General features: G+C 30.8%; 106 protein-coding genes and 3 pseudogenes (1 of these 109 only partly in view). 20 read left to right on the forward strand and 89 right to left on the reverse strand.

The window, feature by feature from the left end; translation table 11 throughout:
* Window positions 1-420 precede the first annotated feature (420 nt).
* The gene (locus tag ACREWB_RS19150) at window positions 421-1,776 is read right to left on the reverse strand and encodes a YjiH family protein (RefSeq protein ID WP_431549068.1); all 1,356 of its coding nucleotides are present in this window, start codon (window positions 1,774-1,776) and stop codon (window positions 421-423) included.
* A 273-nt stretch (window positions 1,777-2,049) separates the two neighbouring features.
* Between ACREWB_RS19150 and ACREWB_RS19155 the strand changes: the two genes are divergently transcribed.
* A complete protein-coding gene (locus ACREWB_RS19155; RefSeq protein WP_431549069.1) occupies window positions 2,050-2,595 on the forward strand; it encodes a hypothetical protein in 546 nt (181 codons plus the stop codon).
* Window positions 2,596-2,704: 109 nt separating this feature from the next.
* Here ACREWB_RS19155 and ACREWB_RS19160 read toward each other — a convergent pair whose 3' ends face one another.
* The 4 genes from ACREWB_RS19160 to ACREWB_RS19175 all read right to left on the reverse strand — a co-directional run bounded on the left by ACREWB_RS19160 (window position 2,705) and on the right by ACREWB_RS19175 (window position 5,521).
* Complete coding sequence (locus ACREWB_RS19160) at window positions 2,705-3,145, reverse strand: helix-turn-helix domain-containing protein (RefSeq protein ID WP_431549070.1); 441 nt, start codon at window positions 3,143-3,145, stop codon at window positions 2,705-2,707.
* A gap of 223 nt (window positions 3,146-3,368) precedes the next feature.
* Window positions 3,369-4,010 carry a hypothetical protein gene (locus tag ACREWB_RS19165; protein WP_431549071.1) on the reverse strand — a complete coding sequence of 214 codons (642 nt, stop codon included), beginning with the start codon at window positions 4,008-4,010 and terminating at the stop codon, window positions 3,369-3,371.
* A 381-nt stretch (window positions 4,011-4,391) separates the two neighbouring features.
* A complete protein-coding gene (locus ACREWB_RS19170) occupies window positions 4,392-4,922 on the reverse strand; it encodes a DICT sensory domain-containing protein (RefSeq protein WP_431549072.1) in 531 nt (176 codons plus the stop codon).
* On the reverse strand, window positions 4,919-5,521 hold the full coding sequence (locus ACREWB_RS19175) for an ECF transporter S component (protein WP_431549358.1): 603 nt from the start codon (window positions 5,519-5,521) through the stop codon (window positions 4,919-4,921). The genes ACREWB_RS19170 and ACREWB_RS19175 overlap by 4 nt, the downstream gene beginning before the upstream one ends.
* Window positions 5,522-5,656: 135 nt before the next feature.
* Here ACREWB_RS19175 and ACREWB_RS19180 point away from each other — a divergent pair, with 135 nt between their 5' ends.
* Complete coding sequence (locus ACREWB_RS19180; RefSeq protein WP_431549073.1) at window positions 5,657-6,529, forward strand: helix-turn-helix domain-containing protein; 873 nt, start codon at window positions 5,657-5,659, stop codon at window positions 6,527-6,529.
* A gap of 18 nt (window positions 6,530-6,547) precedes the next feature.
* Here the strand turns inward: ACREWB_RS19180 and ACREWB_RS19185 are convergent, their stop codons facing one another.
* Window positions 6,548-7,378: a prolipoprotein diacylglyceryl transferase gene (locus ACREWB_RS19185; protein WP_431549074.1), complete on the reverse strand. Its 831-nt coding sequence runs from the start codon at window positions 7,376-7,378 to the stop codon at window positions 6,548-6,550.
* 15 nt (window positions 7,379-7,393) lie between these two features.
* Window positions 7,394-9,622: a hypothetical protein gene (locus ACREWB_RS19190; RefSeq protein WP_431549075.1), complete on the reverse strand. Its 2,229-nt coding sequence runs from the start codon at window positions 9,620-9,622 to the stop codon at window positions 7,394-7,396.
* Window positions 9,623-9,639: 17 nt separating this feature from the next.
* Between ACREWB_RS19190 and ACREWB_RS19195 the strand changes: the two genes are divergently transcribed.
* The 5 genes from ACREWB_RS19195 (at window position 9,640) to ACREWB_RS19215 (ending at window position 17,492) form a co-directional block, all read left to right on the forward strand.
* The gene (locus ACREWB_RS19195; protein WP_431549076.1) at window positions 9,640-10,110 is read left to right on the forward strand and encodes an Hsp70 family protein; all 471 of its coding nucleotides are present in this window, start codon (window positions 9,640-9,642) and stop codon (window positions 10,108-10,110) included.
* Window positions 10,111-10,129: 19 nt separating this feature from the next.
* On the forward strand, window positions 10,130-11,293 hold the full coding sequence (locus ACREWB_RS19200) for a tetratricopeptide repeat protein (protein ID WP_431549077.1): 1,164 nt from the start codon (window positions 10,130-10,132) through the stop codon (window positions 11,291-11,293).
* Window positions 11,294-11,358: 65 nt separating this feature from the next.
* Window positions 11,359-13,764: an AAA family ATPase gene (locus ACREWB_RS19205; protein ID WP_431549078.1), complete on the forward strand. Its 2,406-nt coding sequence runs from the start codon at window positions 11,359-11,361 to the stop codon at window positions 13,762-13,764.
* A gap of 629 nt (window positions 13,765-14,393) precedes the next feature.
* Window positions 14,394-16,703, forward strand: coding sequence for an ABC transporter permease (locus ACREWB_RS19210; RefSeq protein ID WP_431549079.1), 2,310 nt, complete (start codon window positions 14,394-14,396; stop codon window positions 16,701-16,703).
* Window positions 16,704-16,718: 15 nt separating this feature from the next.
* Complete coding sequence (locus tag ACREWB_RS19215; protein WP_431549080.1) at window positions 16,719-17,492, forward strand: ABC transporter ATP-binding protein; 774 nt, start codon at window positions 16,719-16,721, stop codon at window positions 17,490-17,492.
* Window positions 17,493-17,495: 3 nt separating this feature from the next.
* Here ACREWB_RS19215 and ACREWB_RS19220 read toward each other — a convergent pair whose 3' ends face one another.
* Together ACREWB_RS19220 and ACREWB_RS19225 are read right to left on the reverse strand one after the other, a co-directional pair.
* Entirely contained in the window at window positions 17,496-18,833 is a 1,338-nt protein-coding gene (locus tag ACREWB_RS19220) for a HAMP domain-containing sensor histidine kinase (RefSeq protein ID WP_431549081.1), read from the reverse strand.
* Window positions 18,821-19,507: a response regulator transcription factor gene (locus tag ACREWB_RS19225; RefSeq protein ID WP_431549082.1), complete on the reverse strand. Its 687-nt coding sequence runs from the start codon at window positions 19,505-19,507 to the stop codon at window positions 18,821-18,823. Before ACREWB_RS19225 ends, ACREWB_RS19220 begins: the two co-directional genes overlap by 13 nt.
* Before the next feature lie 539 nt (window positions 19,508-20,046).
* On the opposite strand from ACREWB_RS19225, the gene ACREWB_RS19230 reads away from it, so the two are divergent.
* The gene (locus ACREWB_RS19230) at window positions 20,047-20,397 is read left to right on the forward strand and encodes a RidA family protein (RefSeq protein WP_431549083.1); all 351 of its coding nucleotides are present in this window, start codon (window positions 20,047-20,049) and stop codon (window positions 20,395-20,397) included.
* 335 nt (window positions 20,398-20,732) lie between these two features.
* On the opposite strand, the gene ACREWB_RS19235 is transcribed toward ACREWB_RS19230, so the two are convergent.
* On the reverse strand, window positions 20,733-20,900 hold the full coding sequence (locus ACREWB_RS19235; protein WP_431549084.1) for a hypothetical protein: 168 nt from the start codon (window positions 20,898-20,900) through the stop codon (window positions 20,733-20,735).
* Between the two features lie 352 nt (window positions 20,901-21,252).
* Here ACREWB_RS19235 and mntA point away from each other — a divergent pair, with 352 nt between their 5' ends.
* The 3 genes from mntA (at window position 21,253) to ACREWB_RS19250 (ending at window position 23,086) form a co-directional block, all read left to right on the forward strand.
* Window positions 21,253-21,690 carry a type VII toxin-antitoxin system MntA family adenylyltransferase antitoxin gene (gene mntA / locus ACREWB_RS19240; protein ID WP_431549085.1) on the forward strand — a complete coding sequence of 146 codons (438 nt, stop codon included), beginning with the start codon at window positions 21,253-21,255 and terminating at the stop codon, window positions 21,688-21,690.
* Window positions 21,644-22,054 carry a type VII toxin-antitoxin system HepT family RNase toxin gene (gene hepT / locus ACREWB_RS19245; protein ID WP_431549086.1) on the forward strand — a complete coding sequence of 137 codons (411 nt, stop codon included), beginning with the start codon at window positions 21,644-21,646 and terminating at the stop codon, window positions 22,052-22,054. The genes mntA and hepT overlap by 47 nt, the downstream gene beginning before the upstream one ends.
* Window positions 22,055-22,504: 450 nt before the next feature.
* Window positions 22,505-23,086: a hypothetical protein gene (locus ACREWB_RS19250; RefSeq protein WP_431549087.1), complete on the forward strand. Its 582-nt coding sequence runs from the start codon at window positions 22,505-22,507 to the stop codon at window positions 23,084-23,086.
* 334 nt (window positions 23,087-23,420) lie between these two features.
* On the opposite strand, the gene ACREWB_RS19255 is transcribed toward ACREWB_RS19250, so the two are convergent.
* Both ACREWB_RS19255 and ACREWB_RS19260 read right to left on the reverse strand, forming a co-directional pair.
* Window positions 23,421-23,711 (reverse strand): nucleotidyltransferase family protein, encoded by a 291-nt coding sequence (locus tag ACREWB_RS19255; RefSeq protein WP_431549088.1) that lies wholly within the window; start codon window positions 23,709-23,711, stop codon window positions 23,421-23,423.
* A 1-nt stretch (window position 23,712) separates the two neighbouring features.
* Window positions 23,713-24,150, reverse strand: a complete 438-nt coding sequence (locus ACREWB_RS19260; protein ID WP_431549359.1) for an HI0074 family nucleotidyltransferase substrate-binding subunit — start codon at window positions 24,148-24,150, stop codon at window positions 23,713-23,715.
* 865 nt (window positions 24,151-25,015) lie between these two features.
* On the opposite strand from ACREWB_RS19260, the gene ACREWB_RS19265 reads away from it, so the two are divergent.
* On the forward strand, window positions 25,016-26,110 hold the full coding sequence (locus ACREWB_RS19265) for a DUF3810 domain-containing protein (protein WP_431549089.1): 1,095 nt from the start codon (window positions 25,016-25,018) through the stop codon (window positions 26,108-26,110).
* 160 nt (window positions 26,111-26,270) lie between these two features.
* On the opposite strand, the gene ACREWB_RS19270 is transcribed toward ACREWB_RS19265, so the two are convergent.
* Together ACREWB_RS19270 and ACREWB_RS19275 are read right to left on the reverse strand one after the other, a co-directional pair.
* Window positions 26,271-26,579 carry a DUF8743 domain-containing protein gene (locus ACREWB_RS19270; RefSeq protein WP_431549090.1) on the reverse strand — a complete coding sequence of 103 codons (309 nt, stop codon included), beginning with the start codon at window positions 26,577-26,579 and terminating at the stop codon, window positions 26,271-26,273.
* 91 nt (window positions 26,580-26,670) lie between these two features.
* Window positions 26,671-27,465 carry a dynamin family protein gene (locus ACREWB_RS19275; protein WP_431549091.1) on the reverse strand — a complete coding sequence of 265 codons (795 nt, stop codon included), beginning with the start codon at window positions 27,463-27,465 and terminating at the stop codon, window positions 26,671-26,673.
* Between the two features lie 195 nt (window positions 27,466-27,660).
* Here ACREWB_RS19275 and ACREWB_RS19280 point away from each other — a divergent pair, with 195 nt between their 5' ends.
* Entirely contained in the window at window positions 27,661-27,915 is a 255-nt protein-coding gene (locus ACREWB_RS19280) for a hypothetical protein (protein WP_431549092.1), read from the forward strand.
* A 251-nt stretch (window positions 27,916-28,166) separates the two neighbouring features.
* On the opposite strand, the pseudogene ACREWB_RS19285 reads toward ACREWB_RS19280, so the two are convergent.
* The 15 genes and pseudogenes from ACREWB_RS19285 to ACREWB_RS19355 all read right to left on the reverse strand — a co-directional run bounded on the left by ACREWB_RS19285 (window position 28,167) and on the right by ACREWB_RS19355 (window position 40,270).
* Window positions 28,167-28,537: pseudogene (locus ACREWB_RS19285) on the reverse strand (hypothetical protein).
* Window positions 28,530-28,984, reverse strand: a pseudogene (locus tag ACREWB_RS19290) (DUF3990 domain-containing protein). Before ACREWB_RS19290 ends, ACREWB_RS19285 begins: the two co-directional pseudogenes overlap by 8 nt.
* 324 nt (window positions 28,985-29,308) lie before the next feature.
* Window positions 29,309-29,860: a BRO family protein gene (locus tag ACREWB_RS19295; RefSeq protein ID WP_431549093.1), complete on the reverse strand. Its 552-nt coding sequence runs from the start codon at window positions 29,858-29,860 to the stop codon at window positions 29,309-29,311.
* Between the two features lie 687 nt (window positions 29,861-30,547).
* Window positions 30,548-30,892 (reverse strand): TIGR04540 family protein, encoded by a 345-nt coding sequence (locus ACREWB_RS19300; protein ID WP_431549094.1) that lies wholly within the window; start codon window positions 30,890-30,892, stop codon window positions 30,548-30,550.
* Window positions 30,893-30,895: 3 nt separating this feature from the next.
* On the reverse strand, window positions 30,896-31,696 hold the full coding sequence (locus ACREWB_RS19305) for an ExeA family protein (protein WP_431549095.1): 801 nt from the start codon (window positions 31,694-31,696) through the stop codon (window positions 30,896-30,898).
* Entirely contained in the window at window positions 31,689-33,050 is a 1,362-nt protein-coding gene (locus tag ACREWB_RS19310) for a DDE-type integrase/transposase/recombinase (protein WP_431549096.1), read from the reverse strand. The genes ACREWB_RS19305 and ACREWB_RS19310 overlap by 8 nt, the downstream gene beginning before the upstream one ends.
* Window positions 33,051-33,208: 158 nt before the next feature.
* Window positions 33,209-33,814, reverse strand: coding sequence for a hypothetical protein (locus ACREWB_RS19315; protein ID WP_431549097.1), 606 nt, complete (start codon window positions 33,812-33,814; stop codon window positions 33,209-33,211).
* A 266-nt stretch (window positions 33,815-34,080) separates the two neighbouring features.
* Window positions 34,081-34,692, reverse strand: a complete 612-nt coding sequence (locus tag ACREWB_RS19320; RefSeq protein ID WP_431549098.1) for a transposase — start codon at window positions 34,690-34,692, stop codon at window positions 34,081-34,083.
* An 800-nt stretch (window positions 34,693-35,492) separates the two neighbouring features.
* Complete coding sequence (locus ACREWB_RS19325) at window positions 35,493-35,816, reverse strand: virulence RhuM family protein (RefSeq protein ID WP_431549099.1); 324 nt, start codon at window positions 35,814-35,816, stop codon at window positions 35,493-35,495.
* Between the two features lie 99 nt (window positions 35,817-35,915).
* A complete protein-coding gene (locus ACREWB_RS19330) occupies window positions 35,916-36,557 on the reverse strand; it encodes a hypothetical protein (RefSeq protein WP_431549100.1) in 642 nt (213 codons plus the stop codon).
* Between the two features lie 778 nt (window positions 36,558-37,335).
* Entirely contained in the window at window positions 37,336-37,920 is a 585-nt protein-coding gene (locus tag ACREWB_RS19335; RefSeq protein WP_431549101.1) for an N-acetylmuramoyl-L-alanine amidase family protein, read from the reverse strand.
* 115 nt (window positions 37,921-38,035) lie between these two features.
* Complete coding sequence (locus ACREWB_RS19340; protein WP_431549102.1) at window positions 38,036-38,272, reverse strand: DUF2922 domain-containing protein; 237 nt, start codon at window positions 38,270-38,272, stop codon at window positions 38,036-38,038.
* Between the two features lie 55 nt (window positions 38,273-38,327).
* Window positions 38,328-38,552: a DUF1659 domain-containing protein gene (locus ACREWB_RS19345; RefSeq protein WP_431549103.1), complete on the reverse strand. Its 225-nt coding sequence runs from the start codon at window positions 38,550-38,552 to the stop codon at window positions 38,328-38,330.
* An 84-nt stretch (window positions 38,553-38,636) separates the two neighbouring features.
* Entirely contained in the window at window positions 38,637-39,170 is a 534-nt protein-coding gene (locus ACREWB_RS19350) for a sigma-70 family RNA polymerase sigma factor (RefSeq protein ID WP_431549104.1), read from the reverse strand.
* A gap of 65 nt (window positions 39,171-39,235) precedes the next feature.
* Window positions 39,236-40,270 (reverse strand): DnaD domain-containing protein, encoded by a 1,035-nt coding sequence (locus tag ACREWB_RS19355; protein WP_431549105.1) that lies wholly within the window; start codon window positions 40,268-40,270, stop codon window positions 39,236-39,238.
* A gap of 618 nt (window positions 40,271-40,888) precedes the next feature.
* Between ACREWB_RS19355 and ACREWB_RS19360 the strand changes: the two genes are divergently transcribed.
* Entirely contained in the window at window positions 40,889-41,071 is a 183-nt protein-coding gene (locus tag ACREWB_RS19360; protein WP_431549106.1) for a hypothetical protein, read from the forward strand.
* Window positions 41,072-41,212: 141 nt separating this feature from the next.
* Here ACREWB_RS19360 and ACREWB_RS19365 read toward each other — a convergent pair whose 3' ends face one another.
* From ACREWB_RS19365 to ACREWB_RS19395, 8 genes and pseudogenes are all read right to left on the reverse strand, one after another.
* Window positions 41,213-41,404, reverse strand: a complete 192-nt coding sequence (locus ACREWB_RS19365) for a hypothetical protein (RefSeq protein WP_431549107.1) — start codon at window positions 41,402-41,404, stop codon at window positions 41,213-41,215.
* Window positions 41,405-41,940: 536 nt separating this feature from the next.
* On the reverse strand, window positions 41,941-44,568 hold the full coding sequence (locus ACREWB_RS19370; RefSeq protein ID WP_431549108.1) for a pPIWI_RE module domain-containing protein: 2,628 nt from the start codon (window positions 44,566-44,568) through the stop codon (window positions 41,941-41,943).
* A complete protein-coding gene (locus ACREWB_RS19375) occupies window positions 44,555-47,581 on the reverse strand; it encodes a pPIWI_RE_Z domain-containing protein (RefSeq protein WP_431549109.1) in 3,027 nt (1,008 codons plus the stop codon). Before ACREWB_RS19375 ends, ACREWB_RS19370 begins: the two co-directional genes overlap by 14 nt.
* Before the next feature lie 2 nt (window positions 47,582-47,583).
* Window positions 47,584-48,723, reverse strand: coding sequence for a restriction endonuclease-related protein (locus ACREWB_RS19380; protein ID WP_431549110.1), 1,140 nt, complete (start codon window positions 48,721-48,723; stop codon window positions 47,584-47,586).
* Between the two features lie 160 nt (window positions 48,724-48,883).
* Complete coding sequence (locus tag ACREWB_RS19385) at window positions 48,884-49,909, reverse strand: helix-turn-helix transcriptional regulator (RefSeq protein WP_431549111.1); 1,026 nt, start codon at window positions 49,907-49,909, stop codon at window positions 48,884-48,886.
* 61 nt (window positions 49,910-49,970) lie between these two features.
* Window positions 49,971-50,198, reverse strand: a complete 228-nt coding sequence (locus ACREWB_RS19390; protein ID WP_431549112.1) for a hypothetical protein — start codon at window positions 50,196-50,198, stop codon at window positions 49,971-49,973.
* A gap of 51 nt (window positions 50,199-50,249) precedes the next feature.
* Window positions 50,250-50,348: pseudogene (locus ACREWB_RS21810) on the reverse strand (hypothetical protein); the annotation flags it as partial.
* A gap of 43 nt (window positions 50,349-50,391) precedes the next feature.
* Window positions 50,392-50,568, reverse strand: coding sequence for a DUF2357 domain-containing protein (locus ACREWB_RS19395; protein ID WP_431549113.1), 177 nt, complete (start codon window positions 50,566-50,568; stop codon window positions 50,392-50,394).
* 139 nt (window positions 50,569-50,707) lie between these two features.
* Here ACREWB_RS19395 and ACREWB_RS19400 point away from each other — a divergent pair, with 139 nt between their 5' ends.
* Both ACREWB_RS19400 and ACREWB_RS19405 read left to right on the forward strand, forming a co-directional pair.
* The gene (locus ACREWB_RS19400; RefSeq protein WP_431549114.1) at window positions 50,708-50,872 is read left to right on the forward strand and encodes a hypothetical protein; all 165 of its coding nucleotides are present in this window, start codon (window positions 50,708-50,710) and stop codon (window positions 50,870-50,872) included.
* A gap of 2 nt (window positions 50,873-50,874) precedes the next feature.
* Window positions 50,875-51,441, forward strand: a complete 567-nt coding sequence (locus tag ACREWB_RS19405; RefSeq protein ID WP_431549115.1) for an ATPase — start codon at window positions 50,875-50,877, stop codon at window positions 51,439-51,441.
* 495 nt (window positions 51,442-51,936) lie between these two features.
* Here the strand turns inward: ACREWB_RS19405 and ACREWB_RS19410 are convergent, their stop codons facing one another.
* The 10 genes from ACREWB_RS19410 to ACREWB_RS19455 all read right to left on the reverse strand — a co-directional run bounded on the left by ACREWB_RS19410 (window position 51,937) and on the right by ACREWB_RS19455 (window position 61,631).
* Window positions 51,937-52,092: a hypothetical protein gene (locus ACREWB_RS19410; RefSeq protein WP_431549116.1), complete on the reverse strand. Its 156-nt coding sequence runs from the start codon at window positions 52,090-52,092 to the stop codon at window positions 51,937-51,939.
* Entirely contained in the window at window positions 52,059-52,307 is a 249-nt protein-coding gene (locus ACREWB_RS19415; RefSeq protein WP_431549117.1) for a hypothetical protein, read from the reverse strand. Before ACREWB_RS19415 ends, ACREWB_RS19410 begins: the two co-directional genes overlap by 34 nt.
* The gene (locus ACREWB_RS19420) at window positions 52,304-52,783 is read right to left on the reverse strand and encodes a DUF1016 N-terminal domain-containing protein (protein WP_431549118.1); all 480 of its coding nucleotides are present in this window, start codon (window positions 52,781-52,783) and stop codon (window positions 52,304-52,306) included. The genes ACREWB_RS19415 and ACREWB_RS19420 overlap by 4 nt, the downstream gene beginning before the upstream one ends.
* 566 nt (window positions 52,784-53,349) lie before the next feature.
* The gene (locus ACREWB_RS19425) at window positions 53,350-54,039 is read right to left on the reverse strand and encodes a hypothetical protein (RefSeq protein WP_431549119.1); all 690 of its coding nucleotides are present in this window, start codon (window positions 54,037-54,039) and stop codon (window positions 53,350-53,352) included.
* Window positions 54,040-54,239: 200 nt separating this feature from the next.
* Window positions 54,240-55,031: an acyl-CoA dehydratase activase gene (locus tag ACREWB_RS19430; protein ID WP_431549120.1), complete on the reverse strand. Its 792-nt coding sequence runs from the start codon at window positions 55,029-55,031 to the stop codon at window positions 54,240-54,242.
* A 15-nt stretch (window positions 55,032-55,046) separates the two neighbouring features.
* Complete coding sequence (locus tag ACREWB_RS19435; RefSeq protein ID WP_431549121.1) at window positions 55,047-56,585, reverse strand: 2-hydroxyacyl-CoA dehydratase family protein; 1,539 nt, start codon at window positions 56,583-56,585, stop codon at window positions 55,047-55,049.
* Complete coding sequence (locus ACREWB_RS19440) at window positions 56,585-57,775, reverse strand: 2-hydroxyacyl-CoA dehydratase family protein (protein WP_431549122.1); 1,191 nt, start codon at window positions 57,773-57,775, stop codon at window positions 56,585-56,587. The genes ACREWB_RS19435 and ACREWB_RS19440 overlap by 1 nt, the downstream gene beginning before the upstream one ends.
* A gap of 10 nt (window positions 57,776-57,785) precedes the next feature.
* A complete protein-coding gene (locus ACREWB_RS19445; RefSeq protein WP_431549123.1) occupies window positions 57,786-58,556 on the reverse strand; it encodes an ATP-binding protein in 771 nt (256 codons plus the stop codon).
* A gap of 35 nt (window positions 58,557-58,591) precedes the next feature.
* Window positions 58,592-58,933: a hydrogenase maturation nickel metallochaperone HypA gene (locus tag ACREWB_RS19450; protein ID WP_431549124.1), complete on the reverse strand. Its 342-nt coding sequence runs from the start codon at window positions 58,931-58,933 to the stop codon at window positions 58,592-58,594.
* 10 nt (window positions 58,934-58,943) lie between these two features.
* On the reverse strand, window positions 58,944-61,631 hold the full coding sequence (locus ACREWB_RS19455) for an FAD-dependent oxidoreductase (protein WP_431549125.1): 2,688 nt from the start codon (window positions 61,629-61,631) through the stop codon (window positions 58,944-58,946).
* Window positions 61,632-61,979: 348 nt separating this feature from the next.
* On the opposite strand from ACREWB_RS19455, the gene ACREWB_RS19460 reads away from it, so the two are divergent.
* Entirely contained in the window at window positions 61,980-62,687 is a 708-nt protein-coding gene (locus ACREWB_RS19460) for a FadR/GntR family transcriptional regulator (RefSeq protein ID WP_431549126.1), read from the forward strand.
* Window positions 62,688-62,781: 94 nt separating this feature from the next.
* Here ACREWB_RS19460 and ACREWB_RS19465 read toward each other — a convergent pair whose 3' ends face one another.
* The 15 genes from ACREWB_RS19465 to ACREWB_RS19535 all read right to left on the reverse strand — a co-directional run bounded on the left by ACREWB_RS19465 (window position 62,782) and on the right by ACREWB_RS19535 (window position 74,871).
* Complete coding sequence (locus tag ACREWB_RS19465; RefSeq protein WP_431549127.1) at window positions 62,782-62,931, reverse strand: hypothetical protein; 150 nt, start codon at window positions 62,929-62,931, stop codon at window positions 62,782-62,784.
* 129 nt (window positions 62,932-63,060) lie between these two features.
* Window positions 63,061-63,894: a DNA damage-inducible protein D gene (gene dinD, locus ACREWB_RS19470; RefSeq protein ID WP_431549128.1), complete on the reverse strand. Its 834-nt coding sequence runs from the start codon at window positions 63,892-63,894 to the stop codon at window positions 63,061-63,063.
* 249 nt (window positions 63,895-64,143) lie between these two features.
* Entirely contained in the window at window positions 64,144-64,281 is a 138-nt protein-coding gene (locus ACREWB_RS19475) for a hypothetical protein (protein WP_431549129.1), read from the reverse strand.
* Window positions 64,282-64,447: 166 nt separating this feature from the next.
* Window positions 64,448-64,843, reverse strand: coding sequence for a DUF2357 domain-containing protein (locus tag ACREWB_RS19480; protein ID WP_431549130.1), 396 nt, complete (start codon window positions 64,841-64,843; stop codon window positions 64,448-64,450).
* Between the two features lie 65 nt (window positions 64,844-64,908).
* A complete protein-coding gene (locus ACREWB_RS19485; protein WP_431549131.1) occupies window positions 64,909-65,409 on the reverse strand; it encodes a DUF2357 domain-containing protein in 501 nt (166 codons plus the stop codon).
* A 162-nt stretch (window positions 65,410-65,571) separates the two neighbouring features.
* The gene (locus ACREWB_RS19490) at window positions 65,572-66,456 is read right to left on the reverse strand and encodes an McrB family protein (protein ID WP_431549360.1); all 885 of its coding nucleotides are present in this window, start codon (window positions 66,454-66,456) and stop codon (window positions 65,572-65,574) included.
* A gap of 415 nt (window positions 66,457-66,871) precedes the next feature.
* Complete coding sequence (locus ACREWB_RS19495; RefSeq protein ID WP_431549132.1) at window positions 66,872-67,441, reverse strand: hypothetical protein; 570 nt, start codon at window positions 67,439-67,441, stop codon at window positions 66,872-66,874.
* 2 nt (window positions 67,442-67,443) lie between these two features.
* Window positions 67,444-68,292, reverse strand: coding sequence for an ImmA/IrrE family metallo-endopeptidase (locus ACREWB_RS19500; protein ID WP_431549133.1), 849 nt, complete (start codon window positions 68,290-68,292; stop codon window positions 67,444-67,446).
* Window positions 68,285-68,620 carry a helix-turn-helix domain-containing protein gene (locus ACREWB_RS19505; RefSeq protein ID WP_431549134.1) on the reverse strand — a complete coding sequence of 112 codons (336 nt, stop codon included), beginning with the start codon at window positions 68,618-68,620 and terminating at the stop codon, window positions 68,285-68,287. The genes ACREWB_RS19500 and ACREWB_RS19505 overlap by 8 nt, the downstream gene beginning before the upstream one ends.
* Before the next feature lie 359 nt (window positions 68,621-68,979).
* Window positions 68,980-69,411 (reverse strand): DUF2357 domain-containing protein, encoded by a 432-nt coding sequence (locus ACREWB_RS19510; protein ID WP_431549361.1) that lies wholly within the window; start codon window positions 69,409-69,411, stop codon window positions 68,980-68,982.
* A gap of 819 nt (window positions 69,412-70,230) precedes the next feature.
* Entirely contained in the window at window positions 70,231-70,467 is a 237-nt protein-coding gene (locus tag ACREWB_RS19515; RefSeq protein WP_431549135.1) for an HNH endonuclease family protein, read from the reverse strand.
* A gap of 6 nt (window positions 70,468-70,473) precedes the next feature.
* The gene (locus tag ACREWB_RS19520; RefSeq protein WP_431549136.1) at window positions 70,474-71,616 is read right to left on the reverse strand and encodes an AAA family ATPase; all 1,143 of its coding nucleotides are present in this window, start codon (window positions 71,614-71,616) and stop codon (window positions 70,474-70,476) included.
* Between the two features lie 330 nt (window positions 71,617-71,946).
* Window positions 71,947-73,800 carry a DUF2357 domain-containing protein gene (locus tag ACREWB_RS19525; RefSeq protein WP_431549137.1) on the reverse strand — a complete coding sequence of 618 codons (1,854 nt, stop codon included), beginning with the start codon at window positions 73,798-73,800 and terminating at the stop codon, window positions 71,947-71,949.
* Between the two features lie 20 nt (window positions 73,801-73,820).
* The gene (locus ACREWB_RS19530) at window positions 73,821-74,165 is read right to left on the reverse strand and encodes a hypothetical protein (protein ID WP_431549138.1); all 345 of its coding nucleotides are present in this window, start codon (window positions 74,163-74,165) and stop codon (window positions 73,821-73,823) included.
* A gap of 154 nt (window positions 74,166-74,319) precedes the next feature.
* A complete protein-coding gene (locus ACREWB_RS19535; protein ID WP_431549139.1) occupies window positions 74,320-74,871 on the reverse strand; it encodes a DUF8727 domain-containing protein in 552 nt (183 codons plus the stop codon).
* Window positions 74,872-75,347: 476 nt separating this feature from the next.
* On the opposite strand from ACREWB_RS19535, the gene ACREWB_RS19540 reads away from it, so the two are divergent.
* On the forward strand, window positions 75,348-75,533 hold the full coding sequence (locus tag ACREWB_RS19540; RefSeq protein WP_431549140.1) for a hypothetical protein: 186 nt from the start codon (window positions 75,348-75,350) through the stop codon (window positions 75,531-75,533).
* Window positions 75,534-75,726: 193 nt separating this feature from the next.
* Here ACREWB_RS19540 and ACREWB_RS19545 read toward each other — a convergent pair whose 3' ends face one another.
* The 15 genes from ACREWB_RS19545 to ACREWB_RS19615 form a co-directional block, all read right to left on the reverse strand.
* Window positions 75,727-76,119 carry a hypothetical protein gene (locus ACREWB_RS19545; RefSeq protein WP_431549141.1) on the reverse strand — a complete coding sequence of 131 codons (393 nt, stop codon included), beginning with the start codon at window positions 76,117-76,119 and terminating at the stop codon, window positions 75,727-75,729.
* Window positions 76,119-77,021: a HipA domain-containing protein gene (locus ACREWB_RS19550; protein ID WP_431549142.1), complete on the reverse strand. Its 903-nt coding sequence runs from the start codon at window positions 77,019-77,021 to the stop codon at window positions 76,119-76,121. Before ACREWB_RS19550 ends, ACREWB_RS19545 begins: the two co-directional genes overlap by 1 nt.
* A 77-nt stretch (window positions 77,022-77,098) precedes the next feature.
* Window positions 77,099-77,785 (reverse strand): hypothetical protein, encoded by a 687-nt coding sequence (locus ACREWB_RS19555; RefSeq protein ID WP_431549143.1) that lies wholly within the window; start codon window positions 77,783-77,785, stop codon window positions 77,099-77,101.
* Window positions 77,786-77,924: 139 nt separating this feature from the next.
* The gene (locus tag ACREWB_RS19560) at window positions 77,925-80,351 is read right to left on the reverse strand and encodes a DUF2357 domain-containing protein (RefSeq protein ID WP_431549144.1); all 2,427 of its coding nucleotides are present in this window, start codon (window positions 80,349-80,351) and stop codon (window positions 77,925-77,927) included.
* Window positions 80,326-81,996, reverse strand: a complete 1,671-nt coding sequence (locus ACREWB_RS19565; RefSeq protein WP_431549145.1) for an McrB family protein — start codon at window positions 81,994-81,996, stop codon at window positions 80,326-80,328. The genes ACREWB_RS19560 and ACREWB_RS19565 overlap by 26 nt, the downstream gene beginning before the upstream one ends.
* A gap of 314 nt (window positions 81,997-82,310) precedes the next feature.
* Window positions 82,311-82,712: an ASCH domain-containing protein gene (locus ACREWB_RS19570; RefSeq protein ID WP_431549146.1), complete on the reverse strand. Its 402-nt coding sequence runs from the start codon at window positions 82,710-82,712 to the stop codon at window positions 82,311-82,313.
* Complete coding sequence (locus ACREWB_RS19575) at window positions 82,690-83,736, reverse strand: GNAT family N-acetyltransferase (protein ID WP_431549147.1); 1,047 nt, start codon at window positions 83,734-83,736, stop codon at window positions 82,690-82,692. Before ACREWB_RS19575 ends, ACREWB_RS19570 begins: the two co-directional genes overlap by 23 nt.
* Window positions 83,737-83,750: 14 nt before the next feature.
* Entirely contained in the window at window positions 83,751-84,689 is a 939-nt protein-coding gene (locus ACREWB_RS19580) for a hypothetical protein (protein ID WP_431549148.1), read from the reverse strand.
* Between the two features lie 287 nt (window positions 84,690-84,976).
* Window positions 84,977-85,549, reverse strand: coding sequence for a Wadjet anti-phage system protein JetD domain-containing protein (locus ACREWB_RS19585; protein WP_431549149.1), 573 nt, complete (start codon window positions 85,547-85,549; stop codon window positions 84,977-84,979).
* Window positions 85,550-85,642: 93 nt separating this feature from the next.
* Window positions 85,643-86,098: an EVE domain-containing protein gene (locus ACREWB_RS19590; RefSeq protein ID WP_431549150.1), complete on the reverse strand. Its 456-nt coding sequence runs from the start codon at window positions 86,096-86,098 to the stop codon at window positions 85,643-85,645.
* Between the two features lie 166 nt (window positions 86,099-86,264).
* The gene (locus ACREWB_RS19595) at window positions 86,265-86,423 is read right to left on the reverse strand and encodes a hypothetical protein (protein WP_431549151.1); all 159 of its coding nucleotides are present in this window, start codon (window positions 86,421-86,423) and stop codon (window positions 86,265-86,267) included.
* 51 nt (window positions 86,424-86,474) lie between these two features.
* Window positions 86,475-88,325 carry a DUF262 domain-containing protein gene (locus tag ACREWB_RS19600; RefSeq protein ID WP_431549152.1) on the reverse strand — a complete coding sequence of 617 codons (1,851 nt, stop codon included), beginning with the start codon at window positions 88,323-88,325 and terminating at the stop codon, window positions 86,475-86,477.
* Between the two features lie 26 nt (window positions 88,326-88,351).
* Window positions 88,352-90,490, reverse strand: coding sequence for a 3'-5' exonuclease (locus tag ACREWB_RS19605; protein WP_431549153.1), 2,139 nt, complete (start codon window positions 90,488-90,490; stop codon window positions 88,352-88,354).
* A gap of 23 nt (window positions 90,491-90,513) precedes the next feature.
* Window positions 90,514-95,598, reverse strand: a complete 5,085-nt coding sequence (locus tag ACREWB_RS19610; protein ID WP_431549362.1) for a DEAD/DEAH box helicase — start codon at window positions 95,596-95,598, stop codon at window positions 90,514-90,516.
* A gap of 11 nt (window positions 95,599-95,609) precedes the next feature.
* On the reverse strand, window positions 95,610-99,320 hold the full coding sequence (locus ACREWB_RS19615; RefSeq protein ID WP_431549154.1) for a hypothetical protein: 3,711 nt from the start codon (window positions 99,318-99,320) through the stop codon (window positions 95,610-95,612).
* Between the two features lie 349 nt (window positions 99,321-99,669).
* On the opposite strand from ACREWB_RS19615, the gene ACREWB_RS19620 reads away from it, so the two are divergent.
* Entirely contained in the window at window positions 99,670-99,981 is a 312-nt protein-coding gene (locus ACREWB_RS19620; protein WP_431549155.1) for a phosphoribosyl-ATP pyrophosphohydrolase, read from the forward strand.
* Between the two features lie 47 nt (window positions 99,982-100,028).
* Here the strand turns inward: ACREWB_RS19620 and ACREWB_RS19625 are convergent, their stop codons facing one another.
* From ACREWB_RS19625 to ACREWB_RS19680, 12 genes are all read right to left on the reverse strand, one after another.
* Window positions 100,029-102,527, reverse strand: coding sequence for a DEAD/DEAH box helicase family protein (locus ACREWB_RS19625; protein WP_431549156.1), 2,499 nt, complete (start codon window positions 102,525-102,527; stop codon window positions 100,029-100,031).
* A gap of 116 nt (window positions 102,528-102,643) precedes the next feature.
* On the reverse strand, window positions 102,644-103,510 hold the full coding sequence (locus tag ACREWB_RS19630; protein ID WP_431549157.1) for an Nmad3 family putative nucleotide modification protein: 867 nt from the start codon (window positions 103,508-103,510) through the stop codon (window positions 102,644-102,646).
* Between the two features lie 36 nt (window positions 103,511-103,546).
* Window positions 103,547-103,765 carry a hypothetical protein gene (locus ACREWB_RS19635; protein WP_431549158.1) on the reverse strand — a complete coding sequence of 73 codons (219 nt, stop codon included), beginning with the start codon at window positions 103,763-103,765 and terminating at the stop codon, window positions 103,547-103,549.
* On the reverse strand, window positions 103,755-106,220 hold the full coding sequence (locus tag ACREWB_RS19640; protein ID WP_431549159.1) for a 3'-5' exonuclease: 2,466 nt from the start codon (window positions 106,218-106,220) through the stop codon (window positions 103,755-103,757). The genes ACREWB_RS19635 and ACREWB_RS19640 overlap by 11 nt, the downstream gene beginning before the upstream one ends.
* 168 nt (window positions 106,221-106,388) lie before the next feature.
* Window positions 106,389-106,919 (reverse strand): hypothetical protein, encoded by a 531-nt coding sequence (locus ACREWB_RS19645; protein WP_431549160.1) that lies wholly within the window; start codon window positions 106,917-106,919, stop codon window positions 106,389-106,391.
* A gap of 189 nt (window positions 106,920-107,108) precedes the next feature.
* A complete protein-coding gene (locus ACREWB_RS19650; protein WP_431549161.1) occupies window positions 107,109-107,270 on the reverse strand; it encodes a hypothetical protein in 162 nt (53 codons plus the stop codon).
* A gap of 244 nt (window positions 107,271-107,514) precedes the next feature.
* On the reverse strand, window positions 107,515-107,976 hold the full coding sequence (locus ACREWB_RS19655; protein ID WP_431549162.1) for a hypothetical protein: 462 nt from the start codon (window positions 107,974-107,976) through the stop codon (window positions 107,515-107,517).
* Between the two features lie 9 nt (window positions 107,977-107,985).
* Entirely contained in the window at window positions 107,986-108,603 is a 618-nt protein-coding gene (locus ACREWB_RS19660; protein ID WP_431549163.1) for a hypothetical protein, read from the reverse strand.
* 21 nt (window positions 108,604-108,624) lie between these two features.
* On the reverse strand, window positions 108,625-111,441 hold the full coding sequence (locus tag ACREWB_RS19665) for a helicase-related protein (protein WP_431549164.1): 2,817 nt from the start codon (window positions 111,439-111,441) through the stop codon (window positions 108,625-108,627).
* 3 nt (window positions 111,442-111,444) lie between these two features.
* Window positions 111,445-112,659, reverse strand: coding sequence for a phospholipase D-like domain-containing protein (locus ACREWB_RS19670; RefSeq protein ID WP_431549165.1), 1,215 nt, complete (start codon window positions 112,657-112,659; stop codon window positions 111,445-111,447).
* Window positions 112,660-112,673: 14 nt separating this feature from the next.
* The gene (locus ACREWB_RS19675) at window positions 112,674-113,351 is read right to left on the reverse strand and encodes a phospholipase D-like domain-containing protein (protein WP_431549166.1); all 678 of its coding nucleotides are present in this window, start codon (window positions 113,349-113,351) and stop codon (window positions 112,674-112,676) included.
* Window positions 113,335-114,660, reverse strand: a complete 1,326-nt coding sequence (locus ACREWB_RS19680; RefSeq protein WP_431549167.1) for a hypothetical protein — start codon at window positions 114,658-114,660, stop codon at window positions 113,335-113,337. The genes ACREWB_RS19675 and ACREWB_RS19680 overlap by 17 nt, the downstream gene beginning before the upstream one ends.
* A gap of 185 nt (window positions 114,661-114,845) precedes the next feature.
* Between ACREWB_RS19680 and ACREWB_RS19685 the strand changes: the two genes are divergently transcribed.
* A protein-coding gene (locus tag ACREWB_RS19685; protein ID WP_431549168.1) for an IS4 family transposase crosses the window boundary here: on the forward strand, window positions 114,846-115,343 show its 5' portion. The gene runs 780 nt beyond the window's last position; 498 of the gene's 1,278 nt are visible here — the first part of the coding sequence; its start codon is at window positions 114,846-114,848; its stop codon lies off the right edge, out of view.

A 115,343-nucleotide genomic window follows, 5' to 3' on the forward strand; every position in this document is an offset into this window, starting at 1 on the left:
TCTTGAATGTTTTTTGATTATATACTGTAGATAACTGTTGATAATAGGGATTACATAAATAAAGGCATATCTAAGAATTTCTTCTGCTAAGGTTGATGTATAATAAATTTTTACCTGTTAAATCTATTGTTTTAAACTTAATGTGATTTACGGCTTAAATATTAAGTTTTTTGAATAAATACAAACTGTTATTACAATTGTTATTTTAGCTTTTGCACCTCAAAACGGAACCCGTTAATAATTATCTGCATTCTTTTATTTTGAAAGTAGATTTCTATCTTCCATTTGTGGAGGTCGTTCCAACCATTTATATTTAATCATTAGCTTCGCACCTTTTCTTTCATAAACAAAAATAAGCTCCTTTCAGTGCAACGCACTAAAAAGAGCTTATCCAAAATAAAATATAAAGAACGTTATTCATTAAAACGATATTACACCTAAAGCAGCTAAAATATTTGTTATAACTATTAATAATGGGAAAGACATTACAGTTCTAAAAAGAAATACTTTAATTACATCCCAAAAGCTTAAACCAATTTTACTTTTAACTAAAATCATTCCAGTTTCAGACATAAATACTAACTGAGTAAATGCTAATACACCAATAAAAAATCTTGAGGCTTCAGAAACCGATCTACCGATAAATAAAGCTGGTAAATACATATCTGCAAATCCAGCAACCGATGCTGGTGCCATGATCGTTGCTACTTCATTACTGTACCCTATCCAAGTATAGAAATATACCAGTGGTGCACTAATGATATTGAAAAACTGGGTATATTCTGCCACTACCAAAGATAATGTTCCAACCGCCATAATAATAGGTAAAAATCCAACGTATATGTTAACAATATTTTTTAACGCCTGAATCATTACATCGTAAATTTTGGCATCTCCTGCCTGCACTATTGCAGATTTATATGCATATTCAAAAACAGTTTTACCTTTTGGAGTCTCAATTATACTCGGAGTTACCCCTTTATAATAAGTTGGTGGAAATTTCTTAAGTGGCATTCTAGCTGTAATAAAAGCCACTATAACAGTTACTAATGCAATAGATCCATAAAATATCGGAAAAATATCCGCAAACCCTAGCTCTTCAGCTACTGCAGAAGCAAATGCTATACCTACAATAGAAAAACTGGTTGCAATTATATAAGCTTCTCTTCTATTATAGTATCCTCTTTGATATTGGTTATCCGTTACCACAATACCAATTGTACCATCACCAACAAAGGATGCAATGGCATCGATAGTTGAATAGCCTGGTACTTTAAACAACTTTTTAACTATAGGCCCTAATAAAATACCTATAAATTCAACCATACCAAAATGTGTTAATAAAGGAAGGGCAATAATAGCTACAAAGAACGTTATATAAAGTGTGGTTAAAAGACCACCATCTCCTGCCATCAGCCCGCCAGTACCGCCATCTAAAATCATACCTGCAAACTCATAGTTTTGAAACCAATTATTAATCACCATAAGATATAAAAATGAACCAACTATCCTTAATACAACATTTAAAGGTGATGCTTTGAATACAGAATTAACATATTCATTTTTTGAAGAATAAAAAATAAAAAGAATAGTTGCAATTAGCACAACCCATGCACAAATAATAGTGAAACCAATAAATGAATCAAACATATTTCCTGTAACAAAATTTACTATGTGGGATATAGCAATTTTACTTTCTCCTTTAATATTAAAAGGTATTAGAAAAAAAATAAATCCAAAAATTGATAAAAATACAAACTTTAACTTATTTATCATACTTACAAACCTCCATTTTGTCTTAACTACGATGCACAATTTCTAGAATAACATACACACAAAAGTCTTGCAATAGGTTTTTGCATATTTAATCAGTATTTTGTATATATATTCAATCTAATATATATTAGCATAAATTAAATGAAAATAAATATATATTGCCTTTCACTTCATAATTCAATACTTTTTTATTCATAAGATTCTTACAATTTTAACACCTTTTATATTTTAACAGCATATAGTATAGGAAATTAATTTCTTTGAGAGGAATCTATGAAAAAAGTAATAATATCCTCAATGCTTTGCATAGCTCTATTAATTAGCGGCTGTAGTTCAAATGTGAATAAGAGTATGTCAGACACTAAAGACGGCACTAATGTAATTGTAAAAACCGACTCCTTAGAAGCTTCTGTGGAAGCTGATATTAAAACTTTACCTGAAGAATATCCCAAAAATTTTCTGCCTATTTCTGATAAAGATAATGTTGTCTTTGTAAGCAAAATGACTGTAAATAATAACTCTTCTATTATCGTAGAAGTTGAATCAAAAAAAAACATTGATGAGTTACACAGCTATTATCTAACATACATTGGTGGAAACAATCTATATTCTTCAAAATCACAAAATTCCATATCTATAGCCGGTACACTTAAAGAAAATTCTAAATACACCGCATCAATAATTGGAGAATATGATGATATGGCTAAGGTTTTCAAATATAGTATGACATTTAATAAGGAGATGACTGGAAGTCATCTCCTTCTATGTATTCTGTATAACTGGGATCTATACCGGCATCCAAAACCTTCTTTATCATAATATTATTAATAGGCAAATTATCATAGCCCACTGTTCCCACTTTTATATTACCTTGAAAATCCCCATAGCTGCTAGTGGACCCTATTTACTGGTTGCTAATGACCTGAATTTAATCTCTGATGTTGGGATTGATAGTCAAATTCTGTTTACCTTTAAAATAGATTAACGCATTGTCTGTATACATTTTAGAAACCCCCTCAGGAATCACATCGTCATTAATCCATTCTCTACGTTCTTCATTAAACTGTTTAACTGTTTCTGGTGAAAACTCTATATCAAGTATCTCTCTTATATCTGTAATTCTTAGTGCTATCATAATTGCCGCGATATGTGATTTAGTGAGTGCTGACCTAGTTCCCTTAGTTACTTCCGATATTGTAGTTGGTCTCAATCCACTGATTGTAGCCAATTTGTTTTGAGTTAAACCACGTTTCTGAATAGCTTCATCAACTCTTGAAATAAATCTAATCTCTGGAATACTGTTCAATGTATTAGTAAGCATATCACCAGTATGTTCGTGTAGCATTTTTGACATATCAACTCTATTCATTTTAACGAATCCTCCATTCAATTGAATCTAAATTTATGATAGCCGAATTACGTTACAATTTCAAGACTTTTACTAAATGAGGCTTATTTTTAATCATTTTATCATTTACTATTTTTCCCAAGTAACAGTTACCCTAGTGGGGTGTGACGCACCCCACTAGGGTAACTGTTACATAATTTCCAGTTGTATCAAGATATACTTGATTTGTGTACAATAATAATTATCAGTTTACTAATCCAGCGATATAGGGTGATAAGAGTAAGCTTACATCCTTTGTATTTATTGACATACCAACTTTTAATATTGGGAGTTTTAGCTCTCTAAAATTAATGGCGAAGGCATCTACTATTTTCTCTGTTCCTGTACTTCGGCCACCTAAAGTTGATCCTTTAACTTGGTTATATGCAGCAAGATAATAAACTTGATTATTAGAAAGTGTAACAGGTACTAGTAGCGGTAAGATTAACAACCCTCCTGTTAAAGAGTTTACTACAGAAGTCACAGCAATAACATTGGCTGCTGTCTGAGTTACTGGTTGTAGGATTGCCAACTGAAAGTTCCCTGTACTACCTGTTTGAGTAACATAAGTTGCAAGGCTACTAATAGTTGTTTGTTGTCCATTAAAAGCAAGGGCTCCAATTGCCTGGTTGTCTCCTTCCCCCTGATTAAAAGCAATTACTGCATTTATATCTCCTATCTTCAAAGTTTCAATAAATCCCGAATTATCTCCCCCTGTAGCACCAGTAGATCCTGTTGTGCCAGTTGCACCGTTTAATCCCGTAGTTCCAGTGGCTCCGGTAGCTGAATCAGTATATCCACCTATTTGAAAATAGGGAATACCATAATCACAATAAATTTCACTCATTCTATTGCACCTCGCTTAAATTGTATTATTGCAAATATCTAAGAAATAACTAGAGGTGTCGCCAACATTGTCGTTGGATCTACCCCATAAAGTAGACTTTCTTTAGCTGTCTACTTTATAGCGAATTTTTAGACACTTACATAAGATTGTATCCATTTCAATATATTTATAATAACTCTCAATTGTGACAAATATATTCAGCTTTTAACAGTTTATTTTTACATGAATGTAAAAATAAACACCCAAGGGGTGCTTTTGAAGGAGGAACAACTGAGCTTATATAAGCATAGAAAAATATCCCATATTATATAATTATATGGGATATTTTCTATTAGATTATTTAGTTAGTTTATCTTAAAAAAAGTTTAAATATGACATGTATTATATTATAGTTTTTAATAGTTTTACTGTATTATCAATGTGAGTAATGTTAACAGTTTTTGCTCCTTTGAAGTGTCTATCTCTATCAATGGGCAAAGTTCCAAAACCATCTAAATCATATGCTACCATCATATTTTTACTTAATTTTATATCCATTACCAAAAACCATTCCCTCATTAGTTTGTGATTAGGAGGTAAATAAACGAACTCAATATTTGGGTGGGACTCTAGTGTAGTATCTTTTTCTCCAAATAAGTATATTTTATCTACATTATCAGCCATTTTTAAATATCTATCCCAGATTTTTTTAGCTCTAGATATTTTTTGAAATCCTGCATATATGGTACCCTCTCTTTTCTTATTTAGTGCCACACTTTCCATTATAAAACACATTCTTTCTAAATTTGAAATTTGAGTTTCATATTTAATATTTGCTATAGAAAAGGTTTTGTCTGATTCGTTACTAGACATTTTTATAACATCACCCTCAACCTTTTCAAAAATTTCATCATAAATTGAAAAATTTTTCATTTATAAAATCCTCCTTTAATTTTGTTGAACAAATTATAAGATAATATTGATACAATGGTAAATTTAATTAAATTAAACGGAATAATAATTAATACGAAATATAGGCTTAAATTAACTACAATGGGGTTAAAAGAAGCAGCTAAATTAAGAATCATTTGTTTGTTAACACCTAACAAAATATTGTATAATGGAAACATAATAAAATAATTTACAAGTGCAGATAGAATACTTATAATAATTGTAGATAATAATAAACTTATTTTAATTTTTTTTGTTTTGTTATATAAGAAATGAATAAGTATAATAAAGGATGCTGATATTATAAAATTAATTAATTCTCCAATTCCAGCTGATTGTGATACGGTAAAATGTAAAATGTTCTTTATTAAACTAACAAATATCGCCTCATAAACGCCTCCTGTAAGCAACATAATAACAGCAGGTATTTCACTTAAGTCCACTTTTAAAAAAGGTGGAAATAGAGGTAAGCTAGTATTCAAGAACATTAGTATAAAGGATAAAGTGCTAAATATAGCTATCCTAACTATTTGTTTAGCAGAGTATTTAATGATATGTTCACCCCCTTTTGAAACTTCAATTTGAGTATACTACACATAACGAATTATATAAAGGTTTATTTGTATAATTTTGTTTAAATTTATTTCGTTTCGAATTATAACATAACTATATTTTGTAAAATTATAAATCAACTTTATTTTATAGGAGGATGCATAATGCATTATTTAGGAGAACATTTGAAATCTCTAAGAATTGAAAAAAATTTAAAACAAAAGGATTTGGCCTACATTTTGGGTTTAGCCCAAACAACTGTGGCAAATTATGAAAGTGGAATTAGATTTCCAAGTGAAAAAACACTTAAAAATATAGCCGATTATTTTCATGTTTCCTTAGATGAGCTCTTAGGGAGAGAACTTTTGAATTATACCTTAAATGATACAGAATATCTACTGAAATTAGAGGAAGCTCAAGAAAGTTTTTTAAAGGATTTAATGGAAAATAATACTCATGCAGCCACAGAACTCATAATAGAACTAGCTAAGGGTGGCATCCAAGTAAAAGATATATATCGAGTAATTTTTGAAAAAAGCCTTCTGATGGTTGGATCACTATGGGAAAATGGACAGATGTCCATTGCTAAAGAACATTTTTTTTCACATACAATAGAAACTATTATGAATCAATTAAATGCTTTTATTCAAAAAAAATCTAGTAATAAAAATAATGTATTAATGGCTTTACCCGCTAGTGAGCTACATGAAATACCTTTAAAGATGGCAAAAGATTTATTGGATATGGAGGGATGGCAAACCTATTACTTAGGTAATAATACTCCGATATATAGTATAGTAGAAACTTTAGAGAGTTGCTCGTGCCAATTGCTAGTAATGTCTGCCACCATGCAATATAACGTAGCCACTATTGAAAATGTTATTAAATTGATAAAGAGTAAACCAAAACTTAAGAATGTAAAAGTTATCGTAGGAGGAAATGCATTTGATAAGAGCCCTAACCTATGGCATGAAATTGGTTCGGATGGTTTTGCGAGAAATCTTCAAGAGTTAGTTTTATTAGCGGAACAATTATAGTGCCATCCACGTTGCAAGTTACGGCGTCCTAGTTAAAAATTTATTTATTGTTTTAAGTATATACAGGCTACAAAAAATTACTATTCCACCGTAAACCACAGGGCCTCTGATTATATTTGAAGCAGTGGAAGCCCCCGTAAAATCTCTAAATAAAAATGATATAAACCTTCCGATACTAAATATTATAAGAAATACAGCTGATGTTATACCTCTTTTTACTTTTTTCCTTAACAATAATGCTGCTATTATAGTTGAGATAATGGCAAAAAAAACTTCATATAGTTGGGTTGGATGTCTTAAAATCGGTGAACTATTAAACAAAAGGTTTGTGAACGAATTATTGCCGAATACGCTTTTGAACGGACTCTTGTCAGCATTTTCAAATGCAACTCCCCAAGGCATTGTAGTAGCTACGCCGTAACAACAACCATTAAAGAAACATCCAAGTTTTGCTATTGCAGCTGATATTCCCAAATGAGGTACTAAACCATCTGTAATAACCAAGAAATCTAATTTATATCTTATGCAAATGTAATACCAAGTTAAAAATGCGCCACCCAGTCCACCGTAAAGTGCAAAACCCACTAGCTTTATTTGATATAATTTAATTGGCGTTTCTATAATTTTCCTTATATATAATATTCCATAAAGTAGCCGTGCTCCTACAAAGAAAGAAATGATAAGCCAAAAGCTTATCATTAAGATTTTCCGTGTGCTAACATCCTCTCTTTTCAATTGTCTATAAGCAAAAATAAACAAGTAGAAGGCTGCTGTGCATCCAAAAAAAACATAAGCACTAATAGCAAATTTATGATTAAACAAATATACGTAGTTCAATATAGGTTTCATAGCAACCTCCCATAATTATTTTGTTTTGTTAACTTTCCATATGCCAGATACCATTACATCCGTAGAGGCAAGCTCAGCATATTGAATGTTACTAGAGCTTATCTTAAAGCTCCCTGTTATATCTAATAGCGAAACATTACCTTCAAAGGTTTGTACGGTTTGATTTTCCGCATCTGTATTAGTAAGTGTTACTTTTCCTTCGTTATATTTTATCTTGTATATCTGATTTTCGCTTTCCTCACATTCATACTTAGGGAACGCACTTTTATAATCCGCTTTAAGTGTTGCTTTAAATTCACTCTTAGATGCTCCTTGCGTAATAACTATTGTCAGCGGTACATCTTTGCCAATAACGTTCTTTGACTTATCGATTCCTTCTCTGATTTGTTTTTGAACATCAATAGAGCTAAAGTCTAGTTCTTCGCAGTTTTTTCCATCAGGACCCTTAATTTCAGGAACAGATTCTGGATTTTCAAGTGCCTTTTGTGCATATTCTATAATTGGCGCCTCGGTTATTATTATAATTCCTTCGTAAGTACCCACTTCTAATTTAACCTTTGGTGCATAACCCATCTCTTTAAGTAGCTTCTGATATCCTTCTTCTCCATATACATATCTAGTATTAATCAGCTTTGCAATATCTGAAACTAGCATCTCTCCCTCCTTAAGTTTACCGATATTGTCTAATCCTCTGGCTTGGTCCTGCAAATCTCCATTTTTATACACCAAATCGAATCGTCCCGTTTCCTTCTGGATTCTTTTTATCTGATTGTACATTCTTTCAAGGATTTGCTCTATGCTGCTATCTTCTGGATACCAAGAGCTTCCTTTTTTCAGAAGGTTCCACTGTTCAAACTGTTTAATAATTTCCTTTTGATTTTCTTCTGCCTGTGCTATTTCCTTTTCTTGTTTGCTCCTATTTGTAAACTGCTCCTTCAGTGTTAGCTTTGCCTTTTGCACAATCATAGAGATTTTTTCTGTTGAAAGACTTTCCTTATCTACCCCTATGGAATTGGCATATTTCTTTATTGCATCCATCTCTATCTGCCTTGCCACACCTCTCATCTGGTTCCAAACATCCTCAAAATCTTCAGGGTCAACATCATAACCAAAAAGAATATAGTCATTTGAACCTTCTTTAAAGGCTTTATAGGCCTCTTCAATACCATTGTTTTTCCAGTTTCCTATTTTCATTTCAACGACATCTACCGCTACCTTGGCTACTTTGTAAACCGGAGAGGTTTCTGAGATAGCTTCTGCAATTTTCATACCTGCTCCGCTATAGTCCCCTTCCCATAAATAACCCGCTGCAGCTGCAACCGTACCCGTTTGACCAAATACGGTTGACATAGTACCTGCTTCCATACTATCTGCAAAGGTTTTACCAATCATTGTAGCTACATTTGCAGTATAAGATTTGAAATCTTTATTTACCAGGTCATTAGACAATTTACCATATTCTAAATTTCCGTATTTTAGCTCCTTCATTACTTCTTCTGCAATCTTATTTATTTCCGGTTTATTTTTAGCATTAAATTGACTCACTAAAATACTTTCAATCATATCACGAGTATTAGCTCTAACTTCTCCTTCAAGCTGCGACTCACTCCAACTCTTCAAAGCCTTAGCTTTTATAAACTCTCCTTTTCGTTCTCCCTCTGTAAGCTCCGCAGTACCCCATAATAGATTGTTGGGAATGTTAAAAGCAACATATCCTGCATCAACATTAATCTCTATTGGGTCAGTATAGGTCCACCCAGTTTCTTTAGTATAATGAACCCCTTTAAATCCTTCGTATTCTTTCAAATTTTTCAAAGCCTCTTTATCAATTGCAATCTTAACAAGTAGCGGCATATTACTTCTATGGTCTTCGCCTTCAATTTTAAATTCAAAAGGGGATCCATAGGGTACCATACCATTTTTACTATATTGAACCTCCTCTCTAGGCTTTGAAATACTGAGTTTCGTTCCTTTAGAAAAAGCTCCCTTTGGAACATTAACCTGAATACCATACATATCTAAATCCCCAAGTATATTATCTTTATCATAATTTTCCAAAATGATATTCTCTTTAAGTTTAGACTCCGATTTCCATTTCTGATCACCTACCCCGGCATTGTTGTTGCTTTTATTATTGCATGCTGAAAATAAAAATATAAAAACAAGCAATAAAGTTATGATATTAAAAAGGCTCTTGCGTCCTTTTGCACCAAAAAACATATGACTGAGTGCTTTATTTTTCATATTTATCATCGGCAAATATGATAATTAATTATGATTCATGTTCTGATAAATCAATAGTGAAAATGAAAGTAACAGATGTAAATTCACATAGCTTAGGAGTTCTGGCTAATGATAGTGAGTCAAATAAAAACTATAACAATATAATTTTGCCAAGAAATACCCCATTACCAGCAGAAAATTATAGTGATTTCTATAGTATGTATGATAATCAGGAATTTGTAGATTTAGAAGTAACTGAAGGTGAAGATGAAGATCCAGAATATATTAAAATAATTGGAACCACTAGATTGTATTTAAAAAAGAGAGTTGCTGGGTCACCTATAAGAGTTGTAATGTCATATGATGAAAATTCAGTAATTCATGTACATGTTATTGACTTAATTGATAATGATGATCTAGGTGAAATGAGAATTGAAAGGATTGCAAACCTATCCGAAGATGATGTAAATAAAAAAGCTAACAAAATATCAAAATTAAAAATAGAATAAAGTACAAGGAGAGATATAAATGGTGAATTATTACAAAGAACTTAATCTTGATCCTTCCTTTAATGCAGAACAACTAATTGAGGAACTAAAAAACACTCAAAGGAAATGGATTGGCCGTACTAATGCTCCCGATTTAAACCATAGGCAAGAGGCAGAAAGAAAAGTATCTATTATAGCTGAAGCCCAAAAGACATTACTTGATGAAAAAAAGAGAATAGAATATGATCAACAGCTTAAAAATATAATTCCAGAACAAAACAATGGTCCAAGTGTTAATTTAGATCAAAATAATAACAATGTAGATGACTTAATTAAACAATCATGGAAATTCATTAACTTAGGACAATATGCTGATGGAATTATGGTAGCAAGAAGAGCAACCGAAATTGAAGGTTCTAACGCAGATGCGTGGGCAACTCTTGCACATGCTGATTATCGTTGGAATAATGTTGAAGAAGCTATTTACGAATATAAAAAAGCAATCAATTTAAGACCTAACGGTGATTCGTTTTACTGTGATTTAGGTAATATTTATCTTGACAAGAATATGTTAAATGAGGCTGAAGAATATGCTAATAAGGCTATACATTTAAATCCTAAAAATAATTATAATAAGATTTTATTAGGCAATGTGGCTTCAAATAAGAATGAATATGACAAAGCGATATCAATTTTTACTGAATTAATAAAATCTGAACCAGATAATAAAAGCTACAAAGATGTAATAGCTAATTCATATTATTCCAAGGGCATAAGTTATTGCTATCGTGCAAATGATGGATACATTTATAATGTAGATGAAAATGCGACGGAGAGTATGATAGGATATATGAAAAAAGCAAAAGAATATGGAAATGATCCAGAATTCGATGAAAAAATAGCTTGGGGTGAGAAAGCTTTAAAGAATACCTTTGATAAGAGTAAATGGACGTTATTTATAATCCCAATTCTAATGGTTTTAGCTGGTGATACATTAATTAAAATTGCAGGAATTGCAGTCATAGGTGGACTAGGATATTTAAGTATGAGACCTGGTTGGAGGTTGACCCGAAACTCCATGTTTAATGAAAAAACCTTGTTTGATAAATCAGCTTGGTTGATAACAGCTACAGTTGGTTTATTCTTTACAATAATTTGGGGATTTACTAAAGGAATATTAGACTTTAATAATAAAAATAATTAGAGTAAATTTAACTTATGCCTCAACATACAATGTTGGGGCATAACATTTAAGTGGGGTGCGAAAATATGAATTTTAAAAATCTATACAATAAACAAGATTTTGAGGGATTTAGGCTTAAAATTGAGAATGATATTAATAATGGTTTAATAAATAAATCTATTAATATACTATTAGATTGTGTTAAAAATTGTCCTGATCATTCTGGAATATATTTTTTAACTGGCAAGGCATTTTATTCAAACAAAGAATACAACAAAGCAATTCAGTATTTTAAACAGGCAATATACTATGATGAATTAAACGATGAATATCAGGCTATAGCAGGAATTACTTGTTATTATAATGATAGCTGTGAAGAGGCTTATAAATATTCAAAAAGTTCTAATGAAATAAATCCTAAGAACATTCAATCTTTAATAACATTAGGATTAATTCAATTAGATAAGATGAAGTTTGATGATGCAATTAATTATGCTAAATTAGTTATAGCTTTGGACGAAAATAATTATGATGGAATTAGGTTACTTACTAAGTGTTACATGAAAAGTGGGACTGACTCAAAAATTTTATTGGAATACCTTAAAAAAGCAAAAAAATTAAAGATTGATGAAGAGGTTGATATTGATATAATAAAAACTTTATATATTGAAGAATTATATGAAGAATGCCAAAAAGAATGTAAAAAGATACTATTAAAAAATCCCAACTCAATATCTGCACAGAAAGCAAGAGAACTAGTGTCAAAAATGAAAACTAAAGAAGCTAAGATAGCTATTAAATCAAATATACCTAACAGTCCTAATAACAAAAATGATAAAGTGCAGAGACAATCAGATTCATTAGAAGAAGCTTTAGATAAATTAAACTCTATGATTGGATTAAGTAATGTTAAAACTGAAGTAAGCAGAATTGTTAAGTTAATTGAATTCGAGAAAAATAGAGCTAGAATACTAGGGTTAGGAGATAACAGCAATCAAAGTTATCACTTTATGTTTTTAGGAAATCCCGGCACTGGAAAAACAACAGTGGCGAGACTAATTGGAGATATATTCTACTATTTAGGTTTACTAGAAAATGGACAGATGACTGAATGTGATAGATCAACTATTGTTGGTCAGTATATTGGACAAACCGCCGTATTAACCAAAGAAGCAATAGATAATGCAATGGGTGGAGTACTATTTATAGATGAAGCATACTCATTAGCTAGAGGTGGTGCAAATTCTAATGATTTTGGTCCTGAAGCTATAGATACTTTAGTTAAGGCAATGGAGGATCATAGAGGGAAATTCATAGTTATACTTGCTGGATATACCAAGGAAATGAGGGGACTGATAAAACTTAATCCTGGCTTAAAAAGTCGTGTAAATTTAAATATTGAGTTTTTAGATTATTCTGAAGGCGAGTTACTAGACATAGGTACTAAAATTGCTTCAACTAACCATTATAATTTAGATAGCGATGCGCAAAAAGCATTTATAGAAAAAATAAATAAATTAAGAGTTGATGATAGTTTTGCTAATGGTAGGACTGCAAGAAATATAATAGAAGCAGCCATACGAGAAAAAGCTTTTAGAATAGGTAATAAAAATGTATCTAGAGAAGAGTTAAGTCTTTTAAGGCCATTAGATTTTGGTATTAAATTAGAAGAAAATCCTATTGATAAAGTTGAAAATCTATTAAAAGATTTAAATGACATGATAGGGCTTAAAGAAGTAAAAGCAATGATCTCAAAAATAGTTAATTTTGTTCAGTTCCAACATAGAAAAAAAGAAATGGGTTTAGAAGTAGAAGAAATGTCATTGAACATGGTATTTATAGGTAACCCTGGTACAGGAAAAACAACAATAGCAAGAATCATAAGTAATATATTTAATGCTATGGGAATATTAAAGAAAGGTCATTTAGTTGAAGTCACAAGAGATGACTTGGTTGGACAATATATTGGACAAACGGGTTCCAAAACATTAGATAAAATTAAAGAGGCTTATGGCGGAGTTCTATTTATTGATGAAGCGTATTCGTTAAATTCAAAATCAGAAAATGATTTTGGAAAAGAGGCGGTTGCAACACTGATAAAAGAGATGGAAGATAGTAGAGATAAATTAGTGGTGATAATGGCAGGCTATACTGATGAAATGAAAGATTTATTAAATATGAATCCAGGAGTTACAAGTAGGATAGGGTTTACAATAGAATTTCCAGATTATAAACCAGGTGAAATGATGGAGATATTTAAGGGCCTCTGTGCTAAAAGTAAGTATACGCTAGATTTACTAGCGGAAGAAAAGCTCAATGATATTTTTAAGCATTTATATGATAATAGGAATATAAATTTCGGAAATGCAAGATTAGTACGGCAATACTTCCAGCAAATCAAAATGAAGCAGGCAGAACGAGTTATTTCACATAAATTATCAGTGGAGTTTATGTTTATAATAACTGAAGAAGATTTAAAAGATCTAAATTAATTGAAGTTTCAAGACAAGATAATAAAGGTAACTTAGGCAGACTTGTTTACAAAAATCTGCCTACATTACTTAATAATCATTTCACTTTTTTAATCTCTTCAGACAACCCTCACTCAGCTACCATTTCAGGCTAGATATAATTCCATGGTAATATCACATCATCAATAGCATTTGCAGCTACGTCTGATACTGTGCCACCAAATGTAAATATTGCGCTATTAGCAGTTATATTAGTTTTTACAACAGTCTCTTGGTGCTACTCCAAATGCTTCTTGTGCTAAAGGTGCTGCCAATGGTGTAAATGTAGTAGCCGAAGCTACACTTGGCATTGTTATCATTGTGGAGATCATTACCACTTATAAAAATATTGCTAATGAATTCTTTAATTTCTTGAACATATTTTTTTGACCCTTCTTCCATTTATTGTTTTTTTTATACAAATATGTTAATTATACCATATTAATTGAACCACAGCTAAGTTCAATTTCAGTTCAATCTTTAGTGAAGTACCAAATGACTATTTTATGGTATTATTTATGTAGTAAGAATTTGTTTATAATTTAGTCATAACTATGTAAGATTGATTTAGTACACTGTTAATATAAACCAAACAGAAAGGACGTAGAATTATGTGGATTAAAAAATTAAAAAATAAAAAACTACAATTTATATTACTAGGTTTGATACTAGCCTTTGCAGCTATGATTCTATCTACTTGTATAAGTTTTAGTGAAGAGGTGAACCGTTATACAGACAGTCAATATGACAATCCTAGTAACGCCAACTTGTTACTCTATGCAACAAAAGGAACTAGCAATCTGATTAAAGCTAAAGCAAAAGAAAGGGATGATATTTCTTCAATAAAAACCTATGATTGCTATGAGGTAACCTCCCTTGGTATTTATCACAAAAATAACCTAGTACAGGACTATATTAACCCATTGTATGCCATTATTTTATCAGATTATAAAAATATGCCCTTTAAACTTACCCCTGTTGATGGAGATTTAAATAGTGTCTGCCCCGCACCAGGCGAAGTATGGATGCAAAATATAGTTGCGGATAATCATAATATATCTGTCAATGACAACTTTGATATAAAAGGCAAAGGCACAAAAACACTCAGGGTTTCCACTCTGGTAAATGACACAAGAAAGCCTGTATCCATGACATTTGGCGCCTCAATATTTATAAATAAAGAAGATGCCCCTTTGTTTGACAGTCAGCAATCTCTTGAAATGATTTGTATTAAAACAAATACTGACACTAAGGATGTACTTGATTTTCTTGAGGGTATCTATACAGATAATTATCATGCGGATAGCTGCGACACCTTACCAGTAATGAAATTAAGTGCCACCCTAATGACTTCGCTAATATCTAAACTTGGTACTTTGTCCTCTGTATTTATGTTGTTAATTACTATTGTAATCATCTTGTTTTTCATAAAAAATACTATTCTAAATGAATACAGTGCCATAGGAACTTATAAATCCGTAGGTTTTACCACCTTAGAAATCATGGGTTTCTATCAAAAATGTTATTCTTTAGTAGGAATCCTTTCTATTATAGTGGGATCACTTTTAGGCCTTCCCATGTCAATCTTTATAGGCCGAATAGTTATGGAGTACATAGGTGATTACAGCCTAAGTAAAGCCTCAATCTACTCAACATTATTTGTAATTATCATTACTAGTTTACTTCTAGTATTTAGCATATGGCTTGCACTCATAAGAATACGAAAAATTAGCCCTGTTGATGCCTTTAGAGTAGGTACATCCTCTTCTAAGGCAAAGTTTAAAAAGTCACTGATAAAAAATGCGCATTCTGCTCTTAGCATGGCTGTCAATGATATATTTAAGCACAAGAGCCGCTCAGCAATTATCGTACTCATTGTAAGCGTATCCTTTTATATCGCTATTATGCTAGTAAATATGTGTATTTCCTTTGGCAATATGGAAAGCAATGCACCTGCTTGGGTTTGCCTACCTGATAGTGATTGTTTTATAACTAAGAGAGACGATGCCTTGCCCAAAGAGTTGATAGATTATGTGGGAAATAGTCCTTATGTAGACAGCTATATAACTGGAGAACTATTTTCTAACATAAGTGTGCTTTGCAAAGATAAGAACATCAACCTGAAATATGCTCAAGTGATGAATTTAAATACATTTGATTATAAACTTACTGGCATAAAGTATAACCAGGGACGACCACCTAAAAATAGAGATGAAGTAGCCATAGATTCCATCACTTTAAAAAACAGCAGTTACCATATTGGTAATTATATTACTCTATTAATAGAAGGCAAAGAAACCAAACTTATGATATCCGGCATATATGATACTATGATGCCCCCATCTGTATCCTTTGTATCCGCTACACTTTCAGATTTACCTAATAAGTTATATTACACTAAAGTTGGAATCAATCTAAAAGATCCAAAAAAATTTAATGCATTTAAAGCAGATGTTAAAGAACATTTCCCTAATTATACCCTCGAAACTATGCTTGATTTTGTAGATGATGTAAAAATATCAATCATGTCAATTATGATACCTGTAACAATAATTATTATAGTAATATTCCTTGCATTTACACTGCTAAACATTGTTAATATGATAATTATGAGCAACAATGAACAAAAACGCAATTTTGGAATTATGAAGGCCTACGGTTTTACCAATGGATATATTATAAGACGAAATGTGTATAGAATATCAATATTAAGTGCCCTAGGCTTAGTGTGCGCTGCTTCCTTAAATCAGCTATTTAGCTCCAATATTTATTATGCCGCTCTAGGCGTAGCTGCGTACAGAACAATGCCCTTAGAAACTACAATATTACTCGCAAGCGGATTAGTGATTATTATAGTAATAACCTTGCTGCTTAGCTTACCAATAAAGAAGATTTCACCTAAAAGTTTGATGGAAGAATAGTCTTATTTATCATAAATGAAAGAAGGAATAATAATGAAAAATGCAATTATAAAAACTGAGCAATTATGTAAGACTTTTGTTCTTGGAAAGACCGGAATAAATGTATTGAAAAATATTGATTTAGAAATATATGAAGGCGATTTTACTGTAATTATGGGTAGTAGTGGTGGTGGAAAGTCCACACTTTTATACTCTATTAGCTCCATGGATAAGCCTACAAGCGGCTCTGCCTATATACTAGGACATGACATCTCTTCCATGACCGAAAAACAATTAAGCAAATTTAGAAAAACTGAGGTCTCCTTTATATTTCAGAGTATGAATCTTCTTCATGATTTGACTGCCTTTGAAAATATCGCCTACATAGGCTATGGAACTGACACAAAAGAAAATATAAACAAAAAAGCCCTTGACCTTCTAGATAAATTCGGCTTAGCCAGTGAAAAAGACAAATATCCAAGTGAAATGTCTGGTGGCCAAAAACAGCGAGTTGCTATATGCAGAGCGTTAATTGGTAACCCAAAGGTGATCTTTGGTGACGAGCCTACTGGCTCCCTTAACTCTTCTAGTGGAAAACAAGTTCTTGATAGTTTAACTAATCTAAACATTGGCGGCCAGTCAATCGTTATAGTAACCCATGATTTAAAAGCTGCTATTCGTGCAACTAGGTTACTGTACATGGCCGATGGACGAATACATGCACAGCTTAATCTAGGAGCCTATACCTATGAAAAAGAAAGTGAACGAAAAGCTATCGTAATAGACTTTTTAGAAAAACATGGCTGGTAAAATCTAGATTGGGATAGAAAATTCTATTCCAGTCCACTGATCAAGTATGCTATCACATTCTATTCTGCCACCATGTTGCTCTACTATATATTTGGATATACTAAGTCCCAAGCCAGAGCCGACTGCATTAAGGGTTCTGGCTTTTTCTCCTCGGTAAAAATCATCAAATACCATAGGGAGATCCGTAGCTGCAATGCCTATTCCTGTATCTCTTACTATAATCATTAAATTGCTTTCTTTAACCTTAAAATCAACACTTATCTCGCCTTTCAGAGTGAATTTCATAGCATTGCCCAGAAGATTTTGCATAACTTGTTTGATACGCTTTTCGTCTATATTGATTATCACATCAGGTATTAGACTGCAAGAAAACACAAGTCCCTTTTTTTCAATATCTTGCTTAGCTTCAATCATAATTTTCTCAAAATATTCTTTTGAATAGCATTCATATTTTTTAATCTCAAACTCATGGAGTTGAGCCTTAGAATGTTCTAAAATATCATCAATGAGAGAATTTAACATGCTGATCTTATTAAGAATAATAGATGTGTACTCGTGCACTCTGTTCCCTGTAACTATATCATTATGAATTCCTTCTACATATCCTGATATAGTAGCAATTGGCGTTCTAAGATCATGTGAAATGTAGGCAAGCAAAAGCTTCTCTTTTTCTTTTAATTTTTTTTCATTGAGAGTAGCAAATTCCAAGTCGGACCGAAGTGCTTCAAAATCATGGCAAAGTGTTCCTATCTCGCCATCATAGTCATAATAAAGACAATCTTCTAAATGGCCTTCCTGTATACTGTTGGTTACTTTATGTAACTCTCTAATGGGCTCAAGTATATCCTTGAAAATAAGCTTCGTCAAAGCATACATACATCCAAAAATATAAACTGCAACAATTGCCACAAGCACATATATGTATACCTGCCTCTCCCTTATTAGGCTATAGGGTACTGATACATATATGGTTCCAGTCTGGATATTTTCTCTAATAAAGGCCGCTGAATATATCATGTACTCAGTTGTGATATCACCCTTAGACATCCCTGAAAGCATTTTTAGCTCTACCATATCACCTACTGGCAATTTTACATCATTGGAATATATAATCTTGCCAGATAAATCAAGAATAGAGTAGGTATACTTTCCCACTCCTGAAAAGTCCATATTGTTAGCCTTGAAAATATCATCATTTAATAAGACCTTTGTTCTATTGTACATATCCTTATCAGCATTGTGCTGACCTACCATAAGGATACTAACACCAAAGATAGCAATTCCTATAAAAATAGCAGCTATCAATATACATATTTTCTGCTTAATTGTTAGCTTTCCCATCTATATCCTACTCCCCAAACTGTCTTTATGTATTCTACATGTTCTCTAGCTAATTTTTCTCTAATACGACCTACATAAACTGCTATAGTATTATCATCAATAAACTCTGTATATCCCCACACCTCATTAATCAATTGATCCTTTGTAAACACTTGACTTGGGTGGTCTGATAAAAAATCAAGTAATTGAAATTCCTTTGGCGAAAAATCTATAACTTTACCATCAACAGCTACCACATAGGAAGAGTTATCTATGCTTAATTTACCAAATATTTTTGTCCTGCTCTTGGCATTACTAGCTTGTACAAAATTAGTCGCACGACGAATATGTGATTTTACTCTGGCCACCAGTTCTATCTGTGAAAATGGTTTAGTTAGATAATCATCTGCGCCAACACCTAAGGCCAAAACCTTATCATAATCTGAATTTTTAGCGGAAATAATAATTATTGGGATATATCTTTCCTCTCTGATTTTCTTGCATACTCCTATGCCATCTAGCCCTGGTAGCATAATATCCAATATAACTAAATCAGGTTCAATCTCCTGAAGCATATCTAGCCCTTTATCACCAGCAAATGCCTGTGTTATCTGATATCCATCGTTAGACAAAAAATCTCTCATAACGTTAGATAAATCTATATCATCTTCAATTATTAATAGCTTTTTTAGCATGATAAACCTCCTATTAATATGTTTTCCTAATAATAATTATGCGAATGACACATTATATCAGTCTTGTTTAATTAAAATGAAATAATCCTTGTAACTAGCCATTTATAATCCTCAATATCTCTTCCCCATATTTTTTATATAATATATTCAAACCAAAATTTTTATAGACTTATACTATTTATTATCGAAGCCTTTTTCTATTAAATTAATGTAAAATAAGACTTCATTAAACAAATTTTACATACTTATCAACATTATAACATAGTTTTCACCCCATATATATCTTATTTTTACAGCATAAAAACTAGTTAAATATCTATACTATGTACTATTTTCGCCAAGCTTCTGCTCCTCCTGCTAACACTTTGTTTACACGTCTCGGGTGGCTTTGAGGAGCCTTGAATGCGCTTACTCCTAAAAAAAATCATACTTAAGCTCTGATAACCCATTGTCCTTATATTGAATTTATGATATTTTCCTGTATAATATAAAGAGTATGTAAAAATTGAAATATATATAATAGAAGGAGTATGATAAATATGGAGATTAAACGATATGAAGGAACCGGACGTATGAGCCGTGCTGTTGTACATAATAATACAATTTATTTATGTGGACAAACTTGTGGAGATGCTAATTCTGATATTAAGGAACAAACAAAAATTGTATTAGCTAAAGTTGAAGAATTATTAGCTAAATATGATTCAGACAAAAGACATATTTTATCTATAACAATTTACATTAAAGACATATCTCTTTTCAAAGATATGAATGAAATTTGGGATGATTGGGTTGAAAAAGGATTTGAACCAGCTAGAGCTTGTATTGAGGCAAATATGGCTAGAGAAGATTTGTTAGTTGAAATGTCTGTAATTGCAGCTGTTAAATAACTTTTTTTCAGGCACTGAAAAAAGTATATATGATATTTAATAAGGAGATGACTGGAAGTCATCTCCTGTTATATATGTTATAGTAGGATTAGTAGTGTTTTCTGAATAAATTTAGTTCTTAAGTTGACGGGTAAAATAATAAAGAATGTAAAGTTGAGATTGTATTTTTATAAGCATTCTTCAAAGAAAATGCCTGTAATTTTTCCATTTACATCTTCTTTTGTCATATTATTAGAATCACTTATTTCTTCTTTATTATTGCCCACTTTTATATTACCTTGAAAAGCCCCAGAGATGCTAGTGGACCCTATTTACTGGTTGCTAATGACCTGAATTTAATCTCTGATGTTGGGATTGATAGTCAAATTCTGTTTACCTTTAAAATAGATTAACGCATTGTCTGTATACATTTTAGAAACTCCCTCAGGAATACTGTTCAATGTATTAGTAAGCATATCCCCAGTATGTTCGTGTAGCATTTTTGACATATCAACTCTGTTCATTTTAACGAATCCTCCATTCAATTGAATCTAAATTTATGATAGCCGAATTAAGTTACAATTTCAAGACTTTTATTAAATAAGGCTTATTTTTTATTAAGCTACTTTAGAATAAAATTCAACAAAACTATCCTATAGAATAGACTTTACAATTGTCTATATTCTATAGTATATTTTTAATCATTTTATCATTCACTATTTTCCCAGGTCACAGTTACCCAAGCGGGGTGCGATGCACCCCACTTGCTCATAAATCTTTGACAAAAACATGTAAAAAACTTATAATGAATATATAATGAATGGTAAATGATAAGTTGAAATGTTTTATATTAATTGAAGGAAATAGGTGTTATATATGAATTATAATGTGGAAGAATTAAAAACCACATGCGCAAAGCATGGAATTAATATGGTTCTATTGTATGGCTCTGAGGCTTCTGGGAATAGTAATGCTCAAAGTGATTTAGACTTAGGTTTACTCTTAAAAGATGATGCTTATAATTTTGAAGAAATAATAAAAGATTTTATGCAGGTTTTTAAAGATAACACTATAGATGTTGCAATTTTAAATCATGGTGATCCTGTTTTTAAATTTGAAATAATATCCAACTACAAAATATTATTTTGTAGGGAGGATGAGATTTTTCTTGATTTTTATATGAATACTGTAAAACAATACAATGACACTAAGAAATTTAGAATATTAGAAAAAACATATTTAGAAAATTTTATAAGAGGTGAAAGAAATGGTATATACAAATGTACTCCGCCGAAAGTTAATAAATCTTTCTGAATATATTGAAGAATTAGAGCCATTTCTGGAGTATAGTTATGAGCAATATATTTCAAATTATTTTATAAAAAGAACCGGTGAAAGATTAATACAACTCATTGTTGAAAATATGGTGGATATAAATTCTATTATAATTAGTGAAATGAATCATGCTCCATCAAAAGACTATTATTCTTCATTTGAAATTATTGGTGAATTAGATGTTATTCCAATAAACTTTGCAAAAGAATTAGCACCATGTACTGGTATGCGAAATAGATTGGTTCACGAATATGATAAAATACAAGACAAAATTGTTTTTGATAATATAAAGAAAGTGATAGAAATGGTTAATAAATATATCGAGTATATAAATAAACATTAGTAAATGACGACTGTTGAATATATTTCAGCAGTTTTTTGTTGTTAAAAAATAAAATGGCCTTTTCCTGACTATTTTCAAATTCTAAGGATATAGAATTATTTCTATAATAACTATCTACTTCAGTCCATTCACCTTCACATAAAGGTCTGAATAACCTATATTCTCTCTGAAATGATAACATGATTAGTCATCAAAGTATATGCTATAACTTCATAACTATTTTTATAATATTCTAATGCTTCTTATACAGCATCTAAATAAATTAAATTATTTTTCCCAAGTCACAGTTACCCTAGTGGGGCGCTTCACACCCCACTTACTAATCCATAACATATTATGTGTTGTTTTATGGTATTAAATGGTACAATATATCTATGGGTTATTTCACAGTTGTAATATATTATGGCGCAAGAAAAGTAATTGAAAATAAATTAGTAAAGGGGACTAATAATGTCAGATTATAATGATTCAGGTATGACACGAACTGATAACAAGACCGCATCAGGAGAACGCATATATCATCATCAAACCACTAATAGGAGCTATTCCAAAGATTCTTATGGAAACTTTCATGCTATGGGTGGAGATTCGGGAGAAGGTTCTTATGCAGATGAACATCCAAATACTAGACAGTATACTGAAGCAGATGGTAAAGCAGCGTTGGCTCTTGTAGGATTAACTATAAGTGGATTTATAGTAAACGTTGCACAAAACTTTATAAATTTTTATGCTTATCGCAGAATTTTTGGTATCTTACCTATTGTATTTCTAGTATTGCCTTTTCTGCATGAAAAGTTCAGAAAAAAGTATAAGTTTATAAATATATTATTTATGGGTTCACTTTTGTTTTATTTATTTCCAAAAGTAGATGCTTATTTAGGCTCATCTACAAGATCTAATTTTATGCCTGAATATCTTATGTTATGTGGACTTAATGCCGGTGCAACCGCATTGATTATATATTTTATTTATAAGATTGTTAGACATATACAAAAATCATTTAAGATAGGATTACAGAATGAAAAGTTATAATAAAAGGAAGTAGATTATCAAATTTAAATTTGGGATCTTTATTTAAAGAAACTAAAATTAAGTCTTTAATTATATCACTCTTATTCTCTTATACAAGTCACAGTTACCCAAGTGGGGTGCTGAAATCCCTGTATTCTTTGATAACCTCACTATAATCTTTCTGAATTTTACTAGCAACTTCAAGTTTACAATCATTCCCAAGGGTCAGGTACCTTACAGAGTTGGGAAGCAAATCGGGCAAACACTGTTGCTCAAAAAGCTAATAAAACCAATTACATTAATTGGTTTTATTAGCTTTTGGGCTATTGATGGCTAACAGTATCTTTTCATTTTTTTATTTTTTACAATAAATTTCAATTCCATCTCTAGCTATCTGTTTTTCTATATTCTCATTTAATGAGCCTAGAAAAACAATATCACAAGAGTATACTCCTATAACATCATTAATTTCTTCTACAATAGTTCCTTTACTTTTACCTATAAAGCTAATACATAAATCTATATCTGAATTTATATTTTCTGTTCTTTTTGCTCTTGACCCAAATATTATAACTTTTTTAATTGTAGTGTTATTTTGGAAATAATAAATTAAGTTTTTATATACGTGTTTATCTATTCCATACATATCAAATTACCACTTTTGATAGCTTACTTAATAAATCTTCTATGGCATCCGTATAATAATTTATTATCTTATTTTTAATTTCTTCATAGTCTTTCTCATCATAGATATGTGCTGTAGAGTTTCTTGATAGTAAAATATCATTCCAAATTTCTATATTATTGATTAACCCTTCTTTGAATGCTTGCTTATAACACTCTCTTGGATTATTTATTTCCAAACCTGAAGCTTTAAATATCTTTGATAGTAACTTCCAAGTTAAATCTTCTAATGTTTCGTATTTTTTAATAATAGAATCTCTATAAACTTCTATTGTTATATCATCTGGATCTTTTATACTATTAAAATTATATGTAATATTCTTTAGATGAACTAACATTCTATATGCATAATTATATGTTAATTTTATTGACTCATCGTATTTATCTAATATTCCCATAATATTCAATCACCCTTTCTAAATTATCAAACAATGACTCACATTCTTTACTATATACATAATTAAATTACAAAATTTTTTTTTGTGATGCTTCATATGTAATAAAAGCATTTTTTAATAATCGTATATTTTGTTACTCTCATTTTACCCTACAAATCTTTTTTAATCAACCAATTTATAGGTTAACTATCTATCGTCAAGCCTTTTTAATTATAATTATAGAGCTAGTTCAGCTCAAAATATTGTTACTTCCATTCTAACTAGATTTCTAAAAATAAGCACCCCAGGGGTATTTACGAAGTAGGAACGGCTGAGAATATAGTGAGTTATTAACCTCTTAAGCAATTGACTACAAATTATGGATAATATATACTTAAGAGGAAAAACGTAACGACTAACATAAATCACTTTTGCACTCATATGGACAAACCATTATTATATAAGAAAAATAAACGTATTAATAAGAGAGGGCAACACAATGGAGCACACTTATTTACACCTAGCAAAACGATTGCATGTTACATAGCAGGACTATTTCTAGCTTTATTCACATACATACCAATTGGAGCCTTTGTACAGCTTATATACCTCTCAATGCAAACTAAGCAGCACCGTATTGATAGAGAAAAAGAAAAATTAATCAGAATAGCGACAAGAGAGATTCATTTGGTAACATTCGGTGATCGATTAAAGACTGAAAGAAAGAGAATACATATTACATTGGACATATGTTAGTATATAAAATTTATTGTCTTTTACACCTTTATATAATATAATAGAATATAGGTGATTTTATTCATTTTTATATTTATATAAATTTAAATGTCAGTTGAAAATAAAAAAATAAAACAGAAAGGTGGTATTATTTTTGAATAAATTTTCATCTAATAAACAATTGTTTTTTATATTACTTCTTCCCTTCGCATATCTCCTTACTAAAATATCTAGAACATTCCCAAATTTTATAGAAACATACTATTCCTCGTCTTTTTATAAAATTATTGCCACTTCTTTGAGTGTGATCACTGGAATTTTACCCTTTTCTCTTTCAGAAATTATAGTTGTATGTTTTTCTACTTTTGTGTTATTCAATTTATTAAAAATATCTTTTCAACTAATTAAATATAAAAATAAACGATTAGATACCTTAAGAAACTTCGTCCTAAATATACTTGCAATATCAGGGGTGATATATTTTTCATTTCAGCTTTTATGGGGATTTAATTACCAACGACTTTCAGTAGAGAAAATATTTGAATTAAATATACAAGACTCATCCACAACTGAAGTTGTCGATCTTTGTAAATATCTTATAAAAAATTCTAATTATTTAAGAGAAAATTTAAATGAAAGTAAGAATGGATTAATGGAACTTCCCTATGATAAAAGTTATATGCTAAAAACTGCTTATCTAGGATATGATGAAGCTTCACTAAAATATCCTAAATTAAGAGGTAACTATGGAACACCTAAGAGTATATTACTCTCAATTCCAATGTGTTACACAGGAATTACAGGTTTTTATTTTCCTTTCACCAACGAAGCTAATGTTAACACTGCACTCCCTGATTCCATATCTCCGTTTACAACTGCACATGAAATGGCTCATCAAAGGGGTTTTGCCAAAGAAGATGAAACAAATTATATTGCATATATAGCTTGTATAAATCATCCTGATAAAAACTTTAAATATTCCGGAACGCTTTCAGCATTATCCTATTCATTTAATGCATTAAAAAAAATCGATATAAAAAAATTCGATGAATTAATTTTAAGTTGTAGTCGCGGTGTACTTAATGACTTAAATTACAATAAACGTTTTTGGAAGGGCTACTCTGGTACTGTAGAAGCAATTGGTGATACAATGAATGACACTTATCTTAAGGCTCAAAATCAAGAATCCGGAACAAAAAGTTATGGTGCAATGGTGGATTTGCTTCTTGCTGAGCGTAGAAAAAAATAATTCTTTCAATTATGATATTTTAAGCACATATCTCATCACTTTGGCAATACCATCTTCATCTTTTGAAGCAACAGATATTGTCCGCTTCACTACCAATTTTTGAAAGGCGACAGGCACCTTTTAAAAAATGGAAATGAATTTTCAATTTTTGTTGCTTTCATTACTTTAAATGACGGTTATCTTGTTTTGCAACAAATATAGAAAGTAAGTACTCCGTAGTGTACATCACCCTTACCACCTGATAGCCTTTAACTTCTATCTTTCTATCTAGCCTCTTCCATTTTTCAATTTTAAAAACATAATAATCCTCTTCAGAGTCACTTGGAATTTCCACTATCTTATTTCTTTTAACAACTACCTCTATAATTATTTTCATATGAGGCTTGCCATTTACCTTTATAAAAATATCTGAATAACCTATATCCCCTCTGAAATTTATTATTCCACTTTGCAAAGTTAAAACTCGCATAAAATCAGCATCGATAGCTACTACTCCAGCCAATGATGCTCATTCAAGATTCTGACTAATAACTTACTATTTTATACAAGTCACAGTTACCCTAGTGGGGTGTGACGCACCCCACTTGCACTTTTTCTAAATGTTCTCTTGCATAATTAATTACCCTTAATTGTTCTTCTTCATCTCTTAGCCTATCCTTAAAGTTAATCACAAAATAGATTTTCTGAATATCTGCTTTTATTATTCTATCCTTAAGAAACTTCATTTCAGATTCAGCTAATATTTGATTTGCTGAAAGAAGCATAATTGCCACATCTGACTCAGGTATAAACTTATATGTAATCTCTTCTCTTGCTGGATCCAAATCATTTGTTCCAGGAGTGTCAACTATTTCAACACCACCCTTACATAATTCAGTTGGATATCCTATGTCTGCAAATGAAATGTTACTTATTTCTTTTAAAGCGTTTTCATATTCATATTCTGATGATTCATCACCCATAATAGGCTCTTTAGGTGCAACTACATTCTTAAATTGTTCCTTTGTGATAATTTTACAGGTGCTGTTCTTATCTCTTAGGAATATCCTGTATATAGGAGTTTCACTATAGGAAACCTTATTCAAAATCGTTGTTGTTGGTCTCACAAAAGAGGGGAATATACTATTACCTAATAATGCATTTATAAAAGTAGATTTCCCTCTAGAAAATTCACCTACTACTACAATTCTAAATTTCTCATCCATAAGTTCGGAAATAGACTTATGAAGATGGTTTGCAGTTTTTTCGATTCCTAAACTTAAAGCCACTTCAGATACCTCATTTAATTTACTTACTAAAAATTCTCTTTTACTATCATATAATGATAAATCAAACCCAGTTGTAATTACATTCACATCCTCTATATATGTTTAGTTTTTCTCTTTTAATAACTTATCGTCTATTTTCTTTTCAACTTAAATTTTTCTTTTATTTTAATATACTATTGCTATATAACTTATCTCTAGCTATAGTTTTCGCTATTATCTACGATAATAAATATAGCATAGTTTTTAAAGATAAAAAATATAGATATAAAGGATGTTATACATATGAAAGATATTATATTATGGTTTGGTTTAAGTTTTTTTTGTTTATGGTTTTTATTTGGGGTTATATTAAATTTAAAGGGTGTATTTCTTATAGTGGTTATTATAGTGGCTTTTATTATTGTAATGGCAATTACACTTTTGACTGATAGTAATAACTCAACTACTAAAATTAACCATTCAGATAGGAACATTGTTATTAAAAATATTCCAAAAATAGTAAATACAATTAAGAATTTATTAAGTTTACTAAGATAGCATTAATTTGCTATTTTTTATTGATAAATAGCTGTATCTTTATACTTTTCCCAATAGTAGATATATAGTAATTAACTATTTTTATCTAGATATGTTTTAAGAGATCCCTTATTTAGAAATCTCTTTTACTATTTTCTATGTTTCTTTTCTTTTTCCACTACTCCAGCCACTGATACTCACTCTAAATCCACTTAATTAGTTTACTGTTTTTCCCAAGTCACAGTTACCCTAGTAATTGTTAACTTTTAAATTTATGCTAATAATTTCCCTTCTAAATAAGAATACTTTAGATATTCTGAAGTGCTATAGTATACTGATGAATTAAAATCTGAAATCTCATCACTAATAAATGATTGAAATACTTTGTATACCACATCTACTATATTATCTCGTTCCGAACATACATCTATTATTAATCTTGGATATTAAAATACATTATTATCTCATCTGATACTTGATCAAATGATAAACAATGATTAACATCAGCAAGTTCTAGCTGCCTATCTAACTCCTTCTTTCCAAGTATTTTCACAATAGTTGCTCTTCTATTTTTCGTCTTTCTTCCTATAAATTCTATGAGTGAACAAACATAAAATAAATTATTTTTCAGAATATCATTCATTTATAATTTCACTCCTCTCAAATATGAGACAATCTAATGCTTTTAATGTATGAAAACTTATTTGATGAGTAGGATATTTAAACTTTGCTAACTCCCAAAATATATTTCTAGTAATATCACCAGCTAAAAAATCATTTACATAATTCCAAACAGTATCATCTGCCATTGGTCCTTCTACTATGTCATATTCATGTACTAGCCCATTTCTACAAGCCGCAATAAAATCTAACCATTCATCAGTCATATTTTGAAATTCTAATATTTTTAACTCTTTATTCTCTGTGTAAGTATAATAATTAACTGTAGCATACTCTCTATTTCTTTTAGTCCACTTCTTAGCTTGTTCAAAATTATCAGTACAATAAAATCCCCACGAAAAATCTTTTGTATATTTACTTTTTCTTATCTCTGGAATTCAACAACTTCTCCTGATGGATGATATAACATAAAATACCCACCTCACTTACCATATTAACTTTTTTATATTAACTCTAATTGCATAATACATATGATTATTTCCTAGCTTCTTTTTTATTATATCATTTTTATAATTCCTATTCTATGATTATAACTATTTAAATAAACACTAACCTTAAAACTAATCTATTTTTCTTGGCTCTAAGCTCCCTTCTCTTATTTTTTTTAATCACTATTAGTTGAATAACGCCGATATTCTGGGTTTGTGCTATATATGTTTGTTGTAGATTTAACCTTTGATATAAAGTAAGCTTGTTTTTGCACAGGTTACTTATAAATTCAGAAAAGCTTCTGTTAAAAGCTCATATTCCAAATGTATTTTTGCAGCTGATATCCTCTATTTTGAAAAACCGCATAATCCCTTGGGTCTTCTATACCTGCCATTTGTGCTACTTCTGCTAAAGACTTATTATGATTTGCTAATTCATTTCTAATAGCTAATATCTTTTTATCTTCTGAATCTTTCTGAAAATTATCTACTAATTCTTGTCTTATTGTTTGCGCTGCAAAATATGTTTGTCCTAAAGCAACAACATCTTTTCTTGAATCTACATTTTGAACTATAAGATAACAAGCATATCTTGAGAGCATTATGTCTTCTATTTCTCTTTGAGCACCTTTGGCAAGATCTATCATTTTACCGACGTCGGCAAAATGATCTAAAATATTGATATCACTATTATTACAAGCTTCTTTTGCTTTATCTATAACCTTTTTAAAATTTCCCCATTTTGTGCATTCTAGTATTTCTGCTAACTCTCTTGCGTACCAAAATTCCTGATCATAATCATTTATATTTTTAATTTTTTCAAATATCTTTTCGTTATATTTTTGTATATCTGCCATAAGTACCCCCTTGTATAATAAGAGCTCTCATAGAAACTCTTCAGAACCCGTAAGAGCTCATTTTAGTATTATTATTTTTTGTTGATTCCCCCATTTTTCTGTATACAACTCTTTGCAAATGTGTAAAATTTTAAAAATTACTCCTAAATAGATGTTTTAAAATGAAGATTATTTTATGCTTAAAAATTGGAGCATTCATGCTGATTAACCAAAGGGCTGCTTCATATTAAATGCTAAGGATATATAATTATTTTCATATGAGGCTTGCTATTTACCTTTATAAAAATATTTGAATAACCTATATCCCCTCTGAAATTTATTATTCCACTTAAGATATTGCCACTTCCGTACTAACTAGATTTTTAAAAATAAATAAAAAAGCTAATAGATTATCTAATTCTGGTGAACCCCTATGACAACTCTCTCCTTACAAAATAAAACATTGATTATGAAATGAATGTTTTATTTGTAATTTATTTTATTATAATCTTCCATTGCATTAATAAATTTTTCTGCGTTTTATATTTGAATTTCTGCATCTTCTTTACTTGCTATGTAGAAATTGTCAATTTTCTTTTTAAATTAGAGTTAATCTTCAAATTATTTAGGGCTATTTTTATAAAAAACAAGCTGATTTTATCAAATTAATCTAGTATTAAGCCTTAGATTCGTCAGTTTAAATTAGGTTTAATAGATGCTTATTATTTCAGCAAATTCTAAGAGAATTTTAAATTGGAAACCACTAAGCATTTCTTCTACTAAATATGCTCTTTTCTTTCCAATTCTATTTGAAATTGTAGGGTTCAATTTATTTCCATTAAATATTTTGTTCCCATGAGCTTGTCCATAATGCCAAATCAAACCTCTTAACGTATTTTCGGAGAGTCTTAGTGCAAGATAGCTATCACAAGCTTTGATTATTTCAGTAGCCAATGCTTTTATAGTTGTTGGATTTCTAAGAATATTCATGTTAATCAATTCTTGTATTGAACTCGTACATTTCGTATCATTTTCTTTCTGTTTTCGTACCAAAACTTATAGCTCACACTCCTTGTATCCCTGATAAACACAATCTTCATCAATAACTTCCATTTTCATAGAATATGCATACATCAAAGCGGCAGTTGTAACTTTATTTATCATTCTTGGAAAACCCTTTGATACTGAGGCTATCGCCTCCGCTGATTCTTTTGAAAATATTGTTGTTGCTACTCCTGATAATTTCATTCTACTATTCAAGTATTCGTAAACTTCATCCTTTTTTAATCCAACCATGGTATGTTTTACTGTTATCCGTTGTTTAAGAGGAACATTAATGGATAAATTAAGCTTACTCTTTAATTGAGTTTGTCCTGATAAAATTAAAATATAGGGGCTTTCTGAATCCATATTAAAACTAAACAAAAGTCTTAATTCCTCTAAAATACTATTTGATAGCATATGTACTTCATCAAGTATTATTACAGGAGTTATTTTTTGATTATAGTATAGAGAATTTATTGTATTTTGAATTTGTTTAAACATAGTTACTTTTTTACTAGAAGGTATCTCGCCCAGTTCAGTCAATAGTCCTCTATAAAAATCGAATACCGAAACAGTAGCTAATGTGAAATAGCAGCTTTTATATAAACCAGGGTTCAATCCTTTCACAAAATTTCTTAAAGCCGTTGATTTACCAGTACCTGGTTCTCCAATCAGCACAAATATACCTCGAGTACTTTTAATATATTTAAATCTAGAATTTACTTCCAGTAAATCCAGACTTTCAAAAGAGTTTTCAATATCTAACTCCTTTGAAAAAGGATTGAATTTCATCCCATAAAATTGCTTAAACATTATGCAGACCTCCCATAATACTATTGAATGAAATTGGTTGTTCACTTATTGTTTCTGTCTCTGTAATTTCTATCTCACTGTTGTCACCCTGTATATCAACTTTTTTTAATGGCTTATATGTTGATTTTCTTTTCATATGAGCATTTTCATGAAAATTCACTTGACGAGCTTCCCCCATTAGTTTATCATCTTTATATAGTAGTACTGGAATACTAATAGACCTTAGCCATTCTGGCTCGTAGCGAACTTGTATTTCAGTGTTAGCGAAGCTCACGGGGGCTTCGTATAGTATCTTATTTATAGAGAAAGTAGCATCGTGCTTAATCTTTCTTCTTTCTCTTAGTAAGAACTTTTCCTTTAATAGACTTGGATCTTTAAATAGTTTAATCTTATCATTTTGAGACATAAACACGTCTAATGGGGATAGATTTTTATGTGCTGAGTGTTGTTTTCTCTGATAATCAGATTCTAACCATATTTTAAATCTTTCATTTAATTCTTCTATAGATTGCAGCTTTAATGGATCTACTGTTGACAGGAATCTTTTTCTTACAGTTAAGAAAAAGCGTTCAATTTTGCCTTTTTCGTTTGGAGAAAATGGCTTAGCATGAATTAATACTGTTCCTATGCTGGCGCATATAAATTCGAACTGCTGAGAACGGTATATTTTCCCATTATCTGTATAAATCAATTTTGGAATTCCTCTTTTTAACACTGCTTCTTTAAATGAATATCTTAACGATTCATAATTCTGTAAATAGAAGAATTCAGCATGTGTTATTAGTCTAGATGCATCATCAATATATGCGAAAAGATAAGTTTGTTTCTTTTTAGTTCCCACTTTAATATATGGCCCATACATAACGTCTGTTTGCCACAATTCGTTGATATTTTGATGTGCAAATCTTTTTAAATCTTTTAATTCTTCCTCTGGCAATTGCGACTTTGGAACCACTTTAAGAAATCTATAAAATGTAGAAAGAGATACAGTATTTGATTTTATAATCTCTTCTTTTAACAACATATCATAAATAACTGTTTTAGGTGCTCTAGGATACTTATTTACATACTCTAATATTTTTTCCTTTATATCGAAAGGAATCTTTCTTATATTACCCTTATCGCCTCTAATACTTGGTTTTAATGCATCTAATCCCTCGCGGATATATTTACAGTACCAATTTTCGATTGTTTTGGGCGAATAGCTACTAAAACCATAATGTGGCATTTCAATTTGTTGTGCTGCTACCTCTGAGAAATAAGCTTTTTTGTTGGATACTTGTCCATTTATTACTGGACCGAGAAGTGAGAATCTTTTTAGAGCTATCGCTGTTCGAGTATTTTCATCAAGCATAATTATTAAACCTCCATTAAATTATTTTTATATCATCATGTCTGATTCTTTTAATATAATATAAAAATATCACAGAGGCATCTATAAATATAGGAAAATACAGTGTTGCTGAATTTTTTATGCAAAGGTATTTATATTTCATTAAATTAATGCTACAATTAAAGTGGTTTTTGTTTGCAAAGCAAAGTTATTAACGTTTCCTCATGGAATCTCTGTGAAAGCATATTGATCGGGCATGACCAATTATTCACGAGAGTTAATACTTTCTTTGCTTTTTCTTTTTTATCCCCCAAATCCTCTGGCAACTTTATCTTAGAATCTAAGACTCTTAATGTAGATTTTATATAGCGTAAATTATCAATAAGCCTTTTAAAATAGTAATATAATAGCTGTCTTGATAAATTCACACCTGTTGATTTCTTTACAATCTCCAAAACTTCTTTAACAGTGCCCTTTCTCTCAAAGTATTCCGTCAAACATATGAATATTTCTTTTATCCCATTGATAAATCTAGGATGACAAAAGTTAGGCAGCATAGAAATAGTATGATTACAGCCTTTACTTGGACAAATATATCTTCGTATTTCAATTTTATCCGAGAATTCTTTGCAATTATAGTATCTTTTATAATAGCCATGTTTTTTAAACCGGCCTATCTTGCCACAGCATGGACATCTTTGAATTGGACCATATTGTGAAAAGCCTTTCCTCATATTTAGCCAATAATCATATGCTATTAATTTAGATAAAAATAGTTTTTGCATAAAAACACCTCTCTTATTATCTATCTTACTACAAAAAAGCCTATAATATAATGAAAAACTTTCTTCACTATACAATAGGTTTGCTATTTACATCTAATTTATTTAATTTGACTTTTAATGTGTAAATTACCTCTGTTAAATTAACGATTCACACATTGCTTCTCCTCCTCTGTGTGAGGTTAATGTTTCCCTCTTCAAGGTCTATAATATGTTACACCCTTCCCATCCACAGACATTGCTCTACTATTTCCCAAGTCACAGTTACCCTAATGGTAAGTTTCACCTTCAACATAGTTTCTATATGATTTTTCTCTGTCTCCGCTGAAATAGGATAATAATATTTCACTTTGGATAAAACTTTCTTTTTTCTTTCCTATATACACCGAATAGCTACTCCATGGGTAATTTCCCGCTGCTTCTACCATATTTGCTCTAACCGGATTTAAATGAATATATCTACTTGCTTCTAATACGTATTCATCACTTTCAATAATTTCTCCATTATATCTAGACTGGAATACATGACCAACAAAATTATATTTATTATTAAAATTTCTAGCATAATTTTTATTTATCCTACTCATTAAGTGCCATATATGATTATCTTTAGTTTTTATTTGTAAATGAACATGATTTGTCATCAAAGTATATGCTATAACTTCATAACTATTTTTATAATATTCTAATGCTTCTTTTACAACATCTAAATAAATTAAATAATCCTCTTTCTCCTTAAAAATATCACTTCTTCTATTTCCTCTGCTAGTCACATGATACATTGCTCCTGGATACCATACTAATTTCTTCTTAGCCATAGTTCTTTCTCCATTCATTTTACTATAGTTATAATTATTTACACTTTTTTTATTTTTAATCATTTTATCATTCACTATTTTTCCCAAGTCACAGTTACCCTAGTGAGGTGTTTGCAGCCCACTTGCTAAAAATCTGCCTTGTTTATTTTCAATACACGCAATTCATTTATTGATTTATATTGTCCAAGGGCATAGGCTGAAGTCTGGTTCTGTGGTGATGCTTTGACACGTATGTTTACTGCATTTTCTTTATATTTATAGGCATAAAAGCATAAAATCACACTTTTTACATATTTCCCACATTTTATCCATTATATTATCTCCTTCACATCTAAATTTAACGTTTTTCTATGTTATTATAATCATAGGCAATTACACATTTTTTATTAGTTTTTATTAGTTTTTATTTATTTATTATTCAAGCCTTATAGTATTTTGAAATATAATTACTATATTCCACAAAATACTATATTTTCCTCTTAATTTGCAAAATAAAACACCAGATACAAATGTACCTGGTGTTAATAATGTATTATTAATTTCTTCATACTTATATAGCTTAATATCGTAATCATATTTTATACTAAATTCTAAATAAGATTCCTTATAATTATTCGATAGCTTATAAAAAAAACCTTATCAAAAGATGTTTCCATCAAATTCTCGCTCTGACTCATTAAGTTATAAAAAATCTCTTTTGGGTTTTCTCCTTTTTAAATTACTATAACCTGTAAGTTTTCTATATCTAGTATATTTATTTTGGATTTAGAATAAATGTGTATCCTTCGTCGGTTAGGAATATATAATTGCTTATAGTTAAGAATCTATTCCCAAGCTAGCTATTCACCCACTCGCAATTATCCTTAGTCCACATTTAACTGTTTATCTTTACATACATGTAAAAATAAATACCCCAAGGGTACTTTTGAAGGAGACACGACTGAGATCGCTAACCGTCGGGCATCTCTCGAAACGTCTCTACTTCCTTCTGTTTGAACTACTCGAAATTTTCGAGTAGTTGCTATTTCCTCTAATTCGCTGCTTTTAAAAATCTCTTTTATATGGTAATTGATGGTATTCGACTCAACTTGAAATAGCTCTCCAATCAGTTTCTGTGAAAGCCAAAGTGTCTCTTCTTCAAGAAACATCTTTAATTTCACATCTCCATCTACTCCTGTGTAGAGCACAGATTGGTTTATACCTTCCATTAAAACACCTTCTTTATTTCATAAGATTAATAAATATTGTTAGCTCTAAACTTCACTACAAAAAAACCACTGGAACATTTACTTATAAATTTCAATGATGACATCCTCATCTAAACATATAGCAAATCCGTTTTCAATAAACCAGCCTTCCTTCTTAAACCTTTGCATTAATTCACTCTCATTATGTTCTTTTAATATAAATTTATCTAAGCTTTCACAATAAGCTTTATTATCCCACAACCCTTCATCAGCACAAAGACAGCAAGAAAGTTTATAGTAGTTATTAACATCAAAATAATAATTACAGTGGCGCTCATTCATAATAATATCGTAAGCTATGGAAAATTTATTATTCACCATATTGAAAATAGCATTTAAAACCATATGGCTTTCATTTATATCTAAATCCATATCATCTTTTATTTTACTTATTAACCTATTAGTTTCTTTATGCTTATATAGCTTAATATCATAATCATCTTTTATACTAAATTCTAAATAGGACTCCTTATAATTATTCGACAGCTCATAACAAAAGACTTCATCAAAAGATGTTTCCATCAAATTCTCGCTCTGACTCATTAAGTTATAAAAAGCCTCTCTTGGGTTTTCTCCATTAGAAATTCCTATGACCTGTAAATTTTCTATATCTGGCATATTTGCTTCTGAATTTGGCAGAAATGTGTATCCTTCGTTGGTTAGAAATATATAATTATCCATACTATTCTCCTTGCCTTTAAATAATTGATCCGATCTTATCATAAAAATATATATGGATCAACTACTTATTCTAAAAACTAGTATATGTTCTTATATATCTATGTAGATATTGATAAATGATTTCAGAAGAATATACAAATTAATTGGGTACATCTCTCCCAATATCAAATATCCTCTCCATTACAATTTATGTTGCTACATTGGGTGTGATAAAACTTTCCTTTTAGATTTATATCAAGTTGTTCTTTATTTCGTAAAGATCCTACAAGAACTGTTCTATCCTTAAAGTATTCATTTTTTATATAATTCTCTCGTCCTAAAGAACAAGTGATCTTTCAAATATAGAGTAAAAAGATTCATTTATTAACTTATCTAAAAACTCTTAATTTACACACCCTACTATCCACTATTAGCTCATGCTGAGGCTTCCATAATACTAAATTAATGACCTTCATTAATTTATCATAAACAAAGCTACGTATGCTGTAAAACTCAGTTAACTATAGGTATCAGGATTTCCAGCTAATTAATTAAGTTTAACTATGTTCTTCATGGCATCATAGGCAGCATCAATAATAATAATAATAATAATAATAATAACTGGAACAAGCTTATTTTCAATATTTCTGTAGCCTAATAGCTCTGTTGCATCTTACCAATCTGGTTTAACAGGTCTCAACTTAAATCTTTGATTATCCCTATTAGCACCAACAGCTTCAGCCACTGATGCTCACTCTAAATCCCGCTTAATCAGTTTACTGTTTTTCCCAAGTCACAGTTACCCTAGTGGGGGTTCTTTACTTGCTGGTTTTGTTACTACTGAATTTTCAATATAGCTTACACTTATTTCTGTAAGAATAGCTTTCGTTAATGCTTTAATAATCTCACTTCTTTTACTATCAAAAACATTATTGTCATTAGTGTTATCAATGAACCCAATCTCAATTAGTATTGCTGGGGCCTTAGTCTCTCTAAGCACATGAAAGTTAGCAGACTTTACTCCTCTGTCTACAAAACCTAAACATACAAGTGCTGCCTGTACCCTTTTAGCTAATGCTTTAGACTTTGCACCTGTATTTATGTAGGTATAAGTCTCAGCTCCTTTAGCTTTCTCAGGTACATACGCATTTCTATGAAAGGATATAAAATAATCGTATGTATTTCTATTTTCAAAATCACTTCTACCTTCAAGGCTTACTGTGGCATCACTATTTCTTGTCTCATCTACTATAACTCCATATCTTCTAATTTCTGTAGCTATCGCTCTACCTAAACTTAAAACATCATTAGATTCTTTCCGTTCTCTATATATGGCCCCACTATCTTTTCCACCGTGACCATAATCAAAACATAATCTAGCCATTATTTTCACCCTCCCTCTTAATCTATTTTTTAAATTTCCATGATATCATCGAAAAAAAGTGCCCTTTCTATAATGGAACCTATTGGTACCATTATAGTCACAGGGCACTATTTTACTAAGCTACAGCAACAACACTAGTATCAGTGCTAACTATTTTAGCATCTTTCTTGCCAATTGAGTTACCATTAGCTGATTCAAAGATGTTCTTTGCAATGACTAAATTCATAAGAGTATTTACCTCAGCTTCTGTAATGGATGGAACTCCATCTCCATCAGCTTTGATGTCATCTACAGTTAACGTGAAATACTTACCTTCTGTTTGTGTCAAAAATCTCATAACTAATTTATGCATATCATTTTCCCTCCTTCTAAATTATTTGATTGAAGTTTATTTTGACTTGGAACGACTATTCACTAACTAAGTTAAACTGATCTTCTCTGTCTAATCTGAATAATGGATAAGTTTTGAGGTTTGAGATAGCTTCTCCTACAGCAAAAATGTCCGCGTCTACTGCAGCAACTTTTAGATTACTTAATCTTTTTGTTGCATACTTGTCTTTACCCTTGATGTCAACTCCTACCTTCATAGTAAGTTTTAGTGCGCTGGCTACCTTTGTTGATACAACTGCCATTTGAATCACTCCTTTCATTTTGTTTTCACTGAGTATATATGCGCCGTAAAAGTTTTGTGCGGAAATTTATTGACGTATATAAATTTATATAAGGGCCTTTAGTTTTTTTAGGGCTTTTTTCTTAAGTCTTGCAAATTGATGGTAGCTTTTATCACTATCACAGGCTATTTCTCCTAGTGACTTCTCTAAAATATAATATTTTTCTATTATTTCTCTCTCTAATGGCTCAAGTGTATCAATGGCGGCATATAGTTTTTTCACTTCGTCAAAGGCTATAACCTCATCCTCTAGAGTGAATTCATAATTACCCGAAAGATCAAAATCCAGCATGTCACTATTTGGAACTTCCCTATAATGCTTTATCTGCCCTTTTAAAAGAGCTTTATAGTTCATTTTTATAGAATTAATACAGTACCCGTTAAAACTGTTGCTTCCTAGCTTGTACATAGCTATAGCTTTTAACACTGATAAATATCCGTGTTGGACAAGATCCGATAAATCATAACCTGGAATGTGATACCTAGTCGCCTCCTTGAATATTAGATATTTGAATCTTCCTGTTAGTTCTTCTGTTGCCCCACCCTCATTAATTTTAGCTTTTCTAACTAGATTTTCCATAATACACACCATCCTTTCTAATATGTTAAAATAATCAACATCTTGTCCACTTTTTAATTAACTTCCTACTCAGGCTCACTCCACCCCAATAGCTTTTTCTCAAGCTCATCAAAGTCATATTGCCTTTGGTCATAATCACAGAAAGTACCCTTTTTTCTATTTTCATTAGCAGATGAATTCTTTTTATTATCCCATTCCCTTTGGTAAACACGTACACCGTCCGCAGTCTTAATTCCTCTGCCTATCCAGGAGTTTATTATTTTAGTTATATACTTAATATTTTTAGCGTTATAATTTACCGCTTCCTCAATTGCCATAATAACCACTTCGCAACTTACATCACCTGTAAAGTCCATTAGCTTTTCATGTTCTAATGGTGACAATGGATGAATATTATTTTCGAAAATTTTAATTACACTTAAATTGTCAGCAGCAGAATTATTTTTAGTGCTTCTTACTTCTTCTTCTTTATTTATTGATTTTTGCTTATTACTTTTTATTTCTTCTTTATTACTTCTTATTCTATTACTTGGTAGCCCCTTATAAGCCCCTTCATAGCCCCTTCCCTCAGTATTGTATAAAGGTGCAAAGCATTGATTTTCCTCAGTCTTCTGATTATCACAAGATTTTTCATCACTTACTGATTTAATATTCGGAGTATCCTTAGTAGCCCCTTGTAAGCCCCTATGAAGCCCCTCAAATATTTTCTCTACCTCTAACTCCTCCACCTCACACCTCTGGTAAAATATCTCTATAAACTTAAAGTTTTTCACTTTACACAATTCTTTATTTACACATTTTATTGAATTTGTGTTGTTTGGCGGATTATATTTTATCCAGTTTAAAATCATGATTTCCTTTGTTTCATCACAATAAATTATCTTATTGTACTCACAGAACCTATTAAGAAGCTTGTCTATAGTTTCTCTATTATATCCAGTCTCAGTAACTATGATTTGTTTTGGAAGTTCATAAATACCACACTGACTAGTTTTCGAATTAGTCATTAAATAAAGATAGAAAAACTTTTCTTCAGGTGTCAAATCCATTACAAAACCATCACTCCAGAACTCAGTATACAGCTGTCTATATTTAGCCATTGTTAACCCTCCCTCTTATCGAAGCAGCTTGCTTCTCTGTGTTTTCTTGAACTTTAATAATCATTAAGTCTTATTCCATGTTTATTATTTCGGTAACTTAAAGCTTTTAATTTTAATTAACTACCATTAACTTACCACCTTAAAAGTAATTTTGTTCATATGGTAACTTAATTATATTATCTTAACGGTAATAAGTCAATTAATTTTTATATGTTCGGTAACATTTATTTTAATATCATATATTTATTGTATAATATTTACTATTGAAATGATTATTTACAATGCTCTGCAGATTACCTCCTGGGAAGAACAGATAATAGATTAGGAATAATAGTACAGGATAAATAGCCCTTTCATACTTAGCATCACAAACCTTTATTTAATTTTCAGCAAAAAATAACTTTAATAAATTTAGCGCCATATGTTAAAAAAACATATGGCACTATTTAGCTTCCTATATAAGATTTTTACATAATTAACTGATTTGTATAAAATAGCATACTAATTTTGTTATTTTTTTCAATTTTAATTTAAATGTTGAAAATTTTCCTATATCCGTATATAATAAGTTAGAACATATGTTCGTTTTGTTATATTTGTTATGTGGGGGAGATAAAAATGTATAAACTAGAAGGAATAATAAAGATAGAGATTAACAATAAGGTTATATACTGCAATAATGTGAATTACAATCATATCGATATACTAAGCAAAAATGAAATTCCTAGCCCAAAGTCTAGTGGTAATGATATAACCCATACTTATATAGAAATGCAGGAGGACGATGTTCATGGCAAGTAGTTATATTTTAACACTTTTGTAAATAAGCCGCCTGAATCTCTAAAATCAAATGTTTATGTCTAGCTTATTGATTTAGATGATGGAAGAATAATAAAAGAAGACAAGCTATGCCATTATTAAATGATCTTAGCTTGTCTTCTTCTATTTTAAATAAGCGTCTTCGACTTTTACACCTTCTTTAGTTACCAAATCATAAGCATCCCATTCAATACGAATTTCATTTTTCGCCTCAATAGCAGTGGCAACAATATATTCAGCTAATACACCTCTTAATGCATTATTTAAAATATCAGATTGATTCCAGCTCCAAAAGTCTTTAAGCTGAAACTTCAACCTTTCATCTTTTAATTAATAGATTCTATATAAATAACAGTTTCTTCACTTAATTCAGTTTGAAAAGCAAATCCTTTAACGCCATTTTCTTTAAGTTTTGTACTGTTAACTAAATTAATTCTACTTAAATAATTTTTTCAGGAACTAATCTTACATGTTTAGACTTTATTTTTATGCTTTTTTCTTCGCATCCTGAGCTCTCGTTAGATCTTGGCCATAAAACTATTGCAGGAAACTCTTTGTTACTTATGAATAACTGTACCTTTATACTTTTCCCCAAAGTAAATATATGATAACTAACTATTTTTATCTATATATGTTTTAAGAGAGCCCTTATTCAGAAATCTCTTTTACTATTTTCTATGTTTCTTTTCTTTTTCCACTACTCCAGCCACTGATACTCACTCTAAATCCCACTTGATTAGTTTACTGTTTTTCCCAAGTCACAGTTACCCTAGTGGGGTGCTTGGGGTGCTTCACACCCCACTAGCTACCAATTTTACAAGTAAGAGTAAAATCTACAAATAATCAATTATTTATATAATATACTCTTCTATTTTTTGGGCAAGATGCAGTGGCAACGGCAACACTGTCTTCTGGGAAGTATACTGTAATGAAGCACTCCTTAAATCATGTACTGCTTTTAAATTTTCTACCACTCTTTCTTCACTTCTTTGAGATATAAATAAAGGATACAATTCTATAATGTTTCTATGAGAATATCTCTGGTCTTTTTCTGTTTTACTATGATCACCATTAAATGTATCTTTTTCACCTGACGTTTTATCATCTAGTGAATAAAAAACCTTATCATATTTAAATACTCCAGATATGCTCTTAAAATTATTACTATTTTTTTCTGAAATGGTAGGATAATAATCTGGCACCTCATCATTTACTCTTAAACGGATAATAGCTAATTTATCTATAGACTTTAAATCAATTTTTCCATTTATTTCATCATTAATATATAATTCATTAACTTGATTTTGTTCACTATCAAAAGCTTTTGATATCTCTGTATTAGCTAGCCCTTTTATTAATTTACGACTTGTTCCATCTGCTACAAACATAATTATATTATTGCCCTCATCACGAGCTATCCCATCTATACGTCTGGTTAATGCACTTAAAGATGGTTTGATACTTTTAGTGTTTCTTAGAGGTGCTTTTGAAAGTTCTTTTGATAACCCTAGTATTAACTTCCAATAAGGTATATCTATATTACCTACAAAATCGCAGTATGCTGACACGCAATTGTTCTCAAAATCACAAGTAATAATTATAGGAAATGGCTGTATATATGTTCCATAAATCGTATTCTTAAAATTACAAATATGGACACCTGTAACTTTTTTATTACTTAAAGTTTTATTTTTCGAAATATCGGAAAGCAAGCCAAGTTGTCTATAACCATCTAAAATAGCATGTTGTATATTAGTATTAACATAATAATTCTTACTCAATTTTCTTGGTTCTCTATCCGTTAGTCCTTCTTCATAAGCTTGAACTTTTTTATTATAAAAATCAATTTTCTTATTCCTTTCGTTTTCCGTATTACGATAGCCTTTAGGAGTTATAAATTGTGTTAATCTACCCATTCTAGCAAATCCAACCCTTAAAGCCTTTTTAGGATCCAATTTAGCATCTGCCTTATTGTTATTATCTACAAATTCTTCCTTATTCCCTAAGACTACAAAACTAATAGTAGGCCCTTTAGCACAATTAAGTTTTTCTTCTATTTCTTCTATTCTTCTTTCAAATCCCTTTAAATTGATTTTTATTTTCTCATTTTCTAAAATTAATTTATCACTTAGATGTTCTAATTCACAACAAGAAATACTACTATTAGAACCCTCTAAGTGATTCTCTAATTTCCCTAAAAGTGCATTTTTTAAATCTTCTTGTCCATCGTTATACCATATTTCTATACTTAATTTTTCTTTACCTAATGCTCCATCTAAAATCTTCAGAAAATTATTTTTATCTTTTAATAAGAAATATTCATTAAAAAAAGGTGTAGGCTTATTGGAACCACTTACTCTTGTTGCTAACACTGTATTTTTTTCAGATAAAAAAGTTAACTGTTCTATTAAAATTTCAAATAAAGTCTTATAATCTTTAAAAGGCATGCCTGAGTCAGAATTGTGTTCAATATCGTTAATGCCATATTCAAACGGCATATAAACATCTTTTCTATTACCTGTAATATATTTTTCTGGATATGTTATTACATCTTTAAACTCAGGTAATTTTTCTCCTAAATAGCATGCATTATAACATTTATAATCTGCATTTTGCCAAGTAAGTTTTTTCAATGTGTTTGAATATTTTACATTTATTCTTTGAAGTTTATGATCGTCCACTTTTATGTATGTAGCCTTTGTATCTGCTAAAAAAGGTGTTTTATGTGATTTATTTCTTGAAATCCACCGTCTAATTGAAAAGTCAATATTAAGATAGACCTCATTATATGGTGGTAATGTCTGAACCGAAAAAGTCATAACATAAGAACGATAATCTACGCGTTTTTCATCTGTAAACCTAATAGGGTTTGTAACTACCTCCTTATTGCTTGAATATAAGAAATCAACTCGTTGCCCCAAAAACTCTATTTCTTTTCCAACCAATATATTAACTACTTTGAGTGGTAAAATAGCATACCCTCTAGAATCTAAGACTTTTCCATTTTCAAACAACACTACATCATCACAGCTACTAACTGATTGAAAATCCAGTATACTTATTTCATCACTTATTTGTCGTGCTAATGCTTTTACATTCTCACTATTTATTCTTGCCCTCTCCAATTCAGTTTCATCAATATAAAATGCCTCAATCCATACCTTAAGGATATTTAAAACTCTCTGAACATCAATTTCTTCAAATGCTATTAGCCATTGTTTATCATCAGTATTGTTAGAAAGGCTTTTCATTTCTGTTACTCCCTTTAGGTGTGTAACAAACATTCTCTTAAGTGAATTCACTGGTAAATAATGAAACTGTTTATTAAACTTTATATTTGAATTTTCTTCAAGTTTTAATAGTTTCTCTTTTATAGTTTTAGGAAAAGCCAAAGAATAAATTTTTTCACTTACTTTTTCTTCAATTTTAATGTGCATAGGAAAAATCGTATTATAATCAGCATCTTTATGATTTATCATTTGAAATATTTCCTCCCTTTTTTAATGCTATATAGAATGGCTCATATAAAGTTCTAGCAATATTACCATAATCTTTATTTGACATTAATTCGTCTAAATATAAAATTAACTCATTCAGAAAATCATAGCTATTTTTATGCTTTGCTTTAAAAGCACCATCCAAGAAATATACTTTAAGCGGTTTACTTCTCATATGTACTTCATCACCCATTCTGTTCATTCTTCCAAAAATTTGTTGGATAATAACAAATAAAGTAGCTGTAACATCCTTTTGTAACTCTTTATCCAATTGACTTACTCCATATTTATTACTAGTTAACTTATTATATAGTGAGAATGCATCTTGTCTCATCTTTAGATAGGTTTCTAATCTATCTAAAGGTACCTCTTTGCTATATTTTGTCATGATATAACCATTTACTTTTTTTACATGTTGTTCATAATCTGTGGGGTCGCTCATTGGCCTTACTAAAAACATTAAAGTATCAAATTTTGAGTTGCCAAATTCATCAACAATATTATGTCCTCTTTCAACAGATACAGCCGGTGCAACTAGTATTTTATTATTAAATAATTTAACTTTGCTACGTTTAAGTCTATTTTCTCCAAGGCTTAAATCAGAATCAGACTTTAATGCTGTAACAATATCTTCATATCCACGAGTACTTAATAGTGTATTTAAATAAGTTGCTACTAAGTCAGCTTGCGTATACTTATTAACAATCATAAGTATAGTATCTTCATTTTTCAAACAGTCTATAATCTCTTCTAAACTCTCCACCAATAGTTTTTTAATATTATTAACTTTATACTCTTCATCTACCCCTGATACACATATAGAACTTTGGGTATATTGGAATACAGATCTAGAAATATATTCTCTCTTATGTTTTTCAGACTCAATAATATAGTTAACTGGTGAGTTTATATGATACATAAGTGACTTTGGTGCGAAACTTGTTCCTGACATTAATAGAACATTTGGCCCTAATGCATTACCATCTTTGTCTAGTTTAAGCCACGGAAATTTAAGTGCAAGTGCTCTACCTGTGGCAAATTGTTTGGTAATAAATAAATCTTCATCTTTAGTTTCAAATCCTAGTATATTACCAACTGGTGCAACTGGTAGCCATTTTTGATGTTCTTTAAAACTTTGATTCAATATATATTTTGATGATAATGGTAAGTTATTATTAGTTCTAACTAAATTTGAAAGTTTTCTATAAATTTGATCAAAGCTAATAAGCCTAATTATAAATTCAACTTTTCTTTCCGTAATTGTATCAAACCTATTGGTATTGCATTTTATTAATCGTAATTTGTACTCAAATGAGATTTCATTATTAAATGCTGAGGATAAAAGCATATTTTCTTCATCTGATAGTTGATTACCCATTAAATTATACAGGCTTTTCCATATATCCTTTGGTAGTTTAGCTTCTGTAACAAGTTCTGAATGCTTTTCGATATCAGGATTAAGAAGATTAAGTAACTGTAACGCTGTAAATTTTTTCAATCTTGTCTTCGAAAAACCCGTCTTAACTTCTTTAATTCTATTCCAAATTTCAGCTAGAGCTTTTGCCAAATCATTCATAGTCTCCACAAATTCTCTTTCTTCGGCTTCAAACTTTTGATTAATATCCCTATTAGTGTAATCTAATTGAATGCCAGTATTTAAACTAATGTATTCATTAACACCTATTCCTGGTGCAAATATTCCATCAAGCCTACAGAGTACATTGTCAGCCTCATCTATAATAACTAAGTCAACATTGTTAAGCACATGAGAAAATAATAACTCTCTTTCAGCTGTCATAGAGGTACTACATAATCCATCTATAGTTGTAACAATCACTTGAGATGAAAGTAAATTTTTATCTACTTTACTTTTAGGACATTTATAAAAAAATGGGCACAGAAAATTTTTATTGCTCGATAGTTTCCCACCTACAAATTTCTGTATTTTATAACAAGGTTCATTCCCATATTTAATAGCTTCATCATTTTCATCAATTAATGCACCCACAAAACAACCTGGTGTTAGTACCTCGGAATAATATTCACTTAAGAAATCTTGGTCTTCACTTGCAGCATTAATATGTCTCATTCTGCCTGAGCTTCCAATAACATTTACTACTTTAATACCTAGATTATTTAACAATTTGGCCTTATTTATACTTTCTATAACTGTGGGTTCAATTAAAACTATACGGTAATTTTTTTCAGCTAATAACACTGTAATAGCTTCAGCAAATGTTGATTTTCCAGATCCCACTTGGCCTATCATATGTGTTATTTTTGATAAAGCAATACAATTAGTACTATTTATTTTATTCTGTTGAACTCCTAAAATAGGGTTTTTAGTCAAGATTTTCTCTCTATACACATCTGAAGTTTTCTTTAATGTTTTATCTATTTTATTCGCAGTAGCAATGAGATCTTTACGCGTTACTAAGATGTCTCCCCCTATCTTATTTGTTCTATTAATTTTTTTTAATGGCTGTATATCTTTTGGGAAATTGATTTTTTTACTTTCATTTATACAATTAACATATCCATATTCGTCACCGTTAGAAATATCAATATAATTAATTGTTTTTTTTGTTCCAGCTATAGGTGTAGTTAAAAGAAGTTCATAATCCTTTTCTCTTTCAGTATATTGGTTAGGTAAACTATTCTTTTTTATTAACCTCCCGTTATTCATTTCATAAAGTCTAACTTCTGCATAACGATCACTCATATATTTTTTTAATGTATCCCTATAAACCTTAGATTGGTTCATGGTTTTCAGAATATTTTTTGCATTACTAATTAAAAAATCATTGTGATTAAATTCACTATTTTTAACTATTATATTTCTACTTCCTAATAACATATATAAATCATTTATAGAAAATGTCTCATTTATTTTTTGAGATAAATAAAATAAAATCTCTATTTGTGCAAAATTTGCAGCCCAATCTTCAATAATCTGTATGTTTTGTTTAAACGTCTTAACAATTTTATTCATCATTTCTATTTTTGTTCTCCCATCTTACTTTTTAATGCAACTTCTAATTCATTTAATTTCATGCAGTATATCATATTTTTACTACCAATACTTTTTCTAACACATTGCAAATATTTTTGACTACGTCTATTAGGTACAACATATATAATCTTTTCGGCACTACAATTTTCAGTTATCTTCTCCTCAATATCTGCTTGTATCCAATATGGATTCTCTACAACCTTAGCATCTATGAGCCATTCTGAACCATCCTTAAACATTATATTAAAATCCCATTCATCCATATTGGGCCATAAAATATATTCCAGCTTTTTTTTATTTAAAATAGTTTTAATTTGCATTTCAAGTTGTCCTGGATAATAAATATTGTGTGCTACTACCTCATTTAAAATCATTACTGAACTATCTATTTTAACACTTTTTACATTTATAAACCCTTTGCTGTGTTGGCTACAGTATTGAGAAACGCACCGTAAATCTTTCCCATCATTTTCTCTAATCACTAATCCACAACAAGGACATACTTTTATTTCTTTCGTACTTTCTGGCAATTTATTATAAGCCATATAACAAATATCGGGGAACCCTTTAATAAACCTTTGTTGTTCTTCTGTTTGTGAAAAGCGATCCACTACTATATAAGCATTCTCTTGTTGTGTTAAAAAAGACCTTATTTCCTCATACTCTAGTTGACCTTTATTAATCATTTCTAAATATAATTTTTGACCTTTATATTCCAATTCAGCATTATATTTATCTTTAGACTTAAAAAACTCCCTACGTTCTAATATTTCAAACGCTTCTGGTAATAAATGGTATGTATGATTGTTTCCTGTAGTAAGCAGTGCATCTAAATGATATAACCTTGAACTTTGTATATCTTGGCGAAATTTTTGGGGAAGCTTATCAAGCATATAAGATAGAGGTTTTTCAAATGTTGTAATCAACATGTTCTCATGGAAAGGGAATACATATTCATCGTTTGCTCCTAGAAGCCTATATTTCTCATTTAAATATGAAAATTTATCTAATGCTTTTTTTAATAGCGCACAATACACTCCTTCTTCATCACTATTTTTTTTTTTATATAAACCTAAGAGCGTCAAATCAAAAGCTAATGAAAAATCTTCAATAAAATTATTCAATGTTATCTACCTCCATATAATTGTAACTTCTCCGTCTTAACTTGCTATTTAAGAATTCTTATTATAGTAATCATAAATTTATATGATTTGTACTCTTAATACAGTGTACCTAAAATAGCATCAATAAAGCAAGAGTAGCCTGTACATAAACTTGTACAGGCTACTCATATAATGATTTTATCTTATTCACTTCTTCTTTAATTTCATTAATTAATTCTAATGGTTCTATAACCATAGCTCCACTTCCCAATTGTAATAGCCATCTACTTAGTCCTGTAGATGACTTTGCTATAAAACTAGCTATAAAATAACCATCTTTGTCATTAATTAATTCCACATCTTCACCAAGTTGATCTATAACTAAATCTAAGAGCTTCTTTTTAAATCTTACTGCAATTTTAATATCTTTACCCGAATACATATTAATGCATTTCTTAGCATATGCGGCAACATCAAATCCCTCTTTTAGTTCATCTATCTCTTTTAGGTTCCTTCTTGCTTCATCAAGCACTTCCACCATTTGCATTCTATCTATTCTATAATGAGTCATAGTGTCGTATTTATCTGAAGTGCAAATTAAATAATAACAATCATCTTTCAATATCATTGATATAGGGCTTACATTATATATCTTTAAACTACCATCCTGTGCCTTCATGGCTATATATTCTTTTCCAATATTATAGTGGTAGTAATTAAAACTTATTTTTTTATTTTCTATAACAGCTTCATTAATATTATTTATATTATAATATATTTGCTCATTTTTAGATTTTGACCTATTATCAACATATAATTGATCCTTTAGCCTGTTTGTCACATAATCGCTATTCAACTTCTTTAATTTACCAAATAGTTGATTTGTCTTTTTAAGTGTTATAAACTGGCAGGCTGTTATACAATCCATTAAGATTCTTATTTCGTGCTCCTCAAAGTCTCTTGACTGCAGAAAATACCCTTTTTTATTCTCACTATAATTACTTATGTCAAAACCCAATTCTAACAAAGTTTTTATGTACTCATACACAGTTCTTCTGTCTATTTCGTAACCTGTTACCTCCAAAATCCTCTTCTGAATATTCTGCATGCTTAATATATGTTCTTCATCTGTTTCTTGTTGAAGTATTTCTATTAATTTATAAAATTTATAAAACTTATTTACCACTTCATCACCTATTTCCAACATTTTAATTTTATTATATATTAACAGGATATATATATCAATTGATTATTTAATAACTACAGGGTTAAATCTCTCCTTTATTATAGATGCTATCAACAGCAATAATCCTCCCCATTACCTCCATAGAAAAACCCTCAATACTACTATCCTTATTAATACTTTTCCCAATCTCCGTCTCAGTTAAAGAACCTACTCTCTTAAGCTCCCGCCATAACCTATATTCTTCTTTAGACCTAATGCAAAGCTCCGTAACTATTTCAGCATTATTAAGTAAATATTCCGTAGTGTACATAACCATTACCACCTGATAGCCTTTAACTTCAATTCTCCTGTGAAGCTTCTTTCATTCTTCTATTTTAAAAACATAATAATCCTCTTCAGAATCACTAGGAATTTCTCTTATCTTATTTCTTTTCACAACCTTTATATCTACTATCTTTCCATAATAAAAAGTGCCAGCCTCCTATAATCACTATCTACCTCTTTTAAAAATGAGGTCTTTTCTCTAGCCATTTTATAGTATCCATACTAGTGTTCTTTAGGCTTTGATATTTACATACCCTACTATCCACTATTAGCTCATGATGAGGCTTTAATAGTACTATATTAATAGCCTTCATTAATTTATCATAAACATAGTTTAGTATGCAAACCACCTTCACAGTTTGTCATTTACTCTTTTTTCCAAGCCACTGTTACCCTACCCAATGAAGCAAAATTGCTATTTACCGTAATATAGTTTGTTTTTTTAGCATATTGTTATATAATATTATATAATAGTTTGAATTGGAGGTATTAGGTATGGAAAATGAAAGTAATAGAATGTATGATATTTTTTTGAATTGCTCTTATAGCCAATTAAAGAATTTATTTAAGACGGCAAAAAGCAAAGAAGAGCAGGATTTTTATATTGTTTTATCTAATATGGTTCTGCAAAGAGAACAAAAAAAGGTTATAGGTAACTAATTATGCCAACTTACACAATATTTGCAGGCGCTAACGGTGTTGGGAAAACATCAATTTATAAATCGATTTATTACAATGAAAATAAAGATGAAAAAAGAATAAATACTGATGAAATGGTAGCTCGTATAGGCTCATGGAAAGATAATAATCTTCAAATGGAATCTGCTAGAGAGGCCGTGAAACTAATAAAGATTTATATGTCAGAAAAAATATCTTTTAACCAAGAGACTACGTTATCTGGCAAAAGCATAATCAAAAACATAAAGATGGCAAAAGAAAATGGTTTCTATATAGTTATGAATTATATAGGAGTTGAAAATCCTCAAATTGCAAAGGATAGAGTTAAAATAAGAGTGAGTAAAGGCGGACATGGAATATCTGATGATACAATTGAAAGAAGGTATTATTCCTCACTAAAGAATTTAAAAGCAGTCATTGAAGTATGTGATGAAATCACCATATATGATAATACAGAAATATTTAAAGAGATAATTGATTTCAAGGATGGTAATCTAATTTGGAAAGATAAAAATATGCCAAACTGGACAAATAATCTGTTAGATAAATAGCTATTAAAACTTATAGTTTTAATAGCTATTTTTGCGTTCACTAATGCAATAATATAAACTATCATGGCAAACAAGACTTTATTACTCCCCCTCGACATAAACGCCACACTTAATACTAAAGCAATATTAAATCCCATAATCAGGCAATCACAATGAAAATTTCAGATTTAGTGGAGCACTATATTTTCTTATATTATGGCTATATTCTTCCTTCATATTCGTTTTTCAAAGCTATGAAGGTTGTTTTAAACTGGTACCTATAGACTAGACACTTAGAAAAAAAGTGTTTGAGCTGTAGGTACTTTTTTTGTATAATTAAATAAGTTTTACAACGAAAAAACCACTGAAAAATCTCAGGAGTATCCTTAATGGTTGTCCCCAAGTTTTTTTGTTTCCATTCTTTTAATAATCATAACTTTTTAGCACTACTTTGCATTCCTTAGCTCCACATCAGTTGTCCTTCATTTCCATAGCTACACATTCCCTTTCACCATACTAAATTTCAATGATGACATCACCATCTAAACATATAGCAAATCCATTTTCAATAAACAATCCTTCCTTCTTAAACCTTTCCATTAATTCAATCTCATTATGTTCTGTTAATAAAAATTTATCTAAGCTTTCACAATAAGCTTTATTTCCACGCAACCCTTCATCATCACAAAGACAACAAGATGGTTCATAGTTTTATAAAATGCCTCTTTTTCATTATTTCCATTAGAAATTCCTATAACCTGTAAGTTTTCTATATCTGGCACATCTGATTCTGAATTTGTCATAAATGTGTATCCTTCATCGGTTAGAAATATATAGTTATCCATACTATTCTCCTTGTCTTCAAATAATTGATCCGATCTTATCATAAAAGCATATATGGATCTTTTAAAGCATCTACTGCCAGCTTATTATTAGGTGTCGTTGTCTTTATCTCATTATTTTGCCTTTCAAATAAATTGCTTTCAATTTGATGCACTAAAGTATTTCTACTCCAACCATTCTCCATTATCTTATTAACATACCAAATTCTTTTATCTTTATCCTTAACTTTTTCTATTAATGTAATGTTATGATACCATATAATTTGTGCAAGTGCCTCTTGCACAAATTCACTCTTCTTATATTCTTCTGCAAATTTTCTCATATATTTTAAGTTTCTTGGTGAAAATCCCTTCAAATCTGGGAACTCATCTTTTACTTCTTTTGAAATATTGTCAATTATTTTAGCTCCCCAACCTTCTTTATCTTGATAAATTAAAATTGTGTTACCTATGTTCCAATATAATAGTAACAACTCTTTATTTAAAACCACCTTTTGCATAGACTTTTTAAATTTAGACAATTATAACATAAGCCAAGGACATTTTTAATATCCCTGGCTTATGTTAACGTTAATAAATTTTTGCTCAACTAATATATCTAAAACTTCTCCACCGCTACCACCCATTTTAGGTAATATCTTTTGAACAATGGAATAATCCATCAAAATTGTATTTTAAATCTACCTTGTTGAATTCAATGGTATTAGCTCTATCTAATACTTTTTTACTAAAAGGAAAGGTGGTCTCGTCCATATTTACAGCTACAAATTCATTGTCTAATTAATGTTCTAAAATAACTTCATCCTCTAATTGCTCATCTTCTGGTTTATCCTTTGATTTAGGAATAAGTTCAAGTATAAAAGCATCTATTTTATCACCTTTATAGAATTTCCCCAAAGTAGATATATGGTAATTAACTATTTTTATCTAGATATGTTTTAAGAGATCCCTTATTCAGAAATCTCTTCTACTATTTTCTATGTTTCTTTTCTTTTTCAACTACTCAAGCCACTGATACTCACTCTAAATCCCACTTAATCAGTTTACTGTTTTTCCCAAGTCACAGTTACCTTCCAATCAGTAACAGTTACACCAGGGATGCGACTTCGTTGCATATTGATTGTAGCTTGCAGCTTGCACAATCCATTTTTACATCACGCAAAATGTGGTCAAGCGCAGTTGTGATTTGATCATTTTTTTGTGCCAGCTTCACCAATTCACCGTAATTAAAATTTGGTAGCGTTACAAAAATGATCTGTACAGCAATTACCTCTCTATGAGCTTTATAGGCGTCTAAAAACAACCTAGCCACCTTAGAAAAGCTCAATCCCTCTTCCAAAGCGATCTTACTTACCCTAACAGGTTCATGATTGTTACTTGTAGAAATACGACTCATAAAACCTTTTGGGTTTACTTTATAGCGTGTATTTGCAAGGTGACGCATTGCATCATATATTGCATCACCTTTACCTAAAAGCTCATCATTAATTCGTAATAAGGTTATTCTGGCATAGGGTGTATCTGTGCTGATTTGGGACAAATCTTTCCCACAAAGTAGCGCGCTATCAGTTGGCACAAGCTCCTTAGATGAGGTTACTCCTAAAAAACTAACAGCTGGAAGTGTACCTGCACCAAGCTCATAAGACATCTCGGCGCGTAGCACAAGATTTTGTTTGCCTACATCTTGCCAAAGGTTGCCCTTTGTTTCAAGCCTTTGCCCTATTTCTTCATGCAATAGTTTTACAACATTTGATATCTGTTCATTATATATATTCATTATATTATTTTTGTGTTATGGCAATGGTCTACGCTTGTGTCCATCGTACCATTTGTTAATAAACGGTTGAATTTTTGATGATGCCTTCATATCTAAATTTAAAAAATAAACAATCAGACTCAGAAAAAACAGCACCAAAAATACGATTGACATAATGCTTATAGTCTTTAAAAAAATAGCCATAAAACAACCTCCTCATATTATTTAGATAAGCCTTTTTGACGTGCATATTCTGCTGCGCCAAGTGCACCCATAAGCTGTGGGTCTGTAGTAAGTTCTATTACTTTTAAGTGAAGTACTTGCTCAATGGCTTTTTTCAAACCACCATTTTTTGCACATCCTCCCGTTAGTGTAATACTACCTATAGCACCTGCTTTTTTTGCCATTACAAAGCAGCGTTTTGCCACAGCCATCTGAATACCAGCAGCGATTTCGTTCATCGGTTTATTTTCTCCAACAAGTGTAATAACTTCAGACTCTGCAAACACTGTGCACTGTGCCGTAATTGGAATTACATTTTTTGCTGTAAGTGATAGTTTTGAAAACTCAGGCAAAGTCATTTCAAAACTACGTGCCATAGCCTCATAAAAGCGGCCCGTACCAGCAGCGCATTTGTCATTCATTGCAAAGTTTATAACAGTGCCATCATTATCAATAGAAATGCCCTTTACATCCTGTCCACCTATATCAATGATAGCTTTTACATTAGGATCTGTAATATGGACTCCCATTGCATGACATGAAATTTCCGAGATATTTTCATCTGCAAACTGAACCTTATTTCTACCATATCCTGTGCCTATTAAATAACAAAGCTCCTTAGAAGTCTTAAGTCCAATATCCGTCAAAACTTCATCCATAGCAACCCTTGCAGACTGTTCAGCATTAATTTTACTGCGGATTGTAGTATCTGCTACAATCTTCCCATTTTCATCTAAAATCACTGCTTTTGTGTAGGTAGAACCTACATCGCAGCCACCAAAATACTTCATTTTACCGTCTCCTTTTTACCACGCATTACCGTCATCAAATTCTTCAAGAGATGCATCCAGAGGCTCTTCTTTTAGAATTATACGCATATAGCGATTTACTTCTGTACGCAAATTTTGCCTTGAAGCCTTGCGAGGATCCATCAAACCATGTGTAACCCAAATCAAATGCAGATTTCGTTTTTGTGCTTCTTGCTCAAATAACCCATGATAGCCTGCCATGGATTTACAACCAATATGTTCATACATAATAACAACATTGGCATCAAACTCACTGCAAAAATGCCACAAATCTTCAACACCTACCTTATAACCTCCCTCTGAACGGTTACGCATATTTTCTTTTGCATAAAGATCTGCCAAGTCATAATATGCCTGCTCTTTATCTGTGGTGCTGTATTGCTCAGTAGATGTAAGACTTAGCATATCTATTAGTGGTACAATACCCCAGCAGTTTTGCAGCCAAAGTGGGAATGCTGAATAATACTGTGCCTGAACACCCCAAAGAATTGCTCTATGGCGAACCTCTGAAACAACAGGCGTTTTTTCATGGTATGCTTGCATCATAATATCACAGATTGCTTTTTCGTTATGCATAAATGCATCGTCACGACCGCCTGCAACCTGATAATAGGCATCTCGATAAAGTGCAACGTTGTTGCCGACAACCTGCGGATATTTTGTACGGCTAATCTCCAACCAATCGCAAAAATATTCCGTTTCTTTATTGAAAATTTGCATTACTTTAAAATAATGATCCCAGTCAAACTTTTCACCTGTCTGCTTCTCTATAAACTTTATAGCATTTTTAATCTCATTTGCCGCATAATCTTTTGTTGTAGGGTCAGTATATCTTATTGGGACAGCAATTTGGAATGTAGGTAAATTATATCTTCGTTCCTCTATTCCATTACCCATAAGCGAACCATCGCAAGTAGTATTACACTGCAATGCGCAAATACCACAAATTGGATAGTCGTCCTCAAGAGCAACACCAAGTTCAGCTGCCGGCATTGGGCAAACATCTCCGGGAATTCCAAATTCTTGAGCTTTATCAATATAGTGTAGAACACCATTTTGCTGCATTGTAGAAGCTGTGTAAATTGGTGGAACCTGCATACAAACAGCATGAAGATTGGGAAATCCGTTCATAACTTGACTCATCATATTTTCATCAATAATGACAATCTTTTTACTTTTTTTTGGATCACCACCAATACGCAGGTCAGCTTCAAAAATAAGTTTCATTGTCTGACACATATGCGCCACTATAAAGTCAAATTCTTTATGTGCAACTCTTAGCTGTGGCCCACGTAAACCCTCTGTATGCCTATCCAAGAAATCAGGTACTGAAAGATAGTTCTGCATATAGCGGTAACGGAAAAAAGCTTTAAAACACTGTGGATTTAACAAAAGTTTTATCATTTGCCTCCAGTTCGAAAGCCAACATGTATAATCATACCAAGTATCGTTAAGTCCACGCCACTCACGGCGGGTACGGGTTTTTCCACCTTTATAGAATTTTCCTAAGGGCTCGCTGTTAATTTGCTTTCCCATCAATCATTACCTCCCTGCAGCTTTTTTAATTCTATACGCTCAACAAAAGCCTGTATACGGGTACGAAGCTGTCCTGAATTACCAACCACATAAGGGCGGTCAACACTAAGCACTGGCCATTGATATTCCTGGGATATAATATGGCTTGCACCTGCACGCTCGTAGCCCCAGAAATTGCAAAAGTTCATCTGCTGGAAAATGATACCGTCTGCCTTATATTCACGGGCTAATTTATCCAGATATTCTTTTCTGCCATTAATTTTCGATGTATTCATATAACGGGGACACTGACATCCTGTCACATTTTCACGGCAAATTTGTGTCAAAACATCTTCTTCATCATTTAAAATAATTTGCTGACGACCAGGGAATGAGCCAAAACAAAAACGGTCTGCTGCTACATATGCTCCTGAATCCTCAATGAGCTTGATAAAGGTTGGATCGTCAATTTCAGAACCTGCAAGCACAACACGAACACGATAGAATTTTTTTTCATCACAAGCACGTGTTTTAAGCTCTTCTACGGTTTCTCTAAGGTAAGGCAATATAAGATCCTTTGGGCAACAGTAGCTGGCAAGTGTAAACACTGCGAATTCATAACCTGTGATAATTGGTTTTTCAAGTTTTCTGTACTGGCCCATTTCTGTAATAAGACCACAAACCTTATTGTGTAATTCAACGGATTTCCGCAAAGCTGCATCAGAAGTATCTATACCAAAAACTTCTAGCAACTTATCTAGCACACGAACACGACTCATATGTGTCATATGAGAAATACCGTTTTCATCGTCTTTCATAGGGGTATCTACATGTTGAACAAAGAATTTTTCCCCATTACCAAGACCTAATTCTTCTATATTTTCCATACAATCAGCAAGCTGTGAGCAAGAAGCAGGGTCAAATATACAGTCAAGAAACTGATAACTACCTTCTAATGCACGTTCTAACAACGCCCTACAATATTCACAAGTCAAACTTGTCATATAATATGTGCCCATTTCCATGGAAGTTGTGTTTGGTGCACGCATTCTAACACTAAAGGAGCCGGGTAGATTTAAAAGAACCTCCGGAATTTGGTAGCACACATTGCCGATTGCAATTTCACCCTTTTCTTTTGCCATGCGCACCAAGTCATTGTTAGAGTCTTGTAGTAGGTTTTCAAGATATAGCAGATGCTTTAAATCTTTCATATTGCAATACCTATCCTTTCAATATATTAATCTTTACAAGTGCCTCACGTGCACCTTGTACAATTAGGGCATTATCAGGTAACAGCATAATATTTTCACCTTTAATGTCACAGGTAGCCAGTACTTCATCTGAGGGTATATAGGCAAGCACAGGGATGTCCCCTGTATCTATGTGCTGTGTTATGTCCCAGCCAGGTATACGATTTATAATAGCGCCCACAGCATCATACATCATTAGCTCTTTTGCAACACTGTTTATGGTTTCTATTACTTGGATACCTTTTTTACTTGCATCTGACACAAGCAATAAATGAGTAACTTTTTCCATTACACGACGGTTTACCTGTTCTATACCAGCCTCTCCGTCAATTACGATATAGTCGTAATTTTCTGCAAGTATTTTGATAACTTCTTTTAAATAGCTGTTTACCTTACAATAACAGCCTGCGGACTCTGGTCTGCCTATTGCTAAAAATGAAAAACCAGGCTGCTCTATTAATGTATCAAAAATCTTATAACGTGCATTACCCAGCATTTCTACTGCTTCATTTGTATTACCCGTTTCAACATTATTAATAAATTCTTTTCGTATATCATCAACGGTTGACTTAACTTCAATGCCTAGTGCAGTTGCAAGGCCCACTGCAGGGTCTGCGTCAATGGCCAAAATACGTTTATCTGGGAAAACCTCTGTCAGCAGTTTTACAATAACTGCTGACAATGATGTTTTACCAACCCCTCCTTTACCTGTAACTGCAATAATTTTTACATTTTGTTCCATAATATTTCACCTTCCTCTCTATGTCGTTAAATATTTTAATAGGCTTCAATTTCTTTTATTGTTAAATCCTTCCCCTCTACGGGCGTAAGATTTTTTCCATGGCATATCACGCAGCACAGGTCTTTCATATCAATTCTAAATTCTATATGGCAATGGTTGCAGCGGGCAATGCCCGGCACAATTTCAATCACAAGTTCTGTATGCTGATACTGCGTATCTGCAACCACTGCTTCATAGCAATCCGTAATAAAATGGGGTACTACACCAGATAGCTCGCCTATTTCCAGTACGATTTTTCTCACATTTGTTAAATTCTCCTCTTTAATAATTCGCCCCACTGTTTTCATAAGTGCATCCATAAGTCCAAGTTCATGCATATCTCCACCTTTAACTTTTCATAAAGGGTTTTGCCATTATTTTTCCAACTTTTTTTACAACGTGGGCAGCTACTTTTATTGGCATTGTTTCAAAGGTACCTGCATGCAAATCCCGTATTTTTTCTAGGTGTATAGCATCAAACTCACATTTAGTTGTACATAATCCACAACCAACACACATATACTCATCAACTTTTGTTGCACCGCAAGAAAGACAACGTGCAGTTTCTTTCTTAACCTGATCTTCAGTAAAGGTTACACCTGTGTCACCAAAAGTTTTTTCTTTAGCTAGGTTGTAACCAGGCTGTTGACGTTTTGAATTATCATAATCTTTGTCAATAGAAACATTTGATTTATCAAGTGAAATATAATTTCTACGGTTACGACCAAGTGTCAATGTCTGTCCAGGCTGTACCCAGCGGTGAAGAGATATAGCTGCTTCTTTACCTGCTGCTATTGCATCTATAGCAAATTTCGGTCCAGTGTAAACATCACCACCAACGAAAACATCCGGTTCAGCTGTTTGGTAGGTAAGGGCATCTGCCACTACAGTGCCATTGCGATTAAACTCAACCTTTGTTCCTGTAAGTAAATCACCCCAAATGATGCTCTGACCAACAGACAATAATAAGTGGTCACATTCAACAGTCATTAAACAAGTTTCATCATATTTTGGCGCAAAAACATGCTCATCATTAAAAACAGAAATGCATTTTTTAAAAACTATCCCCTTTATTTCACCATTTTCTACAAGTATTTCTTTTGGACCCCAGGAGTTATTTACTTTTATACCCTCACGCTCAGCCTGGGCTACTTCCTCTGCATCACCGGGCATATTCTCACGATCTTCAAGGCAGAACATTAATGTTTCTACTCCTCCAACACGACTAGCGGTACGTGCAACGTCAACTGCTACGTTGCCACCACCTATAACAACGATGCGACCGTTAAGTTTCTTTTCCATGCCAAGGGTTACATCACAAATAAATGAAATTCCAGACTCTACACCCTTTGCATCTTCACCAGCAATACCAATACTACGTCCACCTTGTGCTCCTATGGCAACATAAAATCCTTTATAGCCTTGCTCTCTTAGCTGTGCAATAGTAACATCTCGTCCAACTTCAACGCCACATTTAAACTCTACACCCATTTCCTTCAAGATATCAATTTCAGCCTGTACAACATCTTTTTCAAGTCGGAATGATGGAATACCATTCATAAGCATACCGCCTGGACGATGCTCTTTTTCAAATATAGTAGGCTTGTAACCCTTTTCTGCAAGGTAGAATGCACATGACATACCTGCAGGACCTGCACCTATAATAGCAATTTTTTGCTGGTATGGCCTTCCAATTTGGTTTATCATAGGGGGAATATATCTTGTTTCTTTATTCAAATCATGGTCTGCAATAAAGCGTTTTACTTCATCAATAGCAACAGCCTCATCAATTAATCCACGGGTACATTCCGTTTCACAGCGATGATTGCAGATACGTCCGCAAACAGCTGGAAAAGGATTTTCTTTTTTTATTAAAGCTAAAGCTCCCTGATAGTCACCTTGTGATGCTAAACGAAGATAACCCTGAACTGCTATATGTGCAGGACATGCTGTTTTGCATGGTGCAGTACCTGTTGCTATAACGTCCTGATGGTTTTCACGGTAGTCCACATTCCAATCGGATTTGTGCCACAGAGAGTTGCTCAATTTACGATATTTTTCCGGCAAAGGTATTGGCACCTTAGTAGAAATTTTTTGACCCAATTTCAGTGCATTGCCAGGGCAAGTTTCAACACATTGACCACAAGCAACACATTTTGTTTCATCAATTTTAGCGACAAAGTTGGAACGAATAACATCTCTGGCACCATAAAGTAAACCAACGCGCAGTCCAAAGCAAGAACAAGAACAACAATTGCATATAGCAGCACTTTCACCGGCTTCTTCAACATTTGGCATATTATGCATTAATCCATTTTCTTCAGCTCGTTTTATAATTATTAGTGCTTCTTCACGAGTGATTTTTCTAGCACGTCCAGTTCGTATATAGTATTCAGCACCTTTACCCATCTGCACGCACATATCCTCTTCCAAATGGCCACACCCCTCTCCAATTATGCGACGTGAAGAACGACATGAACAAGGTGATACAGAAAATAAATCATACTTATCTAAGTAGTAGCTAAGTTTTTCGTAATCGTTTACATTGGGAATATCTTTAATTGAACTTTCAACTGGAACAACACGCATTAACCCATAACCATCTGGCATTAATGGTGACATTGTTGCCATACGTATACGCGTATATTCTTCAAACGCCTTTCCAATTTCTGGATGCTCATTGAGAATTTGTTTGTTGTTAACCATCATCTCCATAATGCCCGGTGCGAAAATTTGCATATAGTAACGGTCTTTACCGTCAACCTGGCTTGTGGTTACTCTAAAGATACCTTTGAAGCCAAGTGTTTCAGCAATTTCCTTCACTTCTTCCAGCGGTTTGCCTACCTTTTGTGCAAGAAATTCTGCTGTACGCTCTTTTCGTAAACCTGCGGCGATTGCTACATCTGCCTCTTCATCGGTTAATACGGCTGCTAAGCTGTAATACTCCGGTGCATTTTCATCAATTTTATTTACAATACCAGAAATGCCACCAACTACTTTTGCAAGTTTTACGATTTTTTGCCTTAACTGTGCCATTTAATACACTCCTTTACTTGTACTATTTTTTATTAACCTAATAAAATCTATTAGTTTTGCCTTGGTTGCTTTCAACGTGGTTGTTTTTCCTGAACCAGATGATGACATCAAATTCAAAAGAAATGTTCCTTGCTTTTTAATTATATGCGTAGAATAACTATATATTCTTCCATTCACTTCCTCAAAATATTGACATACATTTAACAGTATTATATAATTATAGTAACATTTTACAATGAATTATACAATGCTAATTTTTACAATTATTGGAATTTTTATATTGTAAAAAAATATTTGAACTGATAATAGTTTTTATGTGGTTAACCAACGACCAAAGGAGTGTAATATATGGAATACAAAAAATTACAAGCACCTACTCTAAAAGATCTTTTCATTCAAGAAATAGAATCTAAAATATTATCAGGTGAGCTTGAAATAGGAGAACAGCTTTTAACTGAACGTGAGCTTGCTGATGTTATGGGTATCAGCCGCAACATTGTTCATAGTGGAATTGCAACAATGGTAGCCAAGGGTTTTTTAGAAATTCGACCAAGAATAGGTACATTTGTTGCAGACTATAACCAGAAGGGCTCGGTTGGAATTCTAGTCTCCATGATGAATTACAACAAAGGTATGCTTCGTAGACCCGAAGTACGTTCTTCTATTGAGCTTAAAATTTTATTTGACAGCTTTGCAATCAGGCAAATGTCACCACATTTAACTCAGGAAAATTCAGATAAATTACAGGGATATATATTTGCAATTAAAAAAACAACTAAAGTTACAGAAGCCGCTGAAATATCTTACGAGTTTTTTAGATACATGAGCATATTAAGTGGAAATACAATTTTACCTCTGATATATAATTCTTTTCGCACATCTAACCAAAACTTATTTGAACGTCACATAAGACTATATGGGGTAAAACTAACAATTGACTTTATGACTCAGCTATTTAATCTGATTGCAAACGGGGAAATGCAAGAGGCAGTTAGCTACTTAACTAATTATTATGAGCGTTCTATAAAAGGGGACCTAGAAATATACAGCGAGTAATCCGCTAGTTATTTCCTCTACACTTAATTTACCATCTAATAGCATTTCTGTTGCTACCCCTATTTCAATTTATCCCATATCCTATATAAGTAAACTATGCAGAATGACTTAAAAATACTAAAAGGGGATGGTGATGACCCTCTTGAGGTAATGGTTCAAAAATAAATAACATCTCCGAATTATTAAATGAGAATAAGTCGTGAACTTCAGCAAAATAAGCACCAATAGCTACTATTCTAGCCACTGCTGCTCACTTAAAATTTCAACAAATCAATTTACTGTAATTCCCAAGTCACAGTTACCCTAGTGGGATGCATGCAGCCCACTTGAAAAATTTATAAAACTCAAAAAAATTATTTACCAATTCATTACCTTAGTTACCCTTCAACTTCTTTTCCTGCTCTTTTTCAATTTTCTTTACACTCTTTTTAGGTGTTGGTAAATCTTCAGGCATAGTTCCACCCAACTCTTCAATAGTTTGTCTAACCTTTTTCCCTACCTGAAAATGAATTTTATTAGCATTTTGTTTTCCTCTAATATTTTCGCGCCTTAATTTTTCATCAGTTTGAGTTGCTCTAAAGAGATTAGCCGCAAGTTCTGTACTACCCATATGATCTAGAATTTTATGTGACTTTTTCAAACCTTTTTTTTCATGAATTTCCTTTACTCCAAGTCCACCATAAAGTCCTTGATACCCTCTATTTTGAAAAATTGCATAGTCTTTTGCATCATCTATTCCTGACATTTGTGCTGCTTCCGCTAAAGATTTATTGTGATTTGCCATTTCATTTCTAATAGAAAGTCGATTTTGATCTTCAGTTAATTGTTCATAGTTTTCTTCAATCTCTCGCTCTCTTGTTTTAACTGCAAAATATGTCTGACCAAGTGCAACTACTTCTTTTCTCGGATCACTATTTTGAACAATTAGATAACATGCATATCTTGAGAGCATAATATCTTCAACTTTTCTTTTGGCTCCCGATCCTAATTCAACCATATTGCTGACGTCAGCAAAATGGTCTAACACATTATTATTACTAATATCACAAGCAACTTTTGCTTTCTCTATAACTTGGTTAAAATTTCTCCATTGTATGTATTCAAGAACCTTTTGCAATTCTCTTCCATACCAAAATTCTATATCTTCTTCTGTAAAGTGTTTAATATTTTCAAACGTTCTTTCAGAATATTTCTTTAGCTCATCCATTTAAATTCCTCCCAAACTATTTCTCTCAGTTTTGCTACTATTTTTCGCATTGCCGCCCTTCAAACATATGTTCTTATACGTTCTATTATACAGCATTATACAAATTTTTAAAGGAGTAAAGTTTTCCTTTGAACTGAAAAATTGCCATTATCAGCAATTGCTATATCGAAATAATTAATATTTTTTTAAATTTTACCTTCTAACACTCTAAGTCGGATCGATTTCTAGATTCTACTATATAGTGCATTTTCAATTAGCACACCTCCCAATATCAAATATCCTCTCCATTACCCCTCTAGGCCTTCTTCTAAACTCCTCCACACTAAATTCATACGAATTTCCATTGCACTCTACATGAATTTCCCCATCACTTATTAATATCTTCATTCCCTCTATAGAAAACCCCTTAATACCGCTATCCTTTGAAGTTTCTATTCCACTTTGCAGGTCTATAACTCAAATTAAATAAGCATCGATAGCTACTACTCCAGCCAATGATGCTCATTCTAGATTCTGACTAATAACTTACTATTTTATACAAGTCACAGTTACCCTAGTGGGTGCATGCAGCCCACTTGCTATTAAATACTAAGGATATTGAATTATTTCTATAATCACTATCTACCTCATCTAAAAATGAAGTTTTCAGTTTACTATTTACTGCTTTCTTCATGATGTTCAATTTATTTATAATGTCCTCATTCTTTTTCCAAGGTGTAGATGAATAAGTTCTTACGAAACTATCTATCTTTTCAGTTATCTTTATTAGCTCATGATGGGGCTTCCATAATACTATATTTATAGCCTTCATTAATTTATCATAAACATAGTTTAATATGCTGTAGAACTCAGTATAGCTATTAGATTTTTTATTATTTATCTCAGCCCCTAGATAGGTTCTACTTAGAAACCCATAAGCTAAATTATATATTTCCTCGTTAATCATCATCTGCGGTGCTGAAACATTAACGACTTCAGAAGGAGATTTATACTCCTTCTGAAGTTTTCTCTTTGTTATAGTATATTAGTCCCACTTATAGAAATTGGCGAGCTTCCTTCTGAAATGTCGTTAACATCCCTTAGTATTGCTTCATAATCTTCTTTATAATCAATTTTACTAGGTAGCACCTCTATAATTATTTTCATATGAGACTTGCCATTTACATTTATAAAAATATCTGAATAACCTATATCCCCTCTAAAATTTATTACTCCACTTAAGATATTGCCATCTCTACCTGTGGGTGTTACTTTATTTCTTATATTAGGATTTTCATGATAAAACTCTATTTCAGTTTTATTTTTTCTTTGGATTACTATTTCATAATTAGTGTATTCCTTAAAATAAAGGCAATTATAAATGTCATCTATTAATTCTATGCCTTCTACAATAATAGTAAGTGATTTTGACTCACTATATTCAGCAGCGCCCTCATTTCCCTTAATTGAAAAATAAACCTCATCTGTTTCTATAAATAATAGCTCAGAATCATTGCCAGAAGGTTGTGAATCCATCTCTCAAAAACCTCCTGATCATATACATGATTTTTTCACTACTTAATTTATATTCACCAGTTAAGCATTGATTTTCCATGATCTTTAATTGATCATCTTCTATATATCCACTATTTTTGTGTTTAGTGTTATTTAAATAATTAAATAACTCTACCAATATATCTAGTACTTCGGAGCCGCTACCACATATTTTGGTAATATTTTTTGTACAATAGAATAATCCATAGCTTTATTAAAGGACAATAAATCGCTCGATGTAGCATATATAACATAAAATACTATCTCATCCCGTACCCTATAAGCAAAATGTTGCTGGTACTTCTGAGGTATATTATTTATTCCAATTAATTTGTCTATAACCAAAGTTGCTATTTCTTTTTCATCGCTGCAGTCAGATATTTTTAAGTAATGGGATTTTAAAAAGTCGTTATTATAGTTTTTAGGTGAAAACTCCTCCAGCTTTACTTCATCAAAATTGTAGTTTAAATCTACCTTATTGAATTCTATAGTGTTAGCTCTATCTAATACTTTTTTACTAAATGGGAAGGTAGTCTCGTCCATATTTACAGTACCAACTATATATAGGTTATGTGGAATATAAACATCACCATATTTATCATAAGCTCTTTCATCTTTCCCAAATTGCGCTTTGCTTAATAACTTTTGAGTGATAATTTCATCCTCCACTATGCTTCTTGTTTCCATAGAAGATAAAATATCACTGAAATAATACTCCACTCTTGCTAAATTCATTTCATCAAGACATAGAAAATAAGGCTTTTCTACATTCTTCATAGCTTCATAGGCAGCTTCAATAACAATACCTGGTATAAACTTACTTTCGATATTTCTATAGCCTAATAGATCTGTAGCATCTGACCAATCTGGTCTAACAGGTACAAGTTTAAATCTTTCATTATCTTTATTTGCAGAAGCCGCCTGTGCAAATAGCTCTACTATTTTACTCTTTCCAGTTCCTAAAATCTCTGAAAGAATAACAAAGAGTTTAGTTAGATATATGTTACTTAGCTGCTTTAATCTAGATATGTTTTAAGAGATCCCTTATTCAGAAATCTCTTTTACTATTTTCTATGTTTCTTTTCTTTTTCCACTACTCCAGCCACTGATGCTCCCTCTAAATCCTACTTAATTAGTTTACTGTTTTTCCCAAGTCACAGTTACCCTAGTGGGATGCACTTCATATGAGACCAAAAAACCACTGAAATATCTCAGCAGTTTCCCTCATGGCTATCTTCAAGTTTTTTTACTTCCATTTTTTAATAATCCTCAATTTTTAGCACTACTTTAAATCTAGTGAGGTATTGATCGCCAAACTTTCTAATTAAATCCAATGTTTACCCCAAAACCCACCTATGTGATAACAAGTTGCTAGGTATGTCAGTATTTAGATGCATAAAAATGTGAAAATCCCCTATACAAAAATATACTGACCACCGACAAATTATACCTTCCAAACGTATTTATCAAAAACTTCATTTTCCTTACCACTACTTCTCCATAAAGCTTTTGCTGTTTTTCTACCAATGTCACAATCTCTATTTTCCTTAATCCACTTCACTATATGTTCAACTCTAACTACTTCTATGTCATATTTAGTCCCCGCATTTAAATACTTATCAAGTATAGGTTGAATCTTTCCTTCGTCAGATGCAAAATAAGATATATTTAATGTTTTAGCCATAGATAACGAAACAACCTCACCCCAATTTTTTCCTCTTTCTTCTGTTCCTATCATATACTTCTTTAATATATTCTTAGTATCTTCATATATCTTTTTATTTAAAATGTCTAACATATCTTCATCTAAAATTTCTATAATATTATCCTTAATTAAATTATCTATTTGAACCTTTGCATTCTTTGGGGTAAGTAATTCATCCTCATAAACATATCTATGCATAAATGCCTTTTCTGCTATTTTAGGAATTATCATTTCTATAAACTTCACTTTATCGTAATTTCCAATCTTTATGCATATGTCGGTGTCTAAAATTATCTTTTGATATTTCATACTTATTCCTCCATAATCCTTAGGATTTCATCTTCTTGAGGAAACTCATATTTTTGTTCAAATATATTAAATTCACTAGGATTTAAATTAGATAATCCTAGCAAATAATTTAATTTCTCATAGGTTATTTGACCCTTATCATATAATTCTAAAGACATATCTACTAATTTATCTAACTTAATCTCCTTAGTTCTTTCATTATTCCTCTTACATAGACCAAGTCTCTTTTGCCAAAGCATAACCCCTTTATCTTCTTTTCTATCTTCTTCATTTAAGAACTCATTACATTTGAATAAAGATATATAATCTATTTCATATAATCTTCTAACTAGCGTTTTATATGGTACTAAAAACACATCCATAAGTTCTACAATTTTTTTTAGCTCTATGAAATCTTTTTTAATATTCCTTATACTTAACTCATTTCTAAATACTTCTTCAGGAACTAAAAATTCTGCTGCAAATTTATTGGCTTTAAAATCTTCTTTACTCATTTCATTAGCGGGTATTTTTTCATCCAGTACTTCACTGTTTACAATCTCACCATTCTCTATATCCGAATATAATATATGATATAACTCATGTGCTGCAGCAAACACTTGCTTTTCCATTGGAATGGATGAATTTATACATGCTATTTTATGATCCTTAAGCTTATAGACAAATCCACAAATATCATCATCTTTTATTGGATAATACAGTGTTTTACAATTCATCTCTAAAATCTTAAACACATCCTCTTTAATTATCCTATTACTTTTCTTATATTCCCCTAAACACCTATTAACTTTATCTAGAATTTCTTTTATCTCTTCGTCTGTTAATGAACTAAAAAACTTATTTTTAATCATTAAGGGCTTCCTCCATTGCTATTATTTCACCTATTACTAAACTTAAAAACTCTATATCTTTTTTAGTTTCTTGTTTGACTTTACCCATAAACATTAAAACTGGCTCTTCTTTTAACTCTTCCTTCTCTTCAAGAAGCCTGTCAATCGTAATATATAAAGCTTCTGATATTTTTTTTATTTCCAGTGCATTAATGGATTTTTGACCTTTAACGATTTTACCCATAACCTGCTTAGACACTCCAATTTTTTCAGCTAACTGAGTCTGACTTATATTTTGCTCTAATAACACCTCTAAAATATTATTTCCAACACATTCAAAAAAATTCATGTTTTCCCCTCCTAGTAAATAAATCATTTACTCCATTAACTATATTATACTATACGCGACGTTTATAGTAAATGTTATATTAATAGTATTATCATATTTCTTTTTATTAATCAAAATTAATTCTATATGAAAAATGCAACCATTTTTAAACTTTGGAGGTTTACTTTTACATACATGTAAAAATAAGCACCCCAGGGGTGCTTTTGAAAGAGGAACAAGTGAGATTGCTAATGGTAAGTTTCACCTTCAACTTAGTTTCTATATAATTCTTCTCTGTCTCCGCTGAAATAGTTGTTTTTCAAAATTTTCATTATTGATATTTCAAAGGTAATTGTTTAACTACCCTAGTATCAGCCCCTTCATTTACAAATAACATGATGGGGCTTCCATAATACTATATTAATGGCCTTCATTAATTTATCATAAACATATTTTAGTATGCTGTAGAACTCAGTATAGCTATTAGATTTTTTATTATTTATCTCAGCCCCTAGATAGGTTCTACTTAGAAACCCATAAGCTAAATTATATATTTCCTCGTTAACATCCCTTAGTATTGCTTCATAATCTTCTTTATAATCAATTTTACTAGGTAGCACCTCTATAATTATTTTCATATGAGACTTGCCATTTACATTTATAAAAATATCTGAATAACCTATATCCCCTCTGAAATTTATTATCCCACTTAAGATATTGCCACCTCTACCAGTAGGCGTTACTTTATTTCTTATGTTAGGATTTTCATGATAAAACTCTATTTCAGTTTTATTTTTTCTTTGGATTACTATTTCATTAGAAAGTAAAACTTGTCCACATACATTCCCAAATTTTACTACGGGGTCGTACCAGCCAACTACTTAATCCCTTTTGTATTATTAAATGGAATTTCTAAATTTCTCTTTACTCGCTTGCAATATCTTTCTTTTAATTAATATTTCTTAATTAGTGAATTCCTTAAGTAAATACATCGATTAATTTCATCTACACACTCTTTACCTTCTATAATAGTAGTAAGTGATTTTGACTCACCTTATCCAGTAGCGGCATTATTCCCTTTTATTGAAAAATAAACTTCTTCCATAAAATAAAGCCCTAAGCTCAATCAAGAGTTTAGGGCCATAATTTGTATATAACAACCTCCGAGATCGTAGTAAAAACTGGAAGTTTTTACTTTCCAATTCTTTATTTTCCATCCTAATCCTTTTTCTATTCATCCTTGTAGATTAATATCATATACCTTATCCTTCCATATAGAATCTTATTAGACTTGGAAAGTTATGACCATCATCTAAAAAGTATTGTAGATAATCTGAAATTTCATCATAATTTTCTCTATATACTTCTAGAATTTGTATCAGATTCTTCCTTGCATCTTTTAAAACGTAATTATTAAGATTTAAAAGTTTAATTGTATATGACGCTCTTTTGTTTCTTATATCCTCTACATCTTTATATATTGGAATTATTTCTCCACTTGCTAGGTTATAGGTAAGAAAGTCTTTCGGGTTTTCAATTACTGGATTAATAAATTTCTCTGAATGTTTATTTCTTTTTACACTTCCACAACTATTTTTTTCATTACAAGAAACTATTAAATTATTATATTGTTAAAATAACTGTGGAAATAGATCCCTAGGCCTAATATGTTCTATATGTCCTTCATTAATGTTATAAATTGATTTTTCACAATAAGGACAGTATTTACTTTGCTCATTTTCTAAAATAAAATTCTTAATCTCACTCTTTATAGTTCCATTATTATAGTCATACCAATCCTTTGGAATATTTATTCTCTTAAATTTGAGAAGGAAATCCGGTTCTTTATTTTTATTTATTCTTAACATTAATTTCTACCTTCTTTTCCTTCTTGATTTTTCTAAGTTAATAAGCATTATATCCTTATCAAAATCCCCTAAATACTTTCTTAGATAATCAAAACTTTCATTGAATTCGGGTGTTTCAAATAGATCATTTTGTAATAAATCTAATACCTTTTTAAGCCTCGCTGAAATATCATCATTCCTCACATTTTCTAATTTCATTGTAGTTTTTAAGATATTTTCAATGGTATGCCCATAAGTCTCATCTATTTTATCATTATCAAATAATGATACTCCATTTTTATCCTTAATCAATATTCTTAGCTGCTCTGCTTTAATATCTCCTATAATATGTGGAGAATGAGTCGCAACTATCAACTGATTGTTAGTTCCTATATTTTCATAAACCTTTATTATCTTTTGCTGCCACTCTGGATGAAGAGATATTTCAGGTTCATCAATTAATATAATTGAATTATTAACCTCTAAAAATTTCAAAGATAATCCTCTTAAAAATAGTTGTTTTTCACCTGAAGACAACCCATTAATATCAAATTCTTTTCCTAAGCTATTTCTGAAAATTGGCTTTGTGTCTTCGTCTTCTGATAAACCTATAAGTTTAACATCTATTTCCATAATAGAAAAAACACTGTTTATTTCATCACATACTTTATCTATTACTTCACCTATAATTTTATTTCTATTCTTAAATATTTCTTTATTTATCTTCGTAGCTATAAATGAAGGAATATTTCCCGTTATGCTTTGATCTACTATATTTAAAAACTCAGGGTAAAACTTAAATGTATTATCTACTTTTTTAAGTTTATCGAAATTAATTTCTGCTGGCATATAAACCACTTTAGGAGTGTCTTTATCAATATTGAGATCCATATTATCAGGATCTAACATTCCTACTTCGGCCTCATCAAGTTGAACATGTGTATAAAAACAATCAGGGTGTAACTCAACATCCAGTAAGTTTTTTGCATTATATCCCTTACCATCAACTTCAAAAGAATCGAATAAACTCTTTAGAAGGGTAGTCTTACCTGTTCCGTTATTACCGATTATAACTACAGTATTTAAAGGAATCCCGTTACTACCACAAAAATTCACTTCTAAATTATTTAGTATTTTATGATTAACGAATTTAATTTTTTTCAATTTCATTTTTATTCACCTCCATATCAAATTATTAATTACACCATTTTTAATAAAATATATTTCTCATTTAATGCACCTATATCTATAATGATATCACTAACTATTTTGCTATTATATATTTTTTTCAAAGATATATAAATTGTTATTTATATATCCTATATACATTAATCATGTGCTTAATAGTATTATACCTTAATTACTTGAACCCATCAAAGGAATCCATAAAAATAATTCACAATAGGTTAATGTTGTTGAAATAAAAGATGGAAGTGTTATTATTTCTACTACTTTGAAAATAATCATTTGAGTCTAAATGATTATTTTCAAAAAATTCCCTTAAGTAGAAACACCCCTCCCAATATCAATTATCCTCTCCATTACCCCTCTAGGCCTTTTACTAAACTCCTCCACACTAAATTCATACGAATTCCCATTGCACTCTACATGAATTTCCCCATCACTTATACCTATCCTCATTCCCTCTATAGAAAACCCCTTAATACCGCTATCCTTATTTATATCCCTCGAAGTTTCTGTTTCAGTCAAAGAACTTACCCTCTTAAGCTCCTGCCATAATCTATACTCTTCTTTAGATTTAATGCAAAGCTCCGTAACTATTTCAGCATTATTAAGTAAGTATTCCGTAGTGTACATGACCCTTACCACCTGATAGCCTTTTACTTCTATTTTTCTATCTAGCCTCTTCCATTCTTCTATTTTAAAAACATAATAATCCTCCTGCGAATCACTTGGGATTTCCACTATCTTATTTCTTTTCACAACTTTTATATCTACTACCTTGCCATAATAAGTTATGCCAGCTTCAGCTGCAAAACTTCTCTTTGACTGAGCTAAAGCTACAAACTTAATATTATGTTCTACTAAATTAATGTTGCTGCATTTGGTGTGATAAAACTTTCCTTTTAGATTTATATCAAGTTGCTCTTTATTTCTTAAAGATCCTACAAGAACTGTTCTGTCCTTAAAGTACTCAGCTTTTATATAATTCTCTCGTCCCAAGGAATCAAGTGACCTTTCAAATATAGAGTAAGAGGATTCATTTATCAGCTTATCTAAAAACTCCTCCATGAGCCCCGTAGTCGAAGGTAGAAATGGAATACCACCTATGTTTACTTCCTCTATGCTCTTGTAGAAGTCATGACTTTTGTATTCCTCTTCATCTTTATATGGAAATAATACAAAAGCTCCAAATACAGAATTGTCATAAGCACCTGTTTTCTGATTTTTATGTACTATGGCATCTCTGCACAAGTGCATAGTATTTATATCCTCCTCCTTAGGACCAATACCACCATAACTATTCTGATATTCTATTGATGTTTCTATCTTATACTTTGCATCAAATACAAATTCGTAGGACTTATCGCTACCTAATTTATTTATAGCTAATAGGTTATCAGGCTTTTGCGTTATTGTTTTACTTCCCTCATTTTTAGAATTTGAGTTGTTGGATTTAAAGGAATTATAACAGACCTTGAAGGTTTCTCTTGTTTTTGGGTTTTCAAATTCTAATGTTGAGGTTACACCTTTTTTAAGCGATACAAATATCCCATCCCTATTAACAGTTATAAAATCTGAACTTATTAGCTTATACCTCTTCTTAAGTAGAGAACTTATCTTTATAAAACACCAATACTCATACAGTAAACTAAGCTCCTTCATTGATAAGGAGAATATATTACTATTAATACTTAGTCCCTTTTGTAGCATCAAATAGTATTTATAAATTTCTCTATATCCACTAGCCATATTAAAGACTAAGGATATAGAATTATTTCTATAATCACTATCTACTTCATCTAAAAATGAAGTTTTCAGTTTACTATTTATCGCTTTCTTCATGATGTTCAATTTATTTATAATGTCCTCATTCTTTTTCCAAGGTGTTGCTGAATAAGTTCTTACGAAACTATCTATCTTTTCAGTTATCTTTATTAGCATAAACTTTAGAAACCTATTTTCTTTTGTATCTAGGGTAACCTTCTTTGTTACCTGCAGCGCCTGCATAGGAATATACCTACCATCTATAGTCTTTAATAAATGTGGTCTTTTCTCTAGCCATTTTATAGCATCCATACTTATATTCTTTAGGCTTTCATATTTACATACCCTACTATGCTTTATTAGCTCATGATGGAGCTTCCATAATACTATATTAATGGTCTTCATTAATTCATCATAAACATAATTTAGTATGCTGTAAAACTCAGTATAGCTATTAGATTTATTATTCCACTTAAAATATTGCCACCTCTACCTGTTGGTGTTACTTCATTTCTTATGTTAGGATTTTCATGATAAAACTTTATTTCAGTTTTATTCTTTCTTTGGATCACTATTTCATAATTAGTGTATTCCTTAAAATAAAGACACTTATAACTATCACCTATTAGTTCTATGCCTTCTACAATAATAGTAAGTGATTTTGTCTCACCATATTCAGCAGCGTCCCTATTTCCCTTTATTGAAAAATAAACCTCATCTGTTTCTATAAATAATAGCTCAGAATCATTGCCAGAAGGTTGTGAATCCATCTCTCAAAAACCTCCTGATCATATACATGATTTTTTCACTACTTAATTTATATTCACCAGCAATGCATTGATTTTCCATAATCTTTAATTGCTCATCTTCTATATATCTATTATTTTTGTGTTTAGTGTTATTTAAATAATTAAATAAATCTACCTATATATCTAGTACTTCGGAGCCGCTGCCACATATTTTAGGTAATATCTTTTGTACAATAGAATAATCCATAGCTTTATTAAAGGACAATAATTCGCTGGATGTAGCGTAGATAACATAAAATACTATCTCATCCCGTACCCTATAAGCAAAATGTTGCTGGTACTTCTGAGATATATTGTTTATTCCAATTAACTTATCTATAACCAAAGTTGCTATTTCTTTTTCATTCCTGCAGTCAGATATTTTTAAGTAATGGGATTTTAAAAAGTCATTATGATAGTTTTTAGGTAAAACCTCTTCTAACTTTACTTCATCAAAATTGTAGATTAAATCTACCTTATTGAATTCTATAGTGTTAGCTCTATCTAATACTTTTTTACTAAAAGGGAAGGTAGTCTCGTCCATATTTACAGTGCTAATTATATATAGATTCTGTGGAATATAAACATCACCATATTTATCGTAGGCTCTTTCATCTTTTCCAAATTGAGCTTTGCTTAATAACTTTTGAGTGATAATTTCATCCTCCACTATGCTTCTTGTTTCCATAGATGAGACCAAAATCATATATTGCTAGAAATGCTAATTCACTTCACTAATCAACTCTAAACTTATTTTCTTAAAATATCCTAAAAATCACAAACTCGCTATCGCTCAAACATGTGATTTTCTTAACGGATATTCCAATAAAATAAATTAATATTTGCTAAGTTCGTTCAAATAGCATTATTCGCAACATATGACTTTTCAGCGTGCTAAAGGATGGAAATTATAAAATTCTAAAATAGCTTAAGGAACATTTTTATTTTCAGCTATTTAAATTTTGAAAAGTTATTGATAAATTAAAAATTTTATAATTTCCTATAAAATAAAATATCACTGAAATAATACTCCACTCTTGCTAAATTCATTTCATCAAGACATAGAAAATAAGGCTTTTCTACATTCTTCATAGCTTCATAGACATCTTCAATAACAATACCTGGGTAAACTTACTTTCGATATTTCTGTAGCCTAATAGATCTGTGGCATCTAACCAATCTGGTCTAACAGGTACAAGTTTAAATCTTTCATTATCTTTATTTGCAGAAGCCGCCTGTGCAAATAGCTCTACTATTTTACTTTTCCCAGTGCCTGAAATTCCCGAGAGAATAACAAAGAGTTTAGTTAGATATATGTTACTTAACTGCTTTAATCTAGATATGTTTTAAGAGATCCCTTATTCAGAAATCTCTTTTACTATTTTCTATGTTCTTTTCTTTTTCCACTACTCCAGCCACTGATACTCACTCTAAATCCCACTTAATCAGTTTACTGTTTTTCCCAAGTCACAGTTACCCTAGTGGGATGCATGCAGCCCACTTGCTTTGTCACTTACCCGAGGAGTTAGGAGGTGACTGCAAGTTAACTCCTTGCTATTTTTTCATCTAAATATATGGACTCTATAAATTCCAAACTGTCTATAGGTAGTTTCCCCCCGCTTTTCTTTAAAAGTTCAAATGCATCATATTTTTCTAACTCATATTTAGCTAGTATTTCTTTTACATCTTTTCTTCTCTTATCCGGTAATCTACTTGAAAAGGCTGGAAACATATCATAACTTTCATAAACTTCATTTATATTTGAAAATGCTATTAATGGTTCAAAGCCATTTTTAATTGCATTATCTACATCGTTAATCCTATACTTAAACATATATTTACCATTTTTGGATAACTCTCCAATAATATATTTTTGTCTAGTTTTGTAATCTTTCCAAATTAAATAAAGATAATCTCTAGTATTAATACTACTCATTATTCACCCTCCTCTTCTCCATAATAAATATCTATAATTTTTTTTCTTCTCCGTATTAAAAAAACATAAAGTAATTCTTTAATCCTGGGGTTAATTATTATATCATCATACCCACCTATAATATCTTTTATTTTAGTATTACTTAAATCATCTCTTATCTTATCCACTATGGAAATCGTTCCATCATAATAATTGTCTTTAATATGCTGAGCTAACTCAAAATGCCCTATTCTATTAGGCTTTGACCATCTTATCATAGATTTTGACTTACTGAAAATTAATGATTCAAGCCTAGTCTTATCCCTTAAAAAATTTTGAACATCTTTGGGATTAATAAGGCAACATAATGATGACCCATTATCATATAATGGTGATATTCTTATTTCTCCATTTATTTTATTCCTTACTATACCCCAATTGCTGTGATGTCTATCACTATTACCTATTAGTGCATCAAATATAGGAATATTTAAAAAATCATTTCCTAAGCCTGTTTTCTTAATTGATTGGAGTATCATGTTTATGGAATAGGGTTCTTCTGTTACATAATCAATAAATTTATCTTGATTATACTCTTTGTATATATTGGTAATATATTGAATTCCTTCTATTAGTTCTTCTTCTTCTTTTAATATCATATAACTCATAGACCCTACTCTGCCTCTAAATATTCCTATATCTACTTTAGCACATTCTATACCCAGAACTTCAGCTATTTGACTCGCAATTTTTTCGGCCCAATATTCACCTGTAGGCTTTCCTATATCTACACCCTTCGGAAACTTAAATATACCCTTTTGCTTTGTTTCAGAATTAATAAGCCATTTTTTCTCACTGGCTCCACTTCCAAAAGGAGAATCTTCATCTACATCCCAATGATCAAAATCAATAAGCATACACATATTATTTCACCTCATAATTCTTATATATCTATTCTATATTGTACCTTAAATCACGACTTAATCCCATGTTAATTATATTAATAATATAAATTTTGCCTTTCACCTCTATTTTGCTTTTTAAACGCATCATAAATTTCAATGATGACGTCTTCATCCAAACATATAGCAAATCCATTTTCAATAAACCAGCCTTCCTTCTTAAACCTTTGCATTAATTCACTCTCATTATGTTCTTTTAATAAAAATTCATCTAAGCTTTCACAATAATCTTTATTCTCCCACAACCCTTCATCATCGCAGAGACAGCAAGAAAGTTCATAGTAGTTATTAACATCTAAATAATAATTACAATGGCGCTCATTCATAATAATATCGTAAGCTATGGAAAATTTATTATTCACCATATTAAAAATAGCATTTAACACCATATGACTTTCAGTTATATCTAAATTCATATCTTCTTTTATTTTATCTATTAACCTATTAGTTTCTTTATGCTTATATAGCTTAATATCATAATCATCTTTTATACTAAATTCTAAATAGGACTCCTTATAATTATTAGATAGCTTATAACAAAAAATCTCATCAAAAGATGTTTCCATCAAATTCTCGCTCTGGCTCATTAAGTTATAAAAAGCCTCTTTTGGGTTTTCTCCTTTAGAAATTCCTATGACCTGTAAATTTTCTATATCTGGTACATCTGATTCTGAATTTGGCATAAATGTATATCCTTCGTGGGTTAGAAATATATAATTATCCATACTATTCTCCTTGTCTTTAAATAATTGATCCGATCTTATCATAAAAACATGTATGGATCAACTACTTATTCTAAAAACTAGTATATGTTCTTATATATCTATGTAGATATTGATAAACAATTTCAAAAAAATATACTGATTAATTAGGCACACCCCTACCAATATCAATTATCCTCTCCATTACCCCTCTAGGCCTTTTACTAAACTCCTCCACACTAAATTCATACGAATTCCCATTGCACTCCACATGAATTTCCCCATCACTTATACCTATCCTCATTCCCTCTATAGAAAACCCCTTAATACCGCTATCCTTATTTATATCCCTCGAAGTTTCTGTTTCAGTCAAAGAACTTACCCTCTTAAGCTCTTGCCATAACCTATATTCTTCTTTAGATTTAATGCAAAGCTCCGTAACTATTTCAGCATTATTAAGTAAGTATTCCGTAGTGTACATCACCCTTACCACCTGATAGCCTTTTACTTCTATTTTTCTATCTAGCCTCTTCCATTCTTCTATTTTAAAAACATAATAATCCTCTTCAGAGTCACTTGGGATTTCCACTATCTTATTTCTTTTAACTACTTTTATATCTACTACCTTACCATAATAAGTTATTCCCGCCTCAGTTGCAAAACTTCTCTTTGACTGAGCTAAAGCTACAAACTTAATATTATGCTCTACTAGATTTATGTTGCTGCATTTGGTATGATAAAACTTACCTTTTAGATTTATGTTAAGTTGCTCTTTATTTCGTAGTGATCCTACAAGCACGGTTCTATCCTTAAAATATTCATCTTTTATATAATTCTCTCGTCCTAAAGAATCAAGTGATCTTTCAAATATAGAGTAAGAAGATTCATTTATTAATTTATCTAGAAACTCTTCCATGAGGCCCGTAGTCGAAGGCAAAAATGGAATACCTCCTATATTTACTTCCTCTATGCTCTTGTAAAAGTCATGACCTTTGTATTTCTCTTCATCTTTATATGGAAATAATACAAAAGCTCCAAATACAGAATTGTCATAAGCACCTGTTTTCTGATTTTTATGTACTATGGCATCTCTATACCTGTGCATAGTATTTATATCCTCTTCCTTAGGTCCAATACCACCATAACTATTCTGATATTCTATAGATGTTTCTATCTTATACTTAGCATCAAATACAAATTCGTAGGACTTATCGCTACCTAACTTATTTATAGCTAATAGGTTATCCGGCTTTTGCGTTATTGTTTTACTTCCCTCATTTTTAGAATTTGAGTTGTTGGATTTAAAGGAATTATAGCAGACCTTGAAGGTTTCTCTTGTTTTTAGGTTTTCAAATTCTAATGTGGATGTTACACCTTTTTTAAGTGATACAAATATCCCATCTCTGTTAACAGTTATAAAATCTGAACTTATTAGCTTATATCTCTTCTTAAGTAATGAGCTTATCTTTATAAAACACCAATACTCATATAGCAAACTAAGCTCCTTCATTGATAAGGAAAATATATTACTATTAATACTTAGTCCCTTTTGTAGCATTAAATAGTATTTGTAGATTTCTCTATATCCACTAGCCATATTAAAGACTAAGGATATAGAATTATTTCTATAATCACTACCTACCTCATCTAAAAATGAGGTTTTCAGTTTACTATTTATTGCTTTCTTCATGATGTTTAATTTGTTAATAATTTCCTCATTTTTATTCCAAGGAGTGGCTGAATAAGTTCTTACGAAACTATCTATCTTTTCAGTTATCTTTATAAGCATAAACTTTAGAAATCTATTTTCCTTTGTGTCTAAGGTAACCACCTTTGTTACCTGCAGCGCCTGCATTGGAATGTACCTGCCGTCTACATTTTTTAATAAATGAGGTCTTTTCTCTAGCCATTTAATAGTATCCATACTTATATTCTTTAGGCTTTCATATTTACACACCTTACTATGCTTTATTAGCTCATGATGGGGCTTCCATAATACTATATTAATAGCCTTCATTAATTTATCATAAACATAGTTTAGTATGCTGTAAAACTCAGTATAGCTATTAGATTTTTTATTATTTAACTCTGCACCTAGATAGGTTCTACTTAGAAAACCATAAGCTAAATTATATATTTCCTCATTAACATCCTTAAGTATTGCTTCATAATCTTCTTTATAATCAATTTTACTAGGTAGTACCTCTATAATTATTTTCATATGAGGCTTGCCATTTACCCTTATAAAAATATCTGAATAACCTATATCCCCTCTGAAATTTATTATTCCACTTAAGATATTTCCACCTCTCCCTGTAGGTGTTACTTTATTTCTTATGTTAGGATTTTCATGATAAAACTCTATTTCAGTTTTATTCTTTCTTTGAATTACTATTTCATAATTAGTATATTCCTTAAAATAAAGACACTTATAAATGTCATCTATTAGTTCTATGCCTTCTACAATAATAGTAAGTGATTTTGACTCACCATATTCAGCAGCACCCTCATTTCCCTTTATTGAAAAATAAACCTCATCTGTTTCTATAAACAATAGCTCAGAATCATTGCCAGAAGGTTGTGAATCCATCTCTCAAAAACCTCCTGATCATATACATAATTTTTTCACTACTTAATTCATATTCACCAGTTACGCATTGATTTTCCATGATCTTTATTTGCTCATCTTCTATATATCCATTATTTTTGTGTTTAGTGTTATTTAAATAATTAAATAATTCTACCAATATATCTAGTACTTCCGAGCCACTACCACATATTTTCGGTAATATTTTTTGAACAATAGAATAGTCCATAGCTTTATTAAAGGACAATAATTCGCTGGATGTAGCATAGATAACATAAAATACTATTTCATCCCGTACCCTATAAGCAAAATGCTCTTGATACATCTCAAGTATATTGTTTATTCCAATTAATTTATTTATAACCAAAGTTGCTATTTCTTTTTCATCCCTGCAGTCAGATATTTTTAAGTAATGCGACTTTAAAAAATCATTATGATAGTTTTTAGGTGAAAACTCCTCCAGCTTTACTTCATCAAAATTGTAGATTAAATCTACCTTGTTGAATTCTATAGTGTTAGCTCTATCTAATACTTTTTTACTAAAAGGAAAAGTGGTCTCATCCATATTTACAGTGCCAATTATATATAGGTTCTGTGGAATATAAACATCACCATATTTATCATAGGCTCTTTCATCTTTTCCAAATTGCGCTTTGCTTAATAATTTCTGAGTGATAATTTCATCATCCGCAATACTTCTTGTTTCCATAGATGATAAAATATCACTAAAATAATACTCCACTCTTGCTAAATTCATTTCATCTAGACATAGAAAATAAGGCTTTTCTACATTCTTCATAGCTTCATAGGCAGCTTCAATAACAATACCTGGTATAAACTTACTTTCAATATTTCTGTAGCCTAATAGATCTGTAGCATCTGACCAATCTGGTCTAACAGGTACTAGTTTAAATCTTTCATTATCTTTATTTGCTCCAACTGCCTGCGCAAATAGCTCTACTATTTTACTTTTCCCAGTGCCTGAAATTCCTGAGAGAATAACAAAAGGTTTTGTTTTTAAACTAAGATAAAAATTAGTAATCATTTCTTTAGTATAATAAAAACCTTTACTTGTTATGTAGTTATGAATATATGTAACTTCTTCATTGATGCTATTTACAGCTACAAATTCATTGTCTAATTCATCTTCTAAAATCACTTCATCCTCTAATTCCTCATCTTCTGGTTTACCCTTTGATTTAGGAATAAGCTCAAGTATAAAAGTATCTATTTTATCACCTTTATAGAAATCTATGTATTCTTGATATTCTTCTGGAATAGTTGTAGGCTTCTTATCATTTTCTTTTTCATATTGAACAATATAATCATAACTTACTTCCAGTTTTTCTTTTAAGACCTCTAACAGTAATTTATTGGTATATCTAATCTGCACTGTAATTCCGGATCTTCCTTTAGAACTTGGCCAGTAAACTATAGCAGGAAACTCTTTGTTACTTATAAATAGCTTTATCTTTATACTTTTTCCAAAAGTTAGTTTATCTGATAAGTTATCTAGAAAGACCTTATGATATCTCAGTGGTATTGTTGTCCCATATTTAAAAGTACTCTTATCTGCAGTTTTTCTTGCTAAAAAATTCTTATTCTCTTTAGTCGTATCGATCCATGAATCATGTTTGATTTTCTCCATTTATTACACCTACTTTACTTTATCATATGGTAATTATACCATAATTGAGGATAATATCCGTCTAGGTTTTTGATTCATTCTGGTTATTCGTATAATCTAGGCATGTTTTAAGGGATTTCTCTGCTGAGAAATCCCTTTTACTATTTTTTGTGTTTCCATTCTTTTCAGACCTTGTCAATTTTTCTATTCAACTTCGTATAAAAACTCCCATCAAAAATTATCTCACTTCTAATAATTATCTTTCGACATGAACACACCGCTATCCATTAGCATTGTGAAGGAAGAATAACTGAATTTGCTACCTCTATATTACTTTATAAAAGTGTACAAATGAACTCACTATCCTCATAAATATAACAAAATGATTGAGGAGCTTTCAACCCCATTTTAATTTCACTTAGCATTTTCGGAGTTTTATAAATGTAAACGGATTTAATTTGAATAGCACAAGCTTCCTTACAACCTTTAAAATAATTTTGATAATGCTTGTAACCAATGCCAGAAAATTCTTTGCTTTCCCTCCATAGTTCTTTTTTATCTTTACATATAAGTTTTTCTATTGTAAATTCTCCAACTACAACCCCTTCTGGTTTTGTAGAATATATTAACACTGACTCAACTTCCTTCTTAAATAATCTTCTTCTATATTCATATTTTTTGCTTCCACTTAATATTTTTTCAACAAATTCTGGTTTAATTGATAATAAAACTTTCATATACCTCACCTTTTTCTAATATTTTAGCAAATTCTTTATCTGTTAAAGTAAAAAAACCCCAATAATTAGGTACAACATCCATAATCTCTTTAAGGTCATTATTTATTACTTTTTTATTCAATATAGCATTATAAGTCATTTTTATCACATAACAACTATCCTTATTATAACACCTTTCCAAATCATTTCTATCAAAAATGCTATATTTATTGCTATAATCATAAAATTCTTCAAAATCATTAAATTCATTCTTTGACATCAATTCCTCCACCACACATACGCTTGTAATTACGGATCTAAATTTGGCCGGACCACTTCCATCATTTGTCCTGTATACCAAAATAATATCTCCTTTTTGCAGTTGCCCCACTGACATATTACAAGCATAAATTTTATGTATACTATTTGTATAAGCAACATCTTTTATTAAATCATACTCCTCACCTTTTAATATTGAATCTGGAAATAATTTAGTATGATATTTAGGATATATGCTTAATACATACTTCTTTACCCCTGATATTCTGAATTTAGGGTATATTTTCAGAATATCTTCAACGATATTATTTAAATTTTTTAATAAAACTATTTCTGTGCCACTCGACGTTTCCTTTTGTCCATATTCATTAAATCCATATTTTTTGTATAAATCAATTAAGCTATCGTGCTTATCAAAAACAGTTACATAAATTTTAGAAATATTTTTTTCAATTGCATTATCTAATACCTTTTTTATAAATTTTTCTCCTAATTTAGTTCCATGAGCATCAATTTTCATTGTTCCTATTTTTAAAATCTTATCACCTTCAATGATAGGATTAACATCTTTTATGGGTCCTACTTCTTCTTTTAAATATAAGAAACCTATTATATCGTCATTATCCTCAAAAATATATGCAGATGCATTAGTTAAGATTTTCTTATTAAACCAAGTTACAAACTCTTTATAATCCTCTTTCAGACTATCAAAAAACCTGCTATTTAAGTTTACATCACTCAATAATCGGTACTTTAAATTCCCCATTTACCATCCACCCTCTACAAATTTAATATATTTTTTAGCCCTTGAAATAAAAAATTAGATGTTATGTTCAATATAAAAACTACCATTACATAACAAAAAATTGTAACCCAATTACATTTATCTATCTTTATTCTTATAAGTGAATTAAAAGATTCAATTTTTTTATTTACCTCAGCTTTCTCCTTCCAATGATATGCTATTAAATTTTCAGATTTATACTTTTCAGTTATATAATTATTCCAGATATCATCTTCTAATTTTCTACTCGAGTATTTCAACCCTGTACATTCTAATTTATTATCTATATCTATTAACAATAAAAAGTGCACTTTTTTTATTGTGAATTCATTAGCTTTGTTTATCTTTTCTAAAATATCATCACTAATAGACCTTTTTTCATTCAGTCTAAAATCAATACATTCAGTAATTTTAAAAGCACTTTGAAACGATGTAAACTTTAATTTATGCTCTTCAACCATACTGTTTACACCTTCTCCCTGTACTCTAAATCTTATATAACAGCTGTTTATTTCGTCTTGAATATCCATATTAATTGCCAATAACGAAACACTTTTATTTTCTGTTATTACTATTCTTTCATTGAATTCGTCTTCTAAAGAGTATATATGAAATTTTTCTGCACCATTTTGAACTAGAACTTTTTTAGGCTCACTTAAATCAATTTTATTACATTCATTATTGAATATTGCATTTACTATCTTCCTATCAGATATTAATACTTTTCCTAAATCACAAAAGTCATCTCTTTTAAACTTAAAAGGAAATACTATATTTATCGTTTTTAAGTCTGATACTTGTTCTATCATCAGTCCTAAATCTAAAAAATATTCACTTTTCCCATTACTTTTTATTTCAGCTCTCCATAAATTTATATGAATATCTAAGCTAATGTTGTCTTTTTTTCCTTCATACCATATTACAAAAGATTTCAACTAAATTCCCCCAAACTTACCTTATCATACTATAATTATATCATATTTATCAATTATCTACATACAATGTATAATTTTATGTTACATTCAAATTAATTACAATATACGCAACTTTATTCCTACTCAGTGCATTTTTTTTCATTATTGGCATCGACTGAACCTACTTTTGTATTGATAGCTTCTTGTTCTAGCTTGCAGTTGTTTTCAAGCATATAGCTAATCACTTCATTATATTGACTGTCATTTAATTTTAAATGTCTACAACGATCATTATCTGTAAGTTTTTTCTAATAAGTATAATATTCTTTTAAAGTTTCTACATCCATTTTAAATGGTTTAAAGTCTACTCCTGTTTGATTTTTTAGATGTTCCAATATATAAAATCCTCCAGCATCAATATAACCAAAATGGTGAAAAAGCACCTTTGGATTTTGTTGATGTATTTTCTTAATAAATTCACGTCTGACACTGTTATGGTATCCTCCAAGATAAATAACAAATATTTCCTCATCATGGAACGATTGAAAACTTGTTAAGTTTTCAATCGTTATAACAGCCTTACCAGTTACATCAATTCTATTGATATCTGATAGCATAGAAGATGAGATGGCAATATCACTACTAAAGTTTGCTAGATTGATTCTTTGCCCCTTAATAAGGATACTGCCTGCCCCTTTGAAATTTACATAGGTAGGATTTTTTATAATATTTAAATTACCTAATACCTGTTCCTTTTCAGGGAAATTACCATATTCATAAATAAGATTTACCGCCTTAGAACTTAACCCCTCAAATACTTTAGAGTCTTTAAAAATCCTAACTGAAAAATCCCTAACAAAAGTTTCAGTATCAACCTTCACTCTCGTTTAAACTTTCATATTTTGTCGTATCAGCGCCACAAGTGCTACAACTGCCTAATATAATTTGGATTCAAATCATTTAATTCTATTAATTTACTCCTCCTTATCCATCATATCGACTAACATTTTATACTGAGTTGCGTGTATTTCTTTAATTGTTCCAAGTAAAGCTCTAGATTTAGTGAATTGACAAAGTTGAGGAATATTTTTCAAATCTTGTAAACTTACAGGGTGTTTTGCATCTTCAGTTTTAATGATATCAATTACCCTTCTACCATCTCCACCCAAAGGACGGTGAACATGATTTACAATTCTTCCTTTAGCTACAATCTTTTTCTCTTTATTAGTATTGTATCCAAGAACTAAATCCCCTATTTTTACATTGTTAAAATTAGGTCTTAATCCTTCTCTTCCTTTTACATCATCTTCATCATATTTTTCAGCATTCCATTGTTCTACGCCATCTTTAGCTATACTAGTAATCCAGCTCCAAGGTCCACCATCTTTATCTTCCCTATCAGGGTTCGCATTAATCCACCAATACCTCACTTATACCACTCCTTATATTTTGTTACTTACTACTTTTGTTTCATTCTTTACAAAATTACTTAACACCATTAAAATCTACCTCTTTTAATAACCATAAACAGAAATTTATCTATTCTTTCAACCATTACAATATATTTTTTGCATCTTTAATTCACTTAGCTAGCCTCTAATATGCAGGTTGAATTCCAATTGCTACTGCTGTATCATATATCGAAAGCTCTCCAAATTTATCATTATTTGAACTATCTATATAAATTATAAGCTCATCAAAATATTTTACATTAATGATTTTACATTGATTAGACTTTAAAAATTCATAAGCCAATTGAAATGCTTTTATATTTCTAATATAAAACCTGTCCAAAATATCCTTTTCTTATTTTTTGAAATAATCAACGGACCATAGATTTTCACAAATACGCTGAACCAATTTCTGCCTACTTATAATATCATCTTTTTTAAATTGAGTATGCGCTTTAAAATCTAAAATCTTGATGACTTCCGATTTTAAAAAGTTGGGGTTCTTTGTATAGTAATTTGAATGTAATGTTTGGGCATAAGTATTTTCTTTTAAATAATGTTCAATCTTATCTTCATATTTATCACTACTGAACGATTGATTTGTTCCCTGCGGTAATAGAATTAAAGCACCTAATGAATTCCTCCATTTCTGAAATTCGTTTTCCTGATCAAATTCATCTTTATGTTCTTTAAATTTATTAGCCCAAATATGTTCAATTTCAAATTGTTTTCCACTTGGATTATGATAATTAACATAAGTATTATCTTTTCCAATAAGACTATCAATATAGCTCGATATGCGAGAAAGAAGATGCTTTACAAACTTCCGATTTTGTCCGTGCAAGCCAAATTCTGGTACTGCATCCCAGTTTTCAGGAATATTTTCTATCTCGTTAGAAAGATTAATACCTAGTGTAACAATGTCATTGTTTCTGATGAGCTTAACTACATTAAACATAGTATACTTGATAGATGTTTGTCCAAATTTGCGATAGTTAATAGCTCTTCTTACAGTAAAGGTCTCAATATAGCGTGACACAAAGTCAATTTTATTTTTAATAGTCTCAGAATCATCTTCATAATTGATAGCTGTCAACAGCAATGGTTCCTGCAATGATTCAGCAATACCCCATGAATTTATGTAGTTAGTATGAGGCATACTTTTATCGAATTCAGCCTGAGCATTCCAAGCTACCAAATACCACTTAACAAAGAAAGGAAACTGATATTTGAAAAAAGTATAAAATTCATTCGGCTCTGTGAGATTGAATAATTCTTTGTGATTATCCTTAAACCAATTTTGAAAACGTGAACCTATTATTTCAAAATCTTGATTTTCTGATCCTACTTTACCGGGTCTGATAGATTTGGCATATTTGCCCCTAAACCAAGCCTGAAAAAAACTCTGATCAGTATTTTCACCGTATTCATGCAGTTTTTGCATTTCATTTTTCCATAGTTCATTTATTTCATTACGTTGATTTTTGCTGGTGATTTTAGATAATACATATCCCTTAAGCATTTCTGTTGGTGTAAGATTAAGCCCTCTGTCATTCATTGTTTCAAAAATAGTATATGCATTTTCATCCGAATAAGCGGTTATCTCAACTATAACAACATTTTCTATAAACCAGTCAATAAAAAATGGTAAAGCAGTTTGAGTTAGTTCTTCTGGAAAATATTGTTGAATATCTTCATAACGTTCAACCATATTTTGAACGGTTTCATCATCACCCTCCTTTACAATATATTCACCACATTCAAATAATGCTTTCAAACACGGTTCTCTCATTTCATCGTTCATATTGAAAGACTTTTCTCCGAACTGTTCTGAAAAAATAAGTTCGCCTATGGATACCTTTTGCTCACTCTCCTTTTGCTGGTGGTTGAGATAAATAAGTAATAATGTAATTGATGTAATTCTTTGTTGTCCGTCGATAATTGATTTTTGGCCATTTTCTGAGTTTACACTAAAAACCACCGGTCCCAAATAGTAGCTTTGATAATTCAGTACTTCCGCCCTTTTGTCACCAAGACTGTATGATTTTAAAAATGTAGTTGTTAAATCTTCTACCAAAAGTTTAATGTGTTTTGCCTGCCAACGATATTCACGCTGAAAATAATCAATGGTGAACTTCTGACCTTTCAATAAGTCTTTAATACTTGTATTCTTCGCTTCAATCTTATTTTTTAGTTTCTGGTTCATTATACTTCCCCTTTCAATTTTGATTCCTATTCTGAAATAAACATAGACGGCTTACCACAGCTAGTCACTAATAATTCTTTTTTTGCACGTGTAGCTGCAACATACATAAGTGCACGTTCTGCGTCATACATATCTTTTTCCATTACAGTATCATTAGCTGCTTTTATTACTGCTTCTAAGGGGATTATCTCATCATTAACATCAGCAATTACAACATATTCGAACTCCAAGCCCTTAACCCTATGCATTGTTGAAATCCTTACCCCCTCTATAAAGCGATCATCATTCTTACTTTGTTTAATTTCATATAATTTGCAGTTTTGTGTAGCAAAATATTTTCGTATACTATCTAATTGTTTATTTGTACGTCCTACTATACAAATTACACTTGGATTAATTCCAGCTTTAACAAGTTCATTAATATACAAATATATGTGATTATATTCTTTATCTGCAGTTTTAAAATTTATCACTTCTGGTTCTTTTCCATGTGTTAAGGATAAATAACCCTTATCTTCATCGATTCCGTCATCTAAATCATCTACATTCATATTTTTAATAATCAATTTAGCCCAACTATCAATTTCTTCTGTTGTTCTGTAATTAATTTTTAATAAACCACTTCTTCCAGTGATGTTAATACCACATCGTTTTAATATTACTTTTTTACCATATATGCGTTGGTGTGCATCCCCAACAATGAAAATATCGTTATTTCGTTCTTTCCCTGCTATAGCACGTAACAATTTGAAAGCACAATCACTAAAGTCTTGAGCCTCATCAACAATTATTGATTTGTATAAAAATTCTTTTTCTGATTCTTCAATTATCTTTCTTATTTTTATTGCAGCTAACCCTGAATCAATAATTTTAAAATTGGATAATAATATTTTGTATGCCATTATAACATCCCATACTTGAATTTTTTCCTCACGATTTAGGGATGTACCTCTTCCAATTCGATTTGTTTTTTTATAATCCTCAAAAGTTTCCAATTCATTGACCAAGATAACCTTTTCATATTCTTCCATATAAAATCCTATTGAAAAATCCAACTCTACTCTACTATTTAAAATAGCTTTTCCCCAAATTCTTTCTAACTCTTTACCAAATATCAGTTTTGATTTATTTCCAGTCTTTTGTAATAATTTAGCAATCCATTTATCCAAATTAATTACTTCGATTTTATTAAAAACTGATGAAGAGCATAATATTTTTAAATTCTCTCTAATATCATTAGCTAAATTAGTACTAAATGTGGTGAAAAGTATTTTATCTTCATTCATATTAAATACATGTTCCATTAACCATTTAGCACGATGCATTGCTACAACTGTCTTTCCAGTGCCCGCACCACCAAGTATTCTTGCGGGCCCATTAAATGATTGTTCTACTATTTTTTTTTGACTTGGATGCAGGAATATACGCCATTCTTCGATAGGTGCATCCAATATTCTCTCTAACTCACCAGTACTTTCATCACCATCTAGCAAATAAAACTTGTTACTATTACCAGATTTCACTATAGCCTCATCAACACTAAGTTTTTGAGTTCCACAATTTATAGCATTTTCAGCAGCTTCTTCTAGCACCTCATTAAGTGATAATCCAGAATTTAAAAATGAAAGGTACTCATAAACATCATCAGGTAAAAATCTTTTTTTAGTTTGAAAATCTTTCTCATTAATAATAGCTCGTACAACAAACATTACATCTTCGGGAACATTAAGTTTTAACAAGTCATCATTACTAATATAATCAAATAACTTAGTATCATAGTTATTATAAATTGAGGCATGTTGATTTTCTTCACTTGTTACAACATCATAAATTTGAACAATATTGCTTACTGGATTAACGGATATTCGTTTTTTACTAGCCCAATTGTATGCTGCATCATGAGCATCAATCCAAAGTAAGGTATACGTATCTTTTTCTTCTGGTATTCTTATAATTGCACGATATGAACCATTTACTCTAGCTGAACGCAAAGTAGAATCAACTACCTTTATCGTTTCATAATTCAAACCTGGAGATGTAGGATCATCTATAAATTTCTTAAAAAATACGTTAGCTTCAGCTTGAATATTTGCTGGAAGCTTTTTCAACGATTTAAAATAGCTTTCAGCACATACCACGGAAACTTTATTCTTAAATTTAGCCATTTAAAATCCTCCATTTTATTGTTTTATAATGCTTCAACTACCATTTGTACATCATCAGATCCCATAACAAAAACTTTCCAATCATTTTTCTTGAACTGATCAACATTATCTTTATTTTCAGACGATAAGACAGCAATTTTCTGTTTTAACCATACCATTTCAGCCTCTCCTAAAACTCCTATATCCTTTGAAAATAATTCATACCCAATTTGATCAGGGACTGGCATTTTGTTTTTAATTAAATCCAAAGCAAACTCATAGCTCTCATCATCCTGCAATACTTGTTCTAGCTTTTTCTTCCATTCATCACTTATTAGAATACCCTCATTGTTAGCATTTTTTGAATTTTCAACATCGTTTATAACATTTTCTACTGTAGCAGCAACTTGCTCTTTTGAAAGCTCATTGCTAAACAATAACCATGATAAATACTCTTTAACCATACCACGTGAAAGTTCTTCATGATCAAGTTGATTCGAGTAACTGCGTAAACAACCATAACAAGTTGTTTCTTCACCACATCCACAATGACCATCGACTCTACGATATGCAGCCCGAAGTACTTTTTCAAGTTGGTTCATTATTCGTTTTACATGCCCAGCTCCACCAACAGCTTCATCAAAAAGTATAATAGCTGGTCCACTTCCCTCATTATCAATACACCCATTAATATCCCGTCTTGAAATTCCTAATGCATCAGCAGCACCTTCAAGAATAGCATAAAGTAGCGAAATCCATTTATCAGACTTACCCTCAATCCACTTCTCTGGAAATTCCAAACGTAAAATATCACTGGAAAAAATATGTCCTAATGATACATTTTTCAAATGAGTATTAGGACAATTATGACCAAGCTTATTCTTATGCTTAGGCTCATTTGGTGTTGTTTGAGCATATCCACAATAACCGCATACCCACATACCCGAACCATTATTCCCACGGTTCATCAAAACAAGTTTGCCTTGTGGAGAATAAAGTCCATAAATTCTCTTTCCAGATATTATAATATCTTTTTCTTTACGTTCTTCTAGTTGATAAGAGTCTAATTTATCAATTTCCCAAAATTGTACACGCGTTGCATATGAACGTGGTGGCCTATTTTCACCTACTCGTTTAGGCTTGTCCAATATAGAAGTTGAAAAACCAAAAATAGGTATTATAAATTTGCGCACTTTCATCTGACCACCACAATTGCAAATATGTGGCTCAGATGTATCTTCTTCATCAATTGTTGTTATCCCATCAGGCAAGGATATTCGCTTACACTCTGGACATTCAAAATATTTATATGTTGGCCATCCTTTATCTCTTGTTTTATTTATAGCATAACTCTTCCAAACCTTACCAGCAGCAATTACGCTACTTCCTGGTGCAAATTCAGCTATTGCCATACGTAAATCCCGTGATAAATCAATATTTTTAGCTTCAAACGAATTATTTAAAATATCTAAATTTACTACATCAACAGGAAATCCATATTTAGGTAGAACACCGCTTGAAGCTAGAAAATTAATTGACTGTTGATCTCTAAATGTCTTTTTTAGCTGAATAACATCACCATTATATTGTTCATTATCATTACGTTTTTTTAAAATCTCATCTAATGTTTCAAGCTCGCTTTTTTTTGCATCAATTGCTTTAGTTAGACATCCTTCTTCACCTATAAGTTTTTCCACAAAACTCCATGTTCGGATACCCAACCGTTCCATTAGTTGTGGTGTAAGTACTTTTTCTATCGATTCAATTAGCTTTTTCGGTCTGTTATTCAATTCACTTTTCAACGCAACAACAACATCATCACTACCATCATAACCAATAAGGGTATTGACTTTGCCTTTAAAATACATTTCCTGTTTTCTAAAGAACCACGAAAATACAATTGAATTAACATGCCTAAGTGCAATCTTTTCGTTGCTCATTTCTATATATGGTGGTTTTATCTTACCATTTATTATCTCAGGTGGATTATCGAAATAATTCAAATCATGACTATTACGACGGGCAAAGGTTACCGAAAATGCAGTTGCAGATGTACGTCTTCCTGCTCGTCCTGCTCGTTGAATATAATTAGACGTTTCAGGTGGTACATTTCGTAACATAATTGCCTCAAGTTGTCCTACATCAACCCCCATTTCAAATGTTGTTGAACAACTGAGCACATTAATTTCACCTTTCTCAAATTTTTCCTGAATATTCCCAGCAGCTTCTCTTTTTAATTGTGCAGTATGTTCTTTAGCCACCATGGGAATAATTTTTTCTTCAGTATAAATTCTTGAATAGTATGGATCATCTCTAAAGTCTTTTATAGATACTTTTTCTAAAATACCCCCACATCTAAATTCACAGCATACGTCATGTATATTGTGTGAAGTTATTTTTCCGCAACGCTTACACCTATTAATTTTTTCATCTTGTTTATACAAACCTATAAACCATTTTTTGTAATTTAGTCTAATAACAGCCCCTTCTTTACCTAAGGATTCTTGACTGAAATAGCCCATTCTAATAAGCGATGGTATGAATTTTTCATACAATTCATTCAATATTTCATTTCCCTTTAATTTTGCATCATCTTTTGCAATACCCATACTTTGAAGTATTTTACGAACATAATCAACCCTTTTGTTATTTGCCTTATCTGCAGGTAAAAAACTTAATATTTGCTTAGACCCTTGGTTTCCACCTTCTTGTTTTCTAAAATAAACATAGCGATTTCGAGGTGCAAAATCATCGTCTTCTGCATTAATATGCTCAGGATAAGTGGTTGCACCAGAATATCTAAAGGAATCCATTATTACACAGCACAATTCCCAGACCTCGTCAGGTTTCAGTCCCCACATATCTTTGCCAACAGGTAATTTTTCCGGATAAAATTTTACATACCCACGTCCTTCTAATCCTTGTTGCCTTTGATGTCCCATATATTCCTTAATCACATACACTCCAGCAATCATTTCCTTTTGAGGCTTTGATAGTGATTCATTATTTTCTTCAGGATATAATGCAGCCGCATCGGCTTTTATCACTATCATTCTTATTAAGTCGTCAAGACGTATATCATCTGAATTTCTTTTTAATTCTCTTAAGATTAGCCTACGCCACATAAGTTGATTATACTTATTATCCATATAAGCAGCAAAGAAAGCAGCTTCTTGACGATTATCCGAAAAAACCAATAGTTTCCGTCCTCGTTCTTCTTCGTACTCTTTACTTCTTAGTGCCACCGTAGTACCAAATATATCATCAACCTCATTAGATAATTCATTCACTATTTCGATTTTTTCAGCTGGAATCATTGAATACAAACTGTTTGCAACAACATAAGTTGCAGGCTGATTTGCTGTCATAAATCTTTTGATTATCCCTTTAGATACACCACCACATGATGCACATGTGTTAACTACTCTACTTTTTGATTTCATCTTATAAACCTTTATTAGTTTTCTTGAGTCAACTTCTTCACAGCATTTGTTTCGTTTTCTTACCCCTGCCAAACTTAAACAACCACAAGCTGTGCAAAAAATATATTCTTCTACTTTCTTTACATCTGGCTTTTCAAAAGCCTCATCATCACTATCTATATCCACATCTTCTGAGTCCATAGTTAAATTTGTCAACATATAATATTCAGGCTTCTCACCTAATCCAGCAGGTAAAAGTATCCCTTCCTTTTCCTTACCAATTATATATTCTTGTCCACAATGTTGACAATTACCTAATTCAAAAACTGGCACTTTAATATTTCCTATACTATACTGCTCTTTTCTATCTAAAAACACTTTTTTATTAGGATATAGTGCTACGTACATACCTTCTAATGCTCTAACAAACAGATGATATCTCGCTGGTAGTAAAGCTGCAGAATTTTCATCAGGTTTAGCCATAACACCTAGTTCTATAAGTGAAATTAATGAGCTAATTCTTGTTTGCTTATCACTAAGATCAAAAAATACACGTTCTGCCACATCATTTAAAGTTCTAGAATTTAATTCCAGAGTCTTTGTTATATAAATTATACGTTCATCATTTATAAGTTGTTTGTATAAATATCTGCCTGCTTCAATTGCTTTTAAGCCTTGCATTTCATCCTTCAATTTCTGATAATCAGTAGGCTTAAATTTTCTCATTCCATTAGACAAATCCCTTTGTACTCGCGATGATGTAACGATGTCTTCTATCTCAAAAGGTTCATTAAATATGCTAGTTGCAAATTGAGCCAGTTCACCAAATGCTTCTTTATTTCCTAAGGTAGCACTTGTAGCAATACATTGCATTTTATTTTTCTTACACACTCTTTCTTTTAGCCTTCTTAGAAGTAGTGCAATTTCTGTACCATTTGCACCTTTATATGTATGTGCCTCATCTAGTACTATAAATCTCCAATTTTCAGCCATATCGCCATCAAATAATTCAGTATCAACTGGGCGGAGCAATAGATATTCAAGCATAGCGTAATTAGTTAGTAAAATATGAGGTGGATTGTTACGCATAGCCTCACGAGAAATAAGTTCATTTGAACTGGGTTCCTTCCGATATTTATCCCTATATTCATTTAATGCTCTATCTTGTTTTTCTGTTGTTTCACCTGTGTATCTACCGAAAGTTATGTCAGGGTACTCTAAGAGTATTTGTCTTAGTCGTTTAACTTGATCATTTGCAAGTGCATTCATCGGATAAAGTAATAATGCATGCACTCCTGAACAAAGTAATCCTGCTTCCTTTTGTTTCATCAGTTCATTAATAATAGGGTAAAGATAACATTCCGTTTTACCACTTCCAGTACCTGTAGCTACAATAACATTTCGTTTTCTTAATACAATTTTTCGAAATGCTTGTTCTTGGTGAACGTAGAGTGGTCGCTCTAATTGCACTGCACTTTCTATAGCTTTAAACTCAGTACTTAGTAATCCTTCATGAATTAGACTAGCAAGACTATTTCCTGTAACAAATGGAGGGGTAGATTCCAAATAAGGACCTTTTATAAACTCACTTTCCTCTAATGCCTCATAGGCTTTTTTTGTTAGTATATTGTCTTTAACAGTTAAAATTGATTTCAGATAACCTAAGTAATCATCTTTTATTGCATTGGTTGTTTCAATAGGATTCATTGGCAAAATAATTAACCCCTCTCATTTTGAAAAATTACGAATAATTCAGATAATATTATATCTCTATAAGCAAGTTCTGGAAATGCATACATAATACTTTTCCAGAAAGGTAACAGTTGATGCAGATCTTCTGAATTAATATTACCATGTAATGCTAAGGCTTCTAAATAACTTGCACATCCTATATTGAAAAATAATTTATGATTATCATTAGCACCACCATTGAGACGATATTTCAACACTTTATTTATTTTATAAAACTCAGTCAAATATTTATCAACTAAGATTTCAAGTTTTGGTCGCTCTTTTTTCACTGCTTCTATATGAACTTTTCTATCATTGCTAGGAACAGACATTAACTCATAAATTATTGAAAGGTAACTTCTTCCCATAAATTCATATCCATCAGATTTCGACGTTTCTAATTCTTGCAACCTCCAGTTTCCTCTGCCTTTATCAGGTATAAATAGTTTCAAAAAATCCTCTACATCGCCCCATACATTTTTAGAATACTCAAGAGTACTATATTTACATATACATTTTCCACGTATAATTCGTTCCGCACAATCGTTCCATTCACTTGATGGGCATTCATTACTAGGTTTAATTAAAATTATCTTTTCTAATACCTTTCTATCAAGATAATACTCTATTCTTTCTAAATCAATTTCTCTGTCGGAAACTTTACTTCTAAGGTTAATAAGTATAGCTAAAGGCCTATTAATATCCCACATTTTTTGTTTGCATTGCCTAGAGAATTCTAACGTTTCATTATACTTAAAGTGATATAATTGCAATTCATTAACAATATACATAAATTCTTGTTCGGATAAATCACTTTCTAAAATAGTTTTCAATATCTTACCTCTATCAATATCAGAAATAATGTTATAGTTTATTATAGTGCAAATTCCCTTTATTTTTTTCTTGTTTTCATCTAATAAATTGGATTTCTCGCTAGCATTTATTAATAACATAATTAATAATTTTTCACATTTGTCGTCTTCAAATATCAATTTTTCTAGTTCTATTTTTTTAGTTAACTTTTGATAAATTATATCTAACCATTGAATTTTATCCATAGATACAGCCAATACAGATAACCAATCCACTAATAAATTCGATTTATTATTTATAAGACTTTCAACCATCTCTTTTCTTTTAACGTGTACTATATGCTCAGAATTATAAACTGGAGGTTTATATGCATCATCATCAAAAATAAAAAAATCTATGTTTTCTTCTGCATCTACATAATATGTCCCCGGTTCTAAAGGATTATTTAGAATTATTCCTTCTATAGTCTCACCCATTTTTCTAGCACAATCTAAATCTTGCTCCACTGATGACAACATTGGATCATTAAACGACACGAGCTTTAATTTTTTATTTACAATCGTTTTATTTTTTTGCCAGTAAATTATACATTTTTCATTTTTAATAGTGTATTTAGGATTTTTCAACAGTACTCTTTCTCTAACTATAGCCAAACAAATCCTATGTTCATTGTAACCTCTAACTTCATGTAACATTATACTAATCGGAAGTTGTAAAGAATACGCGTGTGCTTCAATAGTAGTTTGTAATTTATTTATTGAAATTGCCCAATCCCCAATATCATTTAGTCTTACTTCTTCTATTTGAAGTACTTCCTTTTTAGGAGTTTCTAACAATATTTCTACTAAATCATCACTATTTATAGAATCATCAAAATGCAATGATAACCACCAGTTACTAGTTTTAAGATCATCATCATAGAACAATCTTGTTTTGATACATTCTTCAACACTATCTTTATTTTCACTCCAAAAGCTCCATTGTAATTTTCTTACATTCTTTTTAAATGGAATAAAAATCTCACTATCATTACTAATCACTTTTATTGTTCCATTAATATAAGCACCTGCTTCAGTTGTAGATATCTCCTCCCAGACACAATTTCTTTTATGAACACTTTTTCTAGACACAACAGAACTAAAATCAATACTAATATCATCATATTTTTTTATTGAAAATCCTGTTTTCCCGACATTGGAATATTCTGAAGGCCACTCACATCCTGAATTTTCAATATACTCAATATAAGGCGACATTCTAAATGAAAAGTATTTCTTAAGTGATTTCCCCTCATATAGCCTTAAATCATATGTTCCATATATACTCAAAAAATTTTTCTCTGCAAACTTCGCTAAACTAATAAACCCATTAGGATTATTGGTATCTTCTATCAAAGACTTAACATTTATTACAAATTTCTTTTGTGTTTTTTGATGTCTCAATACAAGCTGCCAATTGCAAAACAATATATCTGATTGACGTTCCGAATATAGCCCAACTTGAAGCGAAGGCCACTTAGTAAAAACAGGTATTTCTTTATAATTATACTTTTCTCCAAATAAATTACCGTTACTTAAAAGCTCCACATCAAAATACTGTTTGCATGTTAGTTCAACAGTACTTAATCCTGTTTCAATTGTCATGTAAGCATCTAATGTTTCAGGTGCTAAATTATATGCATCAAGTACTGACCAACTCTTAGGCAAACATGCCAGTGACTTATTTATTCCATCTGCTACAGAAATTTTAGCGTTTCTATCTAGAACTAATAAAGATTTTTTATGAGGAATTTGTTTGTTTGAAACTAACAATCCTCGATAGTCAAAAATTAAATATGGATTTTCACTCCCAAGTCCTATTGTATTCCAAATTTGCAATGGTAAAGAATTTCCCAAATCATCCCACAGTTCTATTCTATAGCTTTCAGCACATTCAACGGGAACAGTTATATCAAGGGTATAAAATTTCCCACTTGAATCATAAACTTGAGAAATTATAGTTTTTTCTGTTCCTTCTTTATTTTCACAAATTATTTTCCATTCAAGTTTATAAATAGACTCATTTCTTAATATTTGTCCCGGAAGTAATAAACAAATTCCTTTACAAATTTCATCATAAGTTAGCTTTGGTGATATATAATATTGAGTTTTCTTTCGCAAATTGGAATTTGAGCCTTTCACCTCGGAATTCCATTCCAAATATTTTTTAACTAAACGCTCTGCGACACCTTCAATTTCTGGAGTTATATCCATCTCTGAATTTTGCATTCCTGATATTTCTTGCATCATTTCTCTAATTTGAATAATTAAGTCTACTGCTTTATCACGATGAAGTCTAAAATACCTTTCTACTGGGGAACCCACCAAATAGCTCCTATATCCTACTAATTCATCTATTAAATCATTAGGCATAAAGTTAGGTATTTCTAGCGTACTTTCAATTATATCAAACAATACATCAAAGTTAGCTGAAGGTATTCCAGCTTGACACAATATTGGCGTGACATATGTATGACCACCATCATCTATAATTTCATACTTATAAGTCTCAAATATTTTCAATACAATTTTGCCTATGTCAGTTTGGTTATTAGGTGGCAATGAGATGTCAAATCTACTAGCCCAACCACTCCAAAAATCCCTATTATAATCATAGAGTACATAATTAACTATATCTGTTACAAACAATACTGGATACTTTTGCATAATTAGTTTTAACCTAGATGTCGTAGGAAAATCCCCTAACTCACTTTTAAGTTTAGTATTCAGCTTATTATATTCAACTTCACTTATATCTAAATCTCCCCAAATTTCACACTCAGTTAATTCATTTCTAACTCTTGATTCAAGAACATCAAGAGACATATTTGAAAATATCAAAGCCACAAAGCTCACCCCCATTAATTGAATAATAAATATAGCCTTTGTTACTGTATTTCATCTATTATATTTCGCACTCTTTGCTATGAAAAAACATCTATAATGATAGCTATCATCAATCATCATTTATATTTATATTTATATTTATATAATTACAATATTCTTTATATATGTAAAGAATCCTTTAAAATTCCAGTAATTATTTTAAATTAATTCTTTAAATGTTTATTGTGACACTTTACTTCATGTTTAGCTAATTAGCTGTAATATAATTTAGTAAATATAATCTCTCCTTTAATCTCATATCCTACTCTATGCTATAATAAACCCATACTATCACCCAAGGAGGCCTTCCATGAAAATTTACAACAAACTAGTACGTGACAAAATCCCCGAAATCATAAAATCAACTGGTAAAAGCTTTGATATCCACTCTGCTAAAAAAGAAGAACTTCAACCCTTACTTGAAACCAAATTAAATGAGGAAGTATCAGAATACCTAGAAGATAAAAACTTAGAAGAACTTGCCGACGTTATGGAAGTTTTATTTGGTCTTGCTGGTGCTCTTGGATATTCAGAGCAAGATTTAATTAACAAAAGAAATGAAAAAAAAGAAGCACGAGGCGGCTTTGAAAAGTGCATAGTACTTGAAAAAGTTTATGAATAGACAAAACCTCCATAGATTCTTTTCTATGGAGGTTTTTATCCTTATATTTATTTCTCTAACTTCTCAAGTCTTTCTTTATAGAATCTTCTAGTCCTATAATCGATAATATCCTTAATGTTATCTATAAATACAGGATTTTTACTCACTTCACCTAAGTCATCATTTAAATAAAAATATGACTTATCTCTATAAAAGTAATCTTTTGCAGAATTTAAAAATGCTTTTATTGGATTTTCAGCAACTCTTAAATAATCTTTTTTATCAAAGCTCTTATAGTTTTTAGTTGAATCGTGTCTCACAAGATCCACCGCATTAGACGGTTTAGCATAAAACTCCCTAAAGCTTTTAAAAATACTTTCTTCATCTAGTTTCATCTTTATATTACCACCATTATAAAACGCTAGTAGCAATGGCATTTTATAAGTCTTAGTCATTGAAGTTTTTTCAATATTATTTATCAATCCATAAGCCTTAGTGTTTAAAAATTGTTTCTCTTCTTCTAAAAGTTCACCTATTTTATTTAGGAATCCTAAATAATCATTGAAGATATTTAATTCTCCTCTTAATCTTATTACATTGTAAAGATCATCATCCATGTAAGTATAAAATTCAAGCCTACTCGGCCTAGTTTTCAAGTCTTCTTTTATTCTATTAAAGTCATCTACTAATAAATCAAATATTTTCTTTTGCTGCTCTACCATTTTCTTAAAAATATCAATTACTTGAAAATCAAAATCCACTATACAATCCTCAGGATAATCTTCTTCTCTAGGTAATTTACCTTCTTTAGCTTTCAGTGTAATATTCTTTAAATCCCCACTTAAAAAGAATGGAATTAAGTGAGCTTTTTTATAATTACCTATAAAGTCTAGTATGTTTACATATTTTTTGTCCTTATACTTTCTTAATCCTCTACCCAGTTGTTGAAGAAAAACAGTTGGAGATTCTGTTGGTCTTAATAGTAATATCATATCAATTTCAGGAATATCTAATCCCTCATTAAACATATCCACAGAAAATATTATATTTAATTGTCCTTTCTTTAATTTATCCACTGCTTCGCATCTGTCCATAGAAAATTCAAATTGTTCACCACTCATTACAGCACAGGCTTTAACTCCATTTTCATTAAAATATTTACTCATATATTCTGCATGTCTTCTGCTGGTACAGAAACCTAAGGCTCTTCTACTATTATATTTTTTATAATGTTTTAGGATTAAGTCTGAACGTTTATTAAGCATCAAGGCATTTTCTAATTCAGTCTCATCATATTTACCATTTCTAAAAGATATTTTTGTATAATCTGTTTCATCAAAAACACCATAGTATCTAAATGGAACAAGCCACCCCTTATCTATTGCTCCTTTTAACCTAACCTCATAAACAATATTGTAATCACAAAGTGCAAATACATCTTTATTATCCATTCTTTCAGGTGTTGCAGTAAGACCTAAAAGAAATTTCGGAGTAAAATATTCTAATACATTGGCGAAATTTCCTGCAGCTGCATGATGGAATTCATCTATTATAATATAATCAAATTCATCTCTTTTAAAATATTTCTCGCAAAGATACTGCTTTTGTCCAATGGTTTGAACTGTAGCAAATACTATATCTCTATTTCTCTCTTTACTTTTACCACTGAATAATCCAGTTGTAATATTAGGTCTAATATTTTTAAAAGATATTTCTGCTTGATTTAATATTTCTTCTCTGTGAGCCACGAATAAGATCTTATGAAATCCCATAGAATCAAAAGCAGCTAAATATGTTTTTCCTATACCTGTTGCTGCAACAACTAATCCTTTATCTAAACCATCTTCTCTACATCTTTTCAGCTCATATAGCGCTTCAATTTGTGCCCCTCTAGGTTCATACAGAGGGATTACTGTGCCAAATTTATCTTTGTTATCTTCAATTCTTTCCAACTCATGAATAAATTTAGGTCTTTTCCATACTGATGAATATCGTTTCATCTCAGCATCGTCAATAATTATAGAATGATTTAAAAATAAGTCTTCGAAAATATTTTTAAAATGTGTAAAATCCTCTAAGTTTTTATTCTTATTTAATCTGTAATTCCACTCAATGCCACTGGTTAATGCAGAATTAGACATATTAGAAGATCCTATAAAAACATCTCCATCCTCTTCATATTCAAATATATATGACTTAGGATGAAAGGACTTATTAGCAATATTATAAAACCTTAAATCTACTCTTTCTCCCAGAGCATCCTTTACTAAATATAAAGCTTGAGGCTGAGTGATATTAAGATAGTTTCCGGTTAATATTCTAATTCTGACCCCTTTATCTGCCACCTCTTTTAAATCGTTAATAAGCAATTTCACTCCTGATTCCATTAAAAAGCCTACTATAATATCTATAGTCTTTGCCCTTTTTAATGAGGCTGTTAATTTGGGAAGTAAATAATCATTGTCTCCCGTAGAACAATTCGAATCAAAATCTAGAGCTGCCTCTTTAAATTCAATAGAATCACTTACGATTATCCCTTTATTAATTGTCTTAGCTTCTATCATCATACTCCACCAAACTCTCTTTTAATTTTTTAGCTCTATCTCTAGTATTATCCAAATCGTCTATGTTTGCAACGTATCTCTAATGTATAATTAATCAATGACCTTTATTTTGATATCCTTTATTTTAGAGTCATTTGATTTTTTTTAATTATCTCTTTAGCCCATTCTTGTATTTTCGGATTATCCTTTATTACAAATTCTTGTCCTCTCCCCACAGATTGAAAATACTCTATTCCATTTTCATTTTTCCAGCTTTTATTACTATGATAAGAAATTTCTACATTTTTAAATATATCAGGTAATTTCCACTTAGATCGTGTTCCACCTTCTTTAGTTAAAACAAGTGAATCATCATAATCAAATACTCCCGCTCCCGGTACGCTAGAGTTCCATGACAAATTCTCTCTTTCTATATATATTGTATTATTTGAATTTCTGTTATGCTTACCTACTATATGTGGATGATAATCCATCCACTGTTTTATGCTATTACTTTTATTTACTGTGATCTTTTCTCCTATCTGCATATAACCATATAATATATGTCTTCCATTTTTATCTTTTGGATCCAATACCATTTTACCATTTTTTGTAATTGTATTTCTAAACCATCCAAAGAACAAAAACAAATCATCTTCTTTAACTCCATTGTTATCCAAATGCGTTTGTGCTGCACTTGCTTGCCCAAATATAGGCTTCCAATTTTCGTGTCGACTTATTACCCCTTTTCTTAAATCAGGATCTAAATGGCATGTACATTTTTTATTTAATTCCATCCATACTTTTTCTCCACATTTGATTTTTCCATTAATTGATTTCATTATATCCATATAACTTATTCCGTTTTGTGTCTTCAACTTACCATAACAAATATCATGTTCATCTCCGGGAATAGGAAGTGATAGCAATGTACCGCCTGGTAATATCGGACTTGCATATCCCCCAATTCCTGAATCAAACCCTTTTCTACTTAAAATAACTTTCATGATTTCACTCCCAAGTTAATAATATTCATATACTCCTTAATATAATAAATCATAACTACTCACTGGCATTGGCATAAAATGAACATTATTTTTTTTTATAATATCCTCAATATTAACTATCCCTTTGTTCCCTAGATAGATCCAAAATTTATATGGCGCATCATAGACAGAAAGACTTTGACGCACTATCTCATTATAATAGTCCGTAATGATAAAGCTCGAAATTGCCATTCCTATACCATAATTATTTCCCATTACAACTCTCCTTCTTTACCACCCCAACTACAACGCCTAAAATTTTTGCCTCTTCACATTTAATCTGTATTGGCTCATAGTTTTCATTTTCTGGTATCAAAAGGATTGTGTCTCCCATTTTCATGTATCTCTTTAAAGTTGCTGATTCTGCATCCGTAGCCACAGCAACGATTTCCCTATTTTCAGCAGTTTGTCTAACCTCCAGTACTACTAAGTCTCCATTATCAATATTTGCACCAATCATGCTATCTCCCTTAACCTTTAAAATAAAATGCTCACCATTATTCCCTACCCAATCAGTAGGCACGTAAAAGTTATCTTGAGCTTGAGAATTCATGTATATAGGTAGTCCTGCTGCTATTTCGCAGTAAATTTTAAGAGGTATTAAATTCATTTCATCGTAAGCATCATCACTTCCACTTTCACATATTGTAAGCTGTTCACTTTCATTCACATCTCTCGTAAATTTATATTTTCTGCTATGTTTTAAATCAATGTACTTATAATTCTCTAAAGAACTTGGTAGCATAGCCGTATTAAATTCAGGTATATCATCTATAACTTCAAAATCCTTATTAATAATAGTAACTTCGTTTCCGTTAGTTACAATTCCATATTGACAAGTATTACTGTTTGACATATAGGATTTTAATTGGTTTAAGCCATTTTCTAGATTCGTATGGGGAGCTTTAACCTCCACGAATACGTATGGAATAGGATTATTGTTACTATAAATTTTAATAGCAACATCCACAAGTCCTATTTTAGAAAAATTATTAACTTTATATTCTACACTTATTAAATCTAGTGGATACTTATAAATATTATTTAATTCCTTTATAATCCACTGTCTTACTTTTTCTTCACATGAGTATATATCTATAATATTGTTCTTATAAGCATAATCTTCCATAGATACATTATAGAATTTACTTAATTTACATTTATACTTTAACTTTAAGAACTTTGAATCTATATCTTCTAAAAATCTAGAAGGTTTACCACTGCTTGTTAAATACAATAGCTCGTTAGCCCTGGTCATTCCTACATATAGTAATTTTCTCTCCATAGTTTCTTGCATGCCTTCATCTTCTGCTTCTTGATAGGATAGATAAGGTATTATTCCTTCATTTAATCCTATTATAAATACAACTTTAAACTCTAATCCCTTTATTGAATGAATTGTTAATAATTTTACTTTTTCCTCATCGAAATTTTCGTCAGTCTTTTCTAATAATTTACATGGCACTTTCTCTTTATCAAAGTATTCTTTTAATACTTTTAGTTGATTTTTATTTTTACCTACGATTACTATATCCTTATATGTGTATTGATCTATTAGGGTATTTTTTATTTCTTCAATAATATAACCCGCTTCCTCCTTCGCGGTTTTAAACTGCGTACATGTAGGATAATACCCTTGCCTATCGATTAATGAAGGTTTTACAAAATTATCATCATTAATTATATTTGGATCCTTATCTAAAAGACTATAAGCAGCCTGAGCAATTTGAGTAGTAGTCCTATAATTTTTTGATAGTACATTACTCTTACCACTCATATCAAAACCTATACTAGTGAAGCTTCTGCCTTTAACTAACCATGAATGTGGATAAATACTTTGAGCCATATCTGCTACAAACATAAAACTAGAATATTCTTTTTCATTATGAAGTGCTTTTAAAAATTCTAACTGAACTCTAGTTAAATCTTGACTTTCATCTACAATAATATGAGTATATTTTTTTATGCTTTCTTCCTTTACCTGTTTTAATGCAAGTAAGCTTATATCTTTAAAATCAATAAATCCTGCATCATTTAATTTCTTATTATAAATACACATTAAATCGAAGATACCTTTTCTAACTGGTGAATTCTTCATTAATTTTTGCGGCCCATCCCCAGTTTGATTTCCCATTCTACCAAGCCTGTCTATATTTTGATATTCCTCAATTTCAGTGTACTTTGATGCCTTTATCCACTGTATTTCATCGATTAAGAATTTCATATTTTTTTGTTCTAAGATTTTTACATTAGGATATAGCTTTCTACCTTCTGCAATACTTTGAGCCATAAACTCATACATAATTTTATTATCTATAAGTAAATTTAAAGAAACCTTATGTGTCTTCTTATAAAGCTGAAAATATTTATATATAATGCTATCTATAGTTACTATGTTTACTTTGTTCTGATCTATAACAAATATACTCGAAAAATCCATTTTAGTTTCATCCTCAATTTTGTTATAAATAAAATGAATATAATTAACCAATGTTTTATTAAAAGTAACCATTAATATTGCATCATCCTCTGCAAAACAATAATGATTCAATAAAAACGGTATTCTACTTACTGCCACTGTGGTTTTACCAGATCCAGCTACCCCTTTAATCAAAAAATGTCCACTTGGTTTCCCCTGTATTAACTTTTGTTGTTCTACATTTAATTGCATGTTTCAGCCCCCTGAAGATTAATTTACTAATATATATATATTATAGTATAAATTTGTCTATTTATCAAAATATTACTCTAAAATTGTATAAAAAAATAACCATCTAGATTTTAACAGATGGTTACTAAATAAAATATATACAAAAAAGTTTAAGGGAAGCCATTTAGCTTAGCTAATCCAAGTCATATTACATGACTTAAGCTCCCATTTCTCGTTTTTCTTTTGTGCCTCAAATGAGAATCCTATTGCACCATTCCCAGAACGCCATTTCCTTCCTTCAAAAGAAATTGAGTTTGATGAATCAGAAATATATTTACTTATTTCAAAAACAATTCCATCTTTAAAAAATAAATCTTTAACATACCCTTTATCCTTTAACTCATCGATATTCTTATCTAACATAGTTACATGATATTTATCAGCAACATAAGTAAACAGCTGTTTTTTATCCTCTTTACTAAAATCTTTAAAACTTTTTGTATTTATACTAATGTATTTAATATCAGAATTTAGTGCTGAGTCCATTTCCCATGCACTGTCAAAGGCTAATATATATGCTTTTGATTTTTCATTAATATTTTCTAATGTATATTCTGTATTAATTGTTGGTTTTGTTTCATTTTTCCGAACTGTAGTTGAATTAGTGCAACCAGTTAATATTAAACCGCATAAAACAACTATTAGAATCCTTTTTTTCAAATAAATCACCTCTTTCAGTATTATTGTAAGGTTCATTAAACTCTACTATATAATTAGACGTCTAAAATAGCTAATTGGTTTTAAATTAATTATATTTTTTATCGCCAAATAATTAGGATTTCCCTGTACTACCGTTATGGAATATTGCATTTTAAGAACAAATATGTAGTGCCTAAATCTTCTTTCTTATCAGTAAATATCTCTGTTAAACTTGTTTCCCTCGTCTTTATCGCTCATCGGGACTCTATACTTGCTATCTTCAATTATTACTCTTACCGGGTCAGGAACACCAAAATAGATACGGTAAGTGTTTCCTGGGTACTTAGCTGAAATTCTATCAACGTTATCCAAAAATTTAATGTCCGTTTTATTCACATCATCTAATTTATCTTTATCTACATTAATAAACCAAAATTCACAGTGGCTATTAGAAAGTAAAACTTGTCCACATACGCTTCCAAATTTTACTACGGGGTCGTACCAGCCAACTATTTATTCCCTTTTGCAGTATTAAATAGTTGGCTGAATTGGGGCAATAATGTTTAAATTATCTCTGCTTGTACTTTTACAAATTTGTTTGAACATTACTTATGTTCTAATCCCACATAATCATTGAGCTACAGTCTTCAATTAAACTCTTCTTACCACACTTAGGGCAATGATATCTCGGTAAATTAATAGCTTCCCCACATTCTTTTACATCTGTTTTAATATTCTCTGCTTCATAAAGAACAGCCTTACATTTAGTACATTTATATTCAGGCACAAAAGCTCCACTCTCATATTTAACTTCATAAGCAAATCGCTCATAAAACTCGCCGCATTTATTACATACAAAAATTTTATGCCCATATTCTTTAGAAATTCTCCCCTTTTTTTCTTTGATTAGTTCCCTAACTAAGCTTAATGTTTTTTTAGACCTAATAAGGCTAGGAAGTAATTGAAATCCTGAATCTACATCCTGAATATTACTGGGACTATACATCATTCCAACCCCAATAATAAATTGTTTTTCATAATCGCACTCAGTACATCTAATACCATAACTGCTACCCATTTTATCCTCCTATTTGGTATTATCAAATTCTATTTTAAATCCCTCATTTATAAATGCACATTTAATAAAACTTTTTAAGAAATTGCTATAAATTTCACAATGTTTAACTATCTCATCAAGAGATGACTTTTTAAATTTGCTAATTAAAAGAAATTTTTCATTCTTATGAAACAATATTTCAGAACCATACTCCTCTATTTCTGAACTTGTACTGTTATCAAAAAATTTCGAAATATTTCTAACTAAATATATATTTTCATTATCTTCTAATGCTTCTGCTAATTCTATTTGATAAAAATTATAGCCAAAAGCTGAATCAAAATCATTACACTCACAAGTTAATGATATATTTATACTATATTTATTTCCAACTAGGTTTCTCTCCCATATTTCTAATTCCATAAGATATTTTTTACCTTTATACTCAACAACATCAGGTGATTCATTATTAAAAAATGAGCATAAATAGTCAAAATCAATAATACTTACTGCTAATGATACGCTGTCAATAGTAATGCTAATATCTAATTTTGGTATTTCTAATTGTATTTTTTCACTAGTAAAATCTGCATTAAATAATACATCTTTAAACTTATCAATATTAATATGGCTAATACTTTTATACAAATTAATTCATCCTCCTCAGACTTATTTAACCCCTAAATCAATTTTAATATTTTTAAATACTCCTGGTGAAATATTAGTTACATAAGGGTCAATATCAAAGGTATCCCACTGAGGTGTACCCCCAAGTATTAGGTTGAACCATTTTTCTCTGTCTTTTACGGTTTTATAAATACTCTCATCAATTGTATTTTTAATATAAGGATAAAACACATCTAATGTTTCACTGCCACCTTCCGCACGAAGTCTAGAGATAAGACTATTGATTCTGTCAATTCTTCCAACCCTTTGTTCCATAGATGCTGGATTCCATTCTAAATCATAATGTGTGACTCTCTTACACTCCACCTGTAAATCAATACCCTCTTGCATAGTCGCTGTTGCTACTAGTACCTGTGGATAGAATGGAGTATTAAATCCAGCTTTTATTCTTTCTCTTGCATCCATTGTAGTTGCGCCTGTAATTATATCTACAATATTACTACTCTTTAATCCTAGCTGCATAGCTTCCCTAGTGGCTGTAGGTGCTTTTAAATAATTATCCATGAATCTGTCATATGCTTTTTCCCAATCAAGTAAATCACCGCGTTTAAATGTTTTATTAATACAATAACTATCATCTTTATCTACATTTTTATCATTTATGTTTCTTAGTTCAACGAAAAATCGTTTATCTTTACGAAGAAAACCAATCAATGATGAAACTAAATCATACCGTTCTACCGGATTTAATTTATTCAGACGGTCACCATATCTAGCCCATATACCTTGATAAGTCAAAATATTATTAATTACTTTTACAGAAATGGTTCTCAATTCATTATCAATATCTTCTACAGAGTCTATCTCATCATCATTCTGTATTAAATTGACCCCTAGCTCTATATAATTCTTATTTAAAATGTTCTGTACTGTCATATACCACTGCTCTGACTCTTTCTTAATAATACATTTCCAATTATTTAGTTTAGGTAGTGTTAACTTGAATACCAAATGTTCTATAATTCTTTTTAAATACATATAGTTTGCTTTTACTGTTGAATTATATCTTACATATAACTTTGAAGCTTCTTCCGCTATGTCAGAAGCCTTTGGCAACATGCTCTTTTTTCCTTTGCAAATTTCTATAATTGGTATAAGCACTGAGTAAATGTAGTTCTCTTGAAGTAAAAACCACGCTGGATCCTGCTTGTTGTAAAATCTTCTGCAATAATTTTCAAAACCCTTTAATTGATTTTCTGGAAATAATCGTTTTATATCTGACTGATAGGACTTACTAAGTCGATTGGATATACTGTCTTTTAGTTCTGATACTGTATGAATTCTATTACAGAAAACTAAAGTCTTTTCACCATTTTTCAAATTAGCTGCTACTTCATCTGCTACACAATTTATCTTTGGATGCTTTATTTTTTCAATGTTCATTGCTTTTAACATATTTAATGATGGTAAGTTTTTATTGTATATACTTGTACTTTTAGCTGTCCTAAACGATGATGTAAATGATTGTTTTACATTTGCAATAAAAGTTTGCTCTCCACTTGCTAGTATCTCATATATGGTTTTTTCCATCATAGCAAAAGGTAAGTAAGATTCACTTGTAAGTGGAATGCCATCTTTTTCATCAGTATCCAGGGCTCCTATTATTTCTTTTCGATATTTATCCTTATTTTTAACATTTCGAACTATAAGGGGTCGCATAATTTTTTCAAGTTTTTTCTTCTGCTGGCAAAGGTCTAAATATACTTGGTAAGTCTCTTTAATATCAAAATTAACTTCTTCTAGCTGGTTACCATTTATCAACTGTTCAAGTATGCAATTATCTGCTGGAGTTAAATTCCTAACGTAACGTTCAAATTCATTGGTATACATGATGTACTTTTGCATTTCACTAAATAAAGTTTCAGTTTTTCCTTTAAATTTTGTTATTTCTTCTTTTGATGCTCTTCCTGCCTCAAACAAACACATTACTGATTTAAGTTCACCTTCACTTAATTGAAAAGGTGTTGCAGTTAGAAATATAGCCTTATCAAAGTTCTTATTTATTGCACTTTCTAAAGACTGTCTCTTAACAGTATCCTCATTCTTCATTTTATGAGCTTCATCTAATATTAGTAGGGAGGCCTTAGGGATAATTGAATTAATTACCTTATACCTTAATTCTTTTATTTCCTTCCAGATATAATTTATGGTATCCTGATTAATCTCTTGTGATGATATTTCTGCCTTATCTAAGCTCTCATACCACGACTCATCTATACACTCATAAGAAATACCCATGTCACTGAACTCTGATGGACTTCTTACACTTGCATCTCCACCTAAAGCTTTTAATACCTTTTCTCTGGTCTTTCCCCAAAAACGCTTATGTTTGAACCAACAGGATAAAAAGAAGCTTTTCTCATGTTTCCAACCCATAGATGAAAATATATTAATAGGAATTAATAATACCTTTGCATGTTTTGATTTTTCAGAAATCTGGCTAATATAGGAAGAATATTCTCTCTCTATCTCTGCTACTTGCTCTATTTTAAGAGAGGACCCGCTTGTATTAAGGTTTACTTCGATAAAATTTCTAATGTCACCATACCACTTATTATTTAGAAGCCAATTAGGCGTCACTATAACTACAGACTTCTTGGGGTATTTATTTAAAAAATATACCGCTGTTGCAAATGCAATGTAGGTTTTTCCCATACCAACATCATCACCAAGAATAACACCAGGAGATTGTTCCAACATGTTAATCAATGTTGCACAAGTTTTAGTCTGTAGCTTTGCCGATTCTTTATCTATACTTTTTGATAAATCAAATAGTTTAACAAGTTCTTTTGCATCCATATATTACACCTCCAAGCCATATCCCTTTAACATTAATAGATATTGATTTTTAAGATTTCCTCTTGAAACTTTTACAATCTTCATCACAGTAGCCTTTGCTTCTTTCATAAGCTCGTTAAGCACCTGTTTCTTATAAATATCTTTTAACCAATCCTCTTGGTATTCTAAATGTTCTACTACATTCCAAATTTCAATTAGAAACAAAAATGTTTCACCATCACCAGTTACTTTCTTTTTATAATCTTCTAAAATCATACCGACTAGATTTTTAATTCCGATAGTTGAAGTAAGATAGTTATAAAAAGAATTCTCAGTATAATAAGGTAGCTCAAGCCCCTGTTTTAAAGAAGCTATTGCTTTAAAAAACCTCTGTAAATTCTGCCTAAAAAATATCATCACTGCTGGTGGATTGACTTCATTTTGTCCTGCACTTAATCTTTTTTTACGTTCTAACTCTGACATACTTTTATATTTACCAGCTAGATAATCAATAATATCCTTCATGTCAATATCAAATGAAAGTTTCAAATCCTCAGTGACTATACCTTCTTTATTCGGTATTAAAATTGGGACAAAAAAAATAAACTCGTCACAAACAACCTTTAAGTCCTGTGGTCTCTTCAAAGAAAAGTTCTTTATTAGTTTTTCTGTAATAATTCCAGTTACAATCGTTAATACATGATCATTATAATAAATTTTAAAAGGTACTGACATCTTCTTAATATTAAATTCAATGATCAAATCTATACCATTGTATACTGCACTATTTACAAAACAAGTCGGCTTATTTGCTGGTTCTTCCTGTTCTACAAACAATAATTTATCAGCCGTAACCTTGGTGCAGTTTGGTATTAGCAATTTTGATTTTGTATAATTCAAAATGCCAATTTCAATGTTTCTTAGCTTCTCTACACTTGATCTCATTGCATTATTTGTAAAATTCACTGATCCACTAAGATACAAATTATATCCATTGTCAAACTCGGCATAAATTAGTTTTGCATGCAAAGTTCTTGGAATAGAATCCTCATCTTCTCGTTCCCATTCTCTTTCTACAACAAATAACCCTAGGTCTTTGTATTTCGCTGTTATTTCCTTGAATATTCCAACCGGAGCATTTACCATATATTTTTCTTCTTGCTTGTTATAATAAGCAGGAAAACATATTTTTATTTTTACATTAGTGTATTTAATTTTAAGCTCGTCAAAAAATGACATGAGCAAAGTACTTTCTATTTCCTTTTCTCTATCATTTTCAAAAATGGAGACATAACCGTAATAGTTTTACATTTACCATTACACTTTTTTAGTTCGTCTTGTATCTTATCAAAGACAGTTTGTTTTACACAAGTAGATATCACCTTTGGAAAAGCTTCGGCAAACTGACACTTTCCTAAATATTTTCTTATTTCTTGTACAGCAACAACTTTGTCCAATTTATATTTTCTATTCATAAATATAAGGATGTCATTCAGTTCTTTTGAAATAGAGTTGATCTTATCTAAGTATAAATCTTCATACCATACAAGCTCTGCATTATAACAAAGACCTGATTTTGTTATATTTCCTGAAGATATAATAACCCTTAAATATTCCTTGAATAAAAGCATATAGCATTTAGGATGAAATGTTTGTGTACCCACTACAATATGGTCATAAAGAAAGGTTCTTCCACCATTAAATTGCTTTGCATCGGAAATAACGGCCACCGGAACTTCTTTTAACCTTAATTCAATTTGATTTCGAAATCTAAGTTCATTTTCATTTGGATCATCTACAATTCCAAGAAAAGCTGGAAGCACATGATGTTCAAATAATCCTGCATCAAATCCATAGGTCATAAATAAAGCTGATATTGGCAAATTACCACTATTATCTACTATATCAAAAAAATCAGTATATTTCACCATTTAGTTCCCACCCCGTATCTTTTATTAATGTCATAATGTTTGGTATTTTGTAACTATGTAAGTAAGGTAAATTTTCTGTTTTCTTTGGATAATCGTATCCATTCATTACAATAAGATTCATGCCATCCATTGCAATCCACGCCCCACTACTGCGCTTGTCCATAACACGATTATGATATTTAACTAAATCTATAATAAATGCTCCATAGTCTACGCCTTGATTCTTTAAACAATTTGAAAGTAAATATTGAAACCCTGAACCGTGATAACTCCCTATTATAATTGAGTAATTAACTTTTGTTAAAAGCTCTGTTATTACATTTGATTTAAAAATAATATCTAACTGTTCTTTACAGTTCACAACGCATTCAGCAACCGAAATTGTTCCGAACCGCTCTTCTGCAGCTTTTATAATAGCGCACCACAAACGGTTAAATAGTATTGCTAAATTTTCGAATGCTAATATTGTTTTATAACCTTCAATTATTTTCTGTCCCTGCTCTGTTGATGCAGTGCTATTTACAATGTTTTCTATGCTTTTAAGCACATTACTATTTTCCTCATCATAACATCCTAAAATATAGTTAACTGCAATAACATTATTAGGGTTGTCCATAATATATTCTCTTAATAGGTCTCTCTCCTCTATGTGATAGTTATCCTGAAACGTAAAACCATCTAAACTTATATGATACCCAAAAGATTTTAACGAAGCCTTACCTTCACGTTCCACAATCTTTTGCTCCCTTATAGCCTTTAATACTAATTTATCATATAGCGCAGGGTTAACTAGAGCCCTAGCCAATTTTTCGCCCTTATGGGTCAGTTTATAGGAAGAATTTATTAATTCAAGAGATTCCATGCTTGTTTTATATGCTCCTAGGCCACCTAATTCCAATTGTCTAGTGAGAAATTTAAAATTGTTTCCAAGTGTTGTAATCCCATCTTGACATGCTTTTAAAGCCCCCCGTTTACCTCTTAATTCTCGTTCTTTCCCGTCACGTTCCGTGAGCTTACCATCATAGTTAGCTACTATTGCTACTGCCCATAACTTTTCATAAAATTTAAATGTTTCCAATATATCTTTTTCGTAAAAAGTTATATTCTGTAATTCTAAATATTTTTTTGAAATATAAATTCCATAACACACCATACTATAATATCTTGCACGTGATGTCCTTGTCGTAAAACTTGGTAGGACAACATTGCCAAGAATTTGTGCAAAATAATCAAACGCTAATGGATCTGTGATAGTTGCCTCATTTTCTAATGGTGCATATTTTGTCCACGATAAATTGAAATCTTTCATCTTTTATTCTCCTTATTGTTTGGTGCCACCCACGTGGCCAATGTCATCAAGCTAAGAATACACAAAATGGAAGATAATATGTTTAAATAAATCAACGAAAACACTTGACATTTACAAAACACCCTAATAATCGATTTGAATACCTTATTTCGGGGTATATCTTATGAATTATTGGGGTGTTTTTAATGAAAACAAAAAAAAATTTTCTTGCAGAAGGGATTAGAATAACAAATACACTTATTAATGATATACTATTTATGTGTGAAACAAGAATGAAAAATACATATTTCACAAGGATGGGAAATAATAAAATGACTTTTAAAAGTATCGTAGTTTTTATGTTAAACTTCGTAAAAAAGAGCCTACAGATAGAGTTAGATGATTTTTATAAAGGAATAAATGGGACAAACTTAAATGTTACAAAGCAAGCATTTTCAGAGGCTAGACAAAAAATATCACCCCAAGCTTTTATAAAAATGTCTGATGAAATAATTAAGTGGTTCTACAAAGATACCGATTTTAAAAAGTTCAGAAATTATAGGCTATTAAGTATTGATGGAACAATATTAGAAATAGAAAATACTGAAAAATTAAGAATTGAATATGGCTATATTCAAAATCAAAGTATGAAAATTGCTCGCGCTAAAGCGAGTGGATTGTATGATGTTGAAAATGATATGATT

The organism is Clostridium sp. (assembly GCF_050717635.1).
Classification (GTDB): domain Bacteria; phylum Bacillota; class Clostridia; order Clostridiales; family Clostridiaceae; genus Clostridium_AD.

Excerpts from the sequence above, each read along its gene's own strand:
- ACREWB_RS19610 (WP_431549362.1), bottom strand. The coding sequence starts at position 95,598 with ATGAATCCTATTGAAACAACCAATGCAATAAAAGATGATTACTTAGGT.
- ACREWB_RS19315 (WP_431549097.1), bottom strand. The coding sequence starts at position 33,814 with ATGCAAAAACTATTTTTATCTAAATTAATAGCATATGATTATTGGCTA.
- ACREWB_RS19455 (WP_431549125.1), bottom strand. The coding sequence starts at position 61,631 with ATGGCACAGTTAAGGCAAAAAATCGTAAAACTTGCAAAAGTAGTTGGT.
- ACREWB_RS19375 (WP_431549109.1), bottom strand. The coding sequence starts at position 47,581 with ATGATGAATAAAATTGTTAAGACGTTTAAACAAAACATACAGATTATT.
- ACREWB_RS19330 (WP_431549100.1), bottom strand. The coding sequence starts at position 36,557 with ATGGATAATTATATATTTCTAACCAACGAAGGATACACATTTCTGCCA.
- ACREWB_RS19680 (WP_431549167.1), bottom strand. The coding sequence starts at position 114,660 with ATGAAAGATTTCAATTTATCGTGGACAAAATATGCACCATTAGAAAAT.
- ACREWB_RS19430 (WP_431549120.1), bottom strand. The coding sequence starts at position 55,031 with ATGAAGTATTTTGGTGGCTGCGATGTAGGTTCTACCTACACAAAAGCA.
- ACREWB_RS19305 (WP_431549095.1), bottom strand. The coding sequence starts at position 31,696 with ATGTTTAAGCAATTTTATGGGATGAAATTCAATCCTTTTTCAAAGGAG.
- ACREWB_RS19530 (WP_431549138.1), bottom strand. The coding sequence starts at position 74,165 with ATGGATTCACAACCTTCTGGCAATGATTCTGAGCTATTATTTATAGAA.
- ACREWB_RS19235 (WP_431549084.1), bottom strand. The coding sequence starts at position 20,900 with ATGAACAGAGTTGATATGTCAAAAATGCTACACGAACATACTGGGGAT.
- ACREWB_RS19600 (WP_431549152.1), bottom strand. The coding sequence starts at position 88,325 with ATGAACCAGAAACTAAAAAATAAGATTGAAGCGAAGAATACAAGTATT.
- ACREWB_RS19575 (WP_431549147.1), bottom strand. The coding sequence starts at position 83,736 with ATGGGGAATTTAAAGTACCGATTATTGAGTGATGTAAACTTAAATAGC.
- ACREWB_RS19320 (WP_431549098.1), bottom strand. The coding sequence starts at position 34,692 with ATGATTAAAAATAAAAAAAGTGTAAATAATTATAACTATAGTAAAATG.
- ACREWB_RS19570 (WP_431549146.1), bottom strand. The coding sequence starts at position 82,712 with ATGAAAGTTTTATTATCAATTAAACCAGAATTTGTTGAAAAAATATTA.
- ACREWB_RS19625 (WP_431549156.1), bottom strand. The coding sequence starts at position 102,527 with ATGATGATAGAAGCTAAGACAATTAATAAAGGGATAATCGTAAGTGAT.
- ACREWB_RS19255 (WP_431549088.1), bottom strand. The coding sequence starts at position 23,711 with ATGTATGGAATAGATAAACACGTATATAAAAACTTAATTTATTATTTC.
- ACREWB_RS19665 (WP_431549164.1), bottom strand. The coding sequence starts at position 111,441 with ATGGATGCAAAAGAACTTGTTAAACTATTTGATTTATCAAAAAGTATA.
- ACREWB_RS19445 (WP_431549123.1), bottom strand. The coding sequence starts at position 58,556 with ATGGAACAAAATGTAAAAATTATTGCAGTTACAGGTAAAGGAGGGGTT.
- ACREWB_RS19670 (WP_431549165.1), bottom strand. The coding sequence starts at position 112,659 with ATGTCATTTTTTGACGAGCTTAAAATTAAATACACTAATGTAAAAATA.
- ACREWB_RS19295 (WP_431549093.1), bottom strand. The coding sequence starts at position 29,860 with ATGGCAGATATACAAAAATATAACGAAAAGATATTTGAAAAAATTAAA.
- ACREWB_RS19280 (WP_431549092.1), top strand. The coding sequence starts at position 27,661 with ATGAAAGATATTATATTATGGTTTGGTTTAAGTTTTTTTTGTTTATGG.
- ACREWB_RS19525 (WP_431549137.1), bottom strand. The coding sequence starts at position 73,800 with ATGAAGACCATTAATATAGTATTATGGAAGCTCCATCATGAGCTAATA.
- ACREWB_RS19565 (WP_431549145.1), bottom strand. The coding sequence starts at position 81,996 with ATGGAGAAAATCAAACATGATTCATGGATCGATACGACTAAAGAGAAT.
- ACREWB_RS19230 (WP_431549083.1), top strand. The coding sequence starts at position 20,047 with ATGGAGATTAAACGATATGAAGGAACCGGACGTATGAGCCGTGCTGTT.
- ACREWB_RS19225 (WP_431549082.1), bottom strand. The coding sequence starts at position 19,507 with ATGCTAAAAAAGCTATTAATAATTGAAGATGATATAGATTTATCTAAC.
- ACREWB_RS19370 (WP_431549108.1), bottom strand. The coding sequence starts at position 44,568 with ATGATAAATCATAAAGATGCTGATTATAATACGATTTTTCCTATGCAC.
- ACREWB_RS19440 (WP_431549122.1), bottom strand. The coding sequence starts at position 57,775 with ATGAAAGATTTAAAGCATCTGCTATATCTTGAAAACCTACTACAAGAC.
- ACREWB_RS19335 (WP_431549101.1), bottom strand. The coding sequence starts at position 37,920 with ATGGCTAGATTATGTTTTGATTATGGTCACGGTGGAAAAGATAGTGGG.
- ACREWB_RS19630 (WP_431549157.1), bottom strand. The coding sequence starts at position 103,510 with ATGAAAGTTATTTTAAGTAGAAAAGGGTTTGATTCAGGAATTGGGGGA.
- ACREWB_RS19500 (WP_431549133.1), bottom strand. The coding sequence starts at position 68,292 with ATGATTAAAAATAAGTTTTTTAGTTCATTAACAGACGAAGAGATAAAA.
- ACREWB_RS19310 (WP_431549096.1), bottom strand. The coding sequence starts at position 33,050 with ATGCTTGATGAAAATACTCGAACAGCGATAGCTCTAAAAAGATTCTCA.
- ACREWB_RS19405 (WP_431549115.1), top strand. The coding sequence starts at position 50,875 with ATGCCAACTTACACAATATTTGCAGGCGCTAACGGTGTTGGGAAAACA.
- ACREWB_RS19620 (WP_431549155.1), top strand. The coding sequence starts at position 99,670 with ATGAAAATTTACAACAAACTAGTACGTGACAAAATCCCCGAAATCATA.
- ACREWB_RS19550 (WP_431549142.1), bottom strand. The coding sequence starts at position 77,021 with ATGTGTATGCTTATTGATTTTGATCATTGGGATGTAGATGAAGATTCT.
- ACREWB_RS19635 (WP_431549158.1), bottom strand. The coding sequence starts at position 103,765 with ATGGGAAATAATTATGGTATAGGAATGGCAATTTCGAGCTTTATCATT.
- ACREWB_RS19480 (WP_431549130.1), bottom strand. The coding sequence starts at position 64,843 with ATGATGATTAACGAGGAAATATATAATTTAGCTTATGGGTTTCTAAGT.
- ACREWB_RS19210 (WP_431549079.1), top strand. The coding sequence starts at position 14,394 with ATGTGGATTAAAAAATTAAAAAATAAAAAACTACAATTTATATTACTA.
- ACREWB_RS19150 (WP_431549068.1), bottom strand. The coding sequence starts at position 1,776 with ATGATAAATAAGTTAAAGTTTGTATTTTTATCAATTTTTGGATTTATT.
- ACREWB_RS19520 (WP_431549136.1), bottom strand. The coding sequence starts at position 71,616 with ATGAAATTGAAAAAAATTAAATTCGTTAATCATAAAATACTAAATAAT.
- ACREWB_RS19460 (WP_431549126.1), top strand. The coding sequence starts at position 61,980 with ATGGAATACAAAAAATTACAAGCACCTACTCTAAAAGATCTTTTCATT.
- mntA (WP_431549085.1), top strand. The coding sequence starts at position 21,253 with ATGAATTATAATGTGGAAGAATTAAAAACCACATGCGCAAAGCATGGA.
- ACREWB_RS19415 (WP_431549117.1), bottom strand. The coding sequence starts at position 52,307 with ATGATAAGATCGGATCAATTATTTGAAGACAAGGAGAATAGTATGGAT.
- ACREWB_RS19215 (WP_431549080.1), top strand. The coding sequence starts at position 16,719 with ATGAAAGAAGGAATAATAATGAAAAATGCAATTATAAAAACTGAGCAA.
- ACREWB_RS19205 (WP_431549078.1), top strand. The coding sequence starts at position 11,359 with ATGAATTTTAAAAATCTATACAATAAACAAGATTTTGAGGGATTTAGG.
- ACREWB_RS19450 (WP_431549124.1), bottom strand. The coding sequence starts at position 58,933 with ATGCATGAACTTGGACTTATGGATGCACTTATGAAAACAGTGGGGCGA.
- ACREWB_RS19340 (WP_431549102.1), bottom strand. The coding sequence starts at position 38,272 with ATGCATAAATTAGTTATGAGATTTTTGACACAAACAGAAGGTAAGTAT.
- ACREWB_RS19560 (WP_431549144.1), bottom strand. The coding sequence starts at position 80,351 with ATGGATTCACAACCTTCTGGCAATGATTCTGAGCTATTGTTTATAGAA.
- ACREWB_RS19675 (WP_431549166.1), bottom strand. The coding sequence starts at position 113,351 with ATGGTGAAATATACTGATTTTTTTGATATAGTAGATAATAGTGGTAAT.
- ACREWB_RS19555 (WP_431549143.1), bottom strand. The coding sequence starts at position 77,785 with ATGGATAATTATATATTTCTAACCCACGAAGGATATACATTTATGCCA.
- ACREWB_RS19535 (WP_431549139.1), bottom strand. The coding sequence starts at position 74,871 with ATGGAAACAAGAAGCATAGTGGAGGATGAAATTATCACTCAAAAGTTA.
- ACREWB_RS19655 (WP_431549162.1), bottom strand. The coding sequence starts at position 107,976 with ATGGGTAGCAGTTATGGTATTAGATGTACTGAGTGCGATTATGAAAAA.
- ACREWB_RS19220 (WP_431549081.1), bottom strand. The coding sequence starts at position 18,833 with ATGGGAAAGCTAACAATTAAGCAGAAAATATGTATATTGATAGCTGCT.
- ACREWB_RS19385 (WP_431549111.1), bottom strand. The coding sequence starts at position 49,909 with ATGTTGGAAATAGGTGATGAAGTGGTAAATAAGTTTTATAAATTTTAT.
- ACREWB_RS19640 (WP_431549159.1), bottom strand. The coding sequence starts at position 106,220 with ATGCAATTAAATGTAGAACAACAAAAGTTAATACAGGGGAAACCAAGT.
- ACREWB_RS19545 (WP_431549141.1), bottom strand. The coding sequence starts at position 76,119 with ATGAGTAGTATTAATACTAGAGATTATCTTTATTTAATTTGGAAAGAT.
- ACREWB_RS19475 (WP_431549129.1), bottom strand. The coding sequence starts at position 64,281 with ATGAAGATATTAATAAGTGATGGGGAAATTCATGTAGAGTGCAATGGA.
- ACREWB_RS19495 (WP_431549132.1), bottom strand. The coding sequence starts at position 67,441 with ATGAAATATCAAAAGATAATTTTAGACACCGACATATGCATAAAGATT.
- ACREWB_RS19160 (WP_431549070.1), bottom strand. The coding sequence starts at position 3,145 with ATGAATAGAGTTGATATGTCAAAAATGCTACACGAACATACTGGTGAT.
- ACREWB_RS19400 (WP_431549114.1), top strand. The coding sequence starts at position 50,708 with ATGGAAAATGAAAGTAATAGAATGTATGATATTTTTTTGAATTGCTCT.
- ACREWB_RS19485 (WP_431549131.1), bottom strand. The coding sequence starts at position 65,409 with ATGGATTCACAACCTTCTGGCAATGATTCTGAGCTATTATTTATAGAA.
- ACREWB_RS19435 (WP_431549121.1), bottom strand. The coding sequence starts at position 56,585 with ATGGGAAAGCAAATTAACAGCGAGCCCTTAGGAAAATTCTATAAAGGT.
- ACREWB_RS19165 (WP_431549071.1), bottom strand. The coding sequence starts at position 4,010 with ATGAGTGAAATTTATTGTGATTATGGTATTCCCTATTTTCAAATAGGT.
- ACREWB_RS19390 (WP_431549112.1), bottom strand. The coding sequence starts at position 50,198 with ATGTACACTACGGAATATTTACTTAATAATGCTGAAATAGTTACGGAG.
- ACREWB_RS19180 (WP_431549073.1), top strand. The coding sequence starts at position 5,657 with ATGCATTATTTAGGAGAACATTTGAAATCTCTAAGAATTGAAAAAAAT.
- ACREWB_RS19270 (WP_431549090.1), bottom strand. The coding sequence starts at position 26,579 with ATGCGAGTTTTAACTTTGCAAAGTGGAATAATAAATTTCAGAGGGGAT.
- ACREWB_RS19355 (WP_431549105.1), bottom strand. The coding sequence starts at position 40,270 with ATGGCTAAATATAGACAGCTGTATACTGAGTTCTGGAGTGATGGTTTT.
- ACREWB_RS19190 (WP_431549075.1), bottom strand. The coding sequence starts at position 9,622 with ATGAAAAATAAAGCACTCAGTCATATGTTTTTTGGTGCAAAAGGACGC.
- hepT (WP_431549086.1), top strand. The coding sequence starts at position 21,644 with ATGGTATATACAAATGTACTCCGCCGAAAGTTAATAAATCTTTCTGAA.
- ACREWB_RS19250 (WP_431549087.1), top strand. The coding sequence starts at position 22,505 with ATGTCAGATTATAATGATTCAGGTATGACACGAACTGATAACAAGACC.
- ACREWB_RS19605 (WP_431549153.1), bottom strand. The coding sequence starts at position 90,490 with ATGGCTAAATTTAAGAATAAAGTTTCCGTGGTATGTGCTGAAAGCTAT.
- ACREWB_RS19195 (WP_431549076.1), top strand. The coding sequence starts at position 9,640 with ATGATAATTAATTATGATTCATGTTCTGATAAATCAATAGTGAAAATG.
- ACREWB_RS19350 (WP_431549104.1), bottom strand. The coding sequence starts at position 39,170 with ATGGAAAATCTAGTTAGAAAAGCTAAAATTAATGAGGGTGGGGCAACA.
- ACREWB_RS19515 (WP_431549135.1), bottom strand. The coding sequence starts at position 70,467 with ATGTTAAGAATAAATAAAAATAAAGAACCGGATTTCCTTCTCAAATTT.
- ACREWB_RS19200 (WP_431549077.1), top strand. The coding sequence starts at position 10,130 with ATGGTGAATTATTACAAAGAACTTAATCTTGATCCTTCCTTTAATGCA.
- ACREWB_RS19345 (WP_431549103.1), bottom strand. The coding sequence starts at position 38,552 with ATGGCAGTTGTATCAACAAAGGTAGCCAGCGCACTAAAACTTACTATG.
- dinD (WP_431549128.1), bottom strand. The coding sequence starts at position 63,894 with ATGGATGAGCTAAAGAAATATTCTGAAAGAACGTTTGAAAATATTAAA.
- ACREWB_RS19185 (WP_431549074.1), bottom strand. The coding sequence starts at position 7,378 with ATGAAACCTATATTGAACTACGTATATTTGTTTAATCATAAATTTGCT.
- ACREWB_RS19425 (WP_431549119.1), bottom strand. The coding sequence starts at position 54,039 with ATGAATATATATAATGAACAGATATCAAATGTTGTAAAACTATTGCAT.
- ACREWB_RS19170 (WP_431549072.1), bottom strand. The coding sequence starts at position 4,922 with ATGAAAAATTTTTCAATTTATGATGAAATTTTTGAAAAGGTTGAGGGT.
- ACREWB_RS19155 (WP_431549069.1), top strand. The coding sequence starts at position 2,050 with ATGAAAAAAGTAATAATATCCTCAATGCTTTGCATAGCTCTATTAATT.
- ACREWB_RS19505 (WP_431549134.1), bottom strand. The coding sequence starts at position 68,620 with ATGAATTTTTTTGAATGTGTTGGAAATAATATTTTAGAGGTGTTATTA.
- ACREWB_RS19360 (WP_431549106.1), top strand. The coding sequence starts at position 40,889 with ATGTATAAACTAGAAGGAATAATAAAGATAGAGATTAACAATAAGGTT.